Below are 115,343 nucleotides of genomic sequence, written 5' to 3'. Positions count from 1 at the left end.
TGTGGGTATTCTCAGTATGGCACTAACACCCTACTTGATTGAACACAGTATGCGGTTTGCACGACTGCTCAGTAGTCGCAATTTAGTCTCGTCATTGAACGATTCAGGCAGTCTTAGCAAAACAGTTGAAGCGCTAAAAAATCACGTAGTTGTTGTCGGGTTTGGCCGGGTAGGACAGAGCAGTGCTCGCATGCTTAAGCTTGAGGGCATTGAATTTGTCGCAATTGATTCCGACCCGATCAGAGTTCAGGAGAGCCGAGCGGCTGGAGAGAATATAATTTTTGGCGATGCAACGCATAAGGATATTTTGCGCAGCGCTAATTTGAATGCTGCGCGTTTGGTTTTAATCACATTCGACCAACCCGATAAAGTCAGTAAACTCATCTCCGTGGCAAAAGAGCTGCAACCCGAAATAAAAGTCATTGTGCGGATCCGCAAAGATAATCAACTCAACAGTTTATACGAGGCAGGGGCGACTCAAGTCGTGCCAGAACTGCAAGAGGGGAGCTTGATGTTGATTTCACAGTTATTACACTATTCAGGTGTGCCAATGTCGAGGATCTTGAAACGCGTGCGCGCCGAGCGAAAAGGGCGCTATGACCACATGCATGGGTTTTATCCCGGTGAAACAACAGAAATCAATCCCAATACACAGGATAAACTGGAGTTTATGCATCCCGTTATTGTCACAGCCAATGCGTTTGCAACAGGCAAATCATTAAATCAATTAAACCTCAGCAAACTCCGTGTCGTCCTTAAAGGGCTGCGTCGCAATCACCATGAGATTGACAACCCACAAGGTGATGAAGTTATTCATACTGGAGATGTTCTTATAGTTGCGGGTAAGCCGCGTCGTGTTGAGCGCGCAGAACGCTTTATTTTGGAAGGGGATTGACGAGCACTAAGTCTATGTCAGTGCCACTGACAACAAAGTGGTAATTCCCCCACAGCATGCCTCAGGTAGGGGAATTTCAAACATTAAGCGGCTTTATCAGAACCTTTACTTAGATTTTCAAACTCGCGGTTGAGGTCATACTTTTCGTCAGTTACGATTTTTTCTAGAACTTCGATGCGTTCTTGCATGGCATCCATACGCGCAATCATCTCTGCTTTTTCGGCACTGCTAAGCGTGTCTTGTTTACTTTTGCGCTTAGATTTACGGTCGGTGGTTATCGACACCAGCGCCCATGCAATGATAGCGACTATCGCAATTGCCGTTGTATTCATGGTAATTCCCTCATAATTGTTTGATTTACAGAGTGTAGCCTTTATCATCGCGTTTGCACGAGAACATCGCAAATCGAAGATATGTGCCATACTTTACATAAGCAATCTGCAAAACACTTACCAAAAATAAAAGCTATATAAAACAATGATGTATAAATTTGTTGAAATTTCATTGGTTAAATCAACGACTAGATTTAGTGATTTTAACTAATGAGTGAGCAAAATAATCACAACCATGAATATTGGATGAGGTATGCGCGACAGCTTGCTGCTAGAGCAGAGGCACTAGGCGAAGTGCCGGTTGGTGCTGTTGTTGTTAAAGGTGATGAGGTCATTGGCGAAGGCTGGAATCAATCTATTACCCAGCATGATCCTGCAGGCCATGCTGAGGTCATGGCAATTCGACAGGCTGCCCTGCATGTGCAAAATTATCGAACGATCGATACTCGCCTGTATGTCACCTTAGAACCCTGTCCGATGTGTGCGGGGTTACTGGTGCATGCGCGTATCGCAACGCTAATTTTTGGTGCCTATGACTTAAAAACAGGTAGTGCCGGTAGTGTGATGAACCTGGTGCAAAACCCTTTATTAAATCATCAGATTGACGTCATTGGCGGTGTCGAAGAACAGCTGTGCGCTGATCAAATATCGGCTTTTTTTAAACGGCGTAGAGCTGAAAAGAAACGCGCTAAAGAAATGCGCAACAGCGATGCCTAACAGGCTACCTGCCATTGTTCAGCTAACTCGGCGCGCACAAACTCGCGGCGGCGTTGGAGGATTTTTTTTCTAGTTTTTTTAAACATCATCAAACGCTTCGCTGCATTGGTGCGCAGGCGTTGGCGTTGAATTGAACGAGTTCTTCGCATAACTTTTTGGTTTCCTATTGGACTCTTCTTGTGGTTTTGATATGGGGACGATAAAGGGGGATTTAAACCCTTACTCTATAGGACCATGGATAGCGCGATAAGTTTTCAATTTTGTGACGAACTATCAACCACAACACGTGCTGTAGTGCTGTCAGATACTGCACTCAGTCGCTCTTGCTCGTCTAACCAAACAAGGGTGTCATAATAACGGCGGATATTGTCCACGTAAGCGACGGCTTCGTCGCCGCGCGCATATCCGTAGCGGGTCGTTTTATAGAACTTTTTCTGGCGTAACAGCGGCAGGTGTTGTTTGACATCAACCCACATATCGGGGTTGCCGCCACCGCGCTGAGTCAACACCCGTGCATCTTCAAGGTGACCGAGGCCGATATTATAAGCGGCTAAGGCTAGCCAGGTTTTGTCGGGGTCTTGGATGCGAGCAGGAACGCGGCGCAACAAACTGGCAAAATACTGTGCGCCACCACGAATACTTTGCTCTGCGTCCAAGCGAGAATCTACGTTCATATCCTTCGCAGTCGCGAGCGTGAGCATCATCATACCACGCACGCCTGTCGGTGATTTCGCTTTTGGATCCCAATGACTTTCCTGATAACTCATTGCAGCAACTAAACGCCAGTCGAGATCGCCCGCGTGTTTCTGAAACAATGGAATAAACTGCGGTAACGTAGACTCTGTTGCACGAATAAATTCTCGTGTGTCGACGTAATCAAAGTTTTGCACGTGACCAAAGTATTTATCTTGTAAGACGGTAAAGGTGCCATTTTCGCGAATGGTACCGAAATATTCGATGAGTGCGGCACGCAGACCATCATCACCTTGGGTATTGACAGCCCAGCCAACACCTTGCTCATCCATCAAAGTGAAGCCGATACTCAATTGCGGATAGCGACGTCTTACAACGGCAAGGATATTGGAATCGGCGACTGTGTAATCGAGTTCACCTTGCGCCACCAACTCAAGCAGTTCTTCAGCATCACGCTCATCGGTCTGTTGCCAGTTTAGTGTTGCAGGTAGATCTAAGCGCGTAAGGGTTTCAGCATGACTACTACCGCTAACGACCAACATATTGCCGTTGAGCTGAGATAAATTGCGCGGGCGCTCGCGCCCTTGCAGATACACGACTTTTTGACTCACATCCTGATACGCAGGACCAAAATTAAATTGCGCCATACGCTGAGGCGTCATTGTGATACCGGCAGCAATGATATCCACGTTGCGCTGGGCCAACTGCGGAAAGAGATCATTTAGTGAGTAGTAGGGGAATACTTCCAACTCCACACCGAGATAGTCAGCGAAGCCTTTAGCGAGCTCATATTCGAACCCCTCTCGTCCAACCACACCGTGGTAATAGGTCGTCCGGCCGTAATTCGTGCCAACTTTCAACACGCCTTCATCCAGAACACGCTGCAAAGATGATGGCGGTTGTTGTGATCCACAACCGAGCATCAGTGCAGCGATGAACAGGTAAAAACCCTGAAAAAAAACAAATCTCACTAGTTGCATGGACTTTTTTTACTTCCCTTCGCAATCCGGACTTATCAACAATACCCTAATCAGATATACTCCGCGCCTACACTTTTCGTTATCAACGTTGGCGCCTAATTGCCTCTTAATGATCAAGGTGAAGCGCCCAAAAATGTCAGAGAATCTACTCTATGCTAGTACTGCGTGGCGCTCCAGCACTTTCCGATTTTAGGCTGCAAAAAATCATCAAGCAACTCATTGCTCAGGGAATCAATGTCACCACATTGACCACTGAGTGGGTTCACTTGGTCGACCTCGAAGAATCGTTATCTGACGCTCAGCTTGACAAGCTTAATCAATTGCTGGTTTATGGACCTAAACGCGCCGAAACGGCGCACGTTGGTGAATTATTTTTCGTTACGCCGCGTTTGGGGACGATTTCACCCTGGGCATCAAAGGCTACTGATATTGCTCATAATTGTGGCCTGGCGATCATACACCGCATCGAACGCGGCTGTGCATACTACTTCGAAACTGAAGAGTACTTGACAGATGAACAACGCCAAGTCGTGATGGGTTTAATCCACGACCGCATGACTGAGACCGTACATGCAGACATCGACGACGCTGAGCAACTGTTTCAAACCGCAGAACCTGCACCATTGAAGTCGGTTGATATTTTGGGGGCGGGTAAGCAAGCACTGATTGACGCGAACCAAACCATGGGACTAGCGCTCGCCGATGACGAAATCGATTACTTATTTAGCAGCTTTAGTGAGCTGAAGCGCAACCCCAACGACATTGAACTCTACATGTTCGCGCAAGCTAATTCAGAGCACTGTCGTCATAAAATATTCAATGCCGATTGGACGATCGATGGCGAGAATCAGCGCAAGTCGCTGTTTAAAATGATTAAAAACACCTTCGAAAGCCATCCAGAATATGTAACCTCTGCCTATAAAGACAATGCTGCGGTAATGCATGGCTGGGACGCAGGACGATTTTTCCCCAGTAATGACGGCCTAGAGTATCAATACCATCATGAGCCGATCGATATTCTTATGAAGGTTGAGACGCATAATCACCCTACAGCAATTTCACCCTTTGCTGGTGCGGCGACTGGATCGGGTGGTGAGATCCGCGATGAAGGTGCGACAGGACGGGGGTCTAAACCCAAAGCGGGCTTAGTCGGTTTTACGGTCAGTAACTTGGCAATCCCTGGATTTAACCAGCCATGGGAGCGCGAGTATGGCAAACCCTCGCGCATCGTCAGCGCGTTGGATATCATGATTGATGGTCCGTTAGGTGGTGCCGCTTTTAATAATGAGTTTGGCCGCCCGAATCTACTTGGGTATTTCCGTACCTTTGAACAAGAGGTCGATAGCTTTAATGGTGTGGAGGTACGCGGTTACCACAAACCTATTATGCTCGCAGGTGGTTTGGGTAACATCCGCCGCCAACACACCCAAAAAGGCGAAATTACCGTCGGAGCCAAGCTAATCGCCTTAGGTGGACCGGCAATGAACATCGGCCTAGGTGGTGGTGCAGCGTCTTCTATGGCGTCAGGCCAATCCAGTGAAGACCTCGACTTTGCGTCGGTGCAGCGCGACAACCCAGAGATGGAGCGTCGTTGTCAGGAAGTCATCGACAAATGTTGGCAGCTTGGTGATGAGAACCCGATCCAATTCATCCATGATGTGGGCGCCGGTGGATTGTCAAATGCATTCCCGGAATTGGTTAATGACGGTGAGCGCGGTGGTAATTTTGAACTGCGCAATGTCGCAAGTGATGAACCGGGAATGTCACCGCTGGAGATTTGGTGTAACGAATCGCAAGAACGGTATGTATTAGCAGTAGCGCCAGAGAACTTGGCATTGTTTGAATCGATTTGCGCCCGTGAACGCGCACAGTATGCAATCGTGGGCGAGGCGACTGAATCACGTCATTTGACCCTAACCGATAGTCACTTTGGCAATAAACCCATTGATATGCCGCTATCTGTCTTGTTGGGCAAACCACCGAAAATGCATCGTGATGTAACGACTCAGACAGTTAACCCACAACCACTTAAAACTGACCAAATAGACGTGGCTGAGGCTGCGGAACGCCTAATGCAACTACCCACGATTGCGGAAAAAACGTTCTTGATAACAATCGGTGACCGTTCTGTTACGGGTATGGTTGCGCGTGACCAAATGGTTGGTCCATGGCAGGTTCCTGTGGCTGATGTTGCAGTGACAACCAGTGCGTTCGACAGCTATCACGGAGAGTCTATGGCAATGGGTGAGCGGACGCCTATTGCCTTGCTTGATCATGCCGCATCAGCGCGGATGGCAGTTGCTGAAGCGCTGACTAACATTGCTGCCAGCGATATCGGTGACATCAAGCGAATAAAATTATCCGCTAACTGGATGGCTGCTGCCGGTCACCCTGGCGAAGACGCTGGTCTATATGCTGCGGTGAAAGCGGTAGGTGAAGAACTATGTCCGGCATTGGGCCTTACAATCCCGGTTGGTAAAGATTCAATGTCGATGAAAACCAAATGGCAAGACGACGATCAAGAAAAAGCGGTTACAGCACCGTTGTCACTGGTTATATCCGCCTTTGCTGCAGTCCGGGATGTGCGTAATACGCTTACACCACAATTGCACACCGAAGCCGACACTGAGTTGCTACTTATCGATTTGGGTAAGCAGCGCATGGGCGCTAGTTGTCTCGCGCAAGTATATAGTCAACTCGGTGATGCTCCAGCAGATGTCGATAATCCTCAATTACTAGCTAGTTACTTCAACGCGGTACAATCGTTGGTGGCCAATAAGTTGGCACTTGCTTACCACGATCGCTCTGATGGTGGTGTGTTTACAACGCTTGTTGAAATGGCGTTTGCAGGTAAAACGGGACTAGACATTACTATCCCTTCCGGTGATGCGCTAAGTTGGTTATACAACGAAGAAGTCGGCGGCGTCGTGCAAGTGCGTGGTGGCGACTTAGAAACTGTTATGCAGATATTTAGCGATGCGGGATTGGCTGAATGTGTCAGCGTGATCGGTACAACTAATACTCGCGATCAAATCTGTTTTGAACAGAACGGCAATTTACTGATTGATAAGCCCCGTGTGCACTATCGCAAATTATGGGCAGCAACTACGCACCACATGCAGTCGCTACGAGACAATCCTGAATGCGCTGAGCAAGAACTTGCAATTAAGACTGATGTTGACGATCCTGGTTTACATGCGCACTTGACGTTCGATATCAACGAAGATGTGGCTGCACCGTATATAGCGACTGGTGTGCGTCCCAAAGTTGCAGTCTTGCGTGAGCAAGGGGTTAACTCTCACGTCGAGATGGCAGCCGCATTCGATCGGGCAGGTTTTGCGGCAATTGATGTTCATATGAGTGATGTGTTATCGGGTCGCATTGACCTGGCCAACTTCAGCGGTCTGGTTGCCTGTGGTGGTTTTAGTTATGGTGACGTACTCGGCGCAGGGGAAGGTTGGGCGAAATCAATTTTGTTTAATGACCATGCGCGTCAGCAATTTGCGCAGTTCTTCGCTCGCGACGAAACGTTTTCGTTAGGTGTTTGTAATGGTTGTCAGATGCTTTCAAATCTCAAGTCCTTGATCCCAGGCGCAGAGTTATGGCCGCATTTTGTGACCAACCGATCTGAGCGTTTTGAAGCCCGTGCTGCAATGATTGAAATCACTGAGTCTAAATCGGTATTGTTTGCCGATATGGCGGGTTCGCGCATGCCTATCGCTGTTTCGCACGGTGAAGGACGTGCAGAATTCGCAAGTGGCATAGCGCCGAGTGCTTTACAGGCAAACGGTATGCTGAGCGGACGATACGTTGATAACTATGGCAAACCGACTGAGCAATACCCAGCTAACCCAAATGGATCTGCTCAAGGTGTTACCGCGTTTACTTCAACCGATGGCCGCGCCACAATTATGATGCCTCACCCTGAGCGTGTATTCCGCACGGTGAGTAACTCTTGGCATCCAAGTGATTGGCAGGAAGACAGTCCGTGGATGAGAATGTTCCGAAATGCGCGTAAATTCGTCGGCTAATTGCTGAATTAGTGCATTTTTCATCAAATATGTCATTTTTTTGGCCAAACCGGTCAAAAAAATGGCATCTGCCCATTGTTTTTTCCTAACTTAATGTTCTACCATAAGAAATTCAGGATTAAGAGCTCGGATGCGCAGTTGTGATCGCTAAATGCGATCGGTGTTTAATTCTTTACAACAAAAATAAGAGACGAATATGAATCGTTCAAGTCGCGGTTTTGGTTTGACTGGCGTAGCAGTCGCGGTCGCAGCAATGATCTTAATGGCTGTATTCAGTACTTCAGCACGTTCTGAAGCTAGAGCTGTTCAACAAACAGAGACGAACGCTGTTACTGTTGTAAGCTCAGAGCAATAAAACTCCCCTCATTAATTGAAACAAATGCTAACCTTGGCGTTTATACAGACGTTCGCGGTTAATTTGTTTTTGATCGGCGTGTTTTTTCAGCAACACGTAAGTCGATGCCAAACTGCCATGGCGCGGTAGTGCCGAGTGGAAAGCAATCACTTCAGGTAATTCCTGTAACCACTGATACACATAACTTTTGCACAGTGCAGGAATCGGCTTACTGTGTTCGCCGCGGCCGTGCTTTACCAAAATCGCTCGCACACCTTTTTGATGCAGTTTTTGGACCTGCAAATAAAGTACTTTTCGGGCTTCTTCAATTCGCATGCGTTGCAACTCAATTGTCCCTTCAAGGGCATACTTGCCAAGTCGAAGGTTTTTAAACACGCCATCTTGAATGCCTGAACGCTTATAGCTGAGCATATCATCTGGCTTAACAGCAAGGCGCAATGACACACTTAATGGATTAGTATCATTTTCATCTAGAGCCATTATCGCGGCGCGTTTTAATTGCTTGGCCAACACGTCTTTATCACGTTTTTGTTCCATTACCGCTGCCGCTGCAGAATCTTCTTGCGCCAGAGGTTTAATTTCACCGAGCTCTTCACTGAGTGCATCAGCAAAAGAAAAATTGTCATCAGAATTGGCCATTGAGAGTCCGCTCTAAACTGGTTTAACTTTTAATTGTCGAGATGCTAATACATGCACTTTGCTTGCCTCACAATGTCTACATTGGGGTCAGTGTACCGAGAGTCAAGTGGTGTCGAGTTTCCCGATTAGGTCTCAAGGTTTTTTTGTTGCATTTGCTCGCGCATAACCGAAGGCAAAACTTCGAACATTAATCTAAATTGCCGGCTAAAGTAACTGTGCTCCGCAAACCCACACTGGAATGCAATATCTACGATGGGCAGCTTGGTATCGATCAGCAAGCGGCGAGCGTTTTCCAATCGAATCTCATTGATAAATTGTTTTGGTGTCTTACCTAAATGTTTTTTAAAGCGGCGCTCAAGAGCACTCACAGACAGAAATGATACCTTAGCCAATTCATCGATAGCGATTGGACGGTGATAATTTTTGCGAACATATTCCACGGGAATTTTGACTGCTTCAATACTGTTGAGGGCTTGTGAGGTGCGCTCGAGCTGATGAGTAAATCCATAGGTGCCAACAATATCTCCAGTAATATCGTGCAATGGACGCTTAGACGTTGAGTACCAGCCCAATGTGCCTGAATACAGCATATTGAGCTCCACACGATTTGTGACAACTTCGCCGGTCATGACTTTTTGATCATCTAAAATGTATTGCCGTGCCAAGTGCGGTGGTGATATCGCGTAGTCAGTTTGGCCGACGACCCTTGAAAGGCATTGCATACCGCTATGGTCAATAAATACCTGATTTGCATGAATAAAGCGAGACTCTTTGTCCTTAATCCAAAATAGTGTGTTGGGTACTAAATCGAACATGTCGATGAGTTCAGTCGCACCGATATTGGCAAGAAACTCAGTACATTTTTGTTTTAATTCAACGGTCATTACGGTGTTGATGATAATAGCGTTTTTCTATGATACGCCGAAAATGTTGCATACAAAACCGAATTTTTATTAACCTTTTGGGGACTTATCGTGAATACTTATTACATTATATTCACAAATACTGTCTTTCAAATTCGGGATGACGGACTTTTAATTTGAACTGTTTTGACGGAAGTAGTTACTAATACAATGACTAGAAAAATACGCATGGGAATGGTTGGTGGTGGACACGGTGCATTTATAGGCAACGTTCATCGCATGGCCGCAAGAATTGATGGCGCGATAGAGCTGGTGTGTGGCGCCTTCAGTTCTGACCCTGAGCGCTCACTTTCTTCAGGTCTTGCTCTTGGGTTAAGTGAATCTCGCTGCTATGCAGATTTTAACCAAATGTTAACAGCGGAGTCTCGCTTGCCTGCTGGAGAAAGAATGGACTTCGTATCCATAGTTACGCCGAATCACTTACATTTTGACGTTGCCAAAGCAGCGCTTGAGTCTGGTTTTCACGTCTTATCAGACAAACCTGCTACCTTTTCACTCAACGAAGCTTTAGCGCTTGCACCGGTCATAGCTGAAAGCGGCAAACTCTACGGTCTGACCCATACCTATACGGGTTACCCAATGATCAAACAAGCACAAGCCTTGGTAGCCTCTGGGGAACTGGGGAAAGTCGTAAAAGTTATTGCCGAATACCATCAAGGTTGGCTCGCAAGCAGTGAAGACGACAGCGGTAAGCAAGCCAGTTGGCGAGTGGATCCAAATCAAGCCGGTATTAGTTGTTGCATGGGCGACATCGGGGTGCATGCAGCCAATCTAATGGAGTATGTGACCGGATTGCAGATAACCGAACTGTGCTCTGATCTGGCAGCAGTAGTCTCTGGGCGTCGTTTAGATGACGACGGCACAGTTTTGACCAAGTTTAACAATGGTGCTCGTGGCACCTTGATGGCCAGTCAGGTCGCTGTGGGTGAAGAGAACAACCTTACTCTGCGTGTATATGGAGAAGACGCGAGTTTATCTTGGCAACAACAAGAGCCTAATAGTCTATGGCTCAAACGCAATAATCAGCCCAGTCAATTGTATCGCACCGGCGTAGGTCCGATGGCAGATACTACATTAGCGGCTACTCGCACGCCTGCTGGCCACCCGGAGGGGTATCTTGAGGCCTTTGCTAATATCTACAGCGACTTCGCGGGGCAAATTATTGCGCATGAAAATAACCAAGAAAGTACCCGTAACGTGCCTGGCATAGACGACGCAATTCGCGGCATGGCATTTATTGAAAACGCCGTTGCGGCTAGTCATTCAAGTATTAAGTGGCATCCTTTTGTGGTTGATCGCTCGCCGTTTGATAATTAGAGATAACACATGAAACAGATAAAAGGACCAGCGATTTTCCTCGCTCAATTTGCCGCTGATGAGGCGCCATTTAATGATTTTGCGAGTATTTGTCAGTGGGTGGCAAATTTAGGTTTTAAAGGTGTGCAAATTCCAAGTTGGGATGAGCGTTTCATCAACTTAGAGCGTGCCGCAAAAAGTAGCGAATATTGTTCTGAGTTAATTGATATTGCGCGTCAAGCCGGTGTGGAAATTACCGAGCTCTCTACGCATTTACAAGGGCAACTCATTGCGGTACACCCAGTGTACGACACTATGTTTGATGGGTTTGCGCCAGATGCGGTGAAGAACAATCCAGCAGCACGAACAGAATGGGCTAACCAGCAACTGTTGTGGGCAGCACAAGCCAGTAAAAACTTGGGACTCACCGCCCACGCAAGTTTCTCTGGCGCACTGTTGTGGCCAACGATGTACCCCTGGCCACAGCGTCCAGCAGGATTAGTTGAAACGGGGTTCGCTGAGCTCGCCAAGCGCTGGCTACCGATCCTTAACAAGTTTGACGAGTGCGGTGTTGATGTTTGTTACGAACTGCACCCAGGTGAAGATTTACACGACGGAGTAACCTTCGAACGTTTCCTTACTGCCACCAATAACCACACGCGTGCCAACATACTCTATGACCCGAGTCATTTCGTACTGCAACAATTGGATTACTTAGCGTTTATCGATATTTACCACGAGCGAATTAAAGCTTTTCACGTGAAAGATGCAGAGTTTGTCCCTTCAGGACGGTGCGGTGTTTATGGTGGCTACGAGCCGTGGATCAATCGGCCAGGCCGATTTCGCTCACTGGGTGACGGACAAATAGACTTTACCCAGATTTTTAGCAAGTTAACCCAATACGGGTTTGACGGTTGGGCGGTGATGGAGTGGGAATGCTGCATGAAACACCCAGAAGACGGTGCTGCTGAAGGCGCGCCATTTATCGCTAAACATATCATTCGACCCACCGAGAAAGCCTTTGACGATTTCGCTGGAGCCGAAACCGATGAAGCCGCCAACCGCCGTACCTTAGGTATATAGAGGACGTTATGCTAGAGAAAACCAACGCTCAAAAAGTATTTATTTTATGCTGTGTCGCACTGACCGTGACATCAATGACATTTGCTATTCGCGCGGGAATTCTCGGCGAATTAGGAGCGCAATATGGCTTGAATGGCAATCAGCTGGGCTGGGTTAATGCTATGGCATTCCTCGGATTTCCATTAGCCACTATGTTTGGTGGTTTTTTGTATAACGCTATGGGCGCGAAAAAACTGATTACTTTGGCGTTTGTATGCCACCTACTTGGCCTAATTCTCACGATAATGGCCGGAGGATTTTGGGGCTTGCTCATTTCGACCTTTTTAATCGGCTTCGCCAATGGCTCAGTTGAAGCCGGTTGTAATCCACTGATCGCAGAAATTTACGAAGATAACAAAACCACGATGTTGAATAAATTCCACGTCTGGTTCCCCGGTGGTATTGTAATCGGTGCGTTGATTTCAAATGCAATGACATCTGCGGGGATGGGCTGGCAGTTACAAGTCGCAGTGATCATTGTCCCAACGCTGGTTTATGGTTATATGCTGTGGACCAGCGCCTTCCCAACGTTCGATCGCTCAGAGCATTCGACAACAGAAAACTTGCGAAACCTATTCTCGCCATTGTTTCTATTTCTAGTCGCCTGTATGACGCTGACTGCGACAACAGAGCTTGGCACACAGCAGTGGATATCAGGGATTCTGGGCGCTTCTGGTGCTTCGCCTATGATCATTCTAGCTCTGATGACCGGTATTATGGCAGTCGGACGTTATTACGCAGGGCCAATAGTGCATCGTCTCAATCCAGCCGGTGTGCTTTTGACCTCGGCAATTTTGGCGACCGTCGGCATGTTTTTGATGACCCAAGTTAACGGCAGCATGATTTATGTGGCGGCAGTTATCTTTGCCGTGGGCGTATGCTACTTCTGGCCAACTATGCTGGGTTGTGTGTCTGAATATACGCCAAAAACAGGTGCACTGGGTTTATCCATGATCGGCGGGGCTGGGATGTTCGCAGTGAGTATGTGGAATCCCGTTATTGGCAGTTGGATCGACAATGCGACCGCTGAGGCGCAAGCGTTAAACCTCGATGCAACACAAGTACAAATAGCTGCAGGGCAAGCTGTACTGGAAAATCTATTGGTGTTCCCGATGGTTTTGATTGTGGCTTTTGTCGCGCTATATTTGGCTATTCGGAAAATCTCAGCGACAACCGCTTCGCCAGTGGCGGGGCAATAGGTACTCGATATGTCAGCGAGCAACAATAATACTCCCCAACAACTCAACGAGCGTCGTTGGTTTATCAAGCGGCTGGGCCAAGTCATTGGTGCTACTGGCGCTGCTGCGCTGGCGACGACCGCGGGTGTTAGTTCAGCACTGGCTTATACACCGCGCCCAGATAGTGCAGCAAAAGATGGTGCGGTGTTGACCAAAGAGCAATTGATTACGTTACGCGACGTATGTGCAACTGTATTGCCAAAAACTGATACGCCCAGCGCTGCTGATGTTGATTGTCACGGTTTTATCGATCATCAGTTGAGTCAGTGTCACAGTGTTGATGAACAGCAACTCGTAGTTGACATATTAGAAGCGATCGAAGCGCAGAGTGAGCAAGTACACAATAAGCCTTTCAGCGCATTAACACATGCACAACAAACTCAGCTGTTGGTTGATCTTGAAGCCTTAAACGGGTTTGTAGCAAGCCAAAAAGTGCAATTTAAGTTTCTCAAACAATTATTGATTTTTGGCTACTTCACCAGCGAGATTGGCGCGACACAAGCTCTGGTTTATCAGGCGGTTCCCGGTGGTTACAAGGGCTCTATCCCAGCAACGCCAAGCACAAGGTCTTGGGGTTCATTGAATTATTATTAGGCAGTAACGATGCAATTAAACGATATTTTCATCACGGATACCCGCGAGGAGTATGATGTCATCATAGTTGGCTCTGGTGTTACTGGTGGTTGGGCTGCCAAAGAGTTTACTGAGCGTGGGTTTAAAACACTGATGATCGAGCGTGGCCGCAAAGTTGAGCACCGCAAAGATTATCCAACTGAAGGCAAAGGCCCCTGGGAATTCCCAGAGCGTACTAAAGTCAACAATCTGCTGATTGAACAGCAATACAAGCAGCAATCGCGCTCGTACGCTTTTAACGATACCACGAAGCACTTTTTCGGCAATGACCGCGATTTACCCTACAGCACAGCAGAGGGTACGGACTTCAATTGGATCCGCGGCAATCAACTGGGCGGCAAGTCACTGACATGGCATCGCCAGTCCTATCGTATGAGTGAGTTTGATTTTAATGCCAATAAAGCTGACGGACACGGCAATGACTGGCCTATACGCTATACCGATTTGAAGCCTTGGTACAGCTATGTAGAGCAGCATGCAGGGATTTCAGGCAATCGCGATGGTTTACCCCAGCTGCCCGACAGTGAGTCTTTACCGCCGTTCGAAATGAATAGTGTTGAGAAGGAAATTCAGCGCCAGTTTGCGCAAATATACCCCGATAGACCAATGGTTATCGGCCGCTGTGCTCACCTATCAGTGCCTACAGAGTATCATATGCAACACGGGCGGGTGATGTGTCAGGCGCGTGATGAATGTCAAAAAGGTTGCTCGTTTGGTGCTTATTTCTCAACCCAAAGTTCAACCTTGCCATTTGCCGCGGCCACTGGAAATTTGAGTATAGCCGTAGACAGCATAGTGCATAGCTTAATATATGATGAGGCAACTAATCGCGTTCGCGGTGTACGTGTTATCGATGACAACGATCTATCTACTCGCGAATACTTCGCCAAAGTTGTATTTATGTGCGCGTCAACGCTTGGTACGACGCAAATCATGTTGAACTCAACATCCAAAGCCTTTCCTAATGGTATTGCTAATAGTTCTGGTGTGTTGGGGCATTACCTTATGGATCACTGTTATAACGCCGGTGCCGGAGGGTTCGTTGAAGGCTACGAAGATGAATATACTTCGGGCCGTCGCCCCACGGGGATCTACGTGCCTAATTTCCAATACGAACCAAGCCGTTATAAGAAACACTACGTGCGTGGTTACGCATTAGGGGGGGGCGCAAGTCGGGGAGACTGGCGCGGCAAAGCCCACGGCGATGGTATTGGTGCTGATTTTAAAACCAGCTTAACTCGTCTGGGCAGTTGGTATTTTGGTTTGTATGCACAGGGAGAAATGCTTCCGCGGTTTGAAAACCAAGTGAGTTTACATCCAACCAAAAAAGATAAATGGGGTATGCCACAACTGCACTTCAATGTATCTTGGTCGGAAAATGAGCGACTGATGATGGAAGACTGTGCACAAGAATGTGAAGGAATGTTGAAGAAAATCGGTGTGCAAAATATCAATAGCTTTGTAAGTACTGACCATAACCCACCAGGTTCGGCAATCCATGAACTGGGCACAGCGCGTATGGGGCGAGATAAGAAAGAGTCGGTATTAAATGGCTACAATCAATGCCACGATATTCCTAATTTATTTGTGACTGATGGCGCGTCGTATTGCTCATCAGCTACAGTGAATCCCTCTTTGACGTTTATGGCATTGACTGTAAGAGCCGTCGATTACTGCGCGAAAGAAATGCAACAGCGCCGAATTTAGTCGGTATAAAAAATTACAATTACGAGGACGCTTATGAAACCGTTTCGGCAACTGAGAAAATGGGTCTTGATGTCTGCACTTGTCAGCTTAACCCTGCCAGCAGTGGCTCATGAGATAGGTCTGCAACTCTATAGTTTGCGCAATCAAATGGCTGAGGACGTACCAACTGCGATTGCCCAGGTTCGTGAGTGGGGGATCCATGCGGTTGAAGGTGGTGGTAACTTATATGGCCATTCTGTCACCGAGTTCAAGTCGATTTTAGACAAAAACCACGTTGAAGTTGTCAGTGTAGATACTACCTATGAAGAGGTGCGCGACAATCCCATCGCTGTGGCCTATAAAGCGAAATTTTTTGGCGCTAGATTTGCCACCTTTTACTGGATACCGTTTACCGGCATGTTTGACATTGAAAAAGCCAAAGAAGTGGTTGAAGTCATGAATAAAGCGGGGGCGCTTTTAGCTGAAAATGGAATCACATTGCAATACCATCCACACGGTTATGAGTTCTTCCCTTATGAGGATGGAACTATCCTCGATTACATGCTGAAAAACGTCACTGAAGCTAAATTCCAGATGGACGTATTTTGGATCAAACAGGGTGGACAAGATCCGGTTGATTTTTTAACGCGCTATCCCGGTAAATTTACGTCATTACACTTAAAAGACAGAGCTCATGGTACAGTTGATACGACCGATGGGACTGCAGATGTAGAAGTCAATGTGGTGCTGGGTTCCGGTGACGTGGGTATCGATAAAGTCGTTAAAATTGCCAAGCAACAAGGGATTAAATACTTCTTTATTGAGGATGAGTCTTCGCGGGTCTTATTGCAAGTGCCTGAAAGTATTCGCTACCTTTTAGAACTCGATGGTCGCACAATAGGTTTTAAATAGTAGTGCTGAGCGCTACATCTCAGCCAACACTAATCCAACAATAAGAAGGCGAGCCATGGATACCTCCGCAGCAAGTGAAGCCGAATACGACAATTTACCTTTTATTCTCATAATCAGTGTTATTGCGACTTTAGGCGGATTTCTTTTTGGTTTTGACAGCGGTGTTATAAACGGCACCGTCGAGGGTTTGCAAAAAGCTTTTCAATCAGATGCATTTGGCACGGGTTTTGAGGTCGCCAGTATGCTGTTAGGGTGCGCCATCGGAGCTTTCACAGCTGGCCGCCTTGCAGATTATTTTGGCCGGCGCAAAATGCTGATTGTGGCCGCGGTGTTCTTTATTATCAGTGCCTGGGGCTCAGGTATTGCCGATACCTCGTTGAGCTTTGTGATTTTTCGCATCCTCGGTGGTTTTGCCGTGGGCGCTGCATCGGTCATGACACCTGCTTATATCAGCGAAATCGCACCTGCAGCAATCCGGGGTAAACTCGCCACATTGCAACAAATTGCGATTATATCGGGGTTGTTTATTGCATTTTTAAGCAACTATTTCATCGCCGATGTGGCGGGTGGATCAATTGCACAGTGGTATTGGGGATTTGAGGCATGGCGCTGGATGTTCTGGATGGAAATCATTCCTGCAACGTTATTCTTGATAGGTCTGTTTTTTATTCCTGAGAGCCCGCGATTTTTAGTGATTTCTAAACAACAAGACAAAGCCTTGGCCGTCTTGAATAAGCTTTATTCATCACGCGCAAAACAGGTGTACGACGAGATTGTGATGTCACTCTCGCAAAGTCACGCGCCCGCGTTAAAGGATCTCTATGACAAGCAACTGCGCCGGATCAGGCCGATTTTGTGGATTGGAATAGGCCTTGCTACCTTTCAACAACTGGTAGGTATTAATGTGGTGTTCTATTACGGCGCTGTGTTGTGGCAAGCTGTGGGGTTCTCAGAAAGTGATGCGTTGTTGATCAATGTTATTAGTGGGGCGGTGAGCATTGCGGCGTGTATTGTGACCATCTTATTGATTGATAAAATCGGGCGTAAGCCAATTATGTTTATCGGTTCTATCGGCATGACTGTCACCCTGGCCATTATGGTGTTCGCTTTTGCCAATGCGGATGTCAGCGCTGACGGTAGCCTTGATTTGGGCGACTTTGGCACATTAGCCTTAATTGCAGCAAATGCGTATGTTGTGATGTTTAACTTTTCTTGGGGACCCGTTATGTGGGTGCTATTGGGTGAAATGTTTCCCAACCAAATCCGCGGTGCAGGCTTAGCCGTTGCGGGCGTGGCACAATGGGGCTCAAACTTTCTTATCACATTGACGTTCCCCTTGATGTTAGGGTCTGTTGGCCTCATTGGTGCATATGGCTTTTATGCGGCGTGCGCCGCGATTTCAGTCGTGTTTGTCAGTAAGTATGTGTTCGAAACCCGTGGCAAGCGACTGGAAGAAATGGCGGGTTAGGCCTAAGCCGACTGGCGTCCCCACCGCGACTCGAACGCAGATCTAAAGCTTAGGAGGCTCTTGTTTTATCCAGTTAAACTATGGGGACTCGTGTCTATTATGTGTTACCAGTGAAAAAAGCAAAAGCTCTTTCATTAATGTTCACGACAGCTTCTTTTGTTCATATAAAATAAATTTTTACACCTCTCTATATTTATCATCTAACCTTAAAATACTTACAAATTGGAATTTTGCAAATGCAAGAGATGGAGCTCTCTGTCGTATTAGGTGGTCATTGTGAAAATAAAAACTAAGCTAGCAATATCTTTGGGTACTTTAGTTACTATCATCCTCGCTGTTGGCAGTTTCGCTGTCACAAGTCTGTCTAGATTGGAATCTCAAAATGTCATTTATTCATCGTTGTTCGAGGCCGACTTGCATCTGTATCAAGCGCGGTTGGCGCAGGCTGATTTTATGCTTACCGAAGACAATCAATTTGCCTCGAAGGTAAGAACTAAAGTGGACAAAGCGACTACACTACTGGCAGAAGCTAAGGGTATGATGGCTGTCGAAGCAAGTATCCAGCAAGTTGAACAGATACAGCAGTCTATCCACGATTTTGCACGAGCATTCGATGCCTTGATTCCAATAACGCAAGGGAATGCAAATGAACAAGCTCGAGAGTCTGTAACTCGGCAAATCTTTGCTGCAGCTAACTCTGCTTCTGACTTGTCTAATGCCTTAATTGTGATTGAGTCGGAAATAGCTGCTCAGGTGCGCGATAGTGTAAGTACTGCGATTATTGTAGCTGTGTTCCTTTCTCTTATTGTAGGTATTGCTATGGCGTGGTGGCTCATCCGGTCGATATTGCCGCCATTAGCCAAATCTGCCGATATCGCCGATGCAATTGCTCAAGGGGATTTTACTTATACGGTGCAAGTTGATGGAGATGATGAATTTAGTGACCTGAATCGCAAGCTGCAGAATTCGATATCAACGCTGCATGGCACTATGGTTAAAATTAAACAGGCGTTAGCTCGATTACATGATATTTCGGTTGAGGTAGAACAAGCGGTTAGTAATTCAACGGCTTCTATGCTCGAACAACAACAGGAAACCGATCAACTAGCGGCTGCACTAGAGCAGGTAGCCGCTTCGACGGTACAAATATCCACAAGTGCAGGGAAAGCTTCTGATCTGAGTTCTGATGCAGACGAGCAAGCGAGCTTAGGTAGCGCAGTGATTAAACGCTCAATTCACGCTATTCAGCAGTTATCAGATTCTATGAGTAGTGCTAGCAACGTGGTCTCTAAACTAGACGAAGATTCGAAAAATATCGCTAATATATTACAAGTTATTCAGGGAATTGCCGAGCAAACTAATCTGTTGGCTTTGAATGCGGCGATTGAGGCCGCTAGGGCTGGTGAGCATGGCAGAGGGTTTGCGGTTGTTGCTGACGAAGTTCGCCAATTGGCGTCGAGAACTCAAGACTCAACATCTGAAATCACACAAATTGTAGAACTCATTCAAAGTGGGGCAAGTAATGTCGTTAGTGTCATTCAAAGTTCGAATGAACAGTCAAACCAGGTGGTCACACTCAACGATGAAGCTTCTAGTGCATACACCAAAATTACTGAGTCGGTGAATAATATTTCGGAGATAAATGCGCAAGTTGCCACTGGCGCAAGCCAACAATCAACGGTGAGTGAAGAAGTCAGTCAAAACGTGAATCGCATTAAAAGTTTAGCCGACCTAAACAGTCAAAACTTGAAGAAGATTAAAGAACAAACTCAATATCAGGCGCAAGAATCACATGATTTAAACAAGCAAATCAGCTTCTTTAAGGTTTAACGTTTCACTACGTAATCATTGGTTTGAATATCAGCCAGCAAAGAACCATCAATAGCGGTCACTGTTGCAGAATCGGCAAACACTTGCTGTACTACAACTACCGTGGGATGGATAACGTGTTGCCGGTACTGTTGGCCAAAAGAGTCAACTAAAAGCTTAGTCTGATATAGGTTCAAGCTGTCCCCGGCTTGCACGTTGTGTTGTTGGCCCAAATTGATTTGCAATTGATTATTCGCTACTTGCAGCACTCTACCAATAGCGCGCTCACATGCGAGTAACTCATTGGTTTCTGACACGATCCCTTCTAATACCCGAGTAATAGCTTGCCCGTATTGCGAGACCCAGAACTCACGGCTATGCACATTAACACTATCAAATTTAGAGTGCGGCCACGGTGCTGTAATACTGTGCGTGCTGTCCGCGACTATTTTCGACGACATACCGTCAAACACACGAGCCCGCACTGTAAACGTACGTTGTGGTGTTGTATCGCGCCAAAATGCTAATGTGCTTTTGGGCCGCTGAACACTCACATCCAATGCCGTTATAGCGAGGACATATTGACTGTCATACTGCTGTGCCAGACTAAATGCCTGTTGTTGAACAACCGGTGATTCCCAATTGTAACGTTCGGGTATAATGGCCGTAAGTTCAGCATGTGGTGCGCTGCGGTCGAATATCTGCGGCAACTGCTCCATAGCCGCTTGGCTAAGTGCAAACATATTGCCGTCTTGTGTCTGCTGGCGGTCAACAAAAGGCATATGGGCAGTGATTATGCTTTTGGTGTAACCAGATGCACTGCATTGAGCCTCTTGAGGGAAAATATCAGCGCGGATAGATACAGTAACGAAGTCGCGGTGATAGACTTCATCAATCATTTCGATACGGTTGACTTCTCCTGTAGAACGCACTTCCAGATTGTCGTTTTGTAGTAGGCCATTGGTCAGCTGTTGGACGCTGGTAACTGAAGCGCCCGCAAATAACAGCGCTTGTTTAATCGCTTCTTGGGTTGCCTGTTGACGAGCTAGTTGCTTGTCGCCGTTGTGAATAACCGCTTGGCCAGTTGCTTGAAACCAAGCGGCATGTACTTGCCCACAGGTGAGCGTGAGGAGGCAAAATACCACCCATAAATTCGCACTCTTGCTTAGTGGGTGTAACAGTACTGATAATAACTCACGTCTAGCGGTGTAATGCTCATTACTCATGAATGCTAGCTCCCGTATATCGCAGGCATGTACAAAGCGTACTCGCCGGTAGTCAAACTATTGACTGCTGTTGTGATCTTTGTGAAAGCTAATTCAAAGCCTATGCCATGTTTATGTAGAGTAAGTTTACAACTTGGCTTAGTTTCTGCTTTGTCACTGGATAAATTAACATCTGTCGGTTTTCGTCGACTAAACACAACCCAGATATGAGGTGTAATCGTGAAACAAGGTCGAAGCTTAATCATCGTTATGTGCCTATCTGTTTTGGCACTGACTGGCTGTACCTCATTGTTTACCCAACATGTTGAGTGGGAAACCATTGAGCCTGAATCATACCCAGTGATCCGTGCGGTTGGCTATGCACCCATTGGCTCTCAGCATGGGGGGAACGAGTCAGAGCAAGTACTGATGGCGATGAAAGCGTCTAAGTTGGAGGCCTATCGCGAACTCGCCGAGCAGGTCTATGGGCAACGCGTAGATGGTGAGCAATCACTGCATAACTTAATGATGCAAAACTCACAGCTTCAGGCTTCAGTTGAAGGTGTAATTCGAGGTGCTAAAGTGATCAAAACCTATCCAGTGGGCGATGACACTTATGCCACAGAAATGGAGCTCGACCTGCAAGATGTGTACGACATTTACTTGGCCACCGCGAAGCCCAAGCGCATTAAGAACGTAAGATACTATTAGTTGTGGCGTGCTTATTAAGCGCTAACACCTTTACCGAGAGAGCCGCCCTGAGGTTTGCCTGAGCGGTCATAGGTCAGTGATTCTCGAGCACGTGTCTCCACGAGTAAATGGCGTAAATGCTCTAGCTTTAATTGACCTTGCTCTACCGCTTTTTCATTCACGGAAGTGCGGAATTTGCACTGCTCAAGTAATTGCTGAGCTTCTTCCAGTTGCGCCTGAACTTCAGCAGGTTGATTAGCAATAACGGATTTAGGATCGTCACCTTCATTGGCGAAAAGCTGATTGATCAATTCGTCCTGTTGCTGAATCGCATCGAGTGTGGTTTGTTTGTCGTTGAGAAGATTCATCAAGCTCTCGGCATCCCGAGAGCTGATCAAATGTAATTCTGATTCAAGTAATTGCTGCAGTGTTTTCAGATTGTGGAGTTGATCGCTTAATGCTTCTGCTATTGTTGCCATAGGGAGAGGTTCCGCAGTTTTTAGTTAGTACCGAAAATCTGTCCTTCTAACTTGGCGATTTTGTCAGCTAGCGCTTCAGGATTTACCTTATATTCCCCATTCTGAATAGCTTTCTTCAAGCGATCAACCTTTTCTTGATTCACTGGCGCTTCAGCACTTTTCTTCTGCACTTGACTCAACTGTTGTGCAGATTGTGTCAAAGACACCGAATCTTGACGCGGTGCTGTTTGCGCGGCTGCTTGTTGTGATGCAGCCTGCTGGGCAGCAGTCCCCTTGTTTTGAGTCTGCTGCTGATTAACTTTTTGATTGTCAACAGGCGTTTTGGGAAGCCCGTTGTTTACATTGTTAATAGCCATAATAAAATTCCACTACCTATAACCCCTCAGTCATGTTATCGGCGTTACGTCTGAATACTTTAACGAAAATATTAAAAAAAATCTCAATTAACCGTGCTGATATTATAAGTTATTGATTTCATTAGATACCAACTACTGCGGTATCTACAGCACGAACCTTAGCTAGGACAATTTTCTCAGATCGGCTGTTCATAACCTGAATTGTATCACCAATATTACCGTCTTGTTGCGCGATACCCTTAGTACTAATACGTAAGCCTTCGGTTTCTGCACTCAAGGTAATCAAATCTCCCTTACAAACAAAACACACCATGTTTGGGGTTATTGGTTGCCCGGGACGCACCCGATATTTAACCCTAGCACCAACCAGATGGTTAATATCAACAAATATCGAGTGTCGCAGTGAGTTGGTTTTAATATCGGCAAAGCGCAGATTTTGTTGAGTGAGAATGGAGTCTGGACTTAACATCTCTGCAGTAACTACGACGCGTTGCAACTGCTCAATTTTTGCATTGACGAACAGGTACCATTGCGTCGCATCACATTCAACTTTAACTGTCGCGTAAGAATTGGTTAACGCATTGTCGGTCAATGAAAACTCATAACCGGTCGGGCATTGTGGAATGCGCACGCGTTTGTCGATTGGAAATACGTCAACGGTCGTGCGTTTGTTTGGATCGGCGGCCAGAGGATCAGCGCTATTCGACACCACTTGGGTGACAAATTGTTGCACTTGCTCTACCAGCATTTCGTGCGGTGTTGCCAATGATGTGGCGTTATCGACTGGCATTTGCGCGTGTGAAAAAGGATTGCTAGCCAAACTAAGACCGCAAAGAAGCATTAACTGTTTGAAATTTTTCATGTTCACTGTCCCGCATTTTGACTATGATTAATAAAGCAGTCTGGAAAACGCGTTTTTCGCGTCAATATTCAGGCACTTTTTAAATCATTTCGGGTTTCTACCGATAATAGTAGTGATGACGCAACGATCGTGCCGGAATTAGTTAAAGGGGTTAGATATGTCGGGAATTCTCGATTCTGTTAATCAAAGAACGCAGCTAGTAGGTCAAAACCGTTTGGAACTGTTATTGTTCCGGCTGAATGGCCGTCAACGCTTCGGTATTAATGTATTTAAAGTCCGTGAAGTGTTGCAATGCCCTCCCTTAACATCCATGCCAAAACTTAATGCATTGGTTCGCGGGGTCGCCCATATCCGTGGGCAAACTATATCAGTGATTGATTTGAGTATGGCGACGGGCGGCAAACGCATCGAAGATATTAAAAGTGCATTTATCATCATTGCTGAATACAATCGCTCAGTACAAGGTTTCTTGGTAGGCTCAGTAGAACGCATCATCAATACTAATTGGGATGCAATTATGCCGCCGCCTCAAGGTACCGGTAGAGCGAGCTATTTAACTGCTGTTACTGAGGTTGAAAACGAGTTAATCGAAATTCTTGACGTAGAAAAAATCTTAAACGAAATTTCGCCGCTCAATACGGATGTCAGTGATGAGGTTGCCAGTGATATTGATGTCGGTGAAAGTGCGGACAAGATCATTTTCATTGCTGATGATTCGTCAGTGGCACGGAACCAGGTGAAAAAAGCATTAACTGCATTGGGTTTACAAATTGAGATGGCAAAGAACGGTCAAGAAGCGCTAGACCGACTCAAAGAAATTGCGGCAGAAACCGGTGATGTGACAGACAAAGTAGGTGTGCTAGTGTCCGATATTGAGATGCCTGAAATGGATGGATACACCCTGACCGCTGAGATCAAGAACACGCCAGAGCTACAAAAGCTCAATGTCGTTTTACACACTTCACTCAGTGGTGTGTTCAACCAAGCGATGGTACAGAAAGTGGGTGCTGATGATTTTATTGCAAAGTTTCATCCTGATGAATTGGCTACTGCCGTTCAGAAATGGCTGAAGCAGCAATAGCAGGAGCTGCTTGTTGAGCACGCGCGAAGTATCAGCGCCTAATTATCAGCGGTTTTGTCAGTTTCTCGAACGAGAAACTGGAATTTTGCTGGGCGACTCAAAACAATACTTGGTCCGCAGTCGCCTGCTTGGCTTGTTGCATGACTACGCGGATTTGTCTTTAGATGGTTTGATTGACAAAGCGATCCAGGGACACGATCGCAAATTGCAGCAGCGTGTGCTCGACTCCATGACCACCAATGAAACCCTTTGGTTTCGGGATACCTATCCTTTCACTCTTTTAACCGAGCAAATTTTACCGGCGATGACGCCTTCAAATCGCAAGCTGCGAATCTGGAGTGCCGCATGCTCAACTGGGCAAGAAGCTTACAGTATTGCCATGACCATTTTGGATTTTCAGGCGAAAAACCCGAGTGCTTTAAAATCGGGCTTTGAGGTTGTAGGGTCGGACATTTCAGAGCATGTGTTACAGGTTGCGAATAAGGGAGAGTATGACAAAATCGCTATCCTGCGCGGTTTACCTGCTTCTTATCAATCAAAGTATTTCAATAAACTGGGCGAAGACTCACTTGTCGTAAAGCCTCATTTAAAACAACATGTTAGCTTTAAAAAGTTAAATTTATTGAGCCCATACACTGGCATGGGAACCTTTGATATTGTGTTTTGCCGCAACGTCTTAATTTACTTCTCTGCAGACAACAAAAAACGAATCCTGCAACAAATTGCCGCTTGCCTCTCGAATGATGGCAGTTTGTTACTCGGCGCTTCAGAGTCCGTTACTACTGTGGCTGACTTATTTCAGATGGTGAAGGCGAGTAAGGGACTGTATTATAAGAAAAAAATTTAAATTCCCGCAGGTAATTTCACCGGTTCCTAAGTCTTTCTAATTAGATTGGCACAAGCTTTGCTCTACCTTTCGCAGGAAAGGAGCGAATTATGGCAATCAACCTCGACCGACTCGTCGGTTTTCATCACAAAGCGGTACAAGTTAGAACTGAGCAGATGGAAGTCATCTCCGGCAACTTGGCCAATGCGAACACGCCGGGCTACAAGGCGCGAGCGATTGATTTTCAGCAGGCAATGTCGTCAGCTCGCCATGACCAAACGCACCGCCTGGCGCGGACTCACGAGAAGCATTTTGACGGCAAAATGGAGCTCCAACAAGCGGAATTGAAATTCCGCGTACCAACGCAACCGGATACCGGCGACGGCAACACCGTTGATGTGCAACAGGAGCGAAATGCATTTCTAGATACAGGTATGCGTTATCAGGCATCAGTCGAGCTGCTCAGCGGTAAGATAAAAGGTATGAAGAAAGCGCTTAGCAGCGGTGGAGGTCAATAATGACGTTATTTCGAGTAATGGACATTGCTTCAACGGGGATGTCGGCAGAAAATGTCCGACTCAATACGACGGCCAGTAATATTGCTAATGCTAACAGTGTTAGCAGTAGTTATGAAGATACCTACAAGGCGCGTCACCCAGTGTTTGCCGCAGAGTTGCAACGCGCCGCACAAGACCAAGGGGCTGGTAAGAAAGTCCAAGTCATGGGCATCGTTGAGAGCAATAAGCCTTTGCAAGTAGAGTATGCACCTGGCAACCCAATGGCGGATGAAAATGGCTATATCTACAAACCCAATGTGAACGTCGTAGAAGAGATGGCCAACATGCTGTCGGCCTCAAAGGGATACGAAACGAATGTCCAAGTGGCTGACACAACCAAGCGTTTGTTCCGCCGCGTCTTGCAAATCGGTCAAGGCCGCTAATAGAGGATTGTAATTGTGACTGATACGATAAGAAATACAGGGCTCAATCAACAGTTGTACTGGCAACCTGAGAAGGTACCTGTGGCCGACGGAACCGAACAGCAGCTTAGCCAAGAAGACTTTTTTGCACTGTTGACTGAGCAGCTATCAAACCAAGATCCAACCAAGCCGGTAGACAATGATCAATTAGTTGCACAGATGACATCGTTTACTACTGCAGACGGTGTACAACAACTGAATGAGCAGTTTGAATCCTTCTCAGCGTCTATGACATCAAATCAAGCACTCCAGGCATCTAGCTTAATTGGTCAGGATGTTCTCATCGCTGACAACAAAGGCTATATGGGAACGGCGGGGGAAGGAATCTCCGGTGTTGTTGTTAACGATCAAACCGCACAAAACATGCAGATCACTATTTCGAATAACTTCGGTGAAGTTGTGAAAGTGATCGACGCAGGCACCCAGGCAGCCGGCAATGTCGAGTTTACTTGGGATGGCACAGACCAGCGCGGCAATCCTATGCCGCCGGGTGAATACACCGTTAGTGCTCAAGGTGAAGTGTTCGGTGAAGGAGTGGCGATCCCAACCGCCATTAATCGTCATGTTGCTAGCGTTAGTCTTGCTGGTAGCAACCAAGGGGTCATTCTTAATCTGGATGGCGATATTAGTATTCGATTAGATGATGTCATTCAGATTGGCAGCTAACAGGAGAGAAGTATGTCTTTTAATATAGCTTTAAGTGGTGTTGCGGCAGCGCAGCGTGACTTAGACGTAACGGCAAACAATATTGCCAACGTAAATACTGTTGGTTTCAAAGAGTCGCGCGCTGAGTTCGGCGACGTATACGCGGCATCGTTATTGTCCGGTGGTCGTACAAAAGTGGGCGATGGTGTATTAACCCAAGAAGTCGCACAACAGTTTTCACAAGGTAGTTTGCAATTTACCAATACTGCATTGGATCTGGCGATTACCGGCAACGGCTTCTTTGCTACAGTACCGGATATTGACTCGCGCGATTTCTCTTTTACCCGTGCTGGTCAATTTAAACTGGATGCCGATAACTTCGTAGTGAATTCTAACGGCGATAACTTACTCGGTTTTCCGGTTAACTCAGACGGTACCTCGGCATCAGTCGCATTGAGTACCACTGTGCCGGTGAGAATCCCCGATTCGTCAGGTTCACCTCAGCCCACATCTGAAGTAGATTTGCGGTTTAACTTGCCAGCTGGTGATGCAGCGAAGGACGTAACGGCGTTTGACCCAACCGATCCATTGACTTACAACGCCGCAACCTCGGTTACTGTCTATGATTCGTTGGGTGATAGTCATGTAATGACTTATTATTTTATTAAAGACCAAGGGGCGGTATCAAATGAATGGTTAATGGTTACTGCCATTGACGATGTTTTGGTCAATCAAAGTGATACTAACGGCGTCGAAGTTCTTCCGGCAGCGGCAGTGAATGTCGCTGGTAACGGTGCCAACGCCGTATCGGCAGCGCGTTTAACCTTTACGCCAGGTGGTGAGTTCTTGGGTATATTTGGTGCCGATAACTTACCGCCTGTATCACCACAAGCGAATAAACTGATTACGGCTGAGCTCGGCGGTACTATTTTGGCAAATGGTTCAGACACAACTCAGCGTATTACTATTGATTTGAACTTTACGGCTGGCGGTCAAACGCCAGAAGAGCCCACGCAGTTTGCTTCCGCGTTTGAAGTGACATCCTTGGAGCAGGACGGTTTGCCTGTTGGCCGATTGACCGGCATTGATATCGGACCTGACGGCCTAGTTCGAGCAACATTCTCAAACGGTACGTCAGAGCCGATCGTACGGGTCGCGTTGGTCCGCTTCTCGAATGAGCAAGGTTTAACTCAGCAAAGTAATACACAATGGAAAGAAAGTATTCTTTCCGGTGAAGCACTAGCTGGTGAAGCTACGACAGGTACATTTGGTGATATCAACTCATCAGCCTTGGAGCAAGCCAATGTGAACTTAACCACTGAGCTGATTGATTTGATTATTGCTCAGCGTAATTTTCAGGCAAACTCTCGAGCACTGGAAGTGAACAACCAGCTTAACCAGACTATTCTAAATATCCGATAGTTTTAAATTTTAAAAGAGGCCTGCAAATCGCAGGTCTTTTTTATGCGTTTGGTTTGATAAAACTATCTCTGTACAGGTTTTTCATATTTAGCGACCACCTTGGCATTGCCTTTGCTACATCAAGATATCAGTAGGGTAATTACGTCAAGAGTTTGGCATGGATAAGTTTCTTTACATCGCCGCCAGCGGCGCAAAACAAGACCTCCTAGGCACTGCCGTTAGGGCGAACAATCTCGCCAATACACAAACGGTGGGATTCAAAGCCCAGTTGGAGCAGGCAAGAGCAATGCCGTCATACGGCGATGGTTTGCCGTCTCGCGTATTTTCAATGACCGAAAGCCCGACCAACAATTATGACGACGGCGCCATGATCCAGACGGAACGTCCATTGGATTTAGCGATTCAAGGCAATGGCTGGTTTGCAGTGCAAGATGCGAATGGCAACGAGGCCTATACCCGTGCCGGAAATATGCGCTTGAGTGCAGAAGGCATTCTCGAGGACGCGCACGGCAATATAGTGATCGGTGATGCTGGTCCTATTTCCTTGCCCATTCCACTCGACAATATCGATATTGCCGGCGATGGCACTATATCGCTACGGCCTTTAGGGGCGCCAGAAACCGTCTTAGAAGAAGTTGGCAGGCTCAAGTTAGTTAATCCCGACTACCAACAAATGCAGCGAGGTACTGACGGATTATTCCGCTTAAAAGATGGCAGCGTAGCTGACCAAGACGACAACGTGGCTATCCGCTCGGGCATGTTAGAAGGATCAAACGTTAACGCCATTGAAGAAATGGTGAGCATGATCACGCTGCAAAGGCATTACGAAATGCAGGTCAAACTGATGAAGAAGGCCGATGAATTGTCGATGCGCGGCAATATGTTAATGAGAATTATCTAACGAATTAAATCGCTCCGTTTGCGGGCGCGAAACTGTGAGGTGACTTATGCATCCAGCATTATGGATCAGTAAAACAGGATTAGATGCGGCACAAACCGATGTGTCGGTCGTATCTAATAATTTAGCCAACGCAAGTACAGTCGGCTTTAAAAAAGACCGCGCTATTTTTGAAGATTTGTTGTATCAAAACATCAACCAGCCCGGTGGCCGCTCTTCTGCCGATACAGAGCTTCCTTCGGGATTAATGTTAGGCGCGGGCTCTAAAGTCGTGGCAACACAAAAATCACATACACAAGGTAACTTGTTAACCACAGAAAACGCGCTGGATATGTCGATTCAAGGTCGCGGGTTCTTCGAGATTTTGCAGCCGGATGGCAGCATTGCATATACCCGCAATGGTCAATTTACGTTAAATGATCAGGGCCAAATAGTAACTCCAGGTGCCGGATTCCTGTTACAACCCGAAATTGCGATTCCTGAAGACGCCCAGCAAATCACTATCTCACAAGATGGTGAAGTTTCAGCGACACTCAGAGGTGAGGCTGAGCCTCAGGTTCTCGGACAAATTAACTTGTCCGATTTTATCAACCCTACTGGATTACAGCCTATTGGTCAGAACCTGTTTGTTGAAACCGCGGTCAGTGGCGCACCTATTCAAGGTATCCCGGGATTAGAAGGCATCGGCACAGTTATTCAAGGTGCATTGGAAACCTCCAATGTGAATGTGACTGAGGAGCTGGTCAACTTGATTGAAAGTCAGCGTTTATACGAAATGAACTCTAAAGTGATTTCGTCAGTTGACCAAATGCTTGGCCAAGTTATTCAGCAACTTTAATTAAGGTGACGATGATGCGAGTTTTCGGTTGTTTGGTGGCAGTGTTCTGGCTAGCAGGCTGTGCGTCTACAGATGATCACAGTATTCAAGCTAATGACCCATTTTACGCGCCAGTAGTGCCTGATATGCCGAAAGAAACCATTGTGGAAAACGGTGGGCTTTTCAATGTGAGTATGGTCAATAGTTTATACTCGGATGTGAAGGCGCGTCGTATCGGCGATATCATAACGGTTAATTTGCGCGAAAATACTAACGCTTCAAAATCAGCCAATACAACAACCTCAAGAGAGACTGCGGTAGACCTGCAGCCGATCATTGGCCTTGGTGGTCAAGCCGTCAATATTGGTAATCAATCGGTGCAGTTAGGTGTCGATTCGTCCAATGAGTTCACCGGTGATGCGCAGGCCAATCAAAGCAATAGCCTGAATGGCAATATTTCTGTGACTGTAATAGAGGTTCTCCCCAACCAAAACTTGGTGATCCGCGGCGAAAAATGGCTGACATTGAACAACGGTAATGAATACATTCGATTGACCGGTATTATTCGTGCAGCTGATATCAGCCCTACCAATGAGATTGACTCGACTAAGATTGCCAATGCGCGGATTCAATACAGTGGCACCGGTACATTCGCGACTGCACAAAAGCAAGGCTGGCTGAGCCGCTTCTTTTCTTCTGATTGGTGGCCATTATGAGTTTACGCAAGCTATTACTGAGTATTGTGTTGCTGAGTTTAAGCGTCAATGGATTTGCTCAGCAACCACAGCGAATTAAAGACTTAGCCAGTATACAAGGGGTACGGAGCAATCAATTGGTTGGTTATGGTCTGGTCGTCGGTTTACCCGGGACGGGTGAACAAAGCCCATTTACTGAACAGAGCTTCAGAACCATGTTAGCTAATTTCGGCATTGCGCTAGATCCGAATGTTAAACCTAAGATCAAAAACGTTGCAGCGGTTGCTGTTCATGCTGAGTTGCCGCCCTTTATTAAACCGGGTCAAACTATCGACGTTACCGTTTCCTCAGTTGGTGAAGCAAGCAGCTTACAGGGCGGCACATTACTGCAAACCATGCTCAAAGGTCTTGACGGCAATGTTTATGCGGTTGCCCAAGGAAGTTTGGTCGTTAGCGGTTTTGGCGCGCAAGGTGGTGATGGGTCGCGTATTATAGTCAACACGCCAACAGTGGGCCGTATCGCCAATGGTGCGTTGGTTGAGCGCGAAGTACCAAGTGGCTTGATGCAAGGTGATTTCTTAACCCTAAACTTACATCAACCCGACTTTTCCACCGCTCAGGCGCTGTCAGATGCGATCAATATGCGCTTGGGTGCATCACCGCAAAACGGTTACAGCATTGCAACCCCTATAGATGCAGCTTCAGTGCGCGTTATGGCACCGCGCGATGTCGGGCAACGTGTTGGCTTTGTAGCAACGATTGAGAACTTTACCTTTGAACCAGCAGAAGCGCCAGCTCGTGTGGTTATTAACAGTCGTACAGGAACCATAGTGATTGGTCGAGAAGTTCGCCTACTGCCTGCCGCAATCACGCACGGTGGTTTAACGGTCACTATTTCTGAGAATCAGCAAGTGTCACAACCCAATGCATTAGCCGAGGGGGAAACTGTAGTAACTACACAGTCGATTATTGATGTCAATCTCGCCGATAGTCGGATGTTTAAGTTTGACCCAGGCGTAACCTTGGACCAATTAGTCCGCGCAGTTAACGAAGTAGGGGCTGCACCAGGGGACTTGATGGCTATTCTTGAGGCATTGCGTCAGGCCGGCGCATTACAAGGTGAATTGGTGGTTATCTAATGGACACCTCCGGCGCAATAAAATCGCAATTAGACCTTGCTCGCAATGTACACGACATGGGCAGTATTAACCGCTTGCGTAGCGCGGCTAACTCGAATGACGAAGGTGCGTTGCAGGAGGCTGCACAGCAGTTTGAGGCGATTTTTGTGAGTATGCTGCTAAAGTCCATGCGGAAAGCCCAAGAAGCATTGGCAGATCAAGACAGTCCGTTTAACTCACAGCAAGTAAAGTTTTATCGCGATATGCACGATCAGCAGTTGGCGACTGACCTTGCCAGTAGTGGCACGCTGGGCCTTGCTGACATCATTGTGCGTCAATTAGGTAACGAAGCGTTGGTGCAACCGCAAAACGGTGCACGCACGGATGGTAATATCGCCGATTATAATCGCGAACGAGCAAATATTGTGCGCCGTGCTGAAGCGGCCATGGTACCGCCACAATCGGCTTACAAAGCCTCGGCATTTGCCAGTCCTGAAGATTTTGTTGAGCAACTCTATCCATTGGCGGCCCAACATGCACAAGCGCTCGGCCTCGACCCCAAAGCCCTGATTGCACAAGCGGCTGTTGAGACGGGGTGGGGACAGCATATGATCCACAAGCCAACCGGTGAAAATGCATTTAACTTGTTTGGTATCAAAGCCGACCAGCGCTGGACGGGTGAAAAAGCGACGGTACCTACTGTTGAATATGAAAATGACGTAGCAACTCAACAAAAAGCCCAATTTAGAGCCTATCCTTCATTTGCGCAGAGCATGCAAGACTACGTTGAGTTTGTGCAACAAAACCCGCGCTATGAAACTGCAGTAGAAAAAGCAGCCGACCCGCGGCAGTATTTCGAGCAGTTACAGCAAAGTGGTTATGCCACTGACCCCAATTACGCGCAGAAAGTGTTGTCTGTGTTGCAAAGCCCAGTATTACGCGATTTTGTCGGTTCGGAGTAGTGAGCGATGATTAGAAATACCGATTTATTCAGTATCGCAACCTCCGGTATTAATGCCAGCAACCGGTTGCTGAATACGACCTCAAACAATATCGCCAACGTCAATACAGAAGGCTATGTGCGCGAGCGCACAGAGTTTAAGTCACAACTGGTTGGCGGTGTCGATATCGGTACGACTGAACGCGTGATCAATCAGTTTGCACAAAACCAATTACGCCGCGATACCACACAATTGGGCGAGTTTCAGGCGTTTAAGCAAAAAACCGATGGCTTGGATAATGTCCTAGCGAATGAAGCCAACAGTATTTCTACCGGCTTGAGTGAGTTTTTTGCGGCGATTCAAACGTCGGCCGACGATCCAACCAATCTAGCGTCTCGTGACCTTGTATTGGGTGACGGTAAAGCGCTGCTGAGGAGAATGCAATCGCTCTCAGACTTTATGCTGGATAAAGAAGAAGAACTGAACCTCGAGTTTGAGTCACAGGTAAACCGTGCTAATTCGCTAATCCAGTCGATCGGTGAGCTGAATGAAGCGATTATCGTGGCGAACGGTAACAATCGCTTCGACCAACCGGGTGCGCTGCTCAACGAACGCGATTTAGCGATCAATGAGCTGGCTAGTTTAATGTCTATCGAAGTGCGCGAGAGTCCCAATCAAAACGGTTCAAAAGTGGTTAACCTGACATCGGGAGAATCATTAGTATTAGAAGATGGTTCATTTAATCTCCTTGAACTTGGCGGTGATGCTGATCCTACATTTAAGCAATTGCAGTTAACTACCAGTTTTACGGGAGCCAAACAAAACACCACATTAAATATTTTTGAAGATCAGCTAGGCGGCAGTATTGGGGGACTATTCCGTTATCGAGACGAAGTACTCAATCCCGCTCAGCGTGACTTGGGTCAACTTGCTTTAGCCTTTACTGACGCGGTTAACACCCAAAATCGCTTGGGTATGGATCTCGATCAACAGTTGGGTGGCGATATTTTTGTTGCGCCTACTTTTCAGGGGCTTACTTATCAAGGCACGGACCCTAATTTATCGATAGTTGGCCAGATCACGCGCGGCGCTGGTAGCACGCTTACAGACGCAGACTATAAAATCACTGTGACTAGCGTGACCGCTACAAACCTTCCCGATGAAGTGACAGTGGAGTTGTTGAACGGCGATGGCTCGCCTAAAGTCGATGAAAATAATGCGCCGATTGTGTTTACGAATATAACCATTAACAGCAGCGGGTTTTCTGAGTTACCCAATGGTTTTGAGATTAACTTTGATTCAGCCGGTGGCTATGGTGTCGGCAATGAGTTCCTCTTACAGCCGACTCGCCGTGCGGCTTCAGATATTGAGATGGCAACTAATCGCGCTGAAGATTTAGCCTTTGCCTTACCTATTCGCGTTGACGCCGACCTGAATAACTTGGGTGGTGCAACTTTAGTATCTACTCGTGTAACCAACACTACTGTGGACGCAGCTTTAGGCGCTGAAGCGTCAGCCTTTGATGGTAGCGGTGGTATTCACGATGCCACTGCAGCTCCAGGCGGCACTGTGGGCGCGCCAGTGCAAATTGATTTCACTTCCGCCACATCATATGAAGTGCGCGATGTCGATGGTAACTTAATTGTTACCGTCACAGGAGTTACTGATTATAACAACCTGCTTGAGCAAGCCTCGAATACTGCCGGTTGGCCGGCGGCATTTAGTGCTCTGGATAACTACCCCGGTTATGACTTTAGTTTGGAAGGTGAAGCGCGCGCAGGGGATAGTTTTACTATTGCCTATAACACCGACGGCTTTAATGATAATCGCAATGCACTTGCGATGGGGGCTTTACAGCGGGCGAGTACCGTGCAACTGAGCAGTAATTCTAGCTCTACACCACGTACTTTTCACGAAGCTTATGCTTCTGTTGTTAGTCGAGTAGGAGAAGATGCAGCCAGTGCCGATGTATCCTTGCAAGCGGCAGAAGCGATGTATGCCGATAGTACCGAGTGGAATCAAGCGGTGTCAGGTGTCAGTTTGGATGAAGAGGCTGCGAACTTGGTGCGTTTCCAGCAGACCTATGCTGCTGCAGCACGGATTTTAAGTGCTGCTCAGGACATGTTTGACACAATTTTGTCAGTGGCGAGGTAAATCGTAGATGCGAATTTCAACTAATCAAATTTTTGACCTCAATATACGCTCTGTTCTCGAAAATCAGCGTGGTTTGAGTGATACCCAGCAACAATTGGCATCGGGGAAACGGATTAATAAACCGTCCGATGATCCTGTTGGCGCCGCCCAAGTCGTTAGATTGACTGAAGAGCTTGATAAGCTCACGCAATATCAGCGCAATAATGATTTATTAGCCAGTTCATTGGAACAGCAAGAGGCAATCTTGCGCAGCATTAATAACTCTGCGAACCGCGCGCGTGTTTTAGTGATTCAATCGGGCGCTGGATATACCACAGATGCCGATCGCAAAGCCATTGGTGCGGAAATCGAACAAATTCGCAACGAAATACTCGACTTAATGAATTCGCAAAACGAACAGGGCGAATACATTTTCGCTGGATTTCAATCTGAGTCACAAGCGTTTGAATTTAATCCGGCCGCGAGTGGCAACAAAATTACGTTTGCCGGTGATGATGGCACTAATCAAGTGCAGCTTTCAGACAGTGTCACGATCCAAAGTTCGACCTCTGGGCGTGTCATTTTTGAAGATGTGTTAGCGCGCCTTAACTTTTCTTTTAGTGGTAGTGCCGGCATTAGTGTCAATCAGGCCGCGATTAATCAACAAGGCACTTTTGATAACTTTCACAAAGACAATTATGACCCCGTAACGCCTGCCAACAATGAGTTTAGATTGACTGTACTTGCAGGCGATCAGATCCAAGTGACTAACGTGGGTACCGGTGCTGTAGTGGATACATTGGACTTTCAAAGTGGTCAAACTCTGAATTACCAAGGGATTGAATTTAACCTAGAAGGTAGTGTTGGCGATTCCGTTGACTTTACGCTCGATGCACCACAGAAAAAGAATATTGCCGAAACGCTTCACGATATGTTTTTAGCTTTGACGACCGATGATGTTGCCGATAGCGACTTTCGCGAGGCAATCAACGATGCGCTAGTGGGTATCGATAACTCATTGGCGTCGATAGGCTTGGAAACATCTTCTTTGGGGGGGCGTTTGAATGTTGCTCAATCAATCGAAGAGACTAATCTCGACCTTGAAATAGCCAATAAAACCGCGCGCAGCGCAATTGAAGATGTCGATTATGCTGAGGCCTCGGCTGAATTTGCCAAGCAGGAAACCGCGCTGAATGCCGCGCTTGCAACCTTCCCGAGGGTGACAAGCTTGTCACTGTTCGATTTCCTTTAGAACGTCGTCGATAGCGTAACAAGCAAGATATATTTCACTGTGATCATCAATATGACTGGAGTAATAACTCACATATAAATATTCAGTCGTTATGCTAATTCCTGGATAACTGTTATCACCGGCGCTGGGTAGAGTGTCGAATACCTCAAGTTGACGATTTTCACTGTTAAATAACCACAAACGCGTATACAGCGTTTTACCTGTCCAACAGCGGCCAGCTACCAAATAAACGCTTGGGCTTAGTCGTTGCCATATTGGGCCGCCAATGTATTCACCTAAATCAAACCATTGCCACCGAGTATAAGGTGGCTTGGCTTCACCATATTGAGCGCTAAAACTATCGGCATCACGCCGGACGATCGCGCGCAGTGTCATGTCATTGGCAAAGTCAATGTCACTTTCGTTCGGGTACCCTAAGCTGTGTTGCTCCTTGCTGAGCACGCCCGCCCGAACTAACGACATTTTGCGACGCGGATCACCTGCATAGAGGTCTAGACGGTCTGCCGCCTTGCGATAGGCCAGGCCATAGGCTGTGTTGGCGTGTTGATTGACATATCGCACGCGCCACAACCACCACAGGTTTATATTCAAATTTGTTGGCGATGACCACGTCTCGCCGGTACTGGTGTGCCACGTTAGATTACGTGTTGAGAGGGTTTTATTACTGCTATTGCGATAGCGTGCGTAAGCCAGTAACAAAAGCCCGCCGTCTGGCGTAAGTGTCAGTTTCGGATCGCGAAGATCGGCCCCTTCTACTGCAATGCGCTGTTGATAAAGACTTGAACCCACTTCACTAAGACATTGCACAATGATGATGCCGTCGCCGCTGACGTGATCAGTGGCTTGTCGATAGCAGCAATACAACTTTCCATTAAAGTGCTGTAAGTCGGTAAACGCACAATGCCGACGTTGATGTGTAATGCGCTTTATCCATTGCGCCGGTGTTTTTACAAGTTTTTTCATCGCTTAAAAAATTAAGTAAAACCAAGGGATTAATTGAGTATAGGCGGCAAAAACTTGCCGATTCTAGGAATTTTTTTGGTTTTTTTATTAAAGGGATCCTCAATCACGTCGATACAGTTCACGAGAGAGCCAGTACATGAACCCATTTTTTACCGGGAACATGTCTACTATTTTTGAACCAAACGTCGGTTTTGGCCGGCTGCCAGCACGCGCTGGACTGAGAGTGTAGGAGTACCCATTATGGCACTTTTCGTTAATACTAACGTTTCAGCGTTGAACGCCCAACGTCAGTTATTCGATTCGTCAAACGCGCTTAATACATCATTTGAGCGTTTATCATCAGGCTTCCGTATCAACCGCGCCGCGGACGATGCAGCAGGTCTACAAATCACCGATCGCCTTACGTCACAAATCCAAGGCTTGAATCAAGCTGTTCGTAACGCTAACGATGCAATCTCACTTGTGCAAACTGCTGAAGGTGCACTAGGCGAGACAACTGTAGCGTTACAGCGTATTCGTCAGCTAGCAGTACAGGCACAAAACGGCATCAACTCTGATGCAGACCGCTTGGCTTTGCAGAAAGAAGTATCGGCACTTAAAACAGAAATTACGCGTATTTCTACCGACACGCAGTTTAACGGCGTTGACGTATTGACAGGCGGTTTCTCAGCATCATTCCTAGTGGGTGCTAACGGTGGTCAAACGATTTCTGTAAACCTATCAGCGGCTAACATAGCTGGTGTTGATGGCTTCAGTTCACAAGGTTTGGCAATCGGTGACTCTACGGTAGCCACTACTGCAGGAGCATCAGCAGTACTGACAGCTGTAGATTCTGCTCTATCTGCAGTTGGCGGAGCACGTGCTGACTTAGGTGCATTGCAAAACCGTTTCCAATCAACGATTCGTAATCTGAGCAATATTTCAGAAAACGTTTCAGGCGCCCGTTCGCGAATTCGTGATACAGACTTCGCCGCGGAAACAGCGCAGTTAACGCGTAACCAGATTATCCAGCAGGCTAGTACTACTGTACTGTCGCAGGCTAATCAGCGTCCTCAGGCTGCACTTCAGCTTCTCGGTTAATAAACCGTAAAACTGTTTCATCTGTTTGGTCGAGACGCCAGGAGGTAGTTTCGGGTTAACCGACAAACAGTTGAGAGCTCGCTCACTCTCTCCTAACGTAGAGCGACTGGCCAGACATTGTCTGGCCATTTTTTTATATTTTTAAGTTGTTGATATATATAGCAATTCCACAAAACTTAATTTTTTTTCTAAAGCTCCCTATTTTCCGCACGATAACTAAATCAAAGGCACTTAGCTCAATCATAAAAATAATAAGAGCAAGGACCTTAAGTTAAATACCACGCGAATAATAACAATAGTGGATTTAGCTAGCGCTTGACCGAAACAATAATAATAGCGGCGAGTGTTGCACTACTGACTATGGCATAAGACCGAAGCAGTAGTAATTCTACTGACTGGATCACGAGAATCCGGCAGTGGCTCCAGACGTCTAATAAAAACAATAAAGTCTGGTATCAAAAAAATCGTTAGGAGATTAGTAACATGAGCTTATTCGTGAGTACGAATGTGTCGTCGTTGAATGCTCAACGACAACTATTCACATCAAACAATCAGTTGAACACCGCTTTTGAGCGTTTGTCATCTGGATTTAGAATCAATAGTGCGAAAGACGATGCTGCTGGTTTGCAGATATCTGATCGTATTACCACACAAATCAAAGGCTTAGACCAAGCTGTTCGAAATGCCAACGACGGTATCTCACTTGCGCAAGTCGCCGAAGGCGCGATGCAAGAAATTACCGTTGCACTGCAACGTATCCGGGTTCTCGCTATTCAAGCGCAAAACGGTATCAATACGTCTTCAGACCGCGTGGCACTGCAAAAAGAAGTGACTGCCTTGAAGTCAGAGATCAGCCGGATCGCATCCACAACGCAATTTGCGGGTGTCAATCTTCTCGATGGTCGCTTCTCTGCAGCTTTCTTGGTGGGTGCAAATGGTGGGCAGTTTATTTCGGTCAACATTTCAGCTAACCAAATTCCAGGCATAAACGGCTTTAGTGCCACTGGCCTTGGACTTGATGCTTCGCAAACGGTTGAAACGGTTCAAGGTGCATCAGCATTATTAACCATCGTCGATGGCGCATTATCCGCCGTGGGTGGTGCGCGCGCCGAGTTAGGTGCGGTGCAAAACCGGTTCCAATCCACTATCCGTAACTTAAGCAATATTTCTGAAAACGCATCTGCTGCACGCTCGCGGATTCGGGATACGGATTTTGCGGTAGAAACCGCTGAGCTAACGCGTTGGCAGATCATTCAGCAGGCCAGTACGACTGTGCTTGCTCAGGCCAATCAGCGCCCGCAGGCTGCGTTAAGTCTTCTTCAGTAAATTATTGATATTATTGAGGATTATCTTATGAATGCGCAGGTTGCAATCAGCGGGGGCAGATGGTGACGCGGTAAGTAAGAAGAAAAACGGTCGGAAAGCAATATGTGGGGGCAGACTGCAACCGACCGGTAAGTAAGCAATTTTTCACGAGACAATGGAAGTGTAGACTAGCTAAACACACCCGAGGGTGTCTGGCTTTGAACTGCTGACTGACGAGTATAACGCCAGGAGGTAGTGAGAGGTATGAGGTCTGGAACATCATACCCGCCAGCCAGCAAGAGCAAACGCTCAGTTTTAGCTTAGTCTTTCACTTGGCATATGCCTAGCAAAAAATGTCAAAATCCCACCGCAAAGCGGGCATGACATTCATAAATAAGCATAGGTCGTGCCAAAATTTAAATTTTGGCTAATCCATTGTTTTCAAAATAACAAACCGCTGATGTTGACTATCAGCACTATTTGAAAACGTTAGGAGAGAGACCAATGACTATCTTTGTCAATACCAACGTCTCATCGTTAAACGCGCGCCGGCAGTTAATTGACTCCGGTATAAATCTGAGCACGGCGTATGAGCGCTTGTCCTCAGGTTTTAGAATTAACCGTGCGGCAGACGATGCAGCCGGATTACAAATCACCGATCGCATGACGTCCCAAATCAAGGGGCTCGATCAAGCTACCCGTAATGCCAATGATGGAATCTCGCTCGCGCAAACGACCGAAGGTGCACTAGCTGAGGCTACCAATGCTCTGCAACGTATACGGGTACTGGCGATTCAAGCGCAAAACGGGATTAATACGTCTGCCGATCGGGTGGCTCTACAAAAAGAAGTGACAGCATTGAAACTCGAGGTCAGTCGGATAGCGTTGTACACCCAGTTTGCGGGCGTCAATGTTCTGCGCGGTAATTACTCTGCAGCTTTCCTAGTCGGTGCGAACGGTGGCCAAACCATTAGTGTCAATATTTCTCGTACCGGTGGTTACGGATTTTCGGGACTAACCAACGGTAACGAATTATCTGTTTTGACCGAATCGTTAGCATCAGCGGCGCTGACTACTATCGATGTGGCCATTTCTACAATCGGAGCTGTGCGAGCGGATTTGGGCGCTATTCAGAACCGCTTTCAATCGACGATTAGAAACTTAGCGAATATATCTGAGAACGTTTCATCGGCAAGATCGCGCATTCGTGATACAGATTTTGCCACCGAGACGGCAGAATTGACCCGCTGGCAGATCATTCAACAGGCGAGTACAACGGTACTGTCGCAGGCGAACCAGCGACCGCAAGCCGCATTGAGTTTACTCCAGTAAGGAATTGAAAAGAGGGTGGAACTGAGAGGCCAACCTCGCCAAGGATGGCGGCCGTAAGGCATTGTGATATCGTATTTACAGGTAAATAAGGAATAAAACGCCGACTAACAGGACTGAGAGTGTAGAATTTTAGGTTGAGAGGCCAGTAAATCTACTATTAATCCTGCCAGCCGACAGAAACCAAATTTTGCTCCATCTCCTAACGTGAGCAAGTTGGCCGGGTCTCATGACTCGGCCTTTTTTATTGTTATTGCCGAATCTTTGACACTGCCACTTTCCCAAACATTTAAGCAGGACGCGTGCCAACACCAATATAGACACATTAAAAATAACCTAATTCCACAAAATACATTCCCGAGATTTCCTATCACATCATTATTTTTCCCTTCACAAAACTTCCATATGGTTTCCACCTAAGCCTGTTTGAATTCGCGTTTTAAAAAACTTTAAGACTTTTTATTCCTTTAAAAACAGCCAGTTATATTTTTTTTAAAATTTTTTCAAAAAAAAACTAAAGTCTCTTATGAAGTGGCCGATAAGGATAGTTGAGGGGTAATTTAATTACTGTTTTTGTTAAGCGTGTGGTAGCGCTTAGCGCATGAGGTGACTCTTTGGAGGTTCAGAGAGTTGTGAGTGGAAGAGATAGCTGGTTCTCTCAAATCGAGCTGTTTCCCAGGAGGTATAATAATGACTTTATTCGTCAACACTAACGTGTCTGCCATTAATGCTCAACGTCAGTTGTTCAGTTCTGGTCAAGCACTAAATACGTCGTTCGAAAGACTGTCTTCAGGATTTCGAATCAACCGAGCTGCTGATGATGCTGCGGGTCTGCAAATTTCAGATCGCTTGACATCACAGATCCAAGGTCTAAACCAAGCCGTTCGAAATGCCAACGATGCTATCTCTTTGACGCAAACTGCTGAAGGTGCGTTAGGTGAGACAACCATTGCTTTGCAGCGGATCCGCCAATTGGCAATTCAATCGCAAAACGGTATCAACTCTGACTCAGACCGAAACGCTTTGCAGAAAGAAGTATCGGCGCTGAAAAGCGAGATTACACGGATTGCAACAGATACCGAGTTTAATGGGGTTAAACTGTTGGATGCCGGTTTCTCAGCGGTTTTCTTAGTCGGAGCTGAAGGCGGTCAGACTATTTCTGTAAATCTATCCGCAGGTAATATTAACGGCGGCACTAGCTTTAGTGCAGCGGGTTTAAACCTTACCGACACTACTGTTGCTACTGCATCTGGGGCGTCGGCTGCAATCGGTGCAATCGACACGGCAATCTCTGCAATTGGTGGTGTGCGTGCTGATTTAGGTGCGTTACAGAACCGTTTCCAGTCTACGATCCGAAACTTGAGTAACATCTCCGAAAACGTCGCGTCAGCGCGTTCGCGGATCAGAGATACGGATTTTGCTGCTGAAACGGCAGAATTGACGAGAAATCAGATTATCCAGCAGGCTTCTGTTTCTGTGTTGTCGCAGGCTAACCAGAGACCGCAATCGGCATTGTCGTTACTCGGATAGTCTATACTTATAGGACGTAATGATGAAGGAGGTTAATTGTGGAAGGTATTAATTCGCAAATTGGCCAGACTTTTGCTGTAAGCTCATTATCTAGCGCTGATTCTGCAGCAGCTCGAAATCTGGCTCAAGATCGTCAAACTGAGTCCGAGCGGGTTGCAAACAGTGAGGCGAGTAACGGTGTGAATACACCTTTACAGCAACCATCTGCTGGGGTTCAAGAAAATTCTACTCCGGCCGATACTGTAGAAGGTGAGCAGCGACCTGAAAGCATTGAGCTTGAAGAGGCATCCCGAGAGATTGAGCAGTTTTTGCAATCTCAAAGTCGGAATTTAGCTTTTTCTGTTGATCAGGGTACCGAACGTTCCGTTGTCACGGTCACAGAAGCAGATAGTGGTGATGTCATACGACAAATCCCGTCTGAAGAAGTACTAAGACTAGCTGAACGGTTACGCGAGCTACAGACGGATGTCGGTAGTAGTGTTGGAGTACTGTTTAATAATCAGGTATAGCCAATGTGAAACTGTAAAGTTTCTTTAGGAGCGCCGTAAGTCACCGCTGTTGGGGATTTGCGGCTTCTTTGTTTTTGGTTTGCTGAAAGGTAGAGTTTGTTGAGGTAACGTATGACTATTCAATCATTAGGTGTAGGGTCTGGCTTAGCGCTGGACGACCTTGTGACCCAGCTTTTAGAAGCTGAAAGGAAACCTAAACAGGACCGGCTCGATGCGCGTGAAGAGCAAATTGAGGCTGAGATATCTGGGTTAGGGCAGCTAAAGAATCGATTGACTGACTTCCAAGAAGCCGTCGATGACTTGCGTTCTGATAACGGTATCAATAAGCGTGAACCAACGATTTCTAACCCTTCTGAAGATGATGATATTTTAAGTGCTGAAGCGTCAAATAGCGCATTGGAAGGTGATTATGCTATTGCGGTAAAACAACTAGCCAGTGGTAGCCGGATTGAAACTGCTGATGCTATCGACGGCGGCTTTAGTGATTCATCTGATTCTGTACTCGGCACAGGGTCGGGAAGTCTGACATTTAAAATCGGTAATACGAGCGATACATTTACGATTAATGTAACCGCCGGTATGACATTGGCGGAATTGCGTGAAGCGATCAACGGGGCTGATGATAACTTTGGCGTAAACGCGAATATTATTTCTACTGGCACAACAGATGGCGGTGCAAAACTGGTATTCACCTCTGATATCACCGGTAGCGGCAACGATTTAACCATTGTTAATGATAATAATTTAGCCGACCTAGACAGAGTCGCAACGACCGACTCGACTGAAACTGCGACTTATTTATCACCGATTGTGTCAGCGCAAAACGCCATTGCAGAAGTTGATGGAATTGAAGTGCAAAGCGCGAGCAATGAATTTGAAAATACGATTCAAAATGTATCTTTTACCGCGAATGAGTTATCACCGGCAACGGCTACTACTGATTTGGCGACTTATCCTGATGGGTTTATTTACCAGACCTCAACGCTGACTATCGGTTTTGATAAAACGGGCTTGGAAGAAAAAATCAATAAGTTTGTAACTGACTACAACAGTATTATCAGCGAGATTCAAACCCTGACTCGTTATGGTGAATCTGATCTTGAAGAAGATGGTGCTTTGGCTGGCGATTCTTTGGTTAGAGGTATTCAATCTGGCTTGGCGAGTTTAGTGGGGGGGGGGGTTTCAGGCTCTTCATTAGGTAGTTTATTTGGCATCGGTATCGAGTTTGACGAAGATGGTAAGCTTGAAATTGGCTCTACCGATTTTGGCTTGGGTACTGGTCAGGACAGGCTCGAGGACGCCTTAGATGATAGTTTCGATGATGTCGCAACGCTATTTTCGGATGAAAACGAAGGTATCGCAACTAAACTCTACGACTACATTGAACAATTCGTTTCGTTCAGCGGTATTCTTAGTACGCGTGAACGCGCTGCTCGCGATGATAAAGATCAAGTGTTCGACGACCGTGAGCAATTTGAATTGCGCATGCTCAACGTTGAGCAAACACTGCGTGATCGCTATTTGAATTTGGATCAAACCGTTGCACGGCTAAATCAAACCGGGCAGGCGCTGCTCGCCTCATTAGGTTAATAGGAGTTTTACATGGCACTAACGGGTATTAACGCTTACAAAAAAGGTGGTTTAAAGCAAGATGTTGCTAGTGCAGATCCCCACAAGTTGACACTGATGCTAATGCAGGGCGCACTAGATAAAATGGCCTATGCCAAGGGGTGTATTGAGCGCAATGACCTATCCGGCAGGTCTGAGCATTTATCCCGTACTACAGCGATTATCATCAACCTGCGCGACACTCTCGATATGCAGGCGGGAGGCGAGGTTGCTGACAACCTTTTTGCTCTGTATGACTACATGATACAACGGCTGACTGACGCTAATGTGCAAAATAGTCAAGAAATTGTCGACGAGGTAATAAAGCTATTATCACCTATTCGAGATGCGTGGCTACAAATCCCTGAAGCCGCCAAACAAGAAGCGTATGAAGCGCAGCGCCACAAACGTACAGCGGTGTAGTGATGGCCCATTCAGCCAGTGAATGCGTGCAAGCTCTAAACGACCAAAACACGCGTATTTTAGAGCTGCTTAACAGTGAGGAGCTCAATAGCGAAACCCTTGCTGATATGGTGGTAGAGCGTGATTCATTGATCAATCGCTGCTTAGAACTACTCCCCGATGGTGAGCGTCGGGCATTTGCTGAAAAAGAGTATGAAGTGAACCAATCACTACAAGCCAAATGCGAAGAGCTACGACAGCAGTCAAAGGAATCGTTAAGTAAATTTGTCAAAGACGTCAAGGCTGTGCGAAAGTATCGGTAAGATTATTGCTTAAGGAAAGCAATAACGTCAAAACTCTGTTGAGGTAGCAGCGTGTTTACCGATAAATCAATACTAATAACCGGTGGTACAGGTTCATTTGGCAAGCGTTTCATTACGCATCTGCTTAAGAATTATCAACCCAAAAAAATCATCATTTATTCTCGCGATGAATTAAAGCAGTTTGAAATGCAGCAGGTTTACGACCACCCCTGTATGCGCTACTTCCTTGGTGATGTAAGAGACAAGCATCGTTTAATTTCCGCCATGAGTGACGTAGATTATGTTGTGCATGCAGCTGCGCTCAAGCAGGTGCCAGCTGCAGAGTACAATCCGAATGAATGCATTAAGACCAACATTAATGGTGCGCAAAACGTTATTGACGCGGCTATTGCAACAAACATTAAACGCGTAATTGCCTTGTCGACGGATAAAGCCGCGAACCCAGTAAACTTATACGGCGCGACAAAACTTGCGTCGGATAAACTGTTTGTTGCGGCAAACAATATTTCAGGTGCGAGAGGACCGCGATTTGCCGTTGTTCGATATGGCAACGTGGTGGGGTCACGAGGTTCAGTGGTGCCATTTTATCGCAAGCTGATGTCAGAGGGCTGCAAAGCGCTTCCGTTAACTCACGAAGAAATGACGCGATTTTGGATCACCTTGGATGAAGGCGTGGATTTTGTAATTAAAGATTTCCAGCGCATGCAAGGTGGTGAGATATTTGTACCGAAGATCCCATCGATACGCATTACTGACTTAATTGAAGCAATGAGCGGAACCCGCGACTATGATTTAGTGGGCATTAGGCCGGGTGAAAAATTACACGAGGTTATGGTACCCGAAGAAATGGCGCATCATTCCTATGAGTTTGATGATCACTATGTGATCACGCCCGCAATTAAATTTTTTGATAAGACCATTGATTATGGCAAGAATAAACTCGGCGAAAAAGGTCATTTGGTAGCCGATAAGTTCGAATACAACTCAGGTACAAATCCACATTTTTTAACTGTTGATGAATTGAAGGCGTTAGATAAAGTTACCGAATGATACCCTATGGCAAACATCAAATTGTCGACGCCGATATCGCTGCAGTCGTCGATGTTTTAGAAAATCAATTTCTCACGCAAGGTCAAATGGTACCCGCGTTTGAGCAGGCGTTATGCGAGTATACGCAAGCGAAATACTGCACAGCGGTTAACAGTGGAACGTCAGGTTTGCATGTGGCTTGTTTAGCCTTGGGGGTGGGACCCGGAGATTGGCTTTGGACCTCACCAAACTCGTTTGTCGCATCAGCAAATTGCGCGTTGTACTGTGGGGCAAAAATTGATTTTGTTGATATTGATCCGCATACTCGTAATTTAGACACGGATGAGTTAGCAGCCAAACTTCAGCTCGCTAAGCGTGAGGCGCGTTTACCCAAAGCCATCGTTGTCGTGCACTTCGCCGGTCTGAGCTGTGACATGCAAGCGATCAGTGCGTTGGCTCGCGAATACGATGTAAAGGTCATTGAAGATGCTGCACATGGCTTGGGTGGTTTTTATAAAGGTCGACCGATTGGCAGTTGCCAGTACAGTGATATTGCCGTTTTGAGCTTTCATCCGGTGAAAAGTATAACCACCGCAGAAGGTGGGGCCGTTATGACCAATGACGCGAATTTAGCGGAGCGTTCAGTTCTCTTTGCTAAACACGGCGTTACCCGTGATCCGGATAAGCTTACTGAGCATCACGGGCCTTGGTACTACCAACAACACGAGCTTGGTTTTAACTATCGTATGAGCGATATACATGCAGCGCTTGGACTTAGTCAACTATCACGACTGGCGTCCTTTATCACTGCACGCAAAACACTGGCTCACCGATACCATAAGGCCTTGGCAGAATTACCTGTGCAGTTGCCTTTACCAAACGACAGTACGAACGACTCAAGTGCATGGCATCTGTACATGATTGAGTTGCTCAGTGGCGACAGGAAATCGGTATTTGAGCAGTTACAGAGCAAAGGTATCGGCGTTAATGTCCATTACATTCCAATCCATTTGCAACCTTATTATCAACGGATGGGCTTTACCGCAGGACAATTTCCTTGCGCAGAGCAGTTTTATCAACGTGCGATTACACTGCCGCTATATCCTGATTTACAGATAGAACAACAAGATCGCGTAATTCAAGCATTACGAGAGATATTGAAGTGAACATAGCTATCATTCCGGCGCGGGGCGGCAGTAAGCGTATTCCGCGCAAAAATATTAAGGCATTTTGCGGTAAGCCGATGATTGCTTATAGCATTGAGGCAGCCGAACAAACGCAATTGTTTGATGATATTGTAGTGTCTACTGATGACGAGGAAATCGCGCACATTGCGAAGTCTTACGGCGCTTCAGTTCCATTTATGCGACCTGCAACACTATCTGATGATTTTACCGGAACCCGCGCAGTCACTAATCATGCGATTCAAGCTTACTCAGAATCCCACGGTCGCCCTGATTTTTGCTGCTGTATTTACGCTACTGCGCCATTTTTGCAAGCGCGCTATATCAGCCAAGGGTTTAATGCACTTAAAGATAACAGCGAGAAGGCGTTTGCGTTTTCAGTGACTACTTTTGCATTCCCAGTTCAACGCGCGCTCAAGCGGGTTGACGACGGAGTTGAGAGCATGTATCCCGAGTATGCACAAACGCGATCACAGGATCTAGACGAGGGATTTCACGATGCGGGTCAGTTTTATTGGGGCAGTACCGCAGGCTATTTATCCAGTGCCGCGATGTTTTCTACCTCGAGTATTCCTATTGTGATCCCGCGTTATTTAGTACAAGACATAGATACACCAGAAGACTGGCAACGCGCTGAATTGATGTATCAAGCCTATATGAAAAGTGATCAAACATGAGTAATTCAAACCGCTCAAGAAAGCCCAAAATTCTTATTGTTCGCATGTTGGGTCTCGGCGATGTGACATGCATTGGTATCCCCGCGTTGCGATTTGTTCAACAACAAAACCCTGACGCTGAAATTCATTTTTTGTCCTATGCGGCGGGATTAGACATTATTCGATTAGCTGCACCGGAGGTCAAAGTCTTCGGTCTGGAAAAAGATCAATGGCCGGATAATATCGTCTTCGCGATGGAAACGTTTCTCGGTTTAGCTGAGACTATTGTTGGGGAAGGCTATCAGCAAATCATTAACCTCGACACTTGGTTTATGCCCTGTTTTCTTGCGCGTTTTCTCAAAGATGCAGGTGAACCGGTTGCAGGCAACATGATGAGTATTTCGGTCGGTAATTTAGTCGATCAATTTCAACAGCAGACCTTGAAGCCTGAATATGTCAATGACCCTGCCGCGTATTTGCAAAGCACATGGTTTGGCATGCACCAATGGCATACGCCGTGGTGGCAAAATGGGCATAATCCCGACGGCGGTTATCCTGAGTTTTATTTACGCAATTGCTGCGGGTTTACCGAGTTAAAGCTCGATATGTCGATAGATGTACTCAGCGACTCCGAATTTTTGCAGGTGGCCGAACAGCGACCGGTGGTTGCTCTGGCTTGTAACGCCAGAACTAAAGAGCGCAATTACCCCTACGCAGCCGAGTTGCAGCAACAGTTAGAAGCGAATGGTGTGTTTGTTTGGACCGGTTTCGATGGCAGCATCAGTATGCAACAGACACTGGCTCGACTAAAGGCCTCCAATTTACTAATAAGCGTGCCTTCAGCACCCCAGTGGTTAGCGACAGCAGTTTCATGTCCTACTTTAATCATCTCTGGCGAAGTCGATCCGCGAACTCTAATGCCAGACTACGCGACTGATATGGGCGCAACACCCATTGAGCCTGCTATTATCGTTGATGGGGTGTTGGCTATTTTAAAGGGGGAAGACAATGCATGACGTACGAATTGGTGACCGAATTATCGGTGCTGACGACTCGCCTTTTATTATTGCCGAACTCAGCGGTAATCATCAACAGAATATCGACCTTGCATTAGCGATGATTGACGCTGCTGCAGACGCAGGGGCGCATGCGATTAAGTTGCAAACTTACACTGCTGACTCTATGACCTTAGATGCTGACAGTGACGATTTTGTAATCCATGAACGCGACAGCTTGTGGTATGGGGAAAAACTACACAGTCTATATCAAAAAGCTGCGACTCCCTATGAATGGCATCCTCGGTTATTTGAGTATGCGCGGCAAAAAGGTTTGATTGCATTTAGTTCGCCGTTTGATGAAGCTGCAGTAGATTTTCTCGAGGACCTTCACGTACCATGCTTTAAGATTGCCTCATTCGAACTTACCGATTTACCCTTAATCGCCAAAGCCGCGAGAAAGGGAAAGCCGTTAATTATGTCAACCGGTATGGCGTCTTTAGCAGAGATCGAGGAAGCTGTGGAAACGGCGAAATCGTCGGGGTGCGATGATATTATTCTATTGAAATGCACCAGCACCTATCCCGCACATGCGGGTAACACTAATCTACTTACGATCCCAAATATGCGAGAAGCATTTGGTTGTCAGGTCGGACTATCTGACCACACGCGCGGCATAGGCGTGGCTGTAGCCTCAGTGGCAATGGGGGCAAGTGTGATTGAAAAGCACTTTGTGCTAGACCGCTCGGCTGGTGGTGTTGATGCTGAATTTTCGCTCGAGCCGGATGAACTCAAAGCGCTTGCAATAGAGACTCAAAGAGCTTGGTTGGCATTAGGGCAGGTAAAATACGGCGGCGACGTATCCGAGGAAAAAGCTAAGCAATATCGTCGTTCTATTTACGTGTCAAAATCGATTAAGGCAGGTGAGACTTTAACAGCTGACAACTTACGCATTGTGCGTCCTGCCTTTGGCTTGCAACCGAAGCACTGGCATACGGTGTTGGGTCGAAAAGCGAAACGCGATATGCAAAAAGGTCAGCCTTTGCACTGGCAAGACTTTGACTAACTATGGTTGCAGTGTTTATTGTACAAGCATCTGCTGCAATCGGAATGGGGCACTTATTGCGCTGTTTGGCATTCGCGCAAGCCCTAAATGCTGATGGTCATCGCGCGATTTTTTTAGTCGATGAAACCACTCATGCGTTGGCTCTGCAGCGACGCGATTGGGTTGGCGAACTTTTACCACATGATTACAACGCGCCAGTAGAAGAACAAATCCAACAGTGTGAGCAACAGCTCAACGGTGCAGTAGATTGGCTTATTGTTGACGGATACCAGTTTGATAGCAACTACTGGCTAGCATGGCGCGGTAGGCATTACCCTATTGTCCTGTTTGATGATGCAGTACATGCTGATATTGATACCGCTGATGTCGTTGTTAACCCCGCTGCGATGCCATGTAAAACCACTAACAATTATTGCTATGGTGAAAAGTTTCGCTTGTTAAGAGATGAATTTAGTAATCTAACGCCAAGTGAAGTCGCTGAGCGGCCATTTTTAACCATTAATTTTGGTGGTAGCGACCCATCTTTGTTGACGCTAGATGTCGTTCGCCAATGGCTCGAGCAGGAGGTAACAATTCCGTTGCAGGTCATTACTGGGCCAGCGTTTACGGGGCTTGCAAAACTAAAAACGTTATTAGCAACAACCTCTTTGCCTATCACGCATATTCACAATGCACAAAATATGGCGGACATTTGGCTGAATACGCGAATTGCCATTGCCGCCGCAGGCGGCAGTCAATTTGAACTATGCGCGTGTGCAACGCCGGCAATTTTAGTCGTTGTGGCAGATAATCAGCAGCAGGCAACGCAGTCAGCGGTTCAGCAAGGCTGGTGTAGCTCTTACGATATGCGCGATACTGCAGCGAATAGAAGATCTATATGCGCCCAGCACATCATCCATGAGGCGCTGGCACTGTGGCATTCGCCAGAGCAACTCAAACTGATGCAGTCTCGAGCGTTGGCACATTTTGCTGGAAACGGTGCACAGCAACTCGTGACCCATTTAAAGAAGCTTATGGCATGACTATTCCAACACTGCACGGTTATCAAATTTCGTTGCGTCCGGTGGTACGTGGAGATATCGAACAACTGCGTATTTGGCGCAATTCGGAGCATGTAAAACAGTTTATGCTTAGCGATAATGATATCACTAAGGAACAGCAGTTAGCCTGGTTCGAGCATATTCAAAGAGCGCACAATCAATGGCACTTTGTGATCGAATATCGACATCAAGCAATTGGCTCTTGTAACATCAAGACTCGCGGTAAAGCTGCCGATATAAGTACAGCTAAGCACTTTGAACTCGGTTTGTATATCGGTGAGCAACGTTACTTGGGTAATATCATTGCGTTTGCGCCAACGTTATTGATGGCCGATTACTGTTTCAGTGAATTGCAGGCTAAGCAATTATACGCGGTGGTGAAGCCAGAGAATGCTGCAGCCCTTCGCTACAACGAAAAACTGGGTTATGCAGTCGTTCACCGTGGCGATATTATCGAGATGTGGTTGCGTCAGTCGGATTATGAAGTGCACAGTAAGCCACTAAAATCATTGTTAAATCGTCCAACTCGAAGATAAGGAAAACTATGTCCCAACAAAAACTAACGGCTGCGTTTGTTCATGCACTTGGCTTAACAGACGACAAAGTGACTGATGATTTAACCTATAACACCATTCCAGAATGGGATTCAACAGCCCATATGATCCTTATTGCTGAGCTTGAGGACACTTTCGATATTATGCTCGATACTGACGATATCATTGATATGAGCTCGGTTGCTGAAGCAAAGCGTATTTTAGCGAAATACAACGTGCAGTTTTAACGAGTAACGATGTGTTAGAGCAGAAAGTTATTCTTATCACTGGTGCCAATCGCGGCATTGGATTGACTATCGCGCAGGTCTGCACCCGTTTGGGCGCAATCGTTTTGTTGGCGGGCCGCAATGATGCACAACTTGAAATCATTGCTGAGCAACTGGGTGAAAACGCAATCCCGATGGCTTATGACATTGCCGACGAGGAGCAAGTTAAGGCGGCATTTGGCCATATCAAGCAGCATATAGGGAGACTTGATGGGCTAGTGAACAATGCGGGGGCCATGCAGAGTGCTCCAGTGGGCATGACCCGAATAGCCGATTTAAGAGCACAATTGGATGTAAACACGGTTGCCACTTTTCAGCATGCGCAATTGGCCACCCGACTGATGGCTAAACAGCAGTCGGGGGCGATTGTTAATTTGTGCTCAATTATTGGTGAACAGGGCAGTGCCGGACAGGCAGCCTATGCGACTTCTAAAGCGGCAGTTTCGGGTATGACCAAAGCCATGGCAAAGGAGTTCGCGCCGTTGGGAGTTCGGATCAATGGCGTGGCCCCGGGGTTCATTGATACTGATATGACGGCTGACTTTACCGCTGGCCAGCGCGAAGAAATACTCGCCAATATTGGTTTGGGCCGCATGGGTAACACCCAAGATGTTGCCGATTTAGTCAGTTTTCTGTTATCCGATCACGCCAGTTATATTACCGGTCAAATTATTGGTGTCGACGGCGGTATGCGCCTCTAGTGCGGCAACACCTATGTTTTTTGAACTGAAACAAAACCCAAATGCAGTCGCTTTAAATTCGGTTACGTCGACGAATGGTCAAGACTATTCTGAAGTTGCCATTACATACGCAGAGTTAGCGCAGTTAGTGGCTCGGCGCAGAGAGATGTTGGCGCGGTTGGAGGCAGCGTTGCCAGCGCAGCAGCGGTGCGTATTGTTAGTTAAGATGCACGCAACGCTGGACAGTGTAATTGACTACCTAGCGGCTCTTCAGCAGCGCTGCGTGGCAATTATTATTGACCCAGAAATGACGGAGTCCAGCCATCAGCAACTAGCGAAGCAGTTTCAAGCGCACGCAATTTTAGACGCTGGAAAACTCTGTGAAAACGGGCAACAACAATTTTCGATCGACAGCGATGTTGCAATTCTCCTCCCAACGTCAGGCTCAACCGGTGGAGCTAAATATGTAGCGTTGAGCTATGCTAACTTGCAGGCTAATGCTGAATCGATATGTGCTTATTTGCCAATCGCTTCAGGTGATTGTGCAATGAATACGCTGCCGCTGTTTTACTCTTACGGCTTATCAGTCCTCAATACACATTTGCTCAGTGGTGCAAGTCTGCTATTAACGCCTTATACCATTGTTGATAAAGCATTTTGGCAGTTGATGAAAACCGCTGGTGTTACAAGCTTCGCAGGTGTACCCCATTTCTATGAAATGCTGATCAGACTGAGGTTTACGCGGATGACCTTGCCCCACTTAAAGTATTTTACTCAAGCCGGTGGGAAGCTCGCAGCGGATACTTTAACTGCGTTATGTGAATTCAGTCGGAGCTCCAACAAACGCTTTTTTATTATGTATGGGCAAACCGAAGCGACCGCGCGCATGGCCTACTATGAAGTTGAACAAGACGATGTCACCCCAGGCATAATTGGCCGAGCGATTGTGAATGGTCAATTCCGGCTGAAGGATGGAGAATTACAGTATGCGGGCCCGAATGTAATGATGGGGTACGTTCATGATGCCGAGGACTTTGCGAATTTTGAGCCAATTGAATGGCTGGCTACCGGTGATCTAGCGGAGGTTGATGCACAACGAAATTATTACATTGTTGGTCGCAAGAAGCGGTTTATTAAGCCTTTTGGAATTCGGATTGACTTGGATTTGCTTGAAAACAATATTCGAGCACGGGGTGTTGAGTGCTATTGTAGCGGCACTGACAAGCGCTTAATCGTTGCAACAGAAACACTTTCACACGAACAAAAAGAAGATTTGCAACAATATTTGCAAAGCGAAACCCGTATCCATTTCAGCGCGGTTCAACTCATACAATTACCATCACTGCCGCTAACAGCTAATGGGAAGCGTGATTATTCAGCTATTGACCAATTGGCAGCGCAGGCAGTAACGCGATGAGTACGAGTACAAAAGACATACAAGCATGCTATCAGCAGCAATTTGATGCATTGCTAAGCCAGCCTGTGTTCGGATTGGATCGAGCTGCAAAACAGCGCCTCTTACTGCCGCTTCTTGCGACGTTAACAGAGCTGCATCAACAGCGATGTGCCGGTTTTGCCAATATCCTCGGCAGCTTTAGTAATGAGTCGGCCTCAACAATTGATACTTTGCCTTTTCTAGCGGTGCGCTTATTCAAGCTCATGGAACTGAAAAGTGTCGCAAACGAAGATGTTTTTCGACTTTTACAGTCTTCAGGGACCACTGGCCAAACGCCAGCAAGGGTAACGCTGGATAAGGCCACTAGCCAACGTCAATCTAAAGTGTTGGTGGCTATTTTGCAGCAGGTTTTAGGTAAACAGCGGCTGCCGATGCTGATAATAGATGCACCCGCCACGGTCGGCAGAGATGCTGCGTTTAGTGCTAGAGCGGCAGGTATTCAAGGTCTAGCTTTTTTTGGGCGTCATCACACCTACGCACTTAACGATGATATGACGCCTAATTGGTCAGCGATTTCTCAGTTTTGTGCTGAGCACGGCTCTGGCCCAGTGTTGGTATTCGGTTTTACTTTTATGGTGTGGCAGTATTGGTTGGACGCTTTAGCGCAGAAAAACCAAACACTGAACTTACCTCATGGTGTTTTATTGCACAGTGGGGGCTGGAAAAAACTCGAGCACCTGAAGGTTGACAATACTGCTTTCAAGCGCACGATTAAAGACTTTACGGGCATTACCGCGGTGCATAATTTTTATGGTATGGCCGAGCAAGTCGGTTCAATTTTCATGGAGTGTTCACACGGTTACTTACACGCACCAAGTTTTGCCGACGTAGTTGCTCGAGACCCAAATACTTTACGAGTTACAGGCTTTGAGCAGCAGGGCTTGTTGCAAGTGTTATCTGCCGTTCCGACCAGTTATCCCGGCCACAGTCTGCTGACAGAGGACCTGGGTGTTTTGCATGGCGAGGACGATTGTGCATGCGGATGGAAGGGTAAATATTTTTCGGTTAGCGGTCGGTTACCCAAAGTCGAGGTTAGAGGTTGTAGTGATACACATGAATGAATACCCACCAACAGATAAAGATGACATAACGCTATTAGCTCCGTCGTTCGGCTCCGATTGCGATTGGCTTAATGAAGTTCAAGCCGCTAGTTGTATGCCGGTTAAGGACGCTATTGCCTTGAGTTTTGTTAAAGCGTTATCGAAAAGCCTACTCGACCCTAAGAATAAAAACTTCCCTGAGATTGTGGCATTGGGATTTTGGCTTCGCAATGTCAGTTGTCCTCTGACAGCACAGTCTGATGCCCAATTGCATAAGCCGATTGGGCTAACTGTGCATTTTGCCCCGGGTAATGTGGATACTATGTTTGTCTACAGCTGGTGTTACGGCTTACTACTGGGAAATAAAAACATTGTCCGCTTAGCATCTCAGGTAACGCCTATACAATCTGCACTCATCAACGCCATTAATGCACTCTTGCAATTGCCAGAGTTTGCTCAGCTGGCTGCACGCAATAAATTTGTCCAATACCCAAAAACCAGTAATTGGACAGCAAGATTGAGTGCAATTGCGGATGCGCGCGTGATCTGGGGAGGCGATACCAGTGTAAATAGCATTCGTGCCTATGCTGCGAAACCGCGAACACGAGATATCTGTTTTGCCGATCGCGTATCAGCCGCTATTCTCAACGGTGATGAACTCGACAATAACGATAAAATTGCCCATACGGCACAGCGGCTATTACGCGATACATTGCCCTATGACCAACAAGCCTGTTCATCGCCACGGATGATATTTTGGCAAGGAAGTACGAGCGCTTTAACGGCGTTACTAGAATCGTTAGCCGAATTGTTAAACGAACAAATTCAGCCTTCGCTCACCCGTGCTAACGAACAACTGGTGTTCAGTCAGTATGCGGCAGCCAACAATGGCGCTGAAGTTATTTGGCGCGGTCAAATAACAGCAATAGTGACTCAACAGCCTGAAGCAGTTATAAGTCAACATTTGGGGCAGTGGTGCTTTATTGTGATACCCGTTACTCAACCCAGTGATATTGGCGCATATATTACTGATAGGTTTCAGACCTTAACCTACGCGGGTTATCAGTCAGAGGAAATTGCCACAATACTCACCGCGCCGCAATACACCGGGATTGATCGCGTAGTACCAATCGGTGAAGCACTGGATTTTAATTATCTGTGGGATGGTATTGATTTACTCAGTGGACTAACACGCGTGGTAAATGTGCGATGAGCGATAGCGTGGAAATTCAAATTCTTATGCCAGTCTACAACGCTGGTGAGCATTTGGACGCCGCGATCCAGAGTATCGTTGATCAGTCACTACGCGATTGGCAGCTGTTAATACTCGACGATGGTTCGACCGATAGTTCTTTACTTATAGCTCAAAAGTGGCAAGAAAAAGAACCGCGTATACGGGTAAAGTCGCGGGAAAATAGAGGACTGGTTGCAACGCTTAATGAGCTGACAGCATGGTCTACAGCGCCATTGCTGGCCCGCATGGATGCCGATGATTTATCAGCGCCACAGCGATTGGCTCAGCAGTTCGCCGCTATCCAAACACTTTCAAGACCAGCAGCTGTGGGCTGTTGGGTTTCGCTTTTTGGTGCTAAACAGGCTGTATGGCATTATCGCGAGCACGATAACGATATCCGCATGTTGGCGTTCTTTGGCCGTTGTCCATTAATTCACGCGAGTTTACTCGCTGACCGTGAAGTGTTTGAAGGCCATCCTTTTCAACCGCAATACACTCATATCGAAGACTTAGATTTCTTATTTAGGTTGGTGGGGCAGTCCAATGTCACGCTACACAATGTGCAGGAAGATTTGTATCACTATCGTCAGCACAGTGATTCGGTGATATATCAACATGAAGAGCTACGCGATCGCCAATATCGACTGCGCTTCACAGAGTTTTTGTCTACCGCTGGCCTAGAATTAACGGATGAAGAAGTTAAACATTACATGGACTTTTGTTACAACTGTCCGACACGTTTTAAGACTGTCGAAACAGTGCTCAACAAGATTGCCAATGCGATAGGCTCAGATTATCCCGGCTATCTAGCTGAAGCAAAACGGCGTTTGACGATGGCAAAGGGCACACTTATGGCTACAGATAAAGTTGCAACTGAGCAGGTAAAACCGCGCGCATTGATCTTTGGTGCGGGTTTGGCAGGGCAGCGCTCGCTGTCTCATATTCAGGAGCAATATGATGTACTCGGATTTATTGACAATGACAGTGATAAACACGGTTCAATGATTCAAGGTTTACCCATTAATGCTCCAGAAACTGAGCGGTTTCGGCATGTTGATGCAGTTTTTGTCGCCAGTGAGTACTTCGAGCAAATTCAAGGGGAACTCCTTGAACGCTTTGGCGTTACCCCCAGTAAAGTACGCAATATCCCGGCGCGAATGATGACCGCAACGACCTTTGCTGACTCGGGGACGCACAGCGGAGCCAATATTCGTATCCTGCAACTATGTTGTCAGCAGCTTGAACAATCGGGCCTGTATTTCCATATTGACGCTGGCACCCTGTTAGGTCTATACCGCGATAATAGCTTAATCCCGTGGGATGATGACCTCGACTTTGCGGTCAGTAGTGCTCAGCTTGACGAGTTGAAAGTGGCATTGGCAGCACTCCAGCAAGAACTTGCACGTGTATGTCGATCGCATTGGGACTTACAGGTGTTATACACAGATCAAGGGTTTGGCAACGTGCCTGCAGGCGCACTGCGCTCGTTCAAGTTGTGTTGTAAAGACAAGCAAGACTTGCCTAGCATTGATTTTTTTGTCAAATATGCAGACCAACAACACAGTGATTATTGCTTGGCAAGCCGAGGGATTAGAATGCCGGCCGCGCTCTCTCGTCAGTTATCAACACAAGTAATAGACGGATTTTCGTATCCGATACCAGCGCAAACAGACGACTATCTGACTACCCATTACGGCGATTGGCGTACACCTGACAAAAATTGGAACTTACAGTCGCTCAACAATACGACAGTTTTTTAAAATTCCACTTTGTTTAGACACGCTGAAAGCCAGACTCTTAAATCAGACTGTGTTATTGTTATCTCACTGTCGCTATAACCATAAAAAACTCAGACATGTATCAAAATATTCGTGCGCACTTAGATTTTGATGAGCAAACTCAAACTGCTATTGAATCAAACCTCAGCAGCGAACTCGATCTGCGGCAGCGCCAAAACATTCGCGCGTTCAAACTCTATGCCCCAAACGTACTGGCGCATTTAAATAGGCATAGCGAGGATGCGATTAGCGTATTTTTAAATCAATCTGGGCAGATGAATTTTGTCGATGTCACCACCGGGAGTGTTTTTTATGGGCAGTCCCCCAGACAAGAGGTCGAAGAACAATATCGCACGCATATCCACCGATTGCCCTTTGTTGAGTTTCATTCGACTACCATACACCCACCTCAGGAGCCTACGGAAATATCTGAATGCGTAGTGGTTTTGGGGGTTGGGTTAGGTTATCACTTACAGCGTTTGATCAATGATTATACGATCCGACATTTGGTCATTTATGAGCCAGAAACATCATTGTTTAAAGGCTCATTACTCAGCTGCGATTGGCGCGAAATTCTCAAAGCTGCGCAACAAAAAAATACGTCAATCTATTTTCAAGTGGGCGAGAGCGGCGCGAACATTATCAGCGATTTAACGGAACTTATTGAGCATACTAATGCAAGCTCTGTGTATATTTACAAGCACTGCAATAACACCGTATTTAATGCCATCCAGCAGGAATTTTTGGCGCACTCTTGGGCGGAGTTAAAGTCTAAACCACTGCCGTTCAATCTCTATCAGACATCCTCGTTGTCACTACCTCGATGGACTCGGTCGTTGCAGAGTGAGAACTTCTCGGAAATTAGTCCGTTAGACGATCATCGTTTTCAGCAAAACATGATTGCGTTTAAGGAGTACTTTCCAGACTTAGCTAACCAGTTTGGTGACTATAAGCCGAAACAATGGTTACCCATGCGAAATGCGGCAGGCAGTGTGGAGTTAGTGCATAAAACACTGGCCGAAGTCTATTCTGTCAATGGTGCAGAACAAGACGGTCACAACAGTTATGAGACGTTCAAACGCTTTCCCAACAAAGATGGTTTGATCTTGGGGTACGATGGTGAAAAATTAAAAGCCTATACTCATTATCGCTTTGTTAAAGCCACCGAAGTGTTACTCGAAGACACCGAAGAAAAGCGCAATGAACTGCCAGAAAACGTCCAATCATTAATTTTATTCGGCTTGTTGCAAGGCTATTCACTACAGGAATTAACCGCTGCTCACGAAGTTCAAAATTTATTCATTTGTGAACCTGACCCAGACTTTTTTTACGCCAGCTTATTCGCCTTAGATTGGTCTTCGCTATTGAAAGATATCGACGCTACTGAGCGTCGCATATATCTGAACATTGGTGATAATGGCGAGAACCTATTTCGAGATTTACTCAATCAGTTCTATGCGATTGGGCCATATATGTTGGCCAATACGTTCTTCTATCAAGGTTATTTTAGGTCGGATTTAGTCGATGCTGTCAATCACCTGCGCGAGCAGCTTCAAGTGGTTATTGCTATGGGTGAGTGTTTTGATCACGCGCGTTTCGGCATAACACATACCAGTGCATTAATTAACGACGGCGCTAAATTTTTAATAAAGAACGCCTCTACCTCGTTGAGTCTTGCCCACCGCGATGTTCCTGTTTTTGTTGTCGGTAATGGACCATCGCTTGATCAGTCTATTGAACTGATTAAAGCGGAGCGCGAAAACGTTATCGTGGTATCTTGTGGTACTGCTTTACAAGTACTTTATCGCAGTGGAATTACACCAGACTTTCACGCAGAGATTGAGCAGAATCGCGCCACTTTTGATTGGAACTCGCGGATCAATGCGTTTGAGTTTTTAAAATCTATAACCTTGTTGTCATGCAATGGCATTCACCCGCACACTGCCGCGTTATTTAAAGATACTATGCTGGCTTTCAAGGAAGGAGAGTCTTCGACGGTGTCAGCGCAAAAGCTGTTGGCCGATGAATGGGCGACACTCGAATTCGCGTTTCCAACCGTGACCAATTTTGTCGTCAATTTATTTCTCGAGCTGGGTTTTCATCAACTTTACTTTTTGGGCGTTGATTTGGGGTTTATTGATTGGGAATCCCATCATTCGAAACTCAGCGGATATTACGATGACAAAGGCGTACAGCTGTATGATTACAAACGCAAAAATCGTTCGCAATTATTAGTGGCGGGTAATTTTCGTAAGGTTGTATCAACCAAGTACGAATTTAAAATTGCAAAAGATATTCTTGAGCTTTCTTTGCGCTCGCATACTGTTGAAAGTTTTAATTGCTCAGACGGAGCGAGAATCGCTGGCACTAGTCCGTTGCGTTTGGAAGATGTGCTAATTACCTCATCACCAACTGAACAGCAGTCAGCACTCGCGGCAATCAAAACTAACTGCTTTAAGGGCGTGGGCGAGCAAGGGGATTACCAGCAGAAGTTTGGGCATCGCTACTCGCTTGAGTTATTAAAGAAAGAGATCGCGCACCTGATAAGTTTGACGACACAGTGTTTAGCCGACGAAATTGACGTGGAAAGCTTAATCAGCCAAACCAAAGTTACGTTGCATAACAGCTATCAATCCGGTCGTTCATTGTTGTTTTATCTGATTTATGGCAGTAGTAATTATGCGCATGCGGTATTTAGTAAGCTGATTTCTCTCGGTGATTCGGCTGACAGTGACGGCGGCGAGGCGTCGCCGCTGATGAAAGCTGTGCATGCGTGGCAAAAGATGTTGCGTGCCGTTGAATCAGAGTATCTGTGTTTTGCGAATAGCTATGATTTCGCTCATTCGCTTCACCATCAGCGCGAACAAATCTATCTTGAGCGGAATCTAGTTGAACGACGTACCATGGTGCGAGTTACACCGAACTATCAAGAGAAAACCACGCGGATCTTAGCTAAAGTAGCGCCCAAGTTAGTGGTAGTCGACAATCAAACTAATACAGCAGATGTTGATGCACTTTTGATTTTCATGGACACCATACCATTAGATCAAGTGCATCAAGACTTGCGTATGGCAGCTAGCACCGAGCAACCCCCACAAATTGTTATTGTCACCCATGACTTGTCGGCTTTTCAGGGACTTAGACAAACATACGAGTCACTTAACCTCGCCATGGTGTTTGCTCATGATGCAATCCGCTGTGACAGTCAAGTGACCGAATTTCTTACCGGAAACCGCAGTTATTACGTCGATCCGATGCACGTTATGCACGGTGCGAGGGCAGTTGAAGAAGAGCTCGTTAATACGATAGTGATTCCCAAACTGACGTTTGTTGAAAATTATCAAGAACGCAATCCGGAGTTATTGCAATTGGTTGAATGCTTTAGCGAATTTAATCAATACATCGAATTTCCATACTATCTATACATACCGTTTGAAGCTGCAATAGACGCAGAAAACTTGGTTGACAAAGCGATGAATGCTGGGCGACCGGTAGGGCATCCAATCCTGCTTGAAGCGCTAATCCGTTCGGTTTATCCGTTGGATAAAGCCGAGACATTTGCGCAGCAGCTGCGCGATGGATTGATTCCACTTATCACTGATGACTATGGATTGCAGCGCGGTTGAAGCCAGTTGCAGCTATTTAGAAAATAATTTTTATGTCGATACTAACACCATACCTATCATATAAAACGAATAGACCGCAGGGTGCTTAATGAAAGATCAGTTTAAACCCATTAGCTTTTTTGCCAATAAATCGATAGTACTCGCACCAGATAACGATCTCACTCGCCAGATGAAGGCGGATTTAGAAGCCACCGGCGCCAATGTAGTTGGCTTCTTTGACTCATATAAGCAAAGTGCAGACGGTGTTGATATCACTGCTGCAAACGCGGCAGATTGTATCGTCATCAATAGCCCGAACTATTGGCGTGAAATCGCCACCAATTTTGCAGCGCCCGCATTTGTTTATGACACCGCTTCTTTTCAATATATTGCGGTCAGTGACTTTGAGGCACTGTTGAACGCTTCGAACGACTACGATGTATTGCTGCTGCCGTTTAATCGTTCAAATGTAACGGATATGTCGTTACTGAGTCGTTCGTTAAGTAAAATAAATATCCGTTCTGCGATCATCGATATTGGCGGCGGCCCAGAATCAGACGTGACCCATGGGTATCAACAGAACAGCGATATTCCCCGCGTGCGCCGTGATGCATTAGCTAATGTTAATCGTCGCTGTGTTGTAGCATCGATCGACTGGGAACAAGCATTCGGGCGACCATTCATTCAAAGCGAGCGAGAGCGCGGTATTCTCACTATTGGTATGGTTGATGGTATCGAAGATTTCGAGGATACCGACTACAGCTATGATCGCAACGCCTATCAAACCGTCGAATATGTGATGACCATGGGCAGTGACGATTTAAAATTCCTGACTAACAAGGCGGACAAATGCACAGTTGTTGGCTTACCCAAACTATTTGCTATGTATCATCGGCCGGTCGACGAGCCCGATACGCCACGCGTAATGTTAAATGTAAACTTTACTTACGGTTCGTTTGAAGAAGCGCGAGATGGTTGGGTGTCTCAAGCTATTGCGGCATGTGATCAAGCGGGCGCTGATTTTATCATCTCACAGCATCCTGCGGACAAAGGGGAATTGCCCGCGGATAAAGTTTCTACCACGTCGGTCTATAAAACAATCGCCGAATCCTCACTTGTCATAACGCGTTTTAGTACAGTATTAATTGAAGCGTTGGCCTTGGGTAAACCCGTCATCTACTTTAACCCGCACGGTGAGCAAGTTAAGCTGTATAACGATCCAATGGGGGCGTTTGATATTGTTGATAACGAACAAGACTTGGCCAAAGCAATAGCTCACAATCTTGCGGTACGCGTCGACGTGCGCAAAAAGGCAGCACAATTCTTGGCGCGCAAATGTAACTTGCCAGCAGCCGTTGCTCCTTCAGATTTAGCAGCCCAGCGGGTTAAAACTCTCATCGAAGAACGCAGTCATGTGTCATTTGCACCGCCGAAAACATTTGAGTTACCTAGTCATTATGTATCGCGCACGGAATATCATCACTACGACGATACTGACTGCGAAGACGAGTGGCAACTGGAGGTCTATTTACATGCATTGGGCTTGATGAAAACTCACGGGTTCAAGCGCATTGTCGATGTCGGCGCAGGTTCGGGATATAAGCTCATCAAGTACTTAGGTGATTACGATACGCTGGGATTAGAATTGCCAGTCAATGTTGAAACACTGCGGAAAAAGTATCCAGAGCACAATTGGCAGGTGTCAGAGTTTACTACTGAGCATCAATTTAGTGCTGATGTTGTAGTGTGTTCAGATGTGATTGAGCACTTGGTTGATCCAGATGACTTACTGCGCTTTTTACAGCATCAAGAGTTCAAGTACTTGATTTTATCAACCCCTGATCGCGATTTGGTCTACCCGCCAGATTCACCTTTCCAGCTCGGGCCGCCGCGCAACAAGGCGCATCAACGCGAATGGGGATTTGCCGAATTCAGACGCTATATCGATAGCGCATTTGACGTGATTGACCATCGCGTCACAAACTATCATCAGGCGACACAAATGCTCATTTGCCAGAAGCGATGACTCAGCCCTACATCAGTATTGTCGTACCGGCCTTTAACGCTGAAACTTCGGTTTCAGCGACTTTGTGTAGCATCGTTAATCAAACGGCTTTTGAACAGTGCGAGCTGATTGTCGTCAATGATGGCTCGACAGACAGCACGCCGGAGCTTGTGGAGCGTACTTTGCGCGATATTCCCAACTCGCGCTTGCTAAATCAATCAAACAAAGGCTTGGGGGGCGCGCGTAATACTGGGGTCAGCGCGGCTACGGGTAGCTACGTTATGTTTGTCGACAGTGACGATCAATTAGCCCCTCTAGCGTTGCAAAAGCTCCTCACAATCATTCATGCAGAACACCCCGACATTATTGAGTTCGATTACGAGCGGCGTGCACCGGATGGACAATATATTTGGCGCATGCGACGCAGTGTGACGGGTAATTATGCAAGAGTATTGCGCTGCGAAAGCGACAGTTCAGCATGCTCTCGCGTGTTTTCGCTGGCATTGTTTAAGGACTACGGCATAGGTTTTCCAGAGCATAGGGTTTATGAGGATTTAGCCACAAGCTACAAGTTGTATTGGCATGCGAATAATGTGCAGGTCATAAAAGAACCTTTGTATCACTATTACGTTGCTGCAGAGTCATTAACCAACGTGTTATCAGACAAAAATATCGAGGATATGTTTTGGATGTTGGAACAAACGCGCGAATGGCTTGCCAATCAAGAAGAAGCTGAGCCGCAGGCGTTCAAAAAGCGTTTGGCGCTATGTGCACTTGCCTTAGTAAAAAAATTAGACAATCAATATTCTGCCGCTGCGTTACAACGTTTTGAGAAAATTCAGCAGCGCTTTATGCGCTTTGGTTATAAATTCGACGACTTTGATTTTTTCGATAACATTGACGACCAACCAACGCTGCTAAAGTTACGTCAATGCTTCTATTCTGCGTCAATGTCAGATAAGGTTAAGCATGATTCTGGTGGCGCCAACGAGGCGGCTCTGCTGCGCTTTAGCAAGCAGCTCAACACCGTCATCGAACAACTGACGCAACTGCAAGCCGAGTATCATCGGATCGTGCTATATGGCAATAGTCATTTTCGACGGTTGATAACTCCGTTACTCGAAGATAGTGTGATTTGCACCGTGGATTTGAACTATCAACAGTGGGAATTTGTTGAGGATCCGAGAAGACTAAAACAGCTCGAATACGACGTGGTTTTGATCTGTGTGTTAGGGCGAGAACAAGCGATCAGGAAATATTTAACTTCAGAAGTTGGAATTTCCGACGATAAAATAAAACAGATATACCTTATTGATACAGTTTAAGGGGAATACCATGCTAAGTTTTGTGCAGGGCTATATTGAAAGAATTAAGCAAGTGTTGTCGCGCATCGATCCACAGGAGATCGTTGACATTATTCAAGCGCTCGAGCGTTGTCATGCTGCATCTGGTCGTATTTTCGTTATGGGTAATGGTGGCAGTGCAGCCACAGCGTCACATATGGCAAATGACCTGGCAGTCGGTTTGAAATTACGCGGGATCCGCCAATTTGACGTAGAGAGCTTAGGTGACAATGTGTCAGTGTGTACTGCAATTGCTAATGACACGGGTTATGAAAATATTTTCAGCACACAGCTAGAAGGGCGCTTAAAGCCTGAAGATTTACTTATTGGTATTTCCTGTAGCGGAAACTCGCCCAATATCGTTAAAGCGGTTAAATACGCTAAATCAATCGGTACTCCTGTTGTCGGTCTTACCGGATTTGATGGTGGCGAACTGCGCAAAGATGCTGATCACGTTTTCCACGTTGCTACGGAGAAAGGTGATTATGGTGTGGTAGAAGATCTGCACATGATGGTTGATCACGTGATTTTTTCTTACTATCAACATTTACAATCAAGTGCTGAGTTAAAAGACGTAGGTTAAGTATGGCCCAGCTGAAATGCGGGATTGCCGGTTTTGGCAAAATGGGACAAATTCGTGCGCGAGAAATCGCGCATCATCCCGACACTGTGCTGACTGCAGTTTTTGAAACTAATCCTGATTACGCCGCTAATATTCCCTCCGCGGTAACCCAATGCCAATCCTTTGACGAATTGCTCAATGCCGACCTTGATGCATTATTTGTGTGCGCGTTTAACAATGTCGCTGCAATATACACCAAGCAAGGCTTAGAAAAAGGTTTACACGTTTTCTGTGAAAAACCACCGGCTAAGACGTCAGCCGAACTTGCTACTGTAATTGCGACTGAAGCAGACTCAGATCGAGTACTTAAGTACGGATTTAACCACCGTTTACACTATAGCGTTAGTCAAGCGAAGCAACTGATTGAACGCCGTGAATTTGGCCGTCTGATTTGGATGCGTGGTGTTTATGGTAAAGCGGGTAGCATCGATTATCACGAGAACTGGCGTAACTTTAAAAACTATAGCGGCGGCGGCATCTTGATGGACCAAGGCATTCACATGCTTGATTTGTTCCATCATTTGAGCGGGTTATCGTTTGACGTGACGGCGGCTCAACTATCCAAAGGTTATTGGGATGTCGACGTTGAGGACAATGCCTTTGTAACCCTCAAATCAGGCGACGTGATTGCGACCTTGCACAGCAGTGCAACGCAGTGGAAGCATAAGTTCCTGCTTGAAATGTGCTTTGAGAATGGTTTTATCAATCTCGATGGTATCTTATCTGAGTCGAGAAGTTATGCCCCGGAAAAACTCGTTACTGGGAAGCGCGAGTTCGAAGACATCACCTTTGCAATGGGTAAGCCGGCCGAGCAAACCGTGTGGTTTGAAAATGATGACAGTTGGCGTCTTGAGCACGCTGAGTTTGTCGCGGCAATACTCAATGATCAACCTCTGCCCAATGGCAATAGTGAAGACGCGTTAAAAGTTTTGTCATTGATTGAAGACATCTACGCGGTCAGTGGCTTTTACGACAATTAGTTTATGAAAATTTTACTCACTGGAGGCAGTCGCGGAATTGGCGCTGCGATAAAGTCTCGACTCGAATCACAACACCATGTGGTATGCCCAACACGCGATGAACTGGATCTGAGTTCACCGACAAGCGTTGCTCGTTTTCTCGAGAATGGCAATCAATTCGATGGCCTAATAAACAACGCGGGCATTAATATTATCAAACCGACCGCGCAAATTACCGATGCTGATATGCAATTGATTAATCAGGTTAACTATTTAGCGCCATTGCAGTTAATGCAAGCTATTTTGCCTGGCATGGCCGAAAGAAGCTTTGGGCGTGTCGTCAACATCAGTTCTATATGGGGAGTTCGCTCTAAAGCCCAACGTGCCCTGTACAGCGGCACCAAGTTTGGCTTGATTGGCGCAACCAAAGGGTTTGCTCGTGAATTTGCCGCTAGTAATGTTACGGTAAACGCGGTTTGTCCCGGGTTTACCCAAACTGAACTAACGCAGCAGTCACTGTCTGAATCAGAGAAAAAAGAAATCATTGCGCAAATTCCAGCCCAACGGATGGCCACGCCAGATGAAATCGCTCGAGTAGTTGCATTTCTTATCGAACCTGAGACTGCCTACTTGACGGGCCAATCAATCATTGTTGATGGAGGTTTTACGAGCTAATGATTATTCAATCGAATATTCATAACTACGAAGTGAAGTTTGAAGCTGATTTCGCCTTTTTTGACGCCTTAAAAGCGCAGCCCAATGCGGTGTTCGTTTGTGATGCCCAAATAGCTGCTTTGTATCCTTCATTACTATCTGGGGTGGCGTCGCACCGTGTAATGTTGATTGAGGCAATTGAGGAAAACAAAACACTGGATAAAGTCCAAGGTGTTTATCGCTTTCTAACCCCGTTTCCTGAAAAGAAGAAAATGCATTTAATATCGATTGGCGGTGGCATCATTCAGGATATCACGGGGTTTGTCGCGCAAACTTTGTACCGCGGCGTGCCTTGGTCGTTTCTCCCGACGACATTCTTAGCTCAAGCGGATAGCTGCGTAGGCAGCAAAACATCGCTTAACTTCGAGAGCTATAAAAATATACTCGGCGGGTTTTATCCTCCCAATACCATTTACATGTGTCCCGCTTTCCTCGATTCACTCTCGGATAGAGATTATTACAGTGGCATAGGCGAGGTGATTAAGTTCTTACTCCTCGATGATCTGCAAGCGCCGGACATTCAAGCTATCGAGAAACTTGCCAAGGCCTTGTATGACCGTCGCAATCGAATTGAGGCCATTCGCTCGTCACTAGCCGTAAAACAACGCTTTATCGCCGAAGATGAGTTTGATTTGGGGAAACGCAATTTGTTCAACTACGGTCACTGTTTTGGGCATGCACTAGAAGCAACAAGCCACTATGCAGTGCCTCACGGGTTAGCTGTAGTAGTCGGTATGATGGTCGCCAATGCTGTTGCCTTAGGTCGCGGGTTGATTAGCGATGAGTTTTTCACTGACGTGAACAAACGCTTGTTTTTGCCCACATTACCCATCACCTTTCAGGCCGACCATTTCGGTGCTGAAGCGATCGTTGAATGTTTGAAAAATGACAAGAAGCGGGTGGGTAAAGATCTGACCATGATCATTCCTAGTAGCGATACTATCGAGGCAATTAAAGCTGACGATGTAACGCCGCTTGAGGTAGACAACGCGATTGCCACGGTTTTACCCTTGTTGAGGGTTTCATGAAAGTAGCGATTACTTCAAAAGCATTCGCCAATAACCCAACTCTGCGTCAGGAAGTGGAGTCCCATTTCGAAGACTGTCGCTTCAACACAACCGGGCGTTTGCTAACTGAAACTGAATTTATCGAGTTTTTAACCGATTGTGATGGCGCAATAGTCGCTATGGAGGAGGTTGTAGCGCCAGTACTAGATACGCTGGATAAACTTAAAGTCATCGCTAAATTTGGCGTGGGTCTTAACAATATTGATTTGGACTACTGTCGTAGTAAAAACATACCCGTTAAGTGGACAGCGGGGGTTAATAAGCAATCCGTAGCGGAAATGGCTCTGGGCTTTATGCTGATGTTGAGCCGCAATTTATATGTGACCTCAAATCAGTTAAAGGCCGGGACATGGAATAAGTCGGGCGGCCAAAGTTTATATGGCAAGACGATTGGTATTATTGGCTTTGGGCACATTGGTCAAGAGTTAGCGCGGATTTTACAGCCATTTAACTGTCGTTTATTGGTCAATGACATCATTGACGTATCCACACAATGTGATGCGTTCGGAGCACAGCTAGCCAGTAAAACTGAGATATATGCGCGAGCGGATATCATTTCACTGCATACACCATTGGATGATTCAACATTTCATCTATTCGATAAATCGGCATTCGCTGCAATGCAACGTGCGCCGATTGTGCTCAATACCGCTCGAGGTGATTTAATTGATCTACCGGCACTACAACGGGCCTTAGAAACAGGTCAGATATCTGCGGCAGCAATTGATGTTTATGACCAAGAGCCACCACAGCACCCAGAACTTCTGTCCATGCCAAATCTAATTTGTACCCCTCACATTGGTGGTAATTCCAAAGAAGCTACGCTGGCTATGGGGCGCTCAGCGATCGCGCATTTAGTCGAACACTTGCGGTAAACGCCAGGATTTAAGCATGCATGAGTTTAACGATAAAAACGTACTGATTATTGGCAGTGAACGGGGCATTGGCAAAGCAGTCAAAGAACAATTGTACAGCGCTGGCGCAAACGTAATTGGTACGTCGCGCCATGCTGACGGCCAAGATTCTATCAAACACTTAGATCTTGCAGATAGCGCCAGCGTTGATGCGTTTTGTCATTGGCTAGAACAGGATTTCAGCTACGACGTCGTTATTTATTGTGCGGGTATAATTTTTCCTGAACCGGCCGATAAGATTACAACAGCAACGATTGACGATGTTATGGCAGTTAATCTGCACGCACCCATTCGGATTTTAGCGCTGGCAGGGAGCTTAATGGGCCAAAGAGGTGGTGGCAAGATTGTCGGCATCGGATCCATAGCTTCAATCGTTTCTAAACCCAATTCTACGGTTTACTCAGGAAGTAAGGCGGGATTTGTTGGTGCTTTGCGGTCTTTAGCTGTTGAGCTGGCAAGCTGTGGGGTGCTGATAAATACGTTGTCACCGGGGCCCACTTTAACCGACATGGTTGAAGAGTGGTTGAGTGATAGTGAACAACGCGTAATCGCGGAACAAATACCAATACAGCGATTAGCGCAACCAGAAGAAATTGCCCAGGCGTGTGTGTTTTTATGTTCAACAGCAAATACATACATCACGGGTCAAAACATCATCATTGATGGTGGCTTTACAAGTAAATAGGAAGTCTGTAAATGAAAATTGTGGCAATGATTCCAGCTCGTTTGGGCAGCAAGCGAGTTCCGAAAAAAAATCTACGGATGCTTGGCGATAAGCCCCTCATCGCGTATGTGACCGAAACCGCTAGAGATGCCGGGGTGTTTGATGCTGTTTATATTAATTCAGAAGCCCCAATCTTTGCCGAATTGGCTGAAGATTATGGCGTCAGTTTTTACCAGCGCCCGGATCAGTTTGCTACTGATGCCTCAAATAACGACGAGTTTTTGCTCGACTTTTGTCAAAACGTCGATGCCGATATTGTTGTGCAAATTTTGCCAACATCACCCTTTATCTCGGCTGAAGAAATACAAGCGTTCGTAAACGCTATGCAAGAGCAACAAGTTGATACATTGGTTTCAACCGTAGAGCATCAAATTGCGTGTGTTTATCAAAACAAAGGTGTGAACTTTAGTCCACTTGAGCCGCATATCTCATCGCAGGATATGCAACCCGTAGCGTCTTATGCAACGGTGCTTATGGGCTGGCAACGAGAAAAGTTCCTACAGAATATGGATAACCTAGGTTTTGGCTACCATGGCGGTGATGGCAAGATAGGCTATTTCCCGTTAAAGGGTTTTTCTGCTGTGGATATCGACAATGAAGAAGATTTCCGCTTGGCAGAAGCGGTTCTGGCGTATTTGGCGCAGAAGGGGGAAGCAAGCGAACCCAAGTATTACCAAAGTAAAGGAAATACAACTGCGCATCACAGTGAAGCTGATGTGCCTTCTATACTTAAAATAGACGGCATCGAACAGGCCGACTTTGACCATGAGAATGCACCACATGTGCATATTCCGGACTTAATTGCTGCCAAAAACAATACTAACTCTTGGTGTCATCGCTTAGTCAATACCGAAAGTAATAGCGCTACGCTGATTTCACAATTGCCAGGTCAAGGCAATCGCAAGCACTATCACCCAGACTGGAACGAATGGTGGTATATCATTGATGGTGAGTGGATCTGGGAAATTGAAGGTAAAGAATCTATCGTCAAAAAAGGTGATTTTGTATTTATGCCGAAAAACAAAGTACACAAAATTACCGCCACTGGAAATGGTCCGGCCATTCGCTTAGCCGTGAGTCGTGCTGACGTAGCCCATGTGTATCCAGAAGGACCTCAGTAGATCCTAACCTACGTATAACCAACTGCTCAGCAAAGCCCACTACTTTAGCTCTCGCTGGTTATACGTAGGTATATCAATTAATACCTGTCTCAGGCAACATTGTTTAATTTTTATTCGTCCTTTTGCTATACTCGAAAGAGGTATGAGGGGGAATTATGATTAATTTCAATACAGATTCAAATGCGTCAATTTTACAGCAGGTGCAACAGCGTCAAGACACGTTGTTAGAGCGCTTAGCCACGGGGCGGCGTGTCAACAGTGCGGCTGATGATTCCGCTGCACAGCAAATCATTGACCGATTGACGTCTCAAGTAGAAGGCAACCGCCAGTCTATTCGCAATGCTTATGATGGCGTGTCCTTGGCTCAAGTTGCTGAAAGTGGCTTAGAAGGCATCAATAACGATGCGCAGCGCATTCGTGAATTAACCTTGCAAGCGGGCAATGGCACATTAAATGATGCTGATCGTCAGGCGATTCAAGCTGAAATAACGCAACTGCAAGAAAATATCACACAAACAGTTGAGCAAACTACCTTTGGCGGTCGTCAGCTACTGAGTGAAGACGGTAATATTGATTTCCAAGTGGGCGCAAACGCAGGCCAGCAGATATCAGTCAGTACCAATGATGTACAATCACAATTGACCGATTTACTCAATGTCGATGTGACGTCCAGCGAAGGTTTGCAAGAAGCCCTAGCGGCGACTGATGAAGCGCTTGAGTTTATTGGTGGTGCGCGCTCAGAGCTTGGTGCAACACAAAACCAATTCGAGAGTGCTGCGCGTAACTTGTCGCAAACTGATGTCAACACTGCTGCCGCTCGTAGTCGTATTCAAGACACTGATTTCGCGCAAACGACATCTGAAAACGCCGCCGCGGGTGTTTTAGGTCAGTCAGCGTTGAGCGTGCAAGCGCAGGCGAATCAGCAACAAGGGCAGGTTTTAAGTTTGCTGAGCTAAGCAATTAACCACTTGATTTTATGCTTAAAAAGATGGCTTTAGCCGTCTTTTTTGTATTCTAAGACCTAATCTAGTTGCGTAAAATTCGGTTGCGGTTACAATCTTAGAGGCAGCATATATTAATAAAAACAATTGCGCTCGGGGTAACGATGAACCACATTTTGATTGTCAGCGATAATTCGGCAGTCATTCAGACTTTGCAAACCATCTTGCAATTTATGTCTGAAGAGCATGAAATCAGTGCCTGCGCTGATGCCGATTCGTCACTCAAAAAAGCCCCAGAGAATACAATTGTATTATTAGACCTAACCGCCCAAGAGAGTCCCCACCTTGTTAAAACGTATCCGCATATACCGTTTGTTGGTATCAGCGATACTGGCGACTCTGAAAAAGTCAGTAAGAACCTTGTTGCACACATAGGTTTGCCCATCACTTATCCATTCCTGACACAGGCATTGTATCGCGCCCAAGAGTATTTAAAGCGCAACCCTAACAACGTTAAGTCAGTACAAAGCAAAATGCGTTTGTTCCGTAGCTTGGTAGGGCAAAGCCCGCTGATTCAATCAGTGCGTAAGCTGGTTGAGCAAGTGGCACCTACGGATGCCAATGTATTGATTTTGGGCGAATCTGGTACTGGTAAAGAGGTCATTGCGCGCAATATTCATTTCATGTCGTCGCGCAAAGATGCTGAGTTTATTCCAATAAACTGTGGTGCTATCCCTGGTGAGTTGCTCGAGAGTGAGCTATTTGGACATGAAAAAGGCGCATTTACGGGGGCGGTTAACAGCCGCAAAGGTCGTTTTGAATTAGCCGAAGGAGGGACTCTGTTCCTTGATGAAATCGGTGACATGCCACTACAGATGCAAGTTAAGCTTCTACGCGTTTTGCAAGAGCGCACATTTGAACGCGTCGGGGGGACTCGACCTATAGCGTGTAATGTAAGGGTTATTGCTGCAACGCATCGCGATTTAGAAGGGATGATAGAAAAAGACAAGTTCCGCGAGGATCTCTATTATCGATTGAATGTTTTTCCGATTGAAAGTCCAGCGTTGCGCGAGCGACAGGAAGATATTCCGCTGTTATTGCAAGAGTTGGTCACTCGTATTCAAGATGACTCAGAAACGGTTGTTCGCTTTACCGAGCAAGCTATTAAGTCTCTAATGGAACATCCATGGCCGGGAAATGTGAGGGAGCTCAGTAACTTAGTTGAGCGTTTGACTATTCTCTATCCGAACCAATTAATCGATGTCAGTGAGTTACCCAGCAAGTACCAGCACGGGGAATTCGAGCAGTACGAGCCAGATTACCCGGAAGAAGTGCTTGAGCGGCAAGCGTTTAATGAACTGTTTGCTGAGTCTGCTGAACTTGACGAGAACAGTCATGACGTTACTTTGCCTCAAGCTGCTGATACAGCTCTACCTGATGAAGGGGTAAACTTGAAAGAGTATTTGTCAGAGCTTGAAATTAATTTAGTACTGCAAGCTTTGGAGCAATCGGACTGGGTTGTTGCTCGCGCAGCTGACAAACTCGGCATGCGCAGAACGACCTTGGTCGAGAAAATGCGTAAGTACAACATCCAACGCGAGGCTGAAGCGTAGCTTATTCCCGTTAAATCACTCGCATATTTTCCCACCGGTCAATGCATTGACTACACTTTCATCATGTAAGGCATTGATTTTAAAGTTTTAAAATATGGCACGGCACGTGCTATCTCTACTGTTAGTAAAACCGCTGACAGGTTTTTGACACGAGGTAGTAATGCTATATAACCAAGCCCAAGTTGAACACGACTTTGAAGATTTAAACAGCGGCTCTAATCGTACTGCGGTTATGGATAATAGCTCTGAAATGATTGAGCAAGAGTCATATCTTTCCCTAAAACGTCAGTCACAACGTTTAGAACGATTGTTACAGGTTATGCCTGCAGGTGTTATCGTGATTGATGGTAAAGGTGTCGTACGTCAAGCAAACCGATTAGCCAGACAACTGCTTGGCGAACCACTGGAAGCCGAAATATGGCGCGATATCATTGCGCGCTCTTTCAAGCCTCGTGCTGACGATGGTCATGAAGTGTCCTTGCGTGATGGCCGACGTGTTAAGTTATCAATTACTCCCTTAATCGAAGAGCCTGGGCAGTTAATCGTAATCACTGATTTGACGGAAACACGCCAACTGCAAGCGCGCGTGAGTCATATGCAACGTTTGTCATCACTGGGCAAAATGGTCGCTTCTCTGGCCCATCAGATCCGCACGCCACTATCAGCGGCTTTGCTGTACGCAGCAAATCTAGCGCAAGATAAAATGAACCCAGGGTTAACCAATAAGTTCGCCAGTAAGCTACTGGATCGACTGCACGAACTTGAATCGCAAGTCAACGACATGCTGTTGTTTGCAAAAAGCGGTGATCAGAATATTATTGCCCCAACGTCGATTGTTGAGATTATTCATCAAGTCGAGTCGAGTTGCTCTTCGTTGTTAGCGCAATCAAATACCCACGTACAGGTAACTATTGATAAGGCTGCTCGCAGTGCAGTTTTACAAGCGAATGCGACAGCACTACAAGGGGCACTGGTCAATTTAGTTCAAAATGCAGTACAGGCATCAGAGCCGGGCACGACGGTTTCAATTGCTGTGTCAGTCGATGTGCACAACAAAGAACTTATCATATCTTGTCGCGATCAAGGCAAAGGTTTACCGACTACTAAGGCCGCAACATTATTTGAACCTTTTTATACCACCAAAACCAATGGTACGGGCCTGGGGTTAGCGGTAGTGAATCAAGCTGTCCGTGCACATAAAGGCCGCATCAAGGCGTCGAATCATAAGCTTGGTGGCGCAGAGTTTACGATTTGGTTACCCATCAGTCATTTTTCCCAGTCGCCGCAAGCGGAAGCTGAGTTGGAGAGTTAATATGAATAAAACGCATATCCTAATTGTTGAAGATGATGCCGGCTTACGCGAAGCGTTAAGCGACACACTGGAGCTTGGTGGATACAACGTTATCGCTGCAGAAAACGCCGAAATGGCGCTGGTTATGTTAAACCAACACCAAGTTGATTTGGTTGTAAGTGATATTCAGATGGGGGAAATGTCTGGGCTTTCACTGTTGCGCAGTATCAAAGCCCGATATCCACAGTTGCCTGTGCTATTAATGACCGCCTTTGCAACAATCAATGACGCAGTTCAAGCAATGCGTGATGGTGCTACGGATTACTTATCGAAGCCTTTTGCACCACAGGTACTACTCAATTTGGTTGGACGCTACGCACCAGCGCAAAAAGTACTTTCGCGCACGCCGGTGGTTGGTGATCCGAGTAGTGAAGCATTGTTAGCATTGGCTGCGAAAGTCGCTGCCTCTGACGCAACTGTAATGGTACTAGGGCCCTCGGGTTCGGGAAAAGAAGTGCTGTCGCGCTACATTCATGATTTGTCCAATCGCAAAGACGAAGCGTTCGTAGCAATCAACTGCGCTGCAATACCGGAAAATATGCTCGAAGCGACTTTATTTGGTTATGAGAAAGGGGCGTTTACTGGTGCGATACAGGCCTGTCCGGGAAAATTTGAACAAGCGCAAGGCGGCACTATTCTACTCGATGAAATCACTGAGATGGATATGGCACTGCAAGCCAAGCTGTTGCGTGTGTTACAGGAAAAAGAAGTGGAGCGCCTCGGTTCGCGCAAAACTGTCGCCTTAGATGTGCGTGTTATTGCCACCAGTAACCGAGATTTGCGCGTAGCTGTCGACAAGGGCGAGTTTCGCGAAGATCTGTATTATCGACTTAACGTGTTTCCAATTACATGGTTACCATTGGCAAAACGCCCAGGTGACATAGTTCCGCTAGCTGAGCATTTAATTGCACGGCACGCAGTGGCAGGAACCCCGAAACTTACCGCTGCAGCTCGTAACAAACTAATGACCCACGCCTGGCCAGGCAATGTGCGAGAGTTAGAGAATGTTATCCAGCGCGCATTGATACTGTCACAGGGCGAGCATATTGATGCGAGTGACTTGATGATTGAGTTTAATGATCAAGTACCAGAGACGCAGACGCAAGTTATTGAAGAAGATAGCAGTTTGCTCGGCTCAGAATTACGTCAACAGGAGCATCAGATCATTCTTGATACACTGGTCTCCTGTAATGGCAAACGCAAAGATGTTGCAGAAAAGCTCGGGATCAGTCCACGGACTTTGCGTTACAAACTCGCGCGTATGCGTGAAGATGGTATTGACGTACCGGCATAATATTTAGCGCTGCAAAGCACCCCTTCGGCCGCTGTTTTCAGCGGCTTTTTTTTGTCAAAAAAATGACATAAAAAAATCTGGGACTTAATTGTAATGTTTAACCCTTTGAATTTTAACAATAAATATTTTTGGCGCGTAATTTGCTGAATCAGACTTAGTTATAGGTAGAGTCCTTATCGTGGGTGAATGTGATGGACATAAAAGCAAATTCTCTTTATCAAGAAATGCAATCAATGGCACTCGATGTCAGACCGACGACGGAAGCTGTGCCTGGCATAGGGAAAAATCCGTCAGGGGAAAACTTTGCCGACATGCTTGCCAACGCGGTGAATAACGTCAATGACATGCAGCGTTATTCCAGAGAAACGCAGAAAGCCTTTGAAATGGGCGTAGAGGGCCTGAGTTTGGCGGATGTGATGGTGGCCAAAGAAAAGTCCGGTATAGCGTTTGAAGCAACCGTACAAGTGCGCAACAAGGTGCTTGAAGCCTACAAGCAAATTATGAATATGCCGGTATAGGGTGATTAGTCGTGGCTGAAGCAACCAGTACAGAACTCGCCATCAGTGATGGCTACGGCGGTGATACCGACGTAGAACAAAAGTCGGGATTCATGGATACCTTGGGCTCAACTGACATAATGCGTCAGTTGATGCTTGTTGTAGCATTGGTTATCTGTGCCGCTATTACTGTAATTATCTTTATCTGGGCACAAGAGCCAGATTATCGGCCACTTGCCACTATGCCTACTGACGAATTGATTGAGACTCTCGATTATTTCGATCAAAACCAAATTGAGTACCGACTCGAAGGCAATACGATTTACGTCCGTGACAATCAGGTACAGGACATTCGCTTGGGGATGGCGCGTCAAGGCATATCTCAGGAAGTATCTGCGGGCACCGATATCATCATGCAAGATATGGGGTTTGGTGTCAGTCAGCGCGTAGAGATGGAGCGCTTAAAACATGCGCGGGAACAGCAAATAGCTCGCACCATCGAAAGTATTAACGGCATTGCAAAAGCCAACGTGTTACTCGCGATGCCCAAAGAAAACGTGTTTGCCCGCCGTGAAAAGCAGGCGAGTGCTACGGTAGTACTGACCGCAAAACGCGGCAATGTGATTTCCGGTGAAGAAGTTGATGCGGTCGTCGATATTGTCGCATCAGCGGTGCAAGGTATGGAGCCAGGGCGTGTTACTGTGACTGACAATAACGGTCGGTTGTTGAATTCAGGCTCTCAAGATTCTATGAGCGCACGCGCGCGCAAAGAATATGAGATGGAAAAAGCACGCGAAGACGAGTACTTACAAAAAATAGACTCGATTCTGATCCCAGTACTGGGAGTTGGTAATTATACCGCGCAAGCTGACGTGACTATGGATTTTACTGCGGTAGAGCAAACCCAGCGTCGCTACAATCCTGATTTGCCGGCTCTGCGCAGTGAAATGGGCGTTGAAGAAAACAGCGTTGGCTCGACTGTTGGAGGGATCCCAGGAGCCCTGACCAATCAACCGCCATTGGATGCGAATATTCCCGAACAAGCAACCGGTAGCACGTCACAACAAACAGTACCTGGGCGCAGCAGTAAAGAGTTTACCCGGAACTACGAATTAGATACCACCATTAGTCATACCAAGCAGCAAACCGGAGTTATTCGACGTTTGAGCGTTTCGGTTGCGGTTGATTATGTCGCAACTACTGCTGAGGACGGCACGGTAACCAATGCACCGCGTGAGCAAGCCGAGTTACTCAACATTCGTCGTCTACTGCAAGGAGGCATTGGCTTCGATGTGACCCGTGGTGACAGCCTCGAGGTGGTTAGTATTCCCTTCAGCAGAATGGATACCGGCGTGGTTGAGGAGTTGCCGATTTGGGAGCGTCCTGAATTTATTCCTATACTTAAATATGTAATCGGTGGTTTGGTGATTATTACCCTTATCCTTGCAGTCGTGAGACCGATGTTGCGTAAACTGATTCATCCTGAAGATGATATCGACGCCGATGGATTTGATGCTGATGATGCACTTGATTTAGGCGACGAAACCATCAGTATGCTGTCGCAAGAGTTTGATGAAGGGCAAGTGGGCTTTGCTGCCGATGGCTCTTTGATGTTGCCAGACTTACATAAAGATGAAGATGTATTGAAAGCGGTTCGAGCACTAGTTGCAAACGAACCTGAACTCTCAGCCCAGGTGGTCAAGGGCTGGTTGTTGATGGATGAATAGAGGTAATTATGGCTAACGAAGTTGCAGTTGCAGAAGACGTAGGATATGACGTTGGTAAACTGGAAGGGGTTGATAAGGCAGCCATCCTGTTACTGAGTTTATCCGAAGAAGATGCGGCACAAATCCTCAAGCATCTTGAACCCAAACAAGTGCAAAAACTCGGCACGGCAATGGCCAAAGTCGACGATATGACACAGACCAAAATTACTGCGGTTCACAAGCATTTCATCGAAGAAATTCAGAACTACAGTACGATTGGATTCCAGAGTCAGGACTTTGTGAAACGTGCCCTAACTGCAGCGCTTGGCGAAGATAAAGCCGCGAACTTAATCGACCAAATTTTGATGGGTTCTGGAGCTAAAGGTTTGGACTCATTGAAGTGGATGGATTCAAAACAAGTGGCGAGTATTATTCGCAACGAACACCCGCAGATTCAAACCATCGTCATGTCTTATTTAGAGCCAGAGCAGTCGGCGGAGATCTTATCTCAATTCCCAGAAAAGGTACGTCTGGACCTCTTAATGCGCGTTGCCAACTTAGAAGAAGTTCAGCCGGCTGCGTTACAAGAACTCAACGAGATTATGGAGAAACAATTTGCTGGTCAAGCAGGTGCGCAAGCAGCCAAAATGGGCGGACTGAAATCTGCGGCAGATATCATGAACTATCTCGATACGAATATCGAAGGCCAGTTGATGGACGCTATCCGCGAACAAGACGAAGAGATGAGTCAACAAATCCAAGACTTGATGTTCGTATTTGATAACCTTGTTGATGTTGATGATCGCGGTATTCAAGCCATTCTGCGCGAAGTTCAGCAAGAGTCTCTGCTCAAAGCAATCAAAGGTGCTGACGAAGAGCTCAAAGAGAAAATCACCAAGAATATGTCAAAACGCGCAGCCGAAATGCTGCTTGATGATCTTGACGCATTAGGGCCTGTACGCATTAGTGAAGTCGAGACAGCGCAGAAAGAAATCTTGTCTGTGGCCCGTCGTTTGGCTGACGCCGGTGAGATTATGCTTGGTGGAGGTGGTGGTGATGAATTCCTCTAAGAGCGATAGGTTAACAGCTGCAGTATGACTCAGCCTAATCTTAAAAAGTTATCAGGTTCTGATGCGGAAGCGTGGAGTTATCCTTACGTTGAAGACGACCGCCCTGATGATCTTCAGACTACCAACGCATTCAACAAGCGTTCCGAGTGGAAATATGAACCACCAGAACCTGAAGAAGAGATTTTGCCACCAACCGCTGAAGAAATTGAAGCGATACGCGCAGCTGCTCATAGTGAAGGCTTTGAATCAGGTCTTGCTGAAGGTCGTAGCCAAGGGCATCAGGAAGGTTACGCGGCAGGCAAAAGTGAAGGTTTCTCCGAGGGACACAAAGAAGGGCTCGCACAGGGTTTAGCTGATGCGGAGCAGGATATTACACAACAAGCTCAACAATGGCAGCAACTCGTAAATGAGCTTTATAATCCCGTGGCAAAAACGCATCAAGAAGTAGAGCGTCAACTCATGTTACTGGCTGTCTCATTAGCCAAATCGGTTATTCGCACAGAAGTGAAGGTACCATCTGAAATTATTCTTACAGCTTTGCGCGAGGCGATATCAGTGCTTCCTGTCGCAGACCAAACAATTAGAATTCGTCTTCACCCAGATGATCTAGCCTTCGTTGAGCAACACTTTAGTCCAGAGCAAATTGCCGAAAATCACTGGCACCTCATTGCAGCACCCGAGCTAACAATAGGTGGTTGCGAAGTGATGACGCAAGACAATGCAGTTGACCATTCAATAGAGCGACGGTGTAAAGAAGTCATCGATCGTTTTTTACTGCAACACGGGTTGAGTGATGAGCAATGATGTAATTGACAAGAACGTCAAAAGCTTAACGGATAAACTGTCTCGGATGGCACAACACGTGCCCGGATGTCCACCGGTTGCAGCTGGCAAGTTAGTTCGCGGTATTGGTTTAACGTTAGAGGCTGTTGGCTGTCAAATGCCCGTCGGCGCGCAGTGTTTGGTGCAGACGGTCGATGGTCAAATTGAAGCAGAAGTTGTTGGATTTGGTGACCACATCACCTATTTAATGCCAACTGAAGCGGTAAAAGGTATTGTTCCAGGCTCACGCGTTGAGCCCCTATCGCGCCAGGCTGGGTTACCCGTAGGTCTAGGGTTGTTAGGCCGAGTGGTAGATGCTAATGCACAACCGCTAGACGGGCTCGGGCCAATTGAAATTCAAACACGTGTTGCCACAACCAAGCCACCCATTAACCCACTCACACGCAGACCCATAAATCAACCACTCGACGTCGGCGTACGAGCCATCAATAGTATGCTCACCGTTGGTACAGGCCAACGTATGGGATTGTTTGCCGGCAGTGGTGTGGGTAAAAGTGTTTTACTGGGCATGATGACGCGTGGCACAGCGGCAGACGTGGTGGTTGTGGGACTTGTCGGAGAGCGTGGTCGAGAGGTTAAAGAGTTTATCCACGACATCTTATCAGAGGAGGAGCGCAAACGAGCTGTCATAGTCGCTGCACCGGCTGATACATCGCCACTGATGCGACTAAAAGGCTGCGAAACAGCAGTATCTATTGCTGAATACTTTCGCGATCAGGGACTTAACGTACTGTTATTGGTTGATTCCTTGACCCGTTATGCGATGGCACAGCGCGAAATTGCCTTAGCTGTTGGCGAGCCTCCCGCAACCAAGGGGTATCCGCCATCAGTGTTTGCCAGACTCCCTGCGCTAGTAGAGCGAGCCGGTAATGGTAGTGAAGGACAGGGGTCAATTACCGCTTTTTATACCGTTTTAACCGAAGGTGATGATTTACAAGATCCTATCGCAGACGCTGCGCGAGCGATTTTAGACGGTCATATCGTGTTATCACGAACCTTAGCTGATAGCGGTCACTACCCAGCAATTGATGTTCCAGCTTCAGTTAGTCGGGTGATGCCTCAAGTTGTTAGTCCAGAGCATCTAGAATCGATGCGGCGTATTCGCCAAGTTTATTCATTGTATCAACAAAACCGAGATCTTATTGCCATTGGCGCGTACACCAAAGGTGCTGATCCGAGAATTGATCTGGCAATTCAGGCGGAACCGGCGATTAATGCATTTTTCCAACAAGGCATGCAACAAGTGATTCCGTATGACGAGAGTCTACAAACGATGCAAGCATTAGCGGGTGGACTTCAAGGAGCTAATTAATGGCTGTCTCACAGCTACAAAAAGTTGCCGATTGGGAACGGCAAAAAGAAGATAAACGCGCGCAGGATTTTCATCAGGCTCAACAATACCTGCAACAACAGCGCATGCGCTTAGAGAGCATCGAGCGTTATCGTCTCGAATACATCAACTCTATATCGCAAGCTGGTAAAAGCGGCTTTGATGCGCAGAAATATACTCAGCATTTGAACTTTGTCGCACAGCTGGATAACGCTTGTGTGCAACAAAACAGTGTCATTAGCCAGGCGATTTTAGTTGCCGATCAACGCAAGCAAGCGTGGTTGGCTCAACAGCGCAAGCGCCGGGCGATCGAGCACTTGATTGAAAAACAGCAACAGCAACGACTGGCGCGAGAAGCAAAGTTAGAGCAGCTACAGTTAGATGAATTTGCGCTGCAAAGCTTCGTTAGGCGTGAGCGTAAAACGGGTTAAACTCTGTGTATATCATTAGCGTAATCTTAACTTGGAACGCTCTTTGCAATCTCTATCCACAAAAGCAAGTCAGCAACCCCGTTGGTTTTCTAAGTTGCTGAAATGTATAAGTAATATATTTTGAGGTTGGTTGAGTTATGCAACATATTGCCCCCCTACAAACAGATCTTGCCGCTAAACCCGCAGGGGATGTAGCGCTTGATTCCGAACAAATGTGGCTCGGTACTGGAAGCCAGTCAGCGGGAGAGAGTGGGCAAGCCTTTAGTCAGGTGTTGACCTCTGAAAAACGCGCCCAGCAGAGCGATGCGAGTAAGCCATCGCAAAAGGCTTTAAATGATTCAACCGAACAAAAATCTGCGCAGTCAGGCGTAACATCAACCGAGGCTACAGCTGAAGAAACAGAAGTGAGCGCAGCGGTCGACCCAAAGCCAAAAGTTGTTAGCAAAATCGAGCCAGCTGATACAACTGAAATGACAGAGCAAGTCGCTATTAGCGAAGGCGCTAAGCAAAGCGCTGGAGCAAGTGAGGAAGTTTTGCCACTACCCATTATCGTTAAGGAATTACCGATTGACCCTCAGATCGATCCGCAGCTGATCGCCAACCAAGAGGAAATTAACTGGGTTGACCTAGTTGAGCAAGTGCAATTACTCGGCAAAGATTCGTTAGGGAAGGCGCAAGTGACAGAAAATAATGGCGCGACTACATACGATGGTACGGATGTCAGTAACTTTATTGATGAACTCCAAATCACAGGTGAGCAGTCGAGTTTACAAGCTGTCGAACAGGCGCCCGTAGTGATCCAATTACCGTTGGATATTGAGCAAAAGATAGCGCAAACAGAAAGCGCGGTTGAGTTGGTGATAGATATAAACAAGCAAGTAACAGAGCAAAACGTGGATCCGGTTAATATTGAAAATGATCTATATGTTGAGCCGCTTAATATTGAAAATGATCTATACGTTGGGCCAATTGAAGCGCTAGACGGTGTGATTGCTCTGCCTGGTGTCGAGCAAAGTGATGAGGCTCAAAACGAAGCGTTAGTGACAATGCTGCAGTCACTACTAGCGAGTGATGATGAGTCTACAGAGACGCTTGAGTCCGCTCAAATACTGGAGACAGTGGCGGCCACTCAAAGTGATGCGACAGACCGCGCACAAGCACCAGTGATTGTAAGCCCTGGGCAATTGACATTACAGCCACAAAACAATGATAAAGCGGCAATTGATGTTGTCATTAAAGGTAGTGAGGAGCAACAGCTTCGAACCTTAGAAACGCTAACCCAACTCATTAACGACGGAAGTAATACGCCGCTAAGCCAAAACCAGCAGCAAAACCTTATCGCAGCGTTACAGGCGGGAATAAGCGAATATAAGGAACAGCTAAAACAAGGTCGTGAGCCGGGTATTAGCCTCAAGAGCCTCGTCAATGAGGCGTTAGTCGCTGCGGATATACCACAGGCTAACCAAGGCGACATGGCGATTGCGAAAGTGACCGAACAAGTCGCACAAACGTTGGTGTTAGCCGATGCAGTGCAGCAATTGCGTCGAGATTCTGACGAACTACTGCGCCATGCCCAAGTGCGAACCGATGCCAGTAGCTCTGATGTCGCTCAGTTAGTGGAAGGGCAACGTAATACGCAATCACAAGCCGTGTTAGATAAGCCGGCAAATATCCTTAAACCTGAGGGACAAACACAGTTTGCTGAAAAAATCCGTTGGATTGTAAATGCGCGTAACTCATTTGCTGAAATTCGCCTGGATCCACCAGAGTTAGGGAGTGTACAAGTCAAAGTAAATATGGCGGGTGAAGCAGCGGCCGTAAGCTTTGTCGTGCAGTCCCAACAGGCCCGTGATGCGCTAGACCAAGCATTACCTAGATTGCGGGATATGCTCAATCAACAAGGCATAGAGTTGGGGCAGTCTTCGGTTCAACAAGACAATCAACAGCAGCAAGGTGAACAGCAGCAAGGTCAATTTGCCGAAGGGAACGCCGATGATGGCATGGATGAAATTGCCGGTGAAGTAATCGAGCAGCGCGTAGTTAATGGTAGCGCCGGTGGGATTGATTTTTATGCTTAATCGCAGCTGATTTAAATAACCACATGTTGTGATTTAGCGCTAAGCTACCGATAATACGGATAGGTTAGTGAAGAGAATAGAGTAATGGCTGAAGAAGAATTAAAAATCGAAGAAGGTGGCAAAAAGGGCAAGATGATGATCATCATCATTGTCGCTGTGGTGATCGTCGTGGGAGCTGCTGCTGCGTACTTCTTTCTTGGCGGTGATGATTCACAGTCATCTGATATTGAAGCCGTTGAGACCGGTGGTACTCCAACTGCAAATGCGGGCTCGGCGAAGACAGGTACAGCATTATACGTCGCCATTGCTCGACCGTTTGTATTGAACGTGCCTGGTGCTAGCCGCGAGCGATTGGTGGAAATTAAAGTTCAACTGATGGTCCGCGGTTCTGAAAACGAAGAAATTGCTAAATCTCACTTAACTTCGATTCGCGGTACCTTACTGCAAGTGTTTAGTAGTAGTAACGCTGATGATTTAGTAACTGAAGCAGGTAAAATTGCACTTCGAGAAGAAGCCGTGCGCGAAGTACAAATGAAAATGCAGGAACTGGCAGGAGCAGACGTAGTAGAAGAAGTCCTGTTCACTGGCTTTGTGATGCAATAAATAGGATAGATTGTGAGCGATTTATTATCTCAAGATGAAATTGATGCGCTTCTCCACGGAGTAGACGACGTTGAAGAGGAAGAGGTTGGCGATTCAGAAGTCGATGCCTCTGCTCTTGAGTACGATTTCTCTTCGCAAGACCGAATCGTTCGTGGCCGCATGCCGACCTTGGAGATCGTTAATGAGCGATTTGCTCGGCATATGCGTGTCAGTCTGTTCAATATGATGCGTCGCTCAGCCGAGGTATCAATCAACGGTATCCAAATGATCAAATTTGGTGAATACATCCATACGTTATTCGTCCCAACGAGTTTGAATATGGTGCGGTTTAGACCGCTCAAAGGCACCGGCCTGATAACTATGGAAGCGCGCTTGGTATTCATTCTAGTGGACAACTTCTTTGGCGGAGATGGACGTTACCACGCGAAGATAGAAGGTCGTGAATTTACACCCACCGAACGGCGCATTATTCAAATGCTATTAAAGCTCATCTTTGAAGATTACAAAGAGGCATGGGCACCGGTCATGGATGTTTCTTTTGAATACCTAGATTCGGAAGTTAACCCAGCCATGGCCAATATTGTGTCGCCGACAGAGGTGGTTGTAATCAGCTCTTTCCATATTGAGCTGGATGGCGGTGGCGGTGACTTCCACGTCTCACTTCCTTACTCAATGCTCGAGCCAATTAGAGAGTTATTAGATGCAGGTGTGCAAAGCGATAAGGAAGACACAGACTTTAGGTGGTCAAAAGCTTTACGCGATGAAATTATGGATGTCAAAGTCAATTTAAGTACGCACATGCTAGATGTTGATATTCCATTGCATGCAATGATGGACTTAAAAGCGGGCGACATCATCCCTATTGAGATGCCAGAACACATTACTGTATTGATTGAAGATTTACCGACTTTCAGAGCTAAACTTGGTCGCAGTCGTGAAAACGTTGCGCTAAAAATCACCGAGAAAATAGAACGCCCGACATCCGTGAAGTCAGAGTTACAACTTCTGACGCGAGGTGGGCGCGTAATAGATAACGATGCCGAATTACAGGTATTAGAAGAAGATTTATAAGAGAAGAGGACAACGTCATGAGTGAAGAAGACGGTATGGACGATTGGGCCGCAGCAATGGCCGAACAAGCAGAGTCTGAAGAGGCTGAAGCTGAAGGTGATGCAGGTGATGACGTCCAAGTCGCAGAGTTGGACGAGCTTAACGATGACGAACCCATTACTCAGGAACAAAAGAAAAAACTCGATACAATTTTGGACATTCCTGTCACGATCTCAATGGAGGTTGGACGTAGCCAAATTAGTATCCGCAATTTATTACAATTAAACCAAGGCTCGGTGGTTGAATTAGACCGAGTTGCTGGTGAACCGTTAGACGTATTAGTGAATGGCACGTTGATTGCTCATGGAGAAGTAGTAGTGGTCAACGATAAATTTGGTATTCGGTTAACGGATGTTATTAGTCAAATCGAGAGAATTAAAAAGCTCAGGTAGCTTATCAACGAAAAGTGTAGCTAAATCAATTAGCTACACTTTGTTTTCAATTTTTGGTGGATGCGTAATTAGCCTCCCTGCATTCGCTCAGTCAAGCAATACAGCCTCTAGCGCCAGTTCAATAGCGTCAATTTTTCTATCACTTTTAGTTGTTGTCGGGATAATTTTCGCATTGGCGTATGTGATGCGACGGTTTAATGTCGCTCATTCCGGTAATGGCGATATGAAGGTCGTTGCCAGTATGGTTGCAGGGACAAAAGAGCGCTTGATGGTCGTCGAAGTAGGCGACGAGCAATACCTGCTTGGGATTACGGCTCATAACATCAATCATTTGGCGACCCTGCCGACTCCCATTGCTGGCAAGCCATCGGTTTCTGGTGACCAGTTTAAACAAAAGTTGGTACAAGCAATGGCAGGCAAGTTGCCCGGTATTAAGGGTGATGCGGCACAATGAAGATCACCCTTAAACTCGCCTCGCGCATTGCGATAGTGGTTGCGCTGTTGATGTTTCCCTGTGAAGTTCTCGCTCAACAGGGGGTCTCTGCGGTTACCGTCACTACTAATCCGGATGGCGCACAAGAATATTCAATGACATTACAAGCGCTGTTTATTATGACAGCGCTGAGTTTGATTCCCGCTTTCGTCATGATGATGACCTCGTTTACGCGAATCATTGTCGTACTGTCAATTCTCCGACAGGCAATCGGCTTGCAACAATCCCCATCCAACCAGATTTTAATCGGGGTTAGTTTATTTCTGAGCATGTTCATCATGGCACCGGTCTTTGAAGAGGTAAACGAAACCGCTCTGCAGCCATACTTAAATGAAGAGATGACTTCCTTGCAGGCCTTTGAGGCGGCCAAATTGCCGATGCGTGAATTTATGCTCTCGCAAACGCGCGTGAAAGACCTGGAGACCTTTGTTCGAATTGGTGGCTACGAAGGTCAATTTGATGATCCTGCCGACGTGCCAATGACAGTGCTAGTACCGGCATTTGTCACCAGTGAGTTAAAAACCGCATTTCAAATCGGTTTTATGTTGTTTATCCCATTTTTGATTCTCGATTTGGTCGTTGCATCGATTTTGATGGCGATGGGTATGATGATGTTGTCACCGATGATTGTATCTTTGCCCTTCAAGCTTATGTTGTTTGTCCTAGTCGATGGTTGGAATTTGATTTTTGGTACGTTAGCAACCAGTTTCGGAATGGGGGTCTAGGAGAGCCATATGAGTCCAGAGGCCTTTGTCGAGATTTTACGTGAGTCCATGTTTATCGTCATCTTGCTGGTTTCAGCGGTGATTGTACCGAGCTTGATAGTAGGGTTAATTGTCGCTGTTTTCCAAGCGGCCACATCTATCAATGAACAAACCATGAGCTTCTTGCCGCGCTTAATTGTGACCTTACTGGCGCTCAGTTGGGGCGGTAACTGGCTAGTGAATAAGGTCATGGATTTTACCTTTATGATGGTAGAACGCATACCACAGGTCGTTGGTTAATATGGTTATTGCTGAAGCTGTCATTATGCAGTTTTTGGCCGACACTTTGCTGCCGTTTTGTCGGATTTCAGGCATGTTTGCATCGATGGTTGGCCTCAGTGCTAAAACCATACCCACACCGGTTAAGTCATTGTTTGCAGTTTTGTTAACCGTAATGATGTTACCAATGATCCCTAAATCACCGGTTGTTGATATGGTCAGTGTCGGAACTTTTGTACTGGCTATCCAGCAGCTGGTCATCGGTATCGCAATCGGCTTTGTGTCAATGATGGTCCTCAATACCTTTGTTCTTGCCGGACAAATTATCGCTATGCAGACCGGTCTTGGCTTTGCGTCAATCGTCGATCCGGTAAACGGCATTAACGTGCCTGCGGTCGGTCAATTTTATCTTATTTTGGCGACGTTGTTGTTTTGGACGTTCGATGGCCACTTGGCCATGATCCAGATGATAGCCATGAGCTTCCAAGCGTTTCCGATTGCTGAAGGCTGGTGGGAGCCAGAACAGTTCCAAGCGATTGCGCATTGGGCCGGTTGGATGTTTACCTCAGCAGTAGTGGTTACACTGGCCCCAATTGTGTCGCTACTCATCGTTAACTTGGCCTTTGGTGTCATGACGAAAGCAGCACCGCAGTTAAATATTTTTAGTATCGGTTTTTCAATTGCACAAATCATGGGTTTAGTGATCATTTGGATCACTATGGCCAATTTCGTATCTCATTATCAATCGCAGTGGCAACGCGCTGAATTGATGATGTGTCAGCTTCTTCGGATTTGTGGGACTTAGCGCATGGCTGATTCATACGAAAAAACGGAGGAACCCACATCCAAAAAAATCAAAGACTCCCGCAATAAAGGGCAAGTCGCGCGTTCGCGGGAGTTATCAACAGCGCTAGTGTTGATAGCCAGTGCTGTCGCATTCTTGCTAATGGGCTCATATATCGCTACTGCACTGTTCAGTGTAACGCAACGAACATTTAAGTTGTCACGTGATGAAACCTACGATATCACGCATATGTTTCAAGCATGGGGAAGTGCGTTCTCTGAGGTAAGCACACCAGTATTGTTTTATATGATCATCGCGATGGTCGCTGGTATTTATGGTTCTATTGCGCTTGGCGGTTACAACTTTACGTGGTATTCGGCCAAACCAAGAGCCGAGAAAATCAATCCAATCAATGGTTTCAAGCGCATGTTCGGTGTTGAGGGGTTAGTGGAATTACTAAAAGCCATCGCCAAATTTGTGGTCATTGCGGGTGCTGCATACTTGTCGCTGTTGCTGTTTAAGGATGAAGCTCTGCATTTGGATCAGGAACTCTATCCGTTGAGTATTTTTCACGCTCTTAGCATGATCGAATGGGCCTTTTTAATTCTTTGCTGTGCCCTTATTCCAATCGTTTTGATTGACGTTCCCTATCAAAGCTACAAGCACAAAGAAGAAATGAAAATGACCAAGCAAGAGGTCAAGGACGAACGCAAGAATGCTGAAGGAGACCCGCAGGTCAAGGGACGGATCCGGCGTTTGCAGATGCAAGCTGCTGCCAACCGGATGATGCAGGAAGTCCCTAAAGCAGACGTTGTTGTGACTAACCCAACGCATTTCTCAGTGGCCCTTAAGTATGACGAAAATGGTGATCGCGCACCGGTTGTTGTCGCTAAAGGTGTTGACGAACTGGCAATGCATATTCGAAAGATTGCAACCGCTCATGAGGTGCCACTGATTCCTTCACCGATGCTAGCCCGAGCGATTTATTACTCAACAGAACCCGATCAAGAGATCCCCAGCAAACTGTTTATGGCAGTGGCGCAAGTCCTTGCCTATGTCTATCAGCTCAAAGCATTTAAAGCCGGTAAAGGGCAGCGTCCGAAACCGTTGCGCAAAGACTTACCGATCCCGCAGGAATATCGCCGTTAAGTAAAGCGCGCTTTTTTCCAATAAAAATCGAACCAATCTGTGACTCTGGCACGGTAGTTGTAATAACTACTGATATGGCATTTTAGCGTCAAAATTCCGTTATTGGGGAGTCTGTGTACAGATGGAATTAGCGGCCTACTGGCAAAAATTCGACAAAAACCAATTCAAGCGTTTTAGCACTGGGCTAGGTGCGCCTTTGGTGTTGCTTTCGATTATGGGAATGGTCATCTTACCCATGCCACCGTTCTTACTCGACGTGCTGTTCAGTTTCAATATTTCACTGTCGATTGTTATTATTCTCGTCTGTGTATTTACAAAGAAACCCGTAGATTTTGGTATTTTCCCGTTAGTTCTATTGATTGCTACTGTTTTGCGCTTGGCACTGAACGTGGCGTCAACGCGAGTGGTCCTCCTGCATGGCCACGAGGGTGGGGATGCTGCCGGTAAGGTGATTCAAGCATTTGGTGAAGTCGTAATCGGCGGTAACTACGCAGTCGGTATTGTAGTATTCGCCATTTTGCTAATTATTAACTTCAAAGTTGTGACTGCCGGTGCTGGAAGGATCTCAGAGGTGAGTGCTCGCTTTACTCTAGATGCTATGCCGGGCAAACAGATGGCAATTGACGCCGATCTCAATGCCGGCTATATCGACCAAGACGAAGCACGTAAGCGCCGCGAAGAAATAACCACCGAAGCCGATTTTTACGGTTCGATGGATGGTGCGTCAAAATTCGTCAAAGGTGATGCAATCGCTGGTTTGTTCATTATGTTGATCAATATCGTCGGTGGCTTGTTTATCGGTATTATTCAATACGACTTACCCTTCAGTCGAGCGCTTGAGGTGTATACCATCTTGACCATCGGCGACGGTCTAGTGGCACAGATTCCGTCGCTATTACTGTCTGTCGCTACGGCAATCATTGTAACGCGTGAAAACGACAGTCAAGAGATGGGTGATGAAGTTAACAAGCAATTGACTGAGCCCCGTGCCTTGTATATTGCCAGTGGTATTTTATTTGTAATGGGCGTTGTGCCAGGCATGCCACACCTAGCGTTCTTGGGTTTCAGCTTTGGTATTGGTGCGTTTGCGTACTTCAAAAGTCGCCGAGTCGCTCAAGAGCAAGAATTACAGCAGGCGAGTGCTGAATTAGCACCTGCTGAGAATCAGCAGCCTGCAGAGATTAAAGAATTGGGCTGGGATGATGTGCAGCAGGTCGATACGATTGGTTTAGAAGTCGGTTACCGATTGATTCCGCTGGTCGATAAAGCCCAGGGTGGAGAGCTACTTACGCGGATCAAAGGCGTACGCAAAAAGCTGTCCCAAGAATTGGGCTTTTTAATCCCGCCGGTTCATATTCGCGATAATCTCGACCTCAATCCAACCACGTATACGATTTCGATGCTAGGCGTCAATGTTGGCGATGCAGATATTAACCATGACAGTGAACTGGCAATTAATCCCGGGCAGGTATTTGGTAAATTAGACGGCAAGCCGACTAAAGATCCTGCATTCGGTCTAGATGCCGTGTGGATTAAACCATCGCAACGCGAGCATGCTCAAACACTTGGTTACACCGTTGTCGACACAGCAACTGTGATTGCTACTCATTTAAGTCAGTTGCTTACCACCAACGCCTATCAATTGCTCGGCCACGAAGAAGTACAGCAACTCCTAGACCTATTAGCGAAGACTAATCCGAAGTTAGTAGAGGGCTTGATTCCGGATATCCTACCCTTGAGTAGTGTAGTAAAAGTCTTGCGCACCTTGCTTTACGAGGGTGTACCAATCCGGGATATGCGTACGATTCTTCAAACCTTGGCTGAATTCGGACCGAAGAGTCAAGATCCTGACGTATTAGTTTCGGCTGTGCGAATTGCTCTGAAGCGTCTTATCATCCAGGAAATTAATAGCGGTGGAGCAGAGCTACCTGTAATAACACTGGCGCCAGACTTAGAGCAAATCTTACATAAATCTTTACAGGCCGGTGGCGAAGAAGGCGCTGGCATAGAACCCGGCTTAGCTGATCGGATTCAGCAGTCATTAACCGAAGCGTCTCAGCAGCAAGAACTCGCTGGTGAGCCTGCAGTCTTATTAACCTCTGGCATGTTGCGACCAGTCTTGTCGCGATTCCTCAAACACACAGTTACCGGTTTACACGTGCTGTCGTATCAGGAAATTCCAGATGATAAACAAATTCGAATTGTCAGCGCGATTGGTCAATAGCGTGATAGTTAAGGTGGAGTATACATTATGAAAATTAGACGATTTGTCGGCATAGATATGCGCGAGGCATTACGCAAAGTAAAGGACGAACTTGGCGCAGATGCGGTAATAATGTCTACTCGCAAGACATCAGAGGGGATTGAGCTCACGGCCGCATTTGACAAAGAACAACCGAATGCCAGAGTAAAGGCTGAACCATCGATATCAGTTAAGCCGACGCCGACGCTCAGTGAAATTATCGGTGACTCGGGGCCAGACAGCCTACGCCAATTACTCGAACAGCAGCAAGCACAGGCGTCTAAACCAGCAGGCGAACCTGCGATCGCAAAGCCATCGGTGAAACGTCCAGCGCCAGCGGAACATTATTCTCATACATCGCACAATGACAATTCAGCTAAACCAGACGATCGTCAAGTAAGCGTAACACCTAGTGATTTACAAGACGTCAAAGAAGAGTTGGCGTCATTGCGCAACGTATTATCATTTCAAGTTGCTGCACTTTCTCAACAGCAGAAGCAGGCAAAAAACCCTTTGCATGGTTATTTACACCATCAACTCCAAGCGATGGGAATAACACCGGCATTGTGTGACCAATTCATTAGCTATTTGCCCTCAGACGCCGATGAACGTGAAGCTTGGTTGGCACTCCTTAAGTTGATGGCGAATCGATTGCATATTGAAGGCCATCAGCTGTTGTCGCAATCAGGAGTGGTCGCAATGGTAGGCCCAACCGGCGCAGGAAAAACCACAACTGTGGCAAAATTAGCGGCGCGCTACGCGCAAAAGTATGGGGCCGAGCATGTGGCAATGGTGACTATTGATACTTATAGAATCGCTGCTTATGAACAATTATCGACCTATGGCAAAATTATCGGTTGTGTGGTTAAAAAGGCGCAATCAGGAGAAGAACTCGCCGATGTTTTATATCAATTGCGACATAAAAAAATGATATTGATTGATACGGCAGGTTTTTCTCAACGCGATGCGCGCTTAATCGGCCAGTTGCGAGATTTTTCGACTGGCATTAACATGCCTATAAACTATTACTTAGTTGCGCAAGCAAATGCACAATACGCGTCGTTACAAGGCGTGGTTGAAGCGTATAAAAACGTTAAAATTCAAGGGTGTATATTCACGAAGTTAGATGAATGTTACTCTTTAGGCGAGATGTTAAGTATCGCTATTGCATATAACTTGCCACTGAGTTTTATTACGGACGGGCAAAAAGTACCAGAAGATATTGCGACTGCGAATGGAAAAAATCTTATTTCTCTCGCAGCAAGGCTTTATAAAAAGTACAAGTTGCACCATACTAGCAACCATATAGCGGCAAATGCAGCAAGAGCAGTATGATTGAAGATCAGGCTAGCGGCTTAAGAAGAATGAAACAACCACGGTTAATAAAGGTTATCGCCGTCACCGGCGGTAAAGGTGGCGTAGGTAAAACCAATATCACGTTAAACACGGCAGTCGCCATGGCGAAGCAAGGTCAACGCGTGCTAGTCCTTGATGCTGACCTGGGATTGGCGAACGTCGATGTTATGTTGGGTTTGCGTGTCGACAAAAATCTATCACATGTCTTATCCGGTGAATGTACCTTAGACGAAGTATTGGTAACGGGTCCTCACGGCATAAAAATTGCGCCCGCAACAAGTGGTTCACAATCAATGACAGAATTGACGCCGACGCAACACGCCGGCTTAATTCGCGCATTTAGTGAGCTCAAAACGCCTATTGACGTACTGATAGTCGATACTGCAGCAGGCATATCGGATATGGTTTTGAGCTTCTCGCGAGCAGCTCAAGATATCCTTGTAGTAGTATGCGATGAACCCACCTCACTAACAGATGCATACGCGCTGATTAAAATTCTGAATCGCGAACACGGCGTGTTTAAATTTAAAGTCGTCGCCAATATGGTACGCAACGTCAGAGAAGGCCAGGAGTTGTTCAATAAGTTGTCTAAAGTCACTGGACGATTCCTTGATGTGGCACTCGAACTCGTAGCCACAGTGCCATTTGATGAAAATATTCGCAAAGCCGTGCGCAAGCAAACGCCGATTGTTGATGCCTTCCCCGGTTCTCCAGCAGCTGTAGCAATCTCTGAATTAGCAGCGGCAGCTGGTCAATGGCCAATTCCCAATCAACCTGGGGGGCATTTGGAGTTCTTCCTCGAACAGTTACTAACGCGTAAGGCGGTTGGTGAGAGCGGGTGAATAGTAAAGTGGCAGCGTACCAACAAAGCGTCGATATGAACGCTATCGTTGAGCGACATGCGCCGCTGGTTAAGCGGATTGCGCACCATTTAATGGCGCGTCTTCCGGCAAGTGTTATTGTTGATGATTTGATTCAATCAGGCATGATCGGCCTGCTTGAAGCTGCGAAAAACTTTGACGGATCAAAAGGTGCTAGTTTCGAAACTTTTGCCGGTATTCGTATTCGTGGTGCGATGCTCGATGAAATTAGAAAGGGTGACTGGACACCGCGTTCAGTGCACAAAAATAGCCGTACGATCACAGAAGCTATTACGCAAGTAGAGCGAGAAACCGGTGCTGATGCACGAGATGTTGATATAGCTGCTAAACTGAATGTAACACTGGCGCAATACCATCAAATGCTCAACGAAGTAAATGCCGGTAAGTTGGTGGCAATTGAAGATTTAGGGGTGTCTGAAGATGTCATTGGAGACGAACAGACCAAAGGCTCCGACATTCCCTTCGAAGATTTAATGCAAGGCGCTTTTCAAAAAGCCCTGGCACATGCGATAACGACTTTGCCAGAACGAGAGGCAATAGTGTTGTCGCTGTACTATGATGAAGAGCTCAATCTTCGTGAAATAGGTGAAGTGCTTGAGGTAAGTGAATCAAGGGTGAGCCAGATTCATAGCCAAGCCATGTTGAAATTAAAATCGCGTATGCAGTCATGGCGAATGACTGAAACACAATAAAAATAATGACTTTGTTCCTCAGTGGAGGCTGTTTTGGATAAAAATATGAAAATTCTTGTTGTTGACGATTTTTCAACAATGAGACGCATCATAAAGAACTTGCTCAAAGATTTGGGTTTTTCAAACATTCAGGAAGCGGATGATGGCAGTACCGCATTGCCGATGTTGCAACAGGGCGATTTTGATTTCGTCGTGACAGACTGGAACATGCCTGGCATGCAAGGGATTGACCTATTACGAGCGATTCGCACTGATGACAGCTTGAAGCACCTACCTGTGTTGATGGTTACTGCTGAGGCGAAAAAAGAGCAAATCGTAGCTGCAGCGCAAGCGGGCGTGAATGGATATGTAGTAAAACCATTTACAGCGGCTACGTTGAAAGAAAAACTCGAAAAGATTTTCGAACGTTTAGGTTGATCCAGACGGTCTACTGCACAAAGGAGACACTGGATGACTGAGAAATCCACCGTACCAATTTCGCTAGAGGAAGCCAAACAGTTGGTTGCCTACCTTGAGGCTGGCGATAATGAATCTGCGAACGCACTACTTGAAGTTGCGTCTATGAAAGAGTCAATTGAGTTATTCGCCGAAGTAGGCAAGTTAACTCGACAGTTACACGATTCTTTAAATAGTTTTCAGGTTGATGATCGCATCAAAGGTTTAGCAAGTGAAGAAATCCCCGACGCACAAACACGCTTGCTGTACGTCATAGAAGAAACCGAAAAAGCCGCAAATACCACTATGGATGCGGTCGAAACGAGTATGCCATTAGCTGAAAAACTCAATGACCGTATTGCAGCGGTGTTGCCGGAATGGAAAAAACTCATGAACCGCCAAATCGAATTGGGCGAATTCAAAACGCTGTGTACGGAGCTCGACAAGTTGCTTGAGGACGCTTCAACTGACACAGCTAAACTGAACTCACTATTGACTGAAGTGCTAATGGCTCAGGGTTACCAGGACCTGACTGGTCAGGTGATCCGGCGCGTAATTGAACTAGTTAAAGAGGTAGAGGACAGTCTGGTTAACATGTTAACCATGTTTGGTGATCCAGATATGACGCAAAAACCTCAACAAAAAGAAAAACAGACCGATACAGTGAAAGCGGAAGGTCCAATCATCGATGCCGAAACACGCGACGACGTAGTAAGTGGCCAAGATGACGTTGATGATCTATTGTCTAGCTTAGGGTTTTAGGAGAACGTATTAATGGCGTTTGATGTAGACGAGGAAATATTGCAAGACTTTCTAGTTGAGGCTGGGGAGATACTTGAACAATTACAAGAACAACTCGTTGATTTGGAAAACAATCCAGAAGACGCTGATTTGCTGAACGCCATTTTTCGTGGCTATCACACAGTTAAGGGTGGAGCAGGTTTCTTATCTCTGACCGAACTCGTGGACGTCTGCCATGGTGCTGAGAATGTGTTCGATGTGATGCGCAATGGTCAGCGTTCTTTAACACCCGAATTGATGGATGTTATTTTGCAGGCAACGGACGTTGTTGTAGAAATGTTCGACAACGTTAAAGCGCGAGAGGCACTCGAACCTGCATCTCCCGAACTCATCGATTTACTGCACAAATTAAGTAAGCCTGAGGAAGAAGGCGAAGACATTTTTGGCTCCGAAGGCGAGGCTGCTGATATGGAGTTCGCAGTCGAGGAAGAACCTGCTGACGAGCCAGAGTCTGCATCAGAAGCAGAACCTCAGGATACTGATACAACAGCCACCGACGCAGGCGGTTCCATAGAAGAGATAACCGAAGATGAGTTTGAAGCACTGCTTGACGAACTGCATGGCAGTGGCGCACCAGGTAAAGATACAAAACCTAAACCAGTAGTTGATGAGCCAACTAGCAGTAGCGATGATGAAGATATCAGTGATGACGAATTTGAAGCATTACTCGACCAACTTCACGGTAAAGGCAAATTCGACGCAGGAAAAGAAACTACTCCTGCAGACACTCCGGCTGAACCTAAGACAGAATCCAGCGATGGTGATGAGATCACCGACGATGAATTTGAATCGTTGTTAGACCAGTTGCACGGTCAAGGTCAGGGGCCTTCGGCGAAAGCTAAAGATGAAGCCGAAGCCAAGCCTGCCGCAAAAGCACCAGCAGCTAAGCCCGCTGCGCAACCGGAAACGCCTAAAGCAGATACACCGAAAGCAAAACCAGTAGCGAAGGCTGAGGAGCCGAATAAACCTGCGGCTAAAGCGCCGGCTAAACCCGCAGCGAAGAAAGATGACAAGAAAGGTCAACCCGCACCACCACCGGCTGAAACAACCGTCCGGGTTGATACCAAGCGTCTCGACCAGATAATGAATATGGTTGGTGAGTTGGTATTAGTGCGCAACCGTTTACTGAGCTTGGGAATTACCAGTAACGACGAAAGCATGACCAAAGCGATTGCTAATCTGGACGTCGTTACGGGGGATCTGCAAGGCGCCGTGATGAAAACGCGGATGCAGCCAATTAAGAAGGTCTTCGGCCGATTCCCTCGCGTTGTTCGAGATTTAGCCCGCAGCTTGAAAAAGGAAATCACGCTTGAGCTAGAAGGCGAAGAGACAGATTTAGATAAGAACTTAGTAGAGGCCCTGGCTGATCCGCTCGTGCATTTGGTGCGCAACTCGGTCGACCATGGTATTGAGATGCCAGATGAGCGTGCGGCGGCTGGTAAGCCGCGCATGGGTACCGTTAAACTGTCCGCATCACAAGAGGGTGACCATATCCTGCTAACTATCGATGATGATGGTAAAGGGATGGATGCCGAAAAGTTAAAAGAAATTGCGATTAGTCGTGGTGTATTGGATGCTGATGCAGCGGCCCGTATGTCAGATGTTGAAGCCTTTAACCTGATTTTTGCTCCGGGCTTTTCGACCAAGACCGAGATCAGTGACATATCCGGCCGCGGTGTCGGTATGGACGTAGTGAAAACTAAAATTAATCAGCTAAATGGTAGCGTGAGTATTGATTCGCAGCTTGGCCGCGGAACGCGTTTGGAAATCAAAGTTCCACTTACGTTGGCTATCCTCCCAACCCTTATGATCATTGTTGGCGAACAGACCTTTGCCCTACCGTTGGGGGCGGTTAATGAAATCATTAACATGGATATTGGTAAAACTAATACCGTCGATGGACAGTTAACCATGATTGTGCGTTCAAAAGCGATTCCGTTGTTTTATTTAGGGGAATGGCTCAAGCGCGGCAAGAGCAATGTACAAAAAGACAAAGGCCACGTTGTTGTTGTGCAAATTGGTACACAGCAAATGGGATTTGTTGTCGATGCATTGATTGGTCAGGAAGAGGTGGTAATAAAACCACTGGATGCTCTGCTTCAAGGAACTCCGGGTATGGCAGGTGCGACGATTACATCTGATGGTGGTATTGCACTGATTCTCGATATACCAGGCTTGTTGAAGCGATATGCTCGCAAGGCTTTAAACAAGTAGCCAAACCATCATTATGTGAGTACGCAGTCTCGTGTGCTCAGTAACAAAATTAGGAAGTAAAGCATAAATGCCTTTTAAAGTACTAGTCGTGGATGATTCTTCGTTCTACCGGCGACGAGTGCGGGAAATACTCAACCAAGACCCTAATCTGGAAGTCATCGGCGAGGCGAATAATGGTCAGGTAGCCATTGAGCAAATGCAAAAATTGCAGCCTGATGTAATCACTATGGATGTTGAGATGCCAGTGATGGATGGTATTGCAGCGGTTCGCCAGATTATGAAGAGCTCCCCCACGCCTATATTAATGTTCTCTTCGATTACTCAAGACGGTGCCGAAGCAACAATTAGTGCATTAGAAGCTGGTGCGCTTGATTTTTTACCAAAGAATTTTGAAGACATTGCAAAAGATCGTCAGCAAGCGACGAGTATGTTACGTGCAAAAGTGAAAAGCATTGCGGGTAAACGCATGCCTACTAGCGCTAATACTCTGAAGTCACCGGGACGCACTGCAGCTACGCAGAAGTTCTTCAAGTCTTCTTCGCTATTGTCGACACCAGTGTCTTCGCGCTCAATGCGCAGAAATTACAAATTGATGGCGATTGGCTCATCCACCGGTGGGCCGGTAGCACTACAAAAAATACTTACTCCATTAGCGGCCGACTTTCCGTTACCTATATTGTTAGTCCAACACATGCCCGGCACTTTCACCAGTGCTTTCGCACAACGTTTAAATGGTATGTGCAAAATTGGTGTGTCAGAAGCTCAAAACGGTGATTTGTTGAGGCCGGGCCACGCTTATTTAGCGCCAGGTGGTAAACAAATGTTAGTCGAAGGCAGTAGCTCCGCGGCCCGACTCAAAATCATTGATAGTGTCGCGGGAGAAGACCACACCTACAAGCCCAGTGTTGACTTAACCTTTGAATCACTGAGTAAAGTGTTTCACGGTGATGTACTTGGAATCATCCTAACAGGAATGGGAGCTGACGGACGCGAGGGGTGCAAAACCCTCAAATCAAAAGGCGCAACAATATGGGCACAAGACGAGGCTAGCAGCGTAGTTTATGGCATGCCGCAAGCCGTCACCGTTGCGGGAATATCCGAACGCAGTTTAGCGTTGGATGTTATCGCTAGTGAAATTATTACCGCTACCAAAGGGTAATACACGAATGAAAATATGGACCGTAGCCAATCAAAAAGGTGGAGTGGGTAAAACCACGACAACGGTCACTTTAGGCGGTATCTTGGCACAGAAGAACCAGCGGGTTTTACTCATTGATACTGATCCTCATGCATCATTGAGTTACTACTTTGGGATTGATTCAGAAGCACTGACAAAAAGCACCTACGATATTTTTGTTGATGATGGCCCAATCACCAAAGACCGTGTGTTGGATTGTTTGTGTCCAACTAAACTCGATACTTTGTTTGTACTGCCTGCAACAATGAATTTGGCCACATTGGATCGCAAGTTAGGCGCAAAAAGTGGAATGGGATTGGTATTGACAAAAGCCCTTAATGCAGTCGCCGATGAATTTGATTATGTTTTAATTGATTGTCCACCCGTGCTTGGTGTTTTGATGGTAAATGCACTAGCTGCCTGTCACCGGATATTAGTGCCGGTTCAGACTGAGTTTCTAGCATTAAAAGGGCTGGATCGCATGATGCATACTCTGGAAATTATGAGTAAATCACTCAATAAAATGTTCGATGCGCTAATCGTGCCCACCATGTACGATAAGCGCGTGAACGCGGCAAAAGAGGCCTATGCGGCGTTAAAAAGTGACTACGGTGAAGCGACGTGGAAGAGCACCATTCCAGTTGATACCCGGTTTCGCGAAGCGAGCCAGGCACAAACGCCTATATCGATTTACGCACCGCGCTCTCGTGGCGCATATGCCTATACAAAACTGCTATTAGAATTGGAGACCCTGTAATCGATGAGTCGCAGTAAAAGTTTTGCTAAAGAAGAAGTGATGCAAGAGTATTTAGAGGGGCTATTGGTTGACCACTCTGATCCTGTTGTAGCTACACAAAAAGTAGCAAAACTCCTAGAAAACGCTACGACTACTGTATTGGAGCAACCGAACACTACAGCTGTACAAGAACGCACCAATGACGTCGAGCCGGTTTTACCCAAGGACGTTGAAGAGCCTACGGAAATTAAAGAAGCGCTGACTTCCGCCGAAAAATTAGATGATGATTCTGCGAAAGTAGCCTTTGAACCATTGGCAGAAAGACTATCAGAGCGGTTTCAAGCATTATTTTTTGATGTGGCGGGCTTAACAATGGCTGTACCACTGATTGATTTAGGTGGTATTCATCAACTAGAAAAAGTCGGTCCGCTGTTTGGAAAGCCCGATTGGTTTATGGGTGTGATGCTACATCGCGACGAAAAAATCAACGTCGTTGATGCTGCACAATGGGTAATGCCCGAAAAGTACGCACAAATTCAATCAGACAAGCTAAACTACAAGTACGTGATTATGTTGTCTGAGAGTGAATGGGGACTATCCAGTAATAGCTTAATTAATACAATTGAGTTGAATAAGAGCGATGTCAAATGGCGTCAGTCAGATCACAAACGCCCTTGGTTAGCGGGTATGGTAAAAGAGCGTATGTGTGCTTTAATTGACGTTAAGCAATTAATAGATTTGTTAAATGCCGGGTTAAATAGCAATCAGAAATGATCACCGTCATTGTTGGGAGCATGAAGGATGAGTGAAAAAAGTACCAGTAGTAATACGGTTGTAGATAATAACGACGAGGTCTTGCAGTGGGTTACCTACCGTCTGGGTGACGAAACGTACGGTATCAACGTCATGCAGGTGCAGGAAGTACTGCGCCATACCGAAATTGCTCCAGTTCCTGGAGCGCCTGACTATGTGCTAGGTATCATCAATTTGCGCGGTAACGTGGTCACCGTTATTGATACGCGCGCTCGTTTCGGGCTGCCACCAACCGATATAACCGACAATACGCGAATCGTGATTATTGAATCTGATGAGCAAGTGGTAGGTATTCTAGTCGACAGTGTTGCTGAGGTCGTATACCTGCGCTCGTCCGAAATTGATAGTGCACCTAATGTGGGTACTGAAGAAAGTGCCAAGTTCATCCAAGGTGTTAGTAACCGTGATGGTGAATTACTGATCTTGGTAGACCTCAATAAACTACTCTCAGATGAAGAGTGGGAAGAAATCACTAATATCTAATCTCTGTATATTAGAGCAACGGTGTTACAGCATCGTTGCTCAATAGTGCGTGTTTAACACTATGCAAAATTCTCTAGTCATCGGCAGTATCATCGGCGCAGTAGCCATTATTGTGTTGTGCTTTTTTGTGTGGACTTCACTGCGCAAGCAGCAACGCATGTTACGCGATGAAGTCGATTATTTACGCCACCAACTCGGCGAGAAGACGGACTTTTTGCAACATTCGTTAAGCAATCAACAATTGGCATTTAAGCGTGCCAATGCAAAATTAGAGCAAGCGCTACAAGATTTAGAGCAGCAGCAACAAACGATTGTGCAAACCCAACAAGCAATCAGTGGCAATGTTAGGGAACTAGCGAATAGTGATCCCGAGGTGAAGATGTATCAACGAGCTAAACAAATGATTGCTGCCGGCGCTGAATTACCTGAGGTCATTGAGATCTGCGGTTTACCTAAAGCTGAGGTTGAACTGCTGTTTTCCATGCACCAAACAAAATAATACCCAATAGAGACTAGTGACACGTGCTGAGTACTCAGAGGTGGGTCACTGTGATTAACCGTTGGGGCAAATATAATTCATTACCGCAGTGAGTAATAAGCAGCCAACCAAGAGGCATGTGATCAATAGCGTCATTGTCTTTCGTCGTGTCCGATTAATTGCAGTAAAGCATAGGCTACTCGCTTTGTGCGGAGCCAATTGAAGATAACGATTGGATAAATCTGTTAATTTGATTAGCAAATCTATATCGCCGTTGAACAAACCCTATGTGTAAATTATTTGTTCCGTCTAAACGTTTGGACGTCTAGACGTAAATAAGTTGACAATCTCGCTTAAATCGGCACACTAACAGCATTGATAAAAACCGGGAAATTACATGCCGATTCGTATTCCTAGCAACTTACCTGCACAAGATGTTCTCTCTAGTGAGAACATATTTTGTATGGATGAAAAGCGCGCGACGCAGCAAGATATTCGCCCGCTTGAAGTTGGGATCCTGAATCTCATGCCAAATAAAATCGAAACCGAAGTGCAGTTGTTACGCCTGTTATCGAATACGCCGTTGCAGATCAACGTCGATTTGATCCGGATTGATAATCAAGTGTCAAAGCACACCTCTGAGCAGCATATGAATGCTTTCTACCACGCATTCAGTGATGTTGCTCACAAGCGCTATGATGGACTTATCATCACTGGGGCACCTTTGGCTCACTTGGCCTATAAAGATGTAAAATATTGGCCTCAAATGACCCAAATGATGGATTGGGCACGACGACATGTGCAATCAACCCTGTTTTTGTGTTGGGCGGCACACGCCGCAATGTTCCACTTTTATGGCAAGCAGCGCTATTTGCGTGAAGATAAGCTCTGTGGCGTATATGAACATGAGGTGTTGCATCCGAAAAATGAATTAGTCCGCGGTTTTGACTCCCTGTTTTTTGCGCCGCATTCTCGTTATGGCGTGATCAGTGAAAGTGACTATGAAACGGTTGATGGCTTAAAGGTTATTGCACGTTCAGAGGAAACAGGCGCTTACGTGGTAGCTTCAGATGACAAACGTATGGTATTTATTACGGGCCACCCAGAATACGACCCGGAAACTTTACAGCAAGAGTACACGCGCGACCTTAACGCTGGACTCAACCCTTCGATACCCATAAATTATTTTCCACAGGACAACCCAACCGCACCGCCTTTGGTGCGCTGGCGCAGTCATGGTAATCTGTTATTTACCAACTGGTTGAATTACTTTGTCTATCAAACCACGCCGTTTGATTTAGAACAATTAAACAAATCCTGACGTTATTAACGGCTATGACTGCTGAGTAACCCTGCAAAGAAGTGACTATGACAACAACACTCGAAAAAATTACTGCAATAGCCCAACAGCGGATACTGATACTCGACGGTGCTATGGGTACTATGATTCAGCGCCATCAGTTGACGGAGGCTGACTACCGTGGTGAGCGATTCAAAGACTGGCACGTTGATCTCAAAGGGAACAACGATTTATTGGCGATTACTCAGCCAGAGCTGATTGCAAATATTCATGCTGAATATTTTGCAGCTGGAGCTGATATTATTGAGACCAACACATTTAATGCCACCACTATCGCTATGGCTGATTATGACATGCAAAGCATCTCACGTGAGATTAACGTGGCTGCTGCGCAATTAGCACGGAAGGTTGCAGATGAGTTTATGCAAGCAGATCCGAGCAAGCCTCGCTTTGTCGCTGGCGTGCTTGGACCAACCAATCGGACCGCGTCTATTTCACCTGACGTCAACGACCCAGCAAAGCGCAATGTGACCTTTGATGAGCTAGTCGTGGCTTACGCAGAATCAACTCATGCGCTGATTGAGGGCGGTGCCGATTTGATTTTGATCGAGACTATCTTTGATACGCTAAACGCCAAAGCCGCAGCATTTGCAGTACAACAGGTATTTGACGAACTCGAGCGAACCTTACCGGTTATGATTTCTGGCACTATTACCGATGCGTCGGGCCGCACTTTGTCTGGGCAAACCGCCGAAGCCTTCTATTATTCTCTGCGCCACATCAAACCGTTTTCATTTGGTTTGAATTGCGCATTGGGTCCAGACTTGTTGCGTCAGTACGTGGCTGAGATAGCCAAAATAAGCGAGTGTTTTGTGTCTGCGCATCCAAACGCTGGTTTGCCGAATGAGTTCGGTGAATATGATATGCAAGGTCCTGAAATGGCGGGGCATATTAGCGAATGGGCAGAAAGTGGGTTGGTCAATATTGTCGGTGGTTGCTGTGGAAGCACACCCGAGCACATTGCAGCAATAGCAGCCGCAGTAGCGAAACACAATCCGCGACAGTTGCCGCAAATTGAAAAAAAAATGCGCCTATCTGGGCTTGAGCCGTTTGTACATTAGGAGTCATAGGTGTCCGAAGAATTTTCAACATTTATCAATATCGGTGAGCGCACCAATGTTACGGGTTCAGCGATTTTCAAACGCCTGATCCTGAATGACGACTTTGAGGCCGCTTTAGATGTGGCGCGTCAGCAAGTTGAGAATGGCGCGCAAATCATAGATATCAATATGGACGAAGCCATGCTTGATTCTAAGCAGGCTATGATCACGTTCTTAAATCTGATCGCCTCCGAGCCGGACATATCTAAAGTGCCAATTATGCTCGATTCTTCCAAATGGGAAGTGATTGAGGCGGGCTTAAAATGCGTCCAAGGAAAGGCGATAGTCAATTCAATTAGCCTCAAGGAAGGTGAAGAGCAATTTATCCAGCAGGCACGACTAATTAAACAGTACGGTGCCGCAACAGTTGTAATGGCGTTTGATGAAAAGGGACAGGCTGATACAGAAGATCGCAAAGTCGAAATCTGTACACGTAGTTATGAGATCCTGACACAAGTGGTCGATTTCCCACCTGAAGATATCATTTTTGATCCCAATATCTTTGCCGTAGCAACGGGGATTGAGGAACACGATCGTTACGCAGTTGATTTCATTGAGGCCACGCGGCGTATCCGCGCCACATTACCACATGTGCATGTTTCCGGTGGCCTTTCAAATATCTCGTTTTCATTTCGCGGTAACAATCCCGTACGCGAAGCGATGCATTCGGTTTTCTTGTATCACGCTATCCGAGCAGGCATGGATATGGGCATCGTCAATGCTGGTCAGTTAGAAGTCTATGATGAAATTCCTCTCGAGCTACGCGATGCCGTAGAAGACGTCATTTTAAACCGCCACCCAGAGGCAACTGAAAAACTGTTGGAGCTGGCACCTAAATATCAAGGTGGTGGTAAAGTCGCGCAAAAGGAAGATTTGCAGTGGCGTGACTGGCCAGTCAGTAAGCGTTTAGAACACAGCCTGGTAAAAGGGTTAACGGACTTTATCATTGAAGATACTGAAGAAGCGCGATTGGCTGCCGAGAGGCCGTTACATGTCATCGAAGGCCCGCTGATGGACGGCATGAATGTTGTTGGCGATCTCTTCGGTGAAGGTAAAATGTTTCTACCGCAGGTCGTTAAATCTGCGCGCGTGATGAAAAAAGCGGTGGCCCACCTTCAGCCTTTTATTGAGGCTGAAAAGAATGGTGGAGCAAGCAGTAATGGCAAAATTCTTATGGCGACCGTCAAAGGCGATGTGCACGATATCGGTAAGAACATTGTTGGGGTGGTGCTGCAGTGTAATAACTTTGAAGTTATCGATTTGGGTGTGATGGTGCCATGTGCCAAAATTCTCGAAGAAGCCAAAGCACAAAATGTCGATATGATCGGGTTGTCAGGTTTGATCACACCGTCACTCGACGAGATGGTTTATGTGGCCTCTGAAATGGAGCGCCTTGGCTTTGATATACCACTGTTGATTGGCGGTGCTACAACGTCCAAGGCCCACACCGCGGTAAAAATCGAGCAGAACTATTCGGGCCCAGTGGTTTATGTGCCTAATGCTAGTCGCGCAGTGGGGGTATGCCAAAAGTTGATTTCCGCAGAGACGCGGCCCGCTTATGTCGCTGAATTAGACGCTGAATATGCCAAAGTGCGTGAACAGCACGGCAAGAAGCGTACGCGAACCAAACCCGTAACGCTGGAGCAGGCTCGCGCTAACCGCTTTGATGGCGATTGGGCAAATTACATACCGCCGGAACCGAAAAAACTTGGGGTGACGCCAGTTTCAGCATCCATTGCAACGTTGCGTAAGTACATCGACTGGACCCCGTTTTTTATGACGTGGTCATTGGCTGGAAAATACCCACGTATTTTAGACGACGAGATTGTTGGCCAGGAAGCCAAGAGCTTGTTTGCTGACGCTAATGCCATGCTAGATGAATTGGAGAAAGCCCAGACTTTGCAACCAAAAGGTGTAATGGGGATCTTTCCAGCTCAGGCCTGTGGTGATGATATTCATGTATTTGCAGATCAGCAGCGCATTCAAAAGCTGCTAACCACACATCATCTGCGTCAACAAACTGAAAAAGGCGATAGGCCGAATTACTGTTTAAGTGATTTTGTCGCTCCGCAAGATTCTAACGTCGATGATTACATCGGAGCTTTTGCCGTCACCGCAGGGGTTGAAGAAGACGAGCTTGCAAAGGCATATAGTGACGTTGGTGATGATTACAATGCCATCATGCTAAAAGCCGTTGCCGATCGCCTTGCGGAGGGTTTTGCCGAATATCTGCATGAACAAGTGCGTACGCAGTTGTGGGGCTATGCTGCCGATGAGGCATTGGATAATGATGCACTGATAGCGGAAAAATACTGCGGTATCCGACCGGCCCCGGGCTACGCTGCATGTCCAGAGCATACCGAGAAACAGCAGATTTGGGATTTACTCGATGCAGAAAAGCATACTGGCATGCAGCTTACTGATTCATACGCGATGTGGCCGGGAGCGTCTGTGTCCGGTTGGTATTTTTCTCATCCAAAATCGCAGTATTTCGCTGTTGCAAAAATACAACAAGACCAGTTGCAAGATTACGCACGGCGCAAAGGTTGGTCAGTAGAGGAGGCCACTAAGTGGCTGATGCCAAACTTATCGGATTAATCAGTGGTGAATAAACCCTTTAGCCAAGCCTGTGAGAATAATAAAGCGCCAATATTGGCGCAATTGCAAAGGCACTTTGCTAAGGCGACGAGTGTTTTAGAGATAGGCTCTGGTACCGGTCAGCATGCGGTTCATTTCGCTGCTGGCTTGCCGCATTTGCAGTGGCATACTAGCGATCAACCGCATTACCATGCTGGTATAGAAGCTTGGCTAAATGAGGCCGGATTGGCAAATCTGCATTCGCCGGTGAATTTTACTGTTGGGCTAGACACTTGGCCGAACATTCATATTGATGCCGTGTTTAGCGCCAATACTGCACACATTATGCAGCACGATGAAGTTAAAGTTATGCAGCAAGTAGTTGCGGAGCGATTACCGCAAAACGGCGTGTTTTGCCAATACGGCCCATTTACAACCAACGGTGTATTTGACGGACAAAGTAACGCGGATTTCCACCAGTACTTGTTATCGGAAGGGTGTGGTGGTTATCGAGATATTAGCGAGCTGCAAGCATGGGCGCCGCAATTGACCTTATCAGAAAACATCGTCATGCCTGCCAACAACCGTTTATTGGTGTGGTTTAAAGGCAAATAGATGGCCGCTTAATACGCGTGACTAACAACAAAAAGCCAGGCAAATAGCCTGGCTTTTTTATTCGTAAGGATTTGGCCAAACTACCAAATACGTACGCGCTCTTCAGGCGCTAGATACAACGCATCACCGGGTTGTACATCAAAGGCTTCATACCATGCATCGTGGTTACGCGGGGCAAGCGCGCGGTAACGACCCGGCGCGTGAGTGCCGCCACGAAGTTGGTTTAGCATACTTTGCTCGGTACGCTTCTCCTTCCATACTTGCGCCCATGCTAAGAAGAAACGTTGATCACCCGTTGTGCCATCGATGATTGGCGCTTCTTCGCCATTAAGACTCAGTTTATAGGCGTGATAAGCCATGGCTAACCCACCGACGTCGCCGATGTTTTCACCTAGACTATTTTGACCGTTAACAAAGTTACCTTCGATTGGTTCATAAACACTGTATTGTTCAATCAACGTTTGAGTTTTGGCTTCAAAAGCTGCGCGATCTTCATCGGTCCACCAGTTGCGCTGAATACCCATCGCGTCTGATTTAGACCCTTGATCGTCGAACCCGTGACCCATTTCGTGGCCGATAACAGCGCCGATAGCGCCATAATTAACCGCTGGGTCCGCATTAGGATCGAAAAATGGCGGTTGCAAAATTGCGGCTGGGAAAACAATCTCATTGAATGATGGATTGTAATAAGCGTTTACGCGTTGTGGCGTCATACCCCAACGGTTCCTATCCGTTGGTTTAAGTTCATCTGCAACTTGTTTCTGCTGGAAGAACTGACGAATGTTTTGCACGTTGCCAACGAGGTCATCGGCACTAATAGTTAATCCATCAAAGCTTTCCCAAACATCTGGGTAACCAATTTTAGGATTGAATGCCGCGAGTTTAGCCTGTGCGTTAACTTTTGTTTCTTCGCCCATCCAGTCAAGGCCTTCAATACGCTGACCGAGTGCAGTACGCAAGTTCTCTACAAGTTCTGCCATTTGAGTTTTAGAACTCTCTGGGAAGTAGCGGTCTACGTACACTTTACCAATTGCAAAGCCCAGTGACTCAGTCCCCGACATCTGGCTGACAGCACGCTTCCAGCGATCACGCGGCTCTTGTTGACCGTTGAGCGTCGTTCCGTAAAAATCAAAGTTAGCTAAGTAAATGTCTTCAGATAACAATCCGGCATTGTTGCTAATCGTGTGATAAGTCGCATACGACTTCCAGGTTTCTAATGGCACGGAATTAATCAAGGCAATCACATCGCGAACGGGATCCGGTTGCGTAATATTTAAATGTGGGATCACAAAACCCGAAGAGGCGAAGAACGCATCCCAATCAAAATCAGGGTATTGACTGTTTAGCTCGGTGCGCTCGAGTGGATTGAGGGTCAAGTCGCGGTTGCGGCGTTTTTCACGTGGCCACTGCACTTCGGCAATCATAGTTTCAAGGGCTAAGATCGCCTCCGCTTGTTCAGCTGCGGTTTCAGTACCGGTAAATGCCAACATTTGCTCAATGTGCGCTTGATATGCATTGCGGATGTCAACAAAGCGTTGGTCATCACTCAAGTAATAATCGCGGTCTGGTAGACCCAAGCCAGCAACGCCGACATTCAATTGATAACGATTTGGATCCAAACGGTCGTACCACATGCCACCCCAGATAGGAGTCACACCGCCCGTTAGCCAAGCCTCGCCAAAAACACTTGTCAATTCAGTGGTATTACTAACCGCTGCAATATCGTCAAGTACGGGCTGGATCGGGCTGATACCTTTGGCATTTAACGCTTCGGTATCCATGTAACTATTATAGAAATCCGCAATAAGCTTAGCTTCACCGGTGAGATTTTCTGTTTGGCTTAGTTCGTCGATAATTTCTTTCACACGGTCTTCACTGCGCTCGGCTAGAGCAGTAAACGCACCAAAGCGTGTTTTATCAGCGGGTAGTTCATAGTTGTCGTACCATGTACCTGACGCATACATAAAGAAATCATCACCAGGTTTAACTGTTTCATTTCGCGCAGATAAATCAACGCCAAAGCTTCCGAATTCTGCTTGCGCTTGTTGCTGCTCGACAGCGTCATCGCTGCTGGTTGTTGGCTGCTCCGCGGTTTGCGGACTACAAGCTGCGAGGCCTAAACTGGCAGCAATAGTAAGAGAAAGTAAGGTCTTTTTCATGAGTTTCCTGTCTGTTTATAGGGTGATTCTTCGATCACTCAGTTTGTTTAAAAGGCACTGCTGAACGCGCTTGCGCAAAGTAATGCTCTATTGAAAGTGTTTCTTGTTTAACAAATTGTTCGACGGCCTGTTGAAAAGCCGGTTCCTTACAATGGTGCAGTGAATAACACCTAATTGGTTCGAAACCGCGCAACAGTTTATGCTCGCCTTGAGTCCCGGGATTAAAAATTGGTAGTTTGCGTTCTATCGCGAACTCAATACCTGAATAATAACAACACTCGAAGTGCAGTCCATCGACTTCCTCAATACAACCCCAATAGCGGCCAAACAATCCGGTCTCGTTCCACAGATACAATGCCGCAGCAACGGGCTTTTCGTCACGGTATGCCATAACTACCATCAGCGAACGCCGTAGCGTAGCATATATTTGTTCGAAAAATGCTTCGGTGAGATAACCTGTATGACCACTGCGTTTAAGGTAGGTTTGGCAATAACAAAGATAAAAGAACTGCATGTCTTCAGCGCTGATTGCATCGCCGCTGAGACATTTTATATCAATACCTTGGTCACTAACCTTGCGCCTTTCTTTGCGGATATCTTTGCGTTTTCGAGAGGTAAAGCGCGCTAAAAACGCATCAAAATTTAGATAGTCGTGATTTTGCCACTGAAACTGTACGCTGACTCGCTGACTGTAGTTAAAGTCGGTCTGAAACTGCTCGGATCGCGGTGCGTCAAACAGCCAGTGAGCACTGGAGTAGTTATCGTTGTCTAACACGGCTTTCAGCGTCGTGAAAACATACTCAGTGAGCGCGGTTTTATTGACTCCTTCTGCAACCATTAATTTATTGCCAGTTACCGGTGTAAACGGAGCTGCAACTAATAACTTAGGGTAATACGCCAAGCCATGCTGGTGGTATGCATTAGCCCACGCATGGTCAAACAAGTATTCGCCATAGCTATGCAATTTTTCGAAGGCTGGAAATACCGCAACAATTTCATTGTGTTCGTCAGTGACTTGACCATAGCGTGGGATCCAACCCGACGCTTCACCAATACTTTCGCTATCTTCCAAAGCGGCAAAAAACTCGAATTGCAAGAAGGGCGGTTGGTTGGCACTTAAACGCTGCCACGTTCGTTTAGAAAACTCTTGGATCGTTGATTTAAGGGTTAAATGAAATGCCATGATGCAGCTGTCATTTCCGGTAATTGTGTACGGCGAATTCAAACGGTGCCGTTGAAGCTTGAGTAATTATACATATATACCATATTGAAATTGGATTAGATCGAATTTAAACGGCGCCATTGATGAGTGATCAGACGGATATATACAATTCAGCAGTGCGAATGTTATCGATGCGAGAGCACGGTACGAAAGAATTACATGACAAACTCGTAGCAAAGGGCTTTATCGCAACAACGGTCGATGAGGTAATCTGTCAATTGCTTGAACAACGTCTGGTGTGCGACGAGCGGTACGTTGAAATGGTGTTTCGCTCAGCATTACACAAAGGTCACGGGCCCAATCGAGTTACTCAGAGCCTGTACCAAAAAGGTATTGAAAGGTACTTAATTGAGAACCATTTGGAAACAACCGAAGTCGACTGGTGGGCGCTTGCTGTTGAAGTAAAACAAAAAAAGTTTGGTTCTAACAGAGCCGAAGACTGGCAGCAGAAACAGAAACAACAGCGTTTTTTACACAACCGTGGTTTCACCTTAGATCAAATAAATTACGCCATTAACGCTGAAGACCAATCAGACACTTAACGCGGCTAGCGAAGCATGGTATCTTTGCGCCCTTAAAGTGAGCTCGTTTGATCCGAGTAAACCCCAGCAATTTTGATAACTACAGGACAATTCATGACGCTATCTACCGCTCAGATTCGAAGCGCTTTTATCGACTTCTTTGCCAAGCAGGGCCATCAGGCAGTACCGAGCTCTTCATTGATACCGCATGATGATCCTACGTTGTTATTCACGAATGCTGGAATGAACCAATTTAAGGACGTTTTTCTCGGTGCAGAAAAACGCGCTTACACGCGAGCAGTTTCATCGCAGCGCTGTGTAAGGGCGGGGGGCAAGCACAACGATTTAGACAACGTCGGTTACACCGCGCGCCACCACACATTTTTTGAAATGCTCGGTAACTTCAGTTTTGGTGATTATTTCAAAACGGAAGCGATTCAGTTTGCCTGGCAGTTTTTGACTGAAGAGCTCAAGCTGCCCAAAGAGAAATTGCTAGTTACCGTTTACTCTGAAGATGATGAAGCCTATGGCATTTGGAAAGACACAATAGGCATCCCTGAAGAAAAAATTATTCGTATATCGACATCTGATAATTTCTGGTCAATGGGCGATACAGGGCCTTGTGGACCGTGCTCAGAAATTTTTTACGACCACGGCGAACACATATGGGGCGGTCCTCCGGGATCGCCTGAAGAAGACGGTGATCGTTTTATTGAAATTTGGAACTTGGTATTCATGCAATTTAACCGTCAAGCCGACGGGACCATGGAGCCACTACCAAAGCCTTCGATTGATACAGGCATGGGACTTGAGCGCATCAGTGCAATCATGCAAAACGTGCACAGCAACTATGAGATCGATCTATTCCAAGCATTGATAAAAGCTGCCGCTGAGATTGTCGGAACAGCTGATATTGAAAACAAATCACTGCGCGTAATTGCTGATCATATTCGCTCCTGCGCATTTTTGATTTGTGATGGTGCAATGCCTTCAAATGAAGGCCGCGGTTACGTGTTGCGTCGCATAATCCGTCGCGCTGTTCGCCACGGGTACAAACTCGGTGCCAGTGATATTTTCTTTTATCGCTTGGTACAGGCTTTGTGCGATCAAATGAGTGATGCTTATCCTGAGCTTAAAGAGCAACAGGCGGTTATCGAGAAAGTCTTGCGCGTTGAAGAAGAGCAGTTTAGCCGCACGCTTGAACGTGGTATGAGTTTATTAAATCAAGCGCTTGGCGACATGGAAGGCGATATTGTGCCAGGCGAATTGGTGTTTAAATTATATGATACTTATGGTTTCCCTGCTGATTTAACTGCCGACGTAGCGCGCGAAAAAGGTTTTGCGATTGATGAAGAAGGATTTGCTGCGAATATGCAGAAACAACGTGAGCGCGCGCAGCAATCTAGTCAGTTTGGCGCCGATTATGCCAATGTTGTTAGTGTCGATCACATAACGCAATTTACCGGCTACGAGAAAGTCGAGCAAACCAGTGAAGTGGTTGCAATTGTGGTTGATGGTCAGAAGGTTGACGCCGCCAATGATGTTGAAGAAGCCCTTGTATTCTTAGCCGAGACCCCGTTTTATGCTGAGTCAGGTGGCCAAGTAGGCGATACGGGCATGTTAATCGCTGGCACCAATATAGTAACGGTCAAGGATACTGTGAAGGTCGGTAATGCTTTCGCCCATAAAGGCAGTATTACAGGCCAAATTAGCGTTGGAGACCAGGTGTCTGCAGTCATCGACAGCCAAGCGCGTAATGATATCGCATTAAATCACAGCGCAACTCACCTGTTACATGCGGCATTGCGTCAGCTTCTCGGAGAACATGTAACCCAAAAAGGTAGCTTGGTTGATAAAGACAAACTGCGGTTTGATTTTTCACATTTGGAAGCCGTTACCGACCAACAGCTTTTGGATATCGAGCAATTGGTGAATGCGCAAATTCGTGCTAACAACCCGTTGACGACCGAGCTGATGGCAATTGACGCAGCAAAAGACGCGGGTGCCATGGCATTGTTTGGTGAGAAGTATGACGACGAAGTGCGCGTAGTGCGCATGGGCGACTTTTCAATTGAGTTGTGTGGCGGCACACACGTAAAAAGTACCGGTGATATTGGGCTGTTCAAGATCGTTTCTGAAGGCGGTATTGCGTCTGGTGTGAGACGTATCGAGGCTATTACAGGTGCGGCTGCACTTGAATATGTGCAATTACAACAAGGCCGAATTGCGCAAGCAGCCCAGTTGGTCAAAGCTGATCCAAATGCACTGGTCGAACGAATTAAAGGCTTATTGCAGTTAAGTAAAGACTTGGAAAAGCAGAACCAGCAATTGACGCAGAAGCTCAACGCGCAAAAAGGTGCCGATGTGTTGTCATCCGCTGTTGAGATTAAGGGTGTCAAAGTGTTGGTTACTGAAATGCCTGGCGTTGAATCGAAGGCTTTGCGTCCAATGATGGATGATTTGAAAAATCAGATTGGCTCTGGCGTCATCTGTATTGGTACATCAAGCGGTGACAAAGTGAGTATCATAAGCGGTGTAACTAAAGATCTAACCGGGAAGATTAAAGCTGGTGAGCTGGTCAACTATGTAGCTGCCCAAGTAGGCGGTAAAGGTGGTGGTCGTCCAGATATGGCCCAAGCGGGTGGAAGTCAGCCAGAAAACTTGGCAAAAGCGCTTAGTTCGGTCAATACTTATCTGGAAGACAAATTGTAAGTTTTTTTCGGCGAGTTTTTTGCAGTGACATCAAAAAACAAGGAGCGCCGTCGATAACAGGTAGAGCTAATTTGTTATCGAACATGGTAATGGACAATTCTTAGTATATGGATAAGGAGCAGCACAATGCTTATTTTGACCCGTCGTGTAGGTGAAACATTAATGGTCGGTGACGAAGTTACCGTTACAGTTTTAGGTGTAAAGGGCAACCAAGTTAGAATTGGTGTAAACGCGCCGAAAGAGGTATCAGTTCACCGTGAAGAAATTTATATGCGGATTCAAGCCGAGAAGGGTGACAAAGGTAAATCGGGTGAGGAATAGTTAAACGGTGTTCTTTGCACACAAAAACCGAGTTTTAATAGCTCGGTTTTTTTGTTTGTAATGCCTAAACGATGTCTGCGCTGAAGGATAGATTTGTGTACAAATTACACGATAAATGTGTCGACAAATAAGAATTGATTAAATATTCCTCGACCCGACCGATATAACCTAAAAAACCGTTGACTTCCCTTTGTGAATCATTAAACTGCGACTCCACATTTTGGAGAGGTGGGTGAGTGGCTGAAACCAGTCCCCTGCTAAGGGACCATACAGTTTGTAGCTGTATCGAGGGTTCGAATCCCTCCCTCTCCGCCATGTGCCTTTTTGAAAAATACGCGTGTGTAGCTCAGCTGGATAGAGTACCTGGCTACGAACCAGGCGGTCGGAGGTTCGAATCCTTCCACACGCGCCATTTTTCAACAAGATTCCATGACTATCAATCATTGATGTTTTGGTCTACAGTTATAAAAACGACGCGTGTGTAGCTCAGCTGGATAGAGTACCTGGCTACGAACCAGGCGGTCGGAGGTTCGAATCCTTCCACACGCGCC

107 protein-coding genes and 4 tRNA genes (1 of these 111 cut by a window edge) are annotated in these 115,343 nt (G+C 46.5%); 98 read left to right on the top strand and 13 right to left on the bottom strand.

Annotated elements, in window-relative coordinates; genetic code table 11:
• Positions 1-895, top strand: the 3' end of a protein-coding gene (locus tag QTP81_RS06285; RefSeq protein ID WP_289364447.1) for a monovalent cation:proton antiporter family protein. The gene continues 1,082 nt to the left of window position 1, outside the view; 895 of the gene's 1,977 nt are visible here — the last part of the coding sequence; its start codon lies beyond the left edge, outside the window; it ends in the stop codon at positions 893-895.
• Positions 896-978: 83 nt separating this feature from the next.
• Here QTP81_RS06285 and QTP81_RS06280 read toward each other — a convergent pair whose 3' ends face one another.
• Entirely contained in the window at positions 979-1,227 is a 249-nt protein-coding gene (locus QTP81_RS06280) for a hypothetical protein (protein WP_289364446.1), read from the bottom strand.
• Between the two features lie 210 nt (positions 1,228-1,437).
• Here QTP81_RS06280 and tadA point away from each other — a divergent pair, with 210 nt between their 5' ends.
• Complete coding sequence (gene tadA / locus QTP81_RS06275; protein WP_289364445.1) at positions 1,438-1,944, top strand: tRNA adenosine(34) deaminase TadA; 507 nt, start codon at positions 1,438-1,440, stop codon at positions 1,942-1,944.
• Here tadA and QTP81_RS06270 read toward each other — a convergent pair.
• Positions 1,941-2,093: a hypothetical protein gene (locus tag QTP81_RS06270; RefSeq protein WP_289364443.1), complete on the bottom strand. Its 153-nt coding sequence runs from the start codon at positions 2,091-2,093 to the stop codon at positions 1,941-1,943. The two genes, tadA and QTP81_RS06270, sit on opposite strands and share 4 nt — an antisense overlap.
• 105 nt (positions 2,094-2,198) lie before the next feature.
• Entirely contained in the window at positions 2,199-3,617 is a 1,419-nt protein-coding gene (mltF, locus tag QTP81_RS06265; RefSeq protein WP_353059717.1) for a membrane-bound lytic murein transglycosylase MltF, read from the bottom strand.
• Between the two features lie 152 nt (positions 3,618-3,769).
• Here mltF and purL point away from each other — a divergent pair, with 152 nt between their 5' ends.
• Entirely contained in the window at positions 3,770-7,648 is a 3,879-nt protein-coding gene (gene purL, locus QTP81_RS06260) for a phosphoribosylformylglycinamidine synthase (protein WP_289364441.1), read from the top strand.
• A 196-nt stretch (positions 7,649-7,844) separates the two neighbouring features.
• On the top strand, positions 7,845-8,003 hold the full coding sequence (locus QTP81_RS06255) for a hypothetical protein (protein ID WP_289364440.1): 159 nt from the start codon (positions 7,845-7,847) through the stop codon (positions 8,001-8,003).
• A 27-nt stretch (positions 8,004-8,030) separates the two neighbouring features.
• Here QTP81_RS06255 and smrA read toward each other — a convergent pair whose 3' ends face one another.
• On the bottom strand, positions 8,031-8,642 hold the full coding sequence (gene smrA / locus QTP81_RS06250) for a DNA endonuclease SmrA (protein WP_289364439.1): 612 nt from the start codon (positions 8,640-8,642) through the stop codon (positions 8,031-8,033).
• Positions 8,643-8,767: 125 nt separating this feature from the next.
• A complete protein-coding gene (locus QTP81_RS06245) occupies positions 8,768-9,526 on the bottom strand; it encodes an AraC family transcriptional regulator (protein ID WP_289364437.1) in 759 nt (252 codons plus the stop codon).
• Positions 9,527-9,715: 189 nt separating this feature from the next.
• Between QTP81_RS06245 and QTP81_RS06240 the strand changes: the two genes are divergently transcribed.
• The 7 genes from QTP81_RS06240 to QTP81_RS06210 are packed head-to-tail and all read left to right on the top strand — an operon-like array spanning position 9,716 to position 17,920.
• Positions 9,716-10,882 carry a Gfo/Idh/MocA family protein gene (locus tag QTP81_RS06240; protein WP_289364436.1) on the top strand — a complete coding sequence of 389 codons (1,167 nt, stop codon included), beginning with the start codon at positions 9,716-9,718 and terminating at the stop codon, positions 10,880-10,882.
• Positions 10,883-10,891: 9 nt separating this feature from the next.
• A complete protein-coding gene (locus QTP81_RS06235; RefSeq protein WP_289364435.1) occupies positions 10,892-11,944 on the top strand; it encodes a sugar phosphate isomerase/epimerase family protein in 1,053 nt (350 codons plus the stop codon).
• 8 nt (positions 11,945-11,952) lie between these two features.
• Positions 11,953-13,182: an MFS transporter gene (locus QTP81_RS06230; protein WP_289364434.1), complete on the top strand. Its 1,230-nt coding sequence runs from the start codon at positions 11,953-11,955 to the stop codon at positions 13,180-13,182.
• A gap of 9 nt (positions 13,183-13,191) precedes the next feature.
• A complete protein-coding gene (locus QTP81_RS06225; protein WP_289364433.1) occupies positions 13,192-13,815 on the top strand; it encodes a gluconate 2-dehydrogenase subunit 3 family protein in 624 nt (207 codons plus the stop codon).
• Between the two features lie 9 nt (positions 13,816-13,824).
• Positions 13,825-15,561, top strand: a complete 1,737-nt coding sequence (locus QTP81_RS06220) for a GMC oxidoreductase (protein ID WP_289364432.1) — start codon at positions 13,825-13,827, stop codon at positions 15,559-15,561.
• 33 nt (positions 15,562-15,594) lie between these two features.
• Complete coding sequence (locus QTP81_RS06215; protein WP_289364431.1) at positions 15,595-16,452, top strand: sugar phosphate isomerase/epimerase family protein; 858 nt, start codon at positions 15,595-15,597, stop codon at positions 16,450-16,452.
• Between the two features lie 55 nt (positions 16,453-16,507).
• Positions 16,508-17,920, top strand: a complete 1,413-nt coding sequence (locus QTP81_RS06210) for a sugar porter family MFS transporter (protein WP_289364430.1) — start codon at positions 16,508-16,510, stop codon at positions 17,918-17,920.
• A gap of 12 nt (positions 17,921-17,932) precedes the next feature.
• Here QTP81_RS06210 and QTP81_RS06205 read toward each other — a convergent pair.
• A tRNA-Arg gene (locus QTP81_RS06205) sits at positions 17,933-18,008 on the bottom strand.
• Positions 18,009-18,196: 188 nt separating this feature from the next.
• Here QTP81_RS06205 and QTP81_RS06200 point away from each other — a divergent pair.
• A complete protein-coding gene (locus tag QTP81_RS06200; protein WP_289364429.1) occupies positions 18,197-19,750 on the top strand; it encodes a methyl-accepting chemotaxis protein in 1,554 nt (517 codons plus the stop codon).
• On the opposite strand, the gene QTP81_RS06195 is transcribed toward QTP81_RS06200, so the two are convergent.
• Positions 19,747-20,955: a flagella assembly protein FlgT gene (locus QTP81_RS06195; RefSeq protein ID WP_289364428.1), complete on the bottom strand. Its 1,209-nt coding sequence runs from the start codon at positions 20,953-20,955 to the stop codon at positions 19,747-19,749. The two genes, QTP81_RS06200 and QTP81_RS06195, sit on opposite strands and share 4 nt — an antisense overlap.
• A gap of 249 nt (positions 20,956-21,204) precedes the next feature.
• Between QTP81_RS06195 and QTP81_RS06190 the strand changes: the two genes are divergently transcribed.
• Positions 21,205-21,645: an LPP20 family lipoprotein gene (locus QTP81_RS06190; RefSeq protein WP_289364517.1), complete on the top strand. Its 441-nt coding sequence runs from the start codon at positions 21,205-21,207 to the stop codon at positions 21,643-21,645.
• A gap of 14 nt (positions 21,646-21,659) precedes the next feature.
• On the opposite strand, the gene flgN is transcribed toward QTP81_RS06190, so the two are convergent.
• The 3 genes from flgN to flgA all read right to left on the bottom strand — a co-directional run bounded on the left by flgN (position 21,660) and on the right by flgA (position 23,321).
• On the bottom strand, positions 21,660-22,103 hold the full coding sequence (flgN, locus tag QTP81_RS06185) for a flagellar export chaperone FlgN (protein WP_289364427.1): 444 nt from the start codon (positions 22,101-22,103) through the stop codon (positions 21,660-21,662).
• Between the two features lie 20 nt (positions 22,104-22,123).
• Positions 22,124-22,459, bottom strand: a complete 336-nt coding sequence (gene flgM, locus QTP81_RS06180; RefSeq protein WP_289364426.1) for a flagellar biosynthesis anti-sigma factor FlgM — start codon at positions 22,457-22,459, stop codon at positions 22,124-22,126.
• 121 nt (positions 22,460-22,580) lie between these two features.
• Positions 22,581-23,321, bottom strand: a complete 741-nt coding sequence (gene flgA, locus QTP81_RS06175) for a flagellar basal body P-ring formation chaperone FlgA (protein ID WP_289364425.1) — start codon at positions 23,319-23,321, stop codon at positions 22,581-22,583.
• Between the two features lie 157 nt (positions 23,322-23,478).
• Between flgA and QTP81_RS06170 the strand changes: the two genes are divergently transcribed.
• From QTP81_RS06170 to flgL, 13 genes are all read left to right on the top strand, one after another.
• A complete protein-coding gene (locus QTP81_RS06170; protein WP_289364424.1) occupies positions 23,479-24,402 on the top strand; it encodes a chemotaxis protein CheV in 924 nt (307 codons plus the stop codon).
• Positions 24,403-24,412: 10 nt separating this feature from the next.
• A complete protein-coding gene (locus tag QTP81_RS06165; RefSeq protein WP_289364423.1) occupies positions 24,413-25,249 on the top strand; it encodes a CheR family methyltransferase in 837 nt (278 codons plus the stop codon).
• 89 nt (positions 25,250-25,338) lie between these two features.
• Positions 25,339-25,746: a flagellar basal body rod protein FlgB gene (flgB, locus tag QTP81_RS06160; RefSeq protein ID WP_289364421.1), complete on the top strand. Its 408-nt coding sequence runs from the start codon at positions 25,339-25,341 to the stop codon at positions 25,744-25,746.
• Positions 25,746-26,168 (top strand): flagellar basal body rod protein FlgC, encoded by a 423-nt coding sequence (gene flgC, locus QTP81_RS06155; protein WP_289364419.1) that lies wholly within the window; start codon positions 25,746-25,748, stop codon positions 26,166-26,168. Before flgB ends, flgC begins: the two co-directional genes overlap by 1 nt.
• A 15-nt stretch (positions 26,169-26,183) precedes the next feature.
• On the top strand, positions 26,184-26,873 hold the full coding sequence (locus QTP81_RS06150) for a flagellar hook assembly protein FlgD (RefSeq protein WP_289364418.1): 690 nt from the start codon (positions 26,184-26,186) through the stop codon (positions 26,871-26,873).
• A gap of 12 nt (positions 26,874-26,885) precedes the next feature.
• A complete protein-coding gene (gene flgE / locus QTP81_RS06145) occupies positions 26,886-28,274 on the top strand; it encodes a flagellar hook protein FlgE (protein ID WP_289364417.1) in 1,389 nt (462 codons plus the stop codon).
• Positions 28,275-28,431: 157 nt separating this feature from the next.
• Positions 28,432-29,175 (top strand): flagellar basal-body rod protein FlgF, encoded by a 744-nt coding sequence (gene flgF / locus QTP81_RS06140; protein ID WP_289364415.1) that lies wholly within the window; start codon positions 28,432-28,434, stop codon positions 29,173-29,175.
• A 46-nt stretch (positions 29,176-29,221) separates the two neighbouring features.
• On the top strand, positions 29,222-30,010 hold the full coding sequence (gene flgG, locus QTP81_RS06135) for a flagellar basal-body rod protein FlgG (protein ID WP_289364414.1): 789 nt from the start codon (positions 29,222-29,224) through the stop codon (positions 30,008-30,010).
• Between the two features lie 14 nt (positions 30,011-30,024).
• Positions 30,025-30,705 (top strand): flagellar basal body L-ring protein FlgH, encoded by a 681-nt coding sequence (gene flgH / locus QTP81_RS06130; protein ID WP_289364516.1) that lies wholly within the window; start codon positions 30,025-30,027, stop codon positions 30,703-30,705.
• Complete coding sequence (locus QTP81_RS06125; RefSeq protein WP_289364413.1) at positions 30,702-31,823, top strand: flagellar basal body P-ring protein FlgI; 1,122 nt, start codon at positions 30,702-30,704, stop codon at positions 31,821-31,823. Before flgH ends, QTP81_RS06125 begins: the two co-directional genes overlap by 4 nt.
• Complete coding sequence (flgJ, locus tag QTP81_RS06120) at positions 31,823-32,764, top strand: flagellar assembly peptidoglycan hydrolase FlgJ (protein ID WP_289364412.1); 942 nt, start codon at positions 31,823-31,825, stop codon at positions 32,762-32,764. Before QTP81_RS06125 ends, flgJ begins: the two co-directional genes overlap by 1 nt.
• Positions 32,765-32,770: 6 nt before the next feature.
• Entirely contained in the window at positions 32,771-34,897 is a 2,127-nt protein-coding gene (gene flgK, locus QTP81_RS06115) for a flagellar hook-associated protein FlgK (protein ID WP_289364410.1), read from the top strand.
• A 7-nt stretch (positions 34,898-34,904) separates the two neighbouring features.
• Positions 34,905-36,128 carry a flagellar hook-associated protein FlgL gene (flgL, locus tag QTP81_RS06110; protein ID WP_289364409.1) on the top strand — a complete coding sequence of 408 codons (1,224 nt, stop codon included), beginning with the start codon at positions 34,905-34,907 and terminating at the stop codon, positions 36,126-36,128.
• On the opposite strand, the gene QTP81_RS06105 is transcribed toward flgL, so the two are convergent.
• Positions 36,108-37,091: a hypothetical protein gene (locus tag QTP81_RS06105; protein WP_289364408.1), complete on the bottom strand. Its 984-nt coding sequence runs from the start codon at positions 37,089-37,091 to the stop codon at positions 36,108-36,110. The genes flgL and QTP81_RS06105 overlap by 21 nt on opposite strands.
• A gap of 240 nt (positions 37,092-37,331) precedes the next feature.
• Here QTP81_RS06105 and QTP81_RS06100 point away from each other — a divergent pair, with 240 nt between their 5' ends.
• The 66 genes from QTP81_RS06100 to QTP81_RS05775 all read left to right on the top strand — a co-directional run bounded on the left by QTP81_RS06100 (position 37,332) and on the right by QTP81_RS05775 (position 107,857).
• Entirely contained in the window at positions 37,332-38,171 is an 840-nt protein-coding gene (locus QTP81_RS06100; protein WP_289364406.1) for a flagellin N-terminal helical domain-containing protein, read from the top strand.
• 483 nt (positions 38,172-38,654) lie between these two features.
• The gene (locus tag QTP81_RS06095) at positions 38,655-39,497 is read left to right on the top strand and encodes a flagellin N-terminal helical domain-containing protein (RefSeq protein WP_289364405.1); all 843 of its coding nucleotides are present in this window, start codon (positions 38,655-38,657) and stop codon (positions 39,495-39,497) included.
• A gap of 483 nt (positions 39,498-39,980) precedes the next feature.
• Positions 39,981-40,808: a flagellin N-terminal helical domain-containing protein gene (locus QTP81_RS06090; RefSeq protein ID WP_289364404.1), complete on the top strand. Its 828-nt coding sequence runs from the start codon at positions 39,981-39,983 to the stop codon at positions 40,806-40,808.
• 687 nt (positions 40,809-41,495) lie between these two features.
• The gene (locus QTP81_RS06085) at positions 41,496-42,335 is read left to right on the top strand and encodes a flagellin N-terminal helical domain-containing protein (protein ID WP_289364402.1); all 840 of its coding nucleotides are present in this window, start codon (positions 41,496-41,498) and stop codon (positions 42,333-42,335) included.
• A 38-nt stretch (positions 42,336-42,373) separates the two neighbouring features.
• The gene (locus QTP81_RS06080) at positions 42,374-42,844 is read left to right on the top strand and encodes a flagellar protein FlaG (protein WP_289364401.1); all 471 of its coding nucleotides are present in this window, start codon (positions 42,374-42,376) and stop codon (positions 42,842-42,844) included.
• A gap of 111 nt (positions 42,845-42,955) precedes the next feature.
• Positions 42,956-44,434, top strand: coding sequence for a flagellar filament capping protein FliD (gene fliD, locus QTP81_RS06075; RefSeq protein ID WP_289364399.1), 1,479 nt, complete (start codon positions 42,956-42,958; stop codon positions 44,432-44,434).
• A gap of 12 nt (positions 44,435-44,446) precedes the next feature.
• Positions 44,447-44,875: a flagellar export chaperone FliS gene (gene fliS, locus QTP81_RS06070; RefSeq protein ID WP_289364397.1), complete on the top strand. Its 429-nt coding sequence runs from the start codon at positions 44,447-44,449 to the stop codon at positions 44,873-44,875.
• Between the two features lie 2 nt (positions 44,876-44,877).
• Entirely contained in the window at positions 44,878-45,177 is a 300-nt protein-coding gene (locus QTP81_RS06065) for a hypothetical protein (RefSeq protein WP_289364396.1), read from the top strand.
• Between the two features lie 51 nt (positions 45,178-45,228).
• On the top strand, positions 45,229-46,227 hold the full coding sequence (gene pseB, locus QTP81_RS06060) for a UDP-N-acetylglucosamine 4,6-dehydratase (inverting) (RefSeq protein ID WP_289364395.1): 999 nt from the start codon (positions 45,229-45,231) through the stop codon (positions 46,225-46,227).
• Complete coding sequence (gene pseC, locus QTP81_RS06055; RefSeq protein WP_289364394.1) at positions 46,224-47,372, top strand: UDP-4-amino-4,6-dideoxy-N-acetyl-beta-L-altrosamine transaminase; 1,149 nt, start codon at positions 46,224-46,226, stop codon at positions 47,370-47,372. Before pseB ends, pseC begins: the two co-directional genes overlap by 4 nt.
• Positions 47,369-48,067 carry a pseudaminic acid cytidylyltransferase gene (gene pseF / locus QTP81_RS06050; protein ID WP_289364393.1) on the top strand — a complete coding sequence of 233 codons (699 nt, stop codon included), beginning with the start codon at positions 47,369-47,371 and terminating at the stop codon, positions 48,065-48,067. The genes pseC and pseF overlap by 4 nt, the downstream gene beginning before the upstream one ends.
• The gene (locus QTP81_RS06045) at positions 48,064-49,062 is read left to right on the top strand and encodes a glycosyltransferase family 9 protein (protein WP_289364392.1); all 999 of its coding nucleotides are present in this window, start codon (positions 48,064-48,066) and stop codon (positions 49,060-49,062) included. The genes pseF and QTP81_RS06045 overlap by 4 nt, the downstream gene beginning before the upstream one ends.
• Entirely contained in the window at positions 49,055-50,107 is a 1,053-nt protein-coding gene (gene pseI / locus QTP81_RS06040) for a pseudaminic acid synthase (protein ID WP_289364391.1), read from the top strand. The genes QTP81_RS06045 and pseI overlap by 8 nt, the downstream gene beginning before the upstream one ends.
• A 2-nt stretch (positions 50,108-50,109) precedes the next feature.
• A complete protein-coding gene (pseG, locus tag QTP81_RS06035; RefSeq protein WP_289364390.1) occupies positions 50,110-51,129 on the top strand; it encodes a UDP-2,4-diacetamido-2,4,6-trideoxy-beta-L-altropyranose hydrolase in 1,020 nt (339 codons plus the stop codon).
• Positions 51,126-51,683, top strand: coding sequence for a GNAT family N-acetyltransferase (locus QTP81_RS06030; protein WP_289364389.1), 558 nt, complete (start codon positions 51,126-51,128; stop codon positions 51,681-51,683). Before pseG ends, QTP81_RS06030 begins: the two co-directional genes overlap by 4 nt.
• A gap of 8 nt (positions 51,684-51,691) precedes the next feature.
• Positions 51,692-51,928 carry an acyl carrier protein gene (locus QTP81_RS06025; RefSeq protein ID WP_289364387.1) on the top strand — a complete coding sequence of 79 codons (237 nt, stop codon included), beginning with the start codon at positions 51,692-51,694 and terminating at the stop codon, positions 51,926-51,928.
• 11 nt (positions 51,929-51,939) lie between these two features.
• A complete protein-coding gene (locus QTP81_RS06020; RefSeq protein ID WP_289364386.1) occupies positions 51,940-52,668 on the top strand; it encodes an SDR family NAD(P)-dependent oxidoreductase in 729 nt (242 codons plus the stop codon).
• Positions 52,669-52,681: 13 nt separating this feature from the next.
• Positions 52,682-54,064 (top strand): AMP-binding protein, encoded by a 1,383-nt coding sequence (locus QTP81_RS06015; protein WP_289364385.1) that lies wholly within the window; start codon positions 52,682-52,684, stop codon positions 54,062-54,064.
• Positions 54,061-55,164: a LuxE/PaaK family acyltransferase gene (locus tag QTP81_RS06010; protein WP_289364384.1), complete on the top strand. Its 1,104-nt coding sequence runs from the start codon at positions 54,061-54,063 to the stop codon at positions 55,162-55,164. The genes QTP81_RS06015 and QTP81_RS06010 overlap by 4 nt, the downstream gene beginning before the upstream one ends.
• Positions 55,157-56,356, top strand: a complete 1,200-nt coding sequence (locus QTP81_RS06005) for an acyl-CoA reductase (protein WP_289364383.1) — start codon at positions 55,157-55,159, stop codon at positions 56,354-56,356. The genes QTP81_RS06010 and QTP81_RS06005 overlap by 8 nt, the downstream gene beginning before the upstream one ends.
• Complete coding sequence (locus QTP81_RS06000) at positions 56,353-58,137, top strand: glycosyltransferase (RefSeq protein WP_289364382.1); 1,785 nt, start codon at positions 56,353-56,355, stop codon at positions 58,135-58,137. Before QTP81_RS06005 ends, QTP81_RS06000 begins: the two co-directional genes overlap by 4 nt.
• 95 nt (positions 58,138-58,232) lie before the next feature.
• The gene (locus tag QTP81_RS05995) at positions 58,233-61,781 is read left to right on the top strand and encodes a 6-hydroxymethylpterin diphosphokinase MptE-like protein (protein WP_289364381.1); all 3,549 of its coding nucleotides are present in this window, start codon (positions 58,233-58,235) and stop codon (positions 61,779-61,781) included.
• 88 nt (positions 61,782-61,869) lie between these two features.
• Complete coding sequence (locus QTP81_RS05990) at positions 61,870-63,786, top strand: methyltransferase domain-containing protein (RefSeq protein WP_289364379.1); 1,917 nt, start codon at positions 61,870-61,872, stop codon at positions 63,784-63,786.
• Entirely contained in the window at positions 63,783-65,090 is a 1,308-nt protein-coding gene (locus QTP81_RS05985; protein WP_289364378.1) for a glycosyltransferase family 2 protein, read from the top strand. The genes QTP81_RS05990 and QTP81_RS05985 overlap by 4 nt, the downstream gene beginning before the upstream one ends.
• 10 nt (positions 65,091-65,100) lie before the next feature.
• Positions 65,101-65,691, top strand: a complete 591-nt coding sequence (locus tag QTP81_RS05980) for an SIS domain-containing protein (protein ID WP_289364377.1) — start codon at positions 65,101-65,103, stop codon at positions 65,689-65,691.
• Positions 65,692-65,693: 2 nt separating this feature from the next.
• Positions 65,694-66,710, top strand: coding sequence for a Gfo/Idh/MocA family protein (locus tag QTP81_RS05975; protein WP_289364376.1), 1,017 nt, complete (start codon positions 65,694-65,696; stop codon positions 66,708-66,710).
• 3 nt (positions 66,711-66,713) lie between these two features.
• Entirely contained in the window at positions 66,714-67,364 is a 651-nt protein-coding gene (locus QTP81_RS05970; RefSeq protein ID WP_289364375.1) for an SDR family NAD(P)-dependent oxidoreductase, read from the top strand.
• Positions 67,364-68,431, top strand: coding sequence for an AroB-related putative sugar phosphate phospholyase (cyclizing) (locus tag QTP81_RS05965; RefSeq protein ID WP_289364374.1), 1,068 nt, complete (start codon positions 67,364-67,366; stop codon positions 68,429-68,431). Before QTP81_RS05970 ends, QTP81_RS05965 begins: the two co-directional genes overlap by 1 nt.
• Positions 68,428-69,345: a phosphoglycerate dehydrogenase gene (locus tag QTP81_RS05960; RefSeq protein ID WP_289364373.1), complete on the top strand. Its 918-nt coding sequence runs from the start codon at positions 68,428-68,430 to the stop codon at positions 69,343-69,345. Before QTP81_RS05965 ends, QTP81_RS05960 begins: the two co-directional genes overlap by 4 nt.
• 16 nt (positions 69,346-69,361) lie before the next feature.
• Positions 69,362-70,069: an SDR family NAD(P)-dependent oxidoreductase gene (locus tag QTP81_RS05955; RefSeq protein ID WP_289364372.1), complete on the top strand. Its 708-nt coding sequence runs from the start codon at positions 69,362-69,364 to the stop codon at positions 70,067-70,069.
• A gap of 11 nt (positions 70,070-70,080) precedes the next feature.
• Positions 70,081-71,229, top strand: coding sequence for a cytidylyltransferase domain-containing protein (locus QTP81_RS05950; RefSeq protein WP_289364371.1), 1,149 nt, complete (start codon positions 70,081-70,083; stop codon positions 71,227-71,229).
• 155 nt (positions 71,230-71,384) lie between these two features.
• Entirely contained in the window at positions 71,385-72,185 is an 801-nt protein-coding gene (locus tag QTP81_RS05945; protein WP_289364370.1) for a flagellin N-terminal helical domain-containing protein, read from the top strand.
• A 149-nt stretch (positions 72,186-72,334) separates the two neighbouring features.
• Positions 72,335-73,783 carry a sigma-54 dependent transcriptional regulator gene (locus QTP81_RS05940; RefSeq protein ID WP_289364368.1) on the top strand — a complete coding sequence of 483 codons (1,449 nt, stop codon included), beginning with the start codon at positions 72,335-72,337 and terminating at the stop codon, positions 73,781-73,783.
• A gap of 160 nt (positions 73,784-73,943) precedes the next feature.
• Positions 73,944-75,095 (top strand): sensor histidine kinase, encoded by a 1,152-nt coding sequence (locus QTP81_RS05935; RefSeq protein ID WP_289364367.1) that lies wholly within the window; start codon positions 73,944-73,946, stop codon positions 75,093-75,095.
• A gap of 1 nt (position 75,096) precedes the next feature.
• Positions 75,097-76,428, top strand: coding sequence for a sigma-54-dependent transcriptional regulator (locus tag QTP81_RS05930; protein WP_289364365.1), 1,332 nt, complete (start codon positions 75,097-75,099; stop codon positions 76,426-76,428).
• 191 nt (positions 76,429-76,619) lie between these two features.
• Entirely contained in the window at positions 76,620-76,946 is a 327-nt protein-coding gene (gene fliE / locus QTP81_RS05925; RefSeq protein ID WP_289364364.1) for a flagellar hook-basal body complex protein FliE, read from the top strand.
• 11 nt (positions 76,947-76,957) lie between these two features.
• On the top strand, positions 76,958-78,652 hold the full coding sequence (gene fliF, locus QTP81_RS05920) for a flagellar basal-body MS-ring/collar protein FliF (protein ID WP_289364363.1): 1,695 nt from the start codon (positions 76,958-76,960) through the stop codon (positions 78,650-78,652).
• A gap of 8 nt (positions 78,653-78,660) precedes the next feature.
• A complete protein-coding gene (gene fliG, locus QTP81_RS05915) occupies positions 78,661-79,701 on the top strand; it encodes a flagellar motor switch protein FliG (RefSeq protein ID WP_289364360.1) in 1,041 nt (346 codons plus the stop codon).
• 24 nt (positions 79,702-79,725) lie between these two features.
• Positions 79,726-80,505, top strand: coding sequence for a flagellar assembly protein FliH (gene fliH, locus QTP81_RS05910; protein WP_289364359.1), 780 nt, complete (start codon positions 79,726-79,728; stop codon positions 80,503-80,505).
• 46 nt (positions 80,506-80,551) lie between these two features.
• The gene (gene fliI / locus QTP81_RS05905; protein WP_289364515.1) at positions 80,552-81,856 is read left to right on the top strand and encodes a flagellar protein export ATPase FliI; all 1,305 of its coding nucleotides are present in this window, start codon (positions 80,552-80,554) and stop codon (positions 81,854-81,856) included.
• A complete protein-coding gene (fliJ, locus tag QTP81_RS05900; RefSeq protein WP_289364358.1) occupies positions 81,856-82,305 on the top strand; it encodes a flagellar export protein FliJ in 450 nt (149 codons plus the stop codon). Before fliI ends, fliJ begins: the two co-directional genes overlap by 1 nt.
• 137 nt (positions 82,306-82,442) lie before the next feature.
• Positions 82,443-84,383, top strand: coding sequence for a flagellar hook-length control protein FliK (locus QTP81_RS05895; RefSeq protein WP_289364357.1), 1,941 nt, complete (start codon positions 82,443-82,445; stop codon positions 84,381-84,383).
• A gap of 84 nt (positions 84,384-84,467) precedes the next feature.
• Positions 84,468-84,986, top strand: a complete 519-nt coding sequence (gene fliL / locus QTP81_RS05890; RefSeq protein ID WP_289364356.1) for a flagellar basal body-associated protein FliL — start codon at positions 84,468-84,470, stop codon at positions 84,984-84,986.
• A gap of 12 nt (positions 84,987-84,998) precedes the next feature.
• Positions 84,999-86,057, top strand: a complete 1,059-nt coding sequence (gene fliM, locus QTP81_RS05885; protein ID WP_289364354.1) for a flagellar motor switch protein FliM — start codon at positions 84,999-85,001, stop codon at positions 86,055-86,057.
• 17 nt (positions 86,058-86,074) lie between these two features.
• Positions 86,075-86,488, top strand: coding sequence for a flagellar motor switch protein FliN (gene fliN / locus QTP81_RS05880; protein ID WP_289364353.1), 414 nt, complete (start codon positions 86,075-86,077; stop codon positions 86,486-86,488).
• A 184-nt stretch (positions 86,489-86,672) separates the two neighbouring features.
• Entirely contained in the window at positions 86,673-86,942 is a 270-nt protein-coding gene (fliO, locus tag QTP81_RS17210) for a flagellar biosynthetic protein FliO (RefSeq protein ID WP_434532968.1), read from the top strand.
• Between the two features lie 50 nt (positions 86,943-86,992).
• Positions 86,993-87,706, top strand: a complete 714-nt coding sequence (gene fliP, locus QTP81_RS05870; RefSeq protein ID WP_289364514.1) for a flagellar type III secretion system pore protein FliP — start codon at positions 86,993-86,995, stop codon at positions 87,704-87,706.
• A gap of 9 nt (positions 87,707-87,715) precedes the next feature.
• Positions 87,716-87,985, top strand: coding sequence for a flagellar biosynthesis protein FliQ (fliQ, locus tag QTP81_RS05865; protein ID WP_289364350.1), 270 nt, complete (start codon positions 87,716-87,718; stop codon positions 87,983-87,985).
• Between the two features lies 1 nt (position 87,986).
• On the top strand, positions 87,987-88,769 hold the full coding sequence (gene fliR / locus QTP81_RS05860; protein ID WP_289364349.1) for a flagellar biosynthetic protein FliR: 783 nt from the start codon (positions 87,987-87,989) through the stop codon (positions 88,767-88,769).
• A 3-nt stretch (positions 88,770-88,772) separates the two neighbouring features.
• Positions 88,773-89,897, top strand: coding sequence for a flagellar biosynthesis protein FlhB (gene flhB, locus QTP81_RS05855; protein WP_289364347.1), 1,125 nt, complete (start codon positions 88,773-88,775; stop codon positions 89,895-89,897).
• 121 nt (positions 89,898-90,018) lie between these two features.
• A complete protein-coding gene (flhA, locus tag QTP81_RS05850; RefSeq protein WP_289364345.1) occupies positions 90,019-92,121 on the top strand; it encodes a flagellar biosynthesis protein FlhA in 2,103 nt (700 codons plus the stop codon).
• Positions 92,122-92,148: 27 nt separating this feature from the next.
• Positions 92,149-93,474, top strand: coding sequence for a flagellar biosynthesis GTPase FlhF (flhF, locus tag QTP81_RS05845; RefSeq protein WP_289364344.1), 1,326 nt, complete (start codon positions 92,149-92,151; stop codon positions 93,472-93,474).
• Positions 93,471-94,337 (top strand): MinD/ParA family protein, encoded by an 867-nt coding sequence (locus tag QTP81_RS05840; protein WP_289364342.1) that lies wholly within the window; start codon positions 93,471-93,473, stop codon positions 94,335-94,337. The genes flhF and QTP81_RS05840 overlap by 4 nt, the downstream gene beginning before the upstream one ends.
• Positions 94,334-95,068 (top strand): RNA polymerase sigma factor FliA, encoded by a 735-nt coding sequence (locus QTP81_RS05835; protein ID WP_289364341.1) that lies wholly within the window; start codon positions 94,334-94,336, stop codon positions 95,066-95,068. Before QTP81_RS05840 ends, QTP81_RS05835 begins: the two co-directional genes overlap by 4 nt.
• Positions 95,069-95,101: 33 nt before the next feature.
• On the top strand, positions 95,102-95,485 hold the full coding sequence (gene cheY, locus QTP81_RS05830; RefSeq protein WP_289364340.1) for a chemotaxis response regulator CheY: 384 nt from the start codon (positions 95,102-95,104) through the stop codon (positions 95,483-95,485).
• 33 nt (positions 95,486-95,518) lie between these two features.
• On the top strand, positions 95,519-96,265 hold the full coding sequence (locus tag QTP81_RS05825) for a protein phosphatase CheZ (protein WP_289364339.1): 747 nt from the start codon (positions 95,519-95,521) through the stop codon (positions 96,263-96,265).
• A gap of 12 nt (positions 96,266-96,277) precedes the next feature.
• On the top strand, positions 96,278-98,518 hold the full coding sequence (locus QTP81_RS05820; RefSeq protein ID WP_289364337.1) for a chemotaxis protein CheA: 2,241 nt from the start codon (positions 96,278-96,280) through the stop codon (positions 98,516-98,518).
• A 67-nt stretch (positions 98,519-98,585) separates the two neighbouring features.
• A complete protein-coding gene (locus QTP81_RS05815; RefSeq protein WP_289364336.1) occupies positions 98,586-99,677 on the top strand; it encodes a protein-glutamate methylesterase/protein-glutamine glutaminase in 1,092 nt (363 codons plus the stop codon).
• Between the two features lie 7 nt (positions 99,678-99,684).
• Positions 99,685-100,452 carry a ParA family protein gene (locus QTP81_RS05810; protein ID WP_289364335.1) on the top strand — a complete coding sequence of 256 codons (768 nt, stop codon included), beginning with the start codon at positions 99,685-99,687 and terminating at the stop codon, positions 100,450-100,452.
• Between the two features lie 3 nt (positions 100,453-100,455).
• Positions 100,456-101,205, top strand: coding sequence for a chemotaxis protein CheW (locus QTP81_RS05805; RefSeq protein ID WP_289364334.1), 750 nt, complete (start codon positions 100,456-100,458; stop codon positions 101,203-101,205).
• Between the two features lie 27 nt (positions 101,206-101,232).
• A complete protein-coding gene (locus tag QTP81_RS05800; RefSeq protein ID WP_289364333.1) occupies positions 101,233-101,727 on the top strand; it encodes a chemotaxis protein CheW in 495 nt (164 codons plus the stop codon).
• Between the two features lie 61 nt (positions 101,728-101,788).
• On the top strand, positions 101,789-102,226 hold the full coding sequence (locus QTP81_RS05795; protein WP_289364332.1) for a DUF2802 domain-containing protein: 438 nt from the start codon (positions 101,789-101,791) through the stop codon (positions 102,224-102,226).
• A gap of 376 nt (positions 102,227-102,602) precedes the next feature.
• A complete protein-coding gene (gene metA / locus QTP81_RS05790; protein ID WP_289364331.1) occupies positions 102,603-103,526 on the top strand; it encodes a homoserine O-acetyltransferase MetA in 924 nt (307 codons plus the stop codon).
• 47 nt (positions 103,527-103,573) lie between these two features.
• Positions 103,574-104,626: a homocysteine S-methyltransferase family protein gene (locus QTP81_RS05785; protein WP_289364330.1), complete on the top strand. Its 1,053-nt coding sequence runs from the start codon at positions 103,574-103,576 to the stop codon at positions 104,624-104,626.
• A 9-nt stretch (positions 104,627-104,635) separates the two neighbouring features.
• Complete coding sequence (gene metH / locus QTP81_RS05780) at positions 104,636-107,263, top strand: methionine synthase (protein ID WP_289364329.1); 2,628 nt, start codon at positions 104,636-104,638, stop codon at positions 107,261-107,263.
• 3 nt (positions 107,264-107,266) lie between these two features.
• Complete coding sequence (locus tag QTP81_RS05775; RefSeq protein WP_289364328.1) at positions 107,267-107,857, top strand: DUF938 domain-containing protein; 591 nt, start codon at positions 107,267-107,269, stop codon at positions 107,855-107,857.
• A gap of 80 nt (positions 107,858-107,937) precedes the next feature.
• On the opposite strand, the gene QTP81_RS05770 is transcribed toward QTP81_RS05775, so the two are convergent.
• A complete protein-coding gene (locus QTP81_RS05770; protein ID WP_289364326.1) occupies positions 107,938-110,016 on the bottom strand; it encodes a M13 family metallopeptidase in 2,079 nt (692 codons plus the stop codon).
• 34 nt (positions 110,017-110,050) lie between these two features.
• The gene (locus tag QTP81_RS05765; protein ID WP_289364324.1) at positions 110,051-111,199 is read right to left on the bottom strand and encodes a GNAT family N-acetyltransferase; all 1,149 of its coding nucleotides are present in this window, start codon (positions 111,197-111,199) and stop codon (positions 110,051-110,053) included.
• 122 nt (positions 111,200-111,321) lie between these two features.
• Between QTP81_RS05765 and QTP81_RS05760 the strand changes: the two genes are divergently transcribed.
• From QTP81_RS05760 to QTP81_RS05735, 6 genes are all read left to right on the top strand, one after another.
• Entirely contained in the window at positions 111,322-111,780 is a 459-nt protein-coding gene (locus QTP81_RS05760; RefSeq protein WP_289364323.1) for a regulatory protein RecX, read from the top strand.
• 93 nt (positions 111,781-111,873) lie between these two features.
• Positions 111,874-114,471, top strand: a complete 2,598-nt coding sequence (gene alaS / locus QTP81_RS05755) for an alanine--tRNA ligase (protein WP_289364322.1) — start codon at positions 111,874-111,876, stop codon at positions 114,469-114,471.
• A 126-nt stretch (positions 114,472-114,597) separates the two neighbouring features.
• Complete coding sequence (gene csrA / locus QTP81_RS05750; protein ID WP_289364320.1) at positions 114,598-114,792, top strand: carbon storage regulator CsrA; 195 nt, start codon at positions 114,598-114,600, stop codon at positions 114,790-114,792.
• 222 nt (positions 114,793-115,014) lie between these two features.
• Positions 115,015-115,107: transfer RNA gene (locus tag QTP81_RS05745), tRNA-Ser, on the top strand.
• Positions 115,108-115,127: 20 nt separating this feature from the next.
• A tRNA-Arg gene (locus QTP81_RS05740) sits at positions 115,128-115,204 on the top strand.
• Between the two features lie 63 nt (positions 115,205-115,267).
• Positions 115,268-115,341: transfer RNA gene (locus tag QTP81_RS05735), tRNA-Arg, on the top strand.
• Positions 115,342-115,343: the final 2 nt, after the last annotated feature.

The sequence above is a fragment of the Neoalteromonas arenosi genome, assembly GCF_030362855.1.
GTDB lineage: Bacteria > Pseudomonadota > Gammaproteobacteria > Enterobacterales > Alteromonadaceae > Alteromonas_E > Alteromonas_E arenosi.
The sequence above is the reverse complement of the archived record's forward strand: the minus strand, read 5'-3'. Positions and strand labels throughout refer to the sequence as shown.

What these genes read in the sequence shown, in the direction of transcription:
- QTP81_RS06280 (WP_289364446.1), bottom strand. Translation starts at nt 1,227, where the DNA reads ATGAATACAACGGCAATTGCGATAGTCGCTATCATTGCATGGGCGCTG.
- tadA (WP_289364445.1), top strand. Translation starts at nt 1,438, where the DNA reads ATGAGTGAGCAAAATAATCACAACCATGAATATTGGATGAGGTATGCG.
- QTP81_RS06270 (WP_289364443.1), bottom strand. Translation starts at nt 2,093, where the DNA reads ATGCGAAGAACTCGTTCAATTCAACGCCAACGCCTGCGCACCAATGCA.
- mltF (WP_353059717.1), bottom strand. Translation starts at nt 3,617, where the DNA reads ATGCAACTAGTGAGATTTGTTTTTTTTCAGGGTTTTTACCTGTTCATC.
- purL (WP_289364441.1), top strand. Translation starts at nt 3,770, where the DNA reads ATGCTAGTACTGCGTGGCGCTCCAGCACTTTCCGATTTTAGGCTGCAA.
- QTP81_RS06255 (WP_289364440.1), top strand. Translation starts at nt 7,845, where the DNA reads ATGAATCGTTCAAGTCGCGGTTTTGGTTTGACTGGCGTAGCAGTCGCG.
- smrA (WP_289364439.1), bottom strand. Translation starts at nt 8,642, where the DNA reads ATGGCCAATTCTGATGACAATTTTTCTTTTGCTGATGCACTCAGTGAA.
- QTP81_RS06245 (WP_289364437.1), bottom strand. Translation starts at nt 9,526, where the DNA reads ATGACCGTTGAATTAAAACAAAAATGTACTGAGTTTCTTGCCAATATC.
- QTP81_RS06240 (WP_289364436.1), top strand. Translation starts at nt 9,716, where the DNA reads ATGACTAGAAAAATACGCATGGGAATGGTTGGTGGTGGACACGGTGCA.
- QTP81_RS06235 (WP_289364435.1), top strand. Translation starts at nt 10,892, where the DNA reads ATGAAACAGATAAAAGGACCAGCGATTTTCCTCGCTCAATTTGCCGCT.
- QTP81_RS06230 (WP_289364434.1), top strand. Translation starts at nt 11,953, where the DNA reads ATGCTAGAGAAAACCAACGCTCAAAAAGTATTTATTTTATGCTGTGTC.
- QTP81_RS06225 (WP_289364433.1), top strand. Translation starts at nt 13,192, where the DNA reads ATGTCAGCGAGCAACAATAATACTCCCCAACAACTCAACGAGCGTCGT.
- QTP81_RS06220 (WP_289364432.1), top strand. Translation starts at nt 13,825, where the DNA reads ATGCAATTAAACGATATTTTCATCACGGATACCCGCGAGGAGTATGAT.
- QTP81_RS06215 (WP_289364431.1), top strand. Translation starts at nt 15,595, where the DNA reads ATGAAACCGTTTCGGCAACTGAGAAAATGGGTCTTGATGTCTGCACTT.
- QTP81_RS06210 (WP_289364430.1), top strand. Translation starts at nt 16,508, where the DNA reads ATGGATACCTCCGCAGCAAGTGAAGCCGAATACGACAATTTACCTTTT.
- QTP81_RS06195 (WP_289364428.1), bottom strand. Translation starts at nt 20,955, where the DNA reads ATGAGTAATGAGCATTACACCGCTAGACGTGAGTTATTATCAGTACTG.
- QTP81_RS06190 (WP_289364517.1), top strand. Translation starts at nt 21,205, where the DNA reads ATGTGCCTATCTGTTTTGGCACTGACTGGCTGTACCTCATTGTTTACC.
- flgN (WP_289364427.1), bottom strand. Translation starts at nt 22,103, where the DNA reads ATGGCAACAATAGCAGAAGCATTAAGCGATCAACTCCACAATCTGAAA.
- flgM (WP_289364426.1), bottom strand. Translation starts at nt 22,459, where the DNA reads ATGGCTATTAACAATGTAAACAACGGGCTTCCCAAAACGCCTGTTGAC.
- flgA (WP_289364425.1), bottom strand. Translation starts at nt 23,321, where the DNA reads ATGAAAAATTTCAAACAGTTAATGCTTCTTTGCGGTCTTAGTTTGGCT.
- QTP81_RS06170 (WP_289364424.1), top strand. Translation starts at nt 23,479, where the DNA reads ATGTCGGGAATTCTCGATTCTGTTAATCAAAGAACGCAGCTAGTAGGT.
- flgB (WP_289364421.1), top strand. Translation starts at nt 25,339, where the DNA reads ATGGCAATCAACCTCGACCGACTCGTCGGTTTTCATCACAAAGCGGTA.
- flgC (WP_289364419.1), top strand. Translation starts at nt 25,746, where the DNA reads ATGACGTTATTTCGAGTAATGGACATTGCTTCAACGGGGATGTCGGCA.
- flgE (WP_289364417.1), top strand. Translation starts at nt 26,886, where the DNA reads ATGTCTTTTAATATAGCTTTAAGTGGTGTTGCGGCAGCGCAGCGTGAC.
- flgF (WP_289364415.1), top strand. Translation starts at nt 28,432, where the DNA reads ATGGATAAGTTTCTTTACATCGCCGCCAGCGGCGCAAAACAAGACCTC.
- flgG (WP_289364414.1), top strand. Translation starts at nt 29,222, where the DNA reads ATGCATCCAGCATTATGGATCAGTAAAACAGGATTAGATGCGGCACAA.
- flgH (WP_289364516.1), top strand. Translation starts at nt 30,025, where the DNA reads ATGCGAGTTTTCGGTTGTTTGGTGGCAGTGTTCTGGCTAGCAGGCTGT.
- QTP81_RS06125 (WP_289364413.1), top strand. Translation starts at nt 30,702, where the DNA reads ATGAGTTTACGCAAGCTATTACTGAGTATTGTGTTGCTGAGTTTAAGC.
- flgJ (WP_289364412.1), top strand. Translation starts at nt 31,823, where the DNA reads ATGGACACCTCCGGCGCAATAAAATCGCAATTAGACCTTGCTCGCAAT.
- flgK (WP_289364410.1), top strand. Translation starts at nt 32,771, where the DNA reads ATGATTAGAAATACCGATTTATTCAGTATCGCAACCTCCGGTATTAAT.
- flgL (WP_289364409.1), top strand. Translation starts at nt 34,905, where the DNA reads ATGCGAATTTCAACTAATCAAATTTTTGACCTCAATATACGCTCTGTT.
- QTP81_RS06105 (WP_289364408.1), bottom strand. Translation starts at nt 37,091, where the DNA reads ATGAAAAAACTTGTAAAAACACCGGCGCAATGGATAAAGCGCATTACA.
- QTP81_RS06100 (WP_289364406.1), top strand. Translation starts at nt 37,332, where the DNA reads ATGGCACTTTTCGTTAATACTAACGTTTCAGCGTTGAACGCCCAACGT.
- QTP81_RS06095 (WP_289364405.1), top strand. Translation starts at nt 38,655, where the DNA reads ATGAGCTTATTCGTGAGTACGAATGTGTCGTCGTTGAATGCTCAACGA.
- QTP81_RS06090 (WP_289364404.1), top strand. Translation starts at nt 39,981, where the DNA reads ATGACTATCTTTGTCAATACCAACGTCTCATCGTTAAACGCGCGCCGG.
- QTP81_RS06085 (WP_289364402.1), top strand. Translation starts at nt 41,496, where the DNA reads ATGACTTTATTCGTCAACACTAACGTGTCTGCCATTAATGCTCAACGT.
- fliD (WP_289364399.1), top strand. Translation starts at nt 42,956, where the DNA reads ATGACTATTCAATCATTAGGTGTAGGGTCTGGCTTAGCGCTGGACGAC.
- fliS (WP_289364397.1), top strand. Translation starts at nt 44,447, where the DNA reads ATGGCACTAACGGGTATTAACGCTTACAAAAAAGGTGGTTTAAAGCAA.
- QTP81_RS06065 (WP_289364396.1), top strand. Translation starts at nt 44,878, where the DNA reads ATGGCCCATTCAGCCAGTGAATGCGTGCAAGCTCTAAACGACCAAAAC.
- pseC (WP_289364394.1), top strand. Translation starts at nt 46,224, where the DNA reads ATGATACCCTATGGCAAACATCAAATTGTCGACGCCGATATCGCTGCA.
- QTP81_RS06045 (WP_289364392.1), top strand. Translation starts at nt 48,064, where the DNA reads ATGAGTAATTCAAACCGCTCAAGAAAGCCCAAAATTCTTATTGTTCGC.
- pseI (WP_289364391.1), top strand. Translation starts at nt 49,055, where the DNA reads ATGCATGACGTACGAATTGGTGACCGAATTATCGGTGCTGACGACTCG.
- pseG (WP_289364390.1), top strand. Translation starts at nt 50,110, where the DNA reads ATGGTTGCAGTGTTTATTGTACAAGCATCTGCTGCAATCGGAATGGGG.
- QTP81_RS06030 (WP_289364389.1), top strand. Translation starts at nt 51,126, where the DNA reads ATGACTATTCCAACACTGCACGGTTATCAAATTTCGTTGCGTCCGGTG.
- QTP81_RS06025 (WP_289364387.1), top strand. Translation starts at nt 51,692, where the DNA reads ATGTCCCAACAAAAACTAACGGCTGCGTTTGTTCATGCACTTGGCTTA.
- QTP81_RS06015 (WP_289364385.1), top strand. Translation starts at nt 52,682, where the DNA reads ATGTTTTTTGAACTGAAACAAAACCCAAATGCAGTCGCTTTAAATTCG.
- QTP81_RS06010 (WP_289364384.1), top strand. Translation starts at nt 54,061, where the DNA reads ATGAGTACGAGTACAAAAGACATACAAGCATGCTATCAGCAGCAATTT.
- QTP81_RS06005 (WP_289364383.1), top strand. Translation starts at nt 55,157, where the DNA reads ATGAATGAATACCCACCAACAGATAAAGATGACATAACGCTATTAGCT.
- QTP81_RS06000 (WP_289364382.1), top strand. Translation starts at nt 56,353, where the DNA reads ATGAGCGATAGCGTGGAAATTCAAATTCTTATGCCAGTCTACAACGCT.
- QTP81_RS05995 (WP_289364381.1), top strand. Translation starts at nt 58,233, where the DNA reads ATGTATCAAAATATTCGTGCGCACTTAGATTTTGATGAGCAAACTCAA.
- QTP81_RS05990 (WP_289364379.1), top strand. Translation starts at nt 61,870, where the DNA reads ATGAAAGATCAGTTTAAACCCATTAGCTTTTTTGCCAATAAATCGATA.
- QTP81_RS05985 (WP_289364378.1), top strand. Translation starts at nt 63,783, where the DNA reads ATGACTCAGCCCTACATCAGTATTGTCGTACCGGCCTTTAACGCTGAA.
- QTP81_RS05980 (WP_289364377.1), top strand. Translation starts at nt 65,101, where the DNA reads ATGCTAAGTTTTGTGCAGGGCTATATTGAAAGAATTAAGCAAGTGTTG.
- QTP81_RS05975 (WP_289364376.1), top strand. Translation starts at nt 65,694, where the DNA reads ATGGCCCAGCTGAAATGCGGGATTGCCGGTTTTGGCAAAATGGGACAA.
- QTP81_RS05970 (WP_289364375.1), top strand. Translation starts at nt 66,714, where the DNA reads ATGAAAATTTTACTCACTGGAGGCAGTCGCGGAATTGGCGCTGCGATA.
- QTP81_RS05965 (WP_289364374.1), top strand. Translation starts at nt 67,364, where the DNA reads ATGATTATTCAATCGAATATTCATAACTACGAAGTGAAGTTTGAAGCT.
- QTP81_RS05960 (WP_289364373.1), top strand. Translation starts at nt 68,428, where the DNA reads ATGAAAGTAGCGATTACTTCAAAAGCATTCGCCAATAACCCAACTCTG.
- QTP81_RS05955 (WP_289364372.1), top strand. Translation starts at nt 69,362, where the DNA reads ATGCATGAGTTTAACGATAAAAACGTACTGATTATTGGCAGTGAACGG.
- QTP81_RS05950 (WP_289364371.1), top strand. Translation starts at nt 70,081, where the DNA reads ATGAAAATTGTGGCAATGATTCCAGCTCGTTTGGGCAGCAAGCGAGTT.
- QTP81_RS05945 (WP_289364370.1), top strand. Translation starts at nt 71,385, where the DNA reads ATGATTAATTTCAATACAGATTCAAATGCGTCAATTTTACAGCAGGTG.
- QTP81_RS05940 (WP_289364368.1), top strand. Translation starts at nt 72,335, where the DNA reads ATGAACCACATTTTGATTGTCAGCGATAATTCGGCAGTCATTCAGACT.
- QTP81_RS05935 (WP_289364367.1), top strand. Translation starts at nt 73,944, where the DNA reads ATGCTATATAACCAAGCCCAAGTTGAACACGACTTTGAAGATTTAAAC.
- QTP81_RS05930 (WP_289364365.1), top strand. Translation starts at nt 75,097, where the DNA reads ATGAATAAAACGCATATCCTAATTGTTGAAGATGATGCCGGCTTACGC.
- fliE (WP_289364364.1), top strand. Translation starts at nt 76,620, where the DNA reads ATGGACATAAAAGCAAATTCTCTTTATCAAGAAATGCAATCAATGGCA.
- fliG (WP_289364360.1), top strand. Translation starts at nt 78,661, where the DNA reads ATGGCTAACGAAGTTGCAGTTGCAGAAGACGTAGGATATGACGTTGGT.
- fliH (WP_289364359.1), top strand. Translation starts at nt 79,726, where the DNA reads ATGACTCAGCCTAATCTTAAAAAGTTATCAGGTTCTGATGCGGAAGCG.
- fliI (WP_289364515.1), top strand. Translation starts at nt 80,552, where the DNA reads ATGGCACAACACGTGCCCGGATGTCCACCGGTTGCAGCTGGCAAGTTA.
- fliJ (WP_289364358.1), top strand. Translation starts at nt 81,856, where the DNA reads ATGGCTGTCTCACAGCTACAAAAAGTTGCCGATTGGGAACGGCAAAAA.
- QTP81_RS05895 (WP_289364357.1), top strand. Translation starts at nt 82,443, where the DNA reads ATGCAACATATTGCCCCCCTACAAACAGATCTTGCCGCTAAACCCGCA.
- fliL (WP_289364356.1), top strand. Translation starts at nt 84,468, where the DNA reads ATGGCTGAAGAAGAATTAAAAATCGAAGAAGGTGGCAAAAAGGGCAAG.
- fliN (WP_289364353.1), top strand. Translation starts at nt 86,075, where the DNA reads ATGAGTGAAGAAGACGGTATGGACGATTGGGCCGCAGCAATGGCCGAA.
- fliO (WP_434532968.1), top strand. Translation starts at nt 86,673, where the DNA reads ATGCGACGGTTTAATGTCGCTCATTCCGGTAATGGCGATATGAAGGTC.
- fliP (WP_289364514.1), top strand. Translation starts at nt 86,993, where the DNA reads ATGTTTCCCTGTGAAGTTCTCGCTCAACAGGGGGTCTCTGCGGTTACC.
- fliQ (WP_289364350.1), top strand. Translation starts at nt 87,716, where the DNA reads ATGAGTCCAGAGGCCTTTGTCGAGATTTTACGTGAGTCCATGTTTATC.
- fliR (WP_289364349.1), top strand. Translation starts at nt 87,987, where the DNA reads ATGGTTATTGCTGAAGCTGTCATTATGCAGTTTTTGGCCGACACTTTG.
- flhB (WP_289364347.1), top strand. Translation starts at nt 88,773, where the DNA reads ATGGCTGATTCATACGAAAAAACGGAGGAACCCACATCCAAAAAAATC.
- flhA (WP_289364345.1), top strand. Translation starts at nt 90,019, where the DNA reads ATGGAATTAGCGGCCTACTGGCAAAAATTCGACAAAAACCAATTCAAG.
- flhF (WP_289364344.1), top strand. Translation starts at nt 92,149, where the DNA reads ATGAAAATTAGACGATTTGTCGGCATAGATATGCGCGAGGCATTACGC.
- QTP81_RS05840 (WP_289364342.1), top strand. Translation starts at nt 93,471, where the DNA reads ATGATTGAAGATCAGGCTAGCGGCTTAAGAAGAATGAAACAACCACGG.
- QTP81_RS05825 (WP_289364339.1), top strand. Translation starts at nt 95,519, where the DNA reads ATGACTGAGAAATCCACCGTACCAATTTCGCTAGAGGAAGCCAAACAG.
- QTP81_RS05820 (WP_289364337.1), top strand. Translation starts at nt 96,278, where the DNA reads ATGGCGTTTGATGTAGACGAGGAAATATTGCAAGACTTTCTAGTTGAG.
- QTP81_RS05815 (WP_289364336.1), top strand. Translation starts at nt 98,586, where the DNA reads ATGCCTTTTAAAGTACTAGTCGTGGATGATTCTTCGTTCTACCGGCGA.
- QTP81_RS05810 (WP_289364335.1), top strand. Translation starts at nt 99,685, where the DNA reads ATGAAAATATGGACCGTAGCCAATCAAAAAGGTGGAGTGGGTAAAACC.
- QTP81_RS05805 (WP_289364334.1), top strand. Translation starts at nt 100,456, where the DNA reads ATGAGTCGCAGTAAAAGTTTTGCTAAAGAAGAAGTGATGCAAGAGTAT.
- QTP81_RS05800 (WP_289364333.1), top strand. Translation starts at nt 101,233, where the DNA reads ATGAGTGAAAAAAGTACCAGTAGTAATACGGTTGTAGATAATAACGAC.
- QTP81_RS05795 (WP_289364332.1), top strand. Translation starts at nt 101,789, where the DNA reads ATGCAAAATTCTCTAGTCATCGGCAGTATCATCGGCGCAGTAGCCATT.
- metA (WP_289364331.1), top strand. Translation starts at nt 102,603, where the DNA reads ATGCCGATTCGTATTCCTAGCAACTTACCTGCACAAGATGTTCTCTCT.
- QTP81_RS05785 (WP_289364330.1), top strand. Translation starts at nt 103,574, where the DNA reads ATGACAACAACACTCGAAAAAATTACTGCAATAGCCCAACAGCGGATA.
- QTP81_RS05770 (WP_289364326.1), bottom strand. Translation starts at nt 110,016, where the DNA reads ATGAAAAAGACCTTACTTTCTCTTACTATTGCTGCCAGTTTAGGCCTC.
- QTP81_RS05765 (WP_289364324.1), bottom strand. Translation starts at nt 111,199, where the DNA reads ATGGCATTTCATTTAACCCTTAAATCAACGATCCAAGAGTTTTCTAAA.
- QTP81_RS05760 (WP_289364323.1), top strand. Translation starts at nt 111,322, where the DNA reads ATGAGTGATCAGACGGATATATACAATTCAGCAGTGCGAATGTTATCG.
- alaS (WP_289364322.1), top strand. Translation starts at nt 111,874, where the DNA reads ATGACGCTATCTACCGCTCAGATTCGAAGCGCTTTTATCGACTTCTTT.
- csrA (WP_289364320.1), top strand. Translation starts at nt 114,598, where the DNA reads ATGCTTATTTTGACCCGTCGTGTAGGTGAAACATTAATGGTCGGTGAC.